Raw genomic sequence first — 115,343 nt, 5'->3', positions numbered from 1 at the left:
GACGCCAGAGTGATATTTTTCATTCCGCAAGCTGAAATTGACAAAAACAGTAATTTGACGCAAAATCCTTGATAGTTGTTAGCAATTAGCTGTTAGCATTTAGTTTGCAATTGCCGACTTGGCGGCAAAAATTCAAGTTTAAGGCTGGAATCTATCGACGTCGAAATCGGGAATATCAGAGAAAAAATCCGCTAACAGCTGATCGCTAAAAGCTGGTCATTAAAAACTAACAGCTAAAACCCAAACGCTAAATGAAAAAAGTATTTCTGATTCTGGCCATATTCTCGAGTGCACTAGTATGGAGTTCTGGCTGCTCTGCTGATACTGATGTGAAGAAAGAGGAGGAGGTGATCCCTGATCCTATTCCGAAGCTGAGTATTCCATTAGCAGGCAATGCATTTATTACCAAAGCCCCTGCAGGGCATACCGAGGAAATAACCAAAAGTGGATTAGTAAACTGGAACAATAGCGGTGTAGTTGCGAGTACCTATTTTCGGCTCGCTCAAAAAGGAGAGTTGACTGTTTTTCTCAAGGCAAAAGTACCAGCTTCCGGAACCAGTAAAGTTAAGATAAGCATAAACGGGACGTCTTTTAATCTCACTTTGTCGGGAGCGGAATACAAAACATATTATGCAGGAAAAGTTAATATGACCGGAGACGGGTATGTGAAAGTCGACCTCGAAGGTATAAGTAAAACCGGATCTGTATTTGCCGAAGTGTCTGATATTCAGATCGGTGGTATGGCTGCTAATAATGGTGTGCTATACGCCAACGATCCGGAAAACTTTTACTGGTCAAGACGTGGGCCATCGACTCACGTTAATTATACCGTTCCGGCGGGTGATATCGAATTTTTCTATAATGAATTGATCGTTCCCGAGACCAAGGATCAGATTGGTACCTTTTTCATGTGTAATGGATTCAGCCATGGTTATTTTGGTGTTCAGGTTAAATCGGAAACGGAGCGCTGGGTATTGTTCTCTGTCTGGGATCCTGAAGGCGGAACAACCGTTCCTGTGAGATCCGGCCAGGGAGTTGTAACAAAACGCTTCGGGGGAGAAGGCGAAGGTGGGCAAAGCTATTTTGTGTACAACTGGAAAGCTGGCAACACCTACAAGTTTTTGACTCAGGGAAAACCTGATGGACAAGGAAATACGCTTTATTCGGCATGGTTTCGTGGCCCCGAGCATGACAAATGGCAATTCATGGCGACCTGGAAACGCCCCTTAACCCAAACCTATCTGAAAGGAATCCATTCATTTTTGGAAAACTTTATTCCGGAATATGGATACCTGGAAAGAAAAGGAACCTGGGGAAATCAATGGGTAAGGGATACCAATGGTACCTGGAAAGAGGTAACGGGCTTCAAAATGGGAGTTGATGCAACTGGCAGAAACAAACAAAGAATGGATTTTGCGGGAGGCGTGGAAAACGGAAAGTTTTATCTCCAAAACTGCGGCTTTTTTTCAAAGTATGTGGATGCCGGAACTCTGTTTAACCGACCGGCTGCTGGGCATCAGCCGACGGTGGATACTGCGAATTTGCCGTAAGAGGAGGAAGTCGGCTTCCGGCTGATCAAAATTTAAAGCAATAGGATTAATTGAAAGTTTATTCATTCGTCGGTGGCGACTCCGGCTCAATCATTCAAACATTAATTAAAATGAAAAAGAATATATTTCAAATGTTCATCGCGTTTGCGATAACAATCTCATTTAGTGGCTGTACTGATGAGAAAGAAGACTTTCCATTGGCAGCCAAAGCCGACAGGTCAGGTTGGTCCATTGTCTCTGTTTCGAGTGAACAGGGCGATGGCTCGGAAAATACGGGATTGGCATCAGCTGTGTTGGACGGCGATCTCAATACGATCTGGCATACCCAATATGATCCTGAGCATCCTGGTTACCCGCATTGGTTCGTGGTGGATATGAAGAAACCAATGAAAATGATAACAGTGGATTTGACCGCTCGTCAAAACAATAAAAATGGCTTCACCAAATTCAAGCTGGAAGGAAGTGCCAACGGCGAGTCATGGACTAGTCTCGGCGAATATACTTTCGTGCCCGGGACCATTACACCGCAAAGTTTTCCCGTTTCATCAGCAGTTGAATATCAGTACGTGAAACTGACGGCACTGGAAGGTTTGGCGATTCATACTTTTTTGGCTGAAATGGAGGTTTTTGTAAATGAATAAAAACGGAGGAAAGGAAAATGGACGAAAGGAGAAAGGATTAAGGGCCTGTCGAATGGAACGACTTGCCAGGTTTTAAAAACTTAAGTCAAATCTCCGAGGTGTAAATGCTTACCCGCCATTAATTCGAAAATGGTTTAGCCGAGCTTCCTATTCGCTCATTTACTCATTCAAAAATTCAAAATTAAAATAGTGGGGACAACAAATAGTATGTTTTACTATCTGTTGTCCTTTTTGTTTTTACAATAATCCTATTAAATGGATGTTGTTTAAGACAATTCTTATACTCTATAATTCAATTTATGATTAAGAACCGTTTACTCTTTTTATTGTCTTTAACTGTGGTGGTTGCTTGCTACAGTCCGGGCACTGCGAAGTCTTTCAGAAAGAGTTTTCAACAAGACACCACACGCATAGACCGGGAATATTCGCTCGAAGCAACCATGCTGGGTTATTTCGGTCCGGATGGCGCGCGAAATCCTACGCTGAAAGCTCACAAAGGTGAACGTGTACGCATTAAAATCACCAACGGCGAGCTGATGACCCACGATATTTCACTTGAAAAACTAGGTCTCAAAAGCAAAGTGATCCTGGAGAAAGGATCCAGCACCGCTCTCATTTTCGTAGCCAGAGAAAATGATACCTATTACTGCTCCGTTCCGGGTCACCGGGCGGCAGGGATGGTAGGTAGCTTCGAAGTGGTAGAAGGGGATCTTAATCAGATAACGATAGCGGGAAAACTACCTGAAAAAGATGGCCAATCCCTGAACCTGAATTTCGAATCGGGCAATACCAAAGACTGGACAGCCGAGGGAGAAGCTTTTAAGGCAGGCATTGTCAAAGACGATCCTTCTCCGATTCATGAAAAGGAAATGCATATCGGGTTTGAAGGAAAGTATTTCATTAGCAGCGGCGGAACGGTAAATTCGAAACTAACCGGGACACTTACATCCGTGCCATTTAAAGTGACAGCCCCTTTTGCTGCTTTCAGGGTATCGGGCGGGGCACTTGCAGATACCCGTGTTGAACTGGTGGATGCTGCTTCTGGTAATGTATTCTTTCATATAACAGGTTCAGGAAGAGCTACTTTGCAGCCAGTTGTGGTTGATCTTCAAGCGTATCTAAACAAAGATATATTCATTCGACTGATCGACAATGAAACCGGAATTTCCCAAATTCCATATATACCAAACGATAAATGGGCGCATATCAATTTTGATGATTTTCTACTTTATCCAAATCGCCCCGTTTTCCCTAATGAGTTGAAACAAAGTGATATCATTATACTTCCGCCATTAGATCCTGTATTAAATGCAGGTCTTTCCGGAAAAGATGCCGCCAAAGCAATGACTCCGCCGAAGGGATTTAAAGTAACCTTGGCCGCTTCGGAGCCAGATGTTGTTAAACCCATCAGTTTCACGCTGGATCCTAAGGGCAGATTGTGGGTTGTTGAAGGTCATACCTATCCTACGCCTGCACCTGAGGGACAAGGCAAAGACAGAATCCTGATTATGGAAGATACCGATGGCGACGGCGTGCTGGATAGCCGCAAGGTATTCATCGAAGGACTGAGCCTGGTAAGTGGAATCGAAGTAGGTATGGGCGGGGTTTGGCTTGGAGCAGCTCCTTATCTATTATATATCCCTGTTGATCCAAAAACGGACAAACCTGCAGGTCCGGTTCAAAAGCTGTTGGACGGATGGGGTACACACGATACGCATGAGGTTTTAAACAATTTGAGATGGGGGCCCGATGGCTGGCTATATGGTACCCATGGTGTTTTTACCCACTCCAATGTTGGAAAGCCGGGCGCTCCTGACACTCAGCGTACGAAGATCAATGCCGGAGTTTGGCGTTTTCACCCGACTACCCAGAAATTTGAAGTATTTGCCGAAGGATCAAGTAATCCGTGGGGAATCGATTTCAATGATTATGGTCACTCATTTATCACCGTTTGCGTGATTCCGCATATGTATAATACGATTCAGGGAGCAAGATATCAGCGTCAGGCCGGGAATCATTTTAACCCGTATACCTATGACGACATCAAGACCATCGCCGATCACGTACACTGGGTTGGAGAACGCGGACCACATGCTGGTAATTTCCGTTCTGCGGCGAAAGGTGGTGGCCATGCGCACGCAGGAGCCATGATATACCTTGGTGGAGACAGTTGGCCGAAGGAATACCGGAATGAGATTTTTATGAATAATATCAACGGAGCAAGATTGAATATTGACCATTTTGAAAGAGCTGGATCTGGTTACGAGGCAACGCACCGTCCGGATTTCCTCGCGATGAACGATTCGTGGTCTCAATGGCTGAATATGAAATATGATCCGGCTGGCTCGGTATATGCGATTGACTGGTATGACAAAAACCAATGCCATAGTCCAAATCCTGATGTTCACGACAAAACATTGGGCCGTATTTTCAAAATCACAAACGAAAATGACAAGTGGGTAAAAGTAGATCTGACAAAAGCTTCGGATATAGAATTGGTTAATTACCATCTGAACCATAATGAGTTTTATGTCCGTCAGGCGCGTGTGATTTTGCAGGAAAGAGGTGTCAGCAAAAAAGTACAAAAAGCACTGAAAGCTATATTAAACGATAATCCGGACGTGACTCGTAAGTTGCGTGCGCTGTGGACGTTGCATGTCACTAAAGGATTGACAGACAAAGAATTGCTTGCACTGACTTCCAACGAAAGCGAATATATAAGAAGTTGGGCCATCCAACTGATGACTGAAGACAAAGTGTTGTCAGATGAAGAATTGAAACAATTTGCAGTCCTCGCTAAAACGGATAAATCTGCTCTTGTACGTTTATATCTCACTTCTGCTATGTTGAGAATCGACCCGGCAAAAACCTGGGATGTCGTATCTGCACTTTTGCAGCATGAAGAAGACAAAGGCGACCACAATCTTCCGTTGATGTACTGGTATGCCTTGGAACCACTGGCTCCTCTGGATATGAAGCGTACGCTGCAAATAGCTGAAACAACCAAAATTCCTAAAATATTGACATATACTATCCAACGCGTTTCGGCAATCGGTACGCCTGATGCCAAGAAAGCACTACAGGATGTAAATCAAAAACTGGGACAAATGGGTCACTCACATGAAGCCCACGAAAGCCAGCTGTTGCTCTCGAAGTTGTTGTCGGAATAGATTGAACTGAGCAAAATTTCTCAGTATTATGCCCCTGTCTGCCCTAGACAGGGGCATATTTTTTTCTGTTTGGCACTTATATTCATATGAATTGTTTCTGCAAGAGGGCAGCGATCACTTGATTTCGGCTATTCTATATTAAGCTGACCAGTTCTTGATTATATCTTTCCATTTATAAAAACACTCCATGAAAAACTTCATACTTCTCTTCGTAGTTCTCCTGTCGCAACAGGTTTATGCGCAAAATGAAGATATTGTCCAACGCATTATTTTTCTGGGCGATGCGGGGGAGATAATGGATACCGCGACATATCAACCGGCAAAAGAAGCAGCGAAAAATATTCTTCCGAATAAGACAACGGTGCTATTCCTGGGCGATAATATTTATCACGCGGGGATGGCATTACCGGGCGATCCTGATACAGCTCGTACACAGAAAATTTTGCGGGGGCAGTTTGGGCCTATGCGTGAGCAGGATCAGAATGTGCCGATTTATTTTGTCCCCGGAAATCACGACTGGGACGTGATGAAGCGGGATGGTTTGAAAAAGATTAGAGCGCAGGGTAAATTTTGAAGGATCAGAACGACCCCAATCTCAGATTGGTGCCAGCCAATGGTTGTCCGGATCCATATGAGATCAAGCTTGGTGACAATCTGACAATTATTGCATTCGACAGCCAATGGTGGCTTCACCGATATGACAAAATCGACAGCGCGAGCAATTGCAGTTGTAATACCAAAGATCAGGTGGTTGCGAAAATGGATAGTCTGAGGAAAGCGAACGAAGGTAAGTTCATCCTGCTCGCTTCGCACCATCCATTTCAGAGTTACGGAGGACACGGCGGGTATATGACTTTCCCGCTAGGGGTCTTGCGCAGGATTTTGGTCGTTCCGTTTTTTCGTCAGGATTTGGGAAATTTGCAGTACAAGGGCATGATCAAAAAGATAAGAAGCGTATATGAAAGTTCTGATCAGGTTGTATATGTAGCCGGTCACGAACATGGTTTGCAATTAATTGATAAGAAAAATAACATCAGAAAAGTGCAGATCGTCAGCGGATCAGCAGCGAAAACGACTGGTATGAGAAAGAATAAAAAGAGATCCCGCGTTGAAGAAACACGCCCGGGTTTTGTGATTGTAGATCTCAAAGCTAACAAGACGTTGGATATCACATTTGTTTATCAGAATTCGGAAATTAATATACCGGATAAAAAAGGTAGGATAAAGCAGAATAACTGGGTTTTTGACCAATCAGGAAAGTTGTCAGCCAAGGAGTGAAATCGGGACAAAACGAACCTGATGCAGTCATGTCCTCAACGTATATGCCGAACGGTTGACTTTAATCTGGAGTAAGGCCGCGGTAGCAGCATTAGATTTAAGTTTTATCGACTTATAATGTTGAAAGAGAAGGTTTTACTCTTGTTTCTTTCTGCGCCATTTAACTGACTTGTTGATAGGCACAGGAAAAAGGGAATTTTAAATGACTTAACTCAAGGATATGAGAATTATTTGCACGCTCGCGTTTTTGCTGCTCGTCAATTTAGGCTATGGCCAGGCTACGGAAACTTACCTTGTCGATCCCGCTTCAGAAGTACATCAAGGTGTTCCAAAAGGCGAAATAATGAAGTTTACGCTCGACAGTTCCAGAATTTTTCCCGGTACAAGCCGCGATTATTGGGTATATGTTCCTGCGCAGTATAAGCCGGAAAAACCTGCTTGCGTATATATAAATCAGGATGGAATTCAATGGAATGCACCGGTAGTTTTCGACAATCTGATCAATTCAGGTGATATGCCTGTCACGATCGGTGTGTTTGTAATGCATGGGAAAGTAAAGGCAAGTTCTGACGAAGCGGTAGACCGTTTCAATCGGAGCTTTGAATATGACGGATTAGGTGACAATTATGCCAGATTTATTTTGGATGAGCTGCTGCCTTTAATTGAGGGAAAGAAAACGAGTGACGGCAGGGTCATTCATTTATCAAAAAGTGGTAATGACCGGGCCATTGGGGGTTCCAGCAGCGGGGCCGTTTGCGCCTTCACCGCGGCTTGGGAGCGACCAGATGCTTTTTCGAGAGTGTTTAGCACGATTGGCACCTATGTCGGGCTGAGAGGCGCCGACCGTTACCCTACTTTAATTCGCAAATTTGAGCCGAAACCTCTGCGTGTATACCTTCAGGATGGAGCCAACGACCTCAATATATATGCCGGTGACTGGTGGATGGCCAATCAGATGATGCTTCGGGCGCTCACTTTTGCGGGATATGAAGTAACCTACCAATGGGGTGAAGGGGGCCATAATGGCAAACAGGGGACCGCACTTTTCCCGGCAGCTATGAAGTATTTATGGAAGGACTGGCCTAAACCCGTGGCCAAGGGCAACTCTCAAAATCAATTTCTTTCAGCGCTGCTGCTGCCCGCAGAGGACTGGCAATTAGTGGGAGAGGGGTATCGATTTACGGAAGGTCCGTCGGCGAACGCTGCCGGGGAGGTATTTTTCCAGGATATACCTAATAATAAAACTTACAAATCGACAGAAAAAGGTGGGTTAACGCTTGTCAACGAAGATACTAAAAATGCCACATCGATCGAATTTGATAAAGACGGGAACCGATACGAATATGCGAGGGAAATTGCCTCCGTTTTAAAATATTCGCCTCATGGGAAAAAAGAAGTGGTCGTGAAAGATGTTCTGGGTAATGACCTGACGGTCGCCTTTAATGGAAACATATACCTGACTGCGCCTGATGGAAGAGAAAAACCCTCGAGCCTTTTTCTAATTCGGCCAAACGGCGAGAAAGTGCTGGTAGATTCTGGTATTTTGTTTGCCAATGGCGTCGCGCTTTCCCCGGATCAATCTACACTGTACGTGACAGAATCGACATCACATTGGGTTTATGCGTATCATATTCAACCTGATGGGCTCCTTTCGGGTAAACAGAAATATGGTTGGCTACACGTCCGAGATCAGGATAATAACGCTTGGCCGGACGGATTAACTTGTGATGCAGAAGGACGTGTGTATGTTGCGACGAAGGCGGGAATTCAGATATTGGATCAAACAGGAAGAGTAAATGCCATCCTCCCGACGCCGAATGGAAACGCCTCGAACGTTGCATTTGGCGGATCCAATTTTGATATCCTGTACGTTACTGCCAACGATAAGGTATATAAACGAAAGCTGAAAACCACTGGAGCGAACAATTGGGCAAGACCGTTTAAACCAGCTGCACCAAAGTTGTAGCAGCAGTTCCGAATAATCTTGATAGTTCGATCAATATTTTGGAATTTTCCTGAACTATAAAATTCCAAGATGCGTATTTTTGATAGTTAATAATTGAAATTATTAAGTGTATATTTGAAAAACAATTTTATTAGTAAGCTGCTTGGCAATCTGTTGACCTTTAAGCTTTAACCTTTTGACCAAACGCTTGATATTCATTCCTAATCCATTAAAAATTTGAACCAGTTCAGCTTTTTGGCGAGTGTCGCTATTCTATCAACGCTGTTTATTAGCTCTCAGCCGCTTCGGGAGTCAGCTATTTTTGTCAATGAGTCTATAACTGATGCGGAGAAAACTCAGTTTCCATCAGCAAATCCTGTGCGTATTGGCCCAGACTCCAGCCGATTTTCGTTTACAACGCTTGCCTCAGGGTTGGATGAGCCGATGGAAATGGCGATTTTACCTGATTACAGTATCGTGATTGTGGAGCGAAAAGGAGCAGTTCGCTACTATGATAATGCAACTAAAACTTTGAGTACGATTGCTCATCTGAATGTTTTCAGTGGTATTGAGGACGGGCTGCTGGGTGTCGCTGCTGATCCCAAATTCAGCGAAAATCATTGGCTCTATCTCTATTATGGAGTGGGCGGAAACAGAAATGTGAGTGAATTGGCTCGCTATGAATTTAAAAATAAGCAGCTGGATATCTCATCAAAAAAGGTATTACTGGAGGTGCCGACGCAACGTTCATATTGTTGTCATTCAGCTGGTTATCTAACATTTAGTTCGGAAGGTTTGCTCTATTTGTCAATCGGCGACAATACCAATGCAGAGGAAATCGAAGGACACAATCCGACGGATGAACGACCGGGGCGCGAACTGGCCGACGATCAGGCATCGACTGCCAATAGCAATGACTTACGCGGAAAGATTTTGAGGATAAAACCCGAAGCGGATGGCTCATATAGTATCCCGGATGGAAATTTGTTTCCCAAAGATGGATCACAGGGCAGACCAGAGGTCTTTGCGATGGGACTCAGGAATCCGTTTCGTGTGTCGGTCGATCCCAAAAATCATTACGTCTATTGGGGAGATGTCGGTCCGGATACGGAGATTCAGGCGAGTGAAGGGAAATTGAGTTACGATGAAATAAATCAGGCACGCAAACCCGGTTTTTTTGGATATCCTTATTTTTTGGGTGCAAACGAGGTTTTTCCGAAGTATGATTTCGCTACCAAAAAGGAAGGTCCTGGTCAGGATCCTGCTCATCCGGTCAATAATTCGCCCAATAATACAGGTGTAAAGAATCTGCCGCCGGCCCAGCCAGCAATGATATGGTATGGAAAAGGTCCGTCCAAAAATTGGCCGTTAGTAGGAAAAGGCGGGGCAAGTGCGATGGCCGGCCCGGTTTATTACAGTGATCTATATCAAAAAGCGCCGTACAAATTGCCGGAATATTACCATGGTAAACTGTTTATATATGACTGGGTTCGCAAGTGGATTATGGCAGTGACCCTTGATGAAAATGGTAATTACGTTTCAATGGAGCCATTCTTGCGCCAACTGAAGGTAGTCGCGCCGATGGATATGCAAATTACCCCTGACGGTGCGGTTTATTTATTGGCATATGGTACTAACTGGTTTGCAAAAAACACGGATTCAGGCATTATCAGAGTTGAATATTCGGAAGGAAACCGCAACCCTGTAGCGTCAGCGAGGGCCAGTAAAACAGTGGGTGGCGTTCCGTTAACTGTTTCATTTTCAGGAAAGGAATCAAAGGATTTTGATCAAAACGATAAGCTAACTTACGATTGGACAATCGGCGCCAAAAATTACAAAGGGCAGGATATCGTGCATACTTTTGATAAGCCGGGAGTATATCAGGTCGTATTAACAGTTGCTGATCAAAATGGAGGTAAGTCATCGTCCACAACAACTGTCAGGGTGGGGAATACTCCGCCTGAAGTGAGTATAAAAAGTGCATCTAATACTAGTTTTTATTTTGATAAAAGCAGTCTGAATTATAGGGTATCAGTGAAGGATAAGGAGGATAAAGTAATTGATAATCAAAAGGTTGTTGTTTCTTTCAATTATATTCCTTTTGGAAAAGATCTGGCGAGTGGCTTGTCTGCGGGCCATGGTGGAAACGCTGAATTTGCTGGGGCCGAAAAGTTGTACGCATCGCTCGACTGCAAGGCCTGCCACACGCTGGATACCAAATCAATTGGCCCGGCTCTGAAAGCGGTTTCAAAAAAGTATATCGACAAAAACGGTGCTGCAGACATGCTCGCTTCCAAGATTATTAAAGGTGGGAGTGGGAATTGGGGAACTTACCCCATGCCTCCTCATGCTGATTTGTCGGCACAAGACGCGAACCTTTTAGCAAGGTATATTCTCTCGCTTGAAGCGCCTCGAAAAAGCATTCCACCTACGGGGACTATCAATCTAACGACACACCAGGGTAAAGGTCGCGAAGGTGCATATTTACTACAGGCGAGTTATACAGACAGAGGTGCAAACGGCATAGAGCCCTTCACGACGAGCAGTCAAATTGTGCTACGAGATCCGTTGATCCAGATGGAAGATTATGAGGAAGGAAACGCGGGCGTAGTAATTGCAACCAAGAATACCGGATATATTTCCTATTTGGCTAATATCACAAACGGCAAGTTCGCCAGGTTTAACCAGATTGATTTAAAAGGCTTGAAATCAATTCGTTTCAGAATTCAGGAGCAGGGTGCCGGTGGAACGCTTGAAGTAAGACAAAACGGAAAAGATGGCATATTGCTCGGATCGGTTAAGATACCCGCCGGGAAAGTCAACGACCCGATCCTGGATTGGAAAGAAATCGATATGCCTATAACGCCTTCCATTTCGAAAGGTGATCTATATTTCTTATTCAAAAATCCTGACTCAAAAGGATCATTGTATCACTTGGATTGGATGCGATTTGAGCGGTAAGGAACTTGCAATATATTCTTTTACCATTCAGGAATTAAGAAAGTTCAGACCTAAAATTTCTTAATTCCTGAATGGTGAAAAATCGTTTACCGTATTCGGTTTTGCTCGTCTTCGTTACCTGATCTTCTGTTTCTGGCGGCCTTTATATCGTTACTTCCGAATCGATATGTGAAATTTAATTTAACCATTCTTCCTTCAAATTTGAATCTCAGATCGGTGGCAATTCCTGCATATTCTGAATGATATCCACCGTGGGCGGTGCGTAACAAGTCGCTCATTGACAGCTTTATAGTGGCGTTGTCTTTCCAGAATTTCTTTTGAACTCCAGCATCCATCATACCCATAGCGGAGTTGTAGTCTATCCGTCTGTAAGGAGAATTGTACCAGCCAGATAACTCGAAAGTCCAGCTTTTCCCGACTTTAAAAGTGTTTTGTGAATTAAAATTAAATGCAGTTGTGGGGTTATCGATGATCAGACCATTGTCCAGTTTTGCCTGCCATATGCTATGATACCCACTAACATTTATAGTCGTAGTCCACCATTTGGTAATCGAAGCAGAGTAACTGATATCGAGGTTATAACCCGTTGAATGATCGAGATTATCGGTAAAAAAATAGGTGCGGCTATCATCATATGGAATTCGGATCGTCGCCACCGGAAATTTAGTCCGCATAAAACCGAGCGAGGTCGTCAATTGCCCCTTATAGACGTGCGTCAACTTAAACGTATTGGCATATTCGGGTTTCAAAAATGGATTTCCTTTCGAATATACCAGCTCATCGATTCGATATTCAAACGGGTTCAGGTTTTGATAAGTAGGTCTGTTGATCCTCCGGCCATAGTTTAAACTGAAATTATGTTTATCACTCGCCTTGTATGAAAGCGAGCCGCTGGGAAACAGGTTTAAATAGGTTGTATCAACTTTATTGAGCGCATTTTCTTTGTAGCTCTTTAAATCCCCGATAGACTTGGTATTCTCCAACCTCAAACCAGCCTGAACATTCCATTTTTTTGCAAAAGATTTATTGTAATTAACATACCCTGCATACACCCGCTCGGTATATTTAAATCTGTTGCTTCGTTCAATATCAAGAACAGGTTGCTCATTTTCAACAGTATAGAAATCGAAAGTATTGTCCGACGTAACATCTGCCAGTTTAAAACCATATCCCAGCTTTCCTTTTATGAACGGCTGTTCATAATCGGCTTTTAAGGATTTTATGGTGATATCAACAGGAGTATTTGTTACATAATTTCGTTCAATATCGGCACTTTCTCCACCCAGAAAATGGTAAGTATTGGGCTGAAAACTTTTCCGTCTAGATCTGAAAATGCCATAGTCAGCGTCCACATTCAGCTCGTGGCCGGTCGTGTCGGCATATCTATAATTAAGGTTGAAATTCCAGTTTTGGCTCTTTGTGGGGTTGCTTGTTTTTGAGTCAAGTGTTACTGAATCAGCTTCATAGTTTCGATATTTGCTGATAGTAGTTTTACTTTCCCCGCCGCCATTCTGGTCACTCATTCGACCGTTCGCGTTGACACCGATCGTACTTTTTGAAGTGAGGAAATAGTCGGTTCCCAAACGCATATTGTGCGTTGTGTCGCGCCATATACCGTTCCAAAGCTTTTTGTAACTGATATTGTTCAGAATCTGATCGTCGTTCGTGGTATTGTGCCACGCTCCCTGATTATACCCATAAGTCCCAAAAACATTGATCTTTTTGTCTCGATGGTTGAGTGTCACGGAGCCGTTGTATTTGGGTGTAATTCCGAAATTCGCATTGGCCGAAATGCTGCCATTTGTACCCAGATTTTTGTTCTTTTTAAGTCGGATATTGATAATACCCAGGTCGCCGGCCGCGTCGTATTTGGCTGATGGGTTGGTGATTACCTCAATCGCTTCGATATCAGCAGAGTTCATGCTTTTCAAAATAGAGGCAAGATCCTGTCCTGACATCTGGCTCGGTCGGCCATCAATATAGATCCGTACACCCTGTTTTCCTTTCACAAGAATATTTTCATCCTTGTCAATTTGTACTCCGGGCACTTTTCTAAGCAATTCCAAACCTGTCGATCCTGCGGCGGTGATACTGCTTTCGACGTTAAAGACAATTTTGTCGTTCTGAACCTCGATCAATGGTTTTGTAGCTGTAACTTTTACTTCGTTCAATGTTTGGGCGGAAGGGAGAAGCGTGAATGGTTCAAGACGGGAATTTTCGGCTCCAACCTCAAATTTTTCCGACTGAAAATTTAGAAAACCAATGGATGAAACTCGAATGAAATATTGACCGGCAGCAACTCCAATAAATTTGAAAATACCTTTTTCATCCGCAATTTCAGATTTGACAAGCAACGAATCTGTGGATGTATAGAGCGATATGCCAGCAAATGGCTGAGCATCTTTGTTTTGATTTTGTACAATACCTTCAATTGCACCGGTCTGTGCAAAGCAAAAGGTAGCAATAATCATAAATAGGGGAGTGAGTAGCAATTTTTTCATTAAAGGTGAGTTTCATGGCTATAAATAGAGTTATCTCATAGTGGAGAAAAACTGTCTTTATGTTGCATGATGACTCACCTTTTATTTTGACTTGCCGGAATGGATGTTGTCAATCGTTGCCGTAATGATCATTGATCAGGAGAAAAAAATATGAGACCGGAGAATGTACGCTATCATGTTTCTCCGATCTCAGGAATGATGTTCGATATGATCTAGTTTTAAAATGTCAGGCAGTATGTCCTAGCTTCCCCATCAAAAAGTGAAGAAACAAGGCAAGTATAGTCCAGTAGACCGCAAATCCGATCAAAAAGAATGGCGGTGGTGTGTCAGGGTCTTGCTGTAAGAATTTAATAAATGGCAACAGGGGCCCTATCAAAATGATTTTGATTGGTGAAAGTACTGACGATACTGCCGACTGCCAGCCGAGCTGAGAATCAGTTCCCAAAAACGACTGAGGTGCCTGTTCCAAAACTCCAGTGGAGAAGAAAAGGAAGGCGAACGCAAAAACAAGAAAGAAGGAGACGAATTTAACCTTTGAGATTTTCATGATAATTAGCGTTTAATATTAAAAGTACTTTGCATTGCAAAGTGAATTATAAAATCTTGTATTTGCAAGTGAGGGGATGGAAATTTTTACAGCTTATTGTTGATTCGGTACAAGGCCATGTAACCACTAAATGGTTCTATTTTTCAGTTCAGGGTATTTAGCTGTAATAGTGTCAGTCCTTCGGACTTTCTAAGATCTCGTCGTTTGAACCATCTAGCTTTGATAATGTCAATTGCTTTAACTATCGACAACCACGACGTGGTGATATTATTATAGAAAGAAATATTTTCTGCACGGGAACAACCATGAAAGGGGTGACACAAGCGAAATGAGTTGAAACGTGTCTAATGTCCATAGAGAGTCCGATAGATTCAATTTGCTGGATATGAGGGACATGATTGAATGGTATTGGCCTGGCTGTAGTTGAAAGCGATATTCTTGTCGCTGATAAACTACCGTTGTGGATAGGATGGTACCGTCGTTGATTTCCAAGGTTCTGTCAGTATGTTCAGATTTCGAAAGACGTTTAAATGTAATTCTTTTTGTCAAAAAGAGTATCAATCCTATTCTCCTGCATCTTAGGATCGAAAGAAATATTGGTCAGTTGCGGAAATGGCAGATCAATCATTTTCTTTCAATGAATTCGTGAAGATTTTCCATTGTATTGAAAAGAAAGCACCAAATAAAAATTGGCTGGATTTTGAGAAAAAGTAGTGCCGAATGAGGGTATTGACAAGTCATTACCTGTCCTTATCCCAAGGGATTGGATCAATCGATAAAGCCTTTAAAAACAACAATATTCCTGAAAATATAACCTTTAACCATATCAGATGAAACGTCGAGATGCACTCAAGGATTTGTCATTGCTTCCACTCGCAGGAGGTTTTGTGCTACCTAAAACGACTGAAAATAAGGAAACTAAAATTGACGCAGCTGCCAGCAAGGCACTATATCAATCCATTGGTGTTGAGCCGTTGATCAATTGTCGCGGTACTTTTACGATCATCGGCGGCTCTATTGAAAGACCGGAAGTACGTGCGGCGATGGATGCTGCTGCGCAGTCATTTGTCCAGTATGACGAACTCGCTTTCGGCGTAGGTAAACGGTTGGCTGAACTGACAGGCGCGGAGTGGGGATTGGTATCATCTGGCTGTGCTGCGGGCATGAAACATATTACCGTTGCTTGTGTTACGGGCGGAAATCCTGAAAAACTGATCAGGATACCAGATCTGACAGGCTTTGAAAAAACTGAGGTGATTATACCGAATTACTCACGGAATGTATATGACCATGCGATCCGTAATGTAGGGGTAACAATTATTACGGTCAACGATATTAAGGAGCTTGAAAACGCAATCAGCTCACGGACGGCGATGATCTATATCATGGCAGGCGGGCCTTCGGAATCAGGGCCATTTTCGACCGAAGCAATCTCCAAAATAGCGAATGCAAAGAAAATTCCTGTGATGGTTGATGCCGCGGCAGAGGACCTGACCATTCCTAATGTCCATTTGCAAAGAGGGGCTGCGGTGGTTGTATATAGCGGTGGAAAAGTGCTTTGTGGCCCGCAATGCGCCGGTTTGGTATTGGGTAAAAAAGATTTGCTGATGTCGGCATGGCAGGCAAGCGCTCCACACCATGGCCCGGGACGCGATAATAAAGTTGGGCGCGAAGAGGCGATGGGTATGGTAGCGGCAGTTGAGGCATGGACCAAACGCGACCATGCAGCAGACTGGAAAAAATGGCTGACCTGGCTCGACAATATTTCCAAAAGATTGGCACCAATTGACGGTCTTAAGATGACAGTCGTTGAGCCGAAAGATCTTTCGAACCGTACGCCTTCGCTTCGTGTAAGTTGGGACCCTGCAAAACTGAATATTACGGGAGAGGAGATCGCCGAAACTTTCGGAAGAACAAAACCTCGTATAGCATTGGGAGGAGGATCCCGGGACAACGCGACTTTTGTTTCGATTACGACAGGGCAGATGCAGCCGGGAGACGACAAGGTGGTGGCAGACAGATTATTCGAAACTTTGTCCAAAAAATATGAACCTAAGAAAACAGATATGGCTGCGGCAGGCGCCGATTTGAAGGGTCATTGGGACGTGGATCTGGAGTTCTTTACCAGCACAAGCAAGCAGACTTTCATTATCGAGCAAGACGGAAACTGGTTGCAGGGTTCGCACAAAGGCGAGTATTCGGTGCGTGAATTGAATGGTACCATTGAAGGAAATGAAATCAAAATCCGGACTTCGGATCGTCAGGCTGCCGACAATATTACCTTCAGTTTTTCAGGAACGGTGAAGGATAACGTCATCACGGGCTCGGTGTATATGGGTGAATATCTGACTGCCAAATTCACGGCAAAACGCCATACCTTCAAGGGCAAACGCGAAAAAATCATGATTCCGGGTGGACCGCCTTTAGCGACCTAGTTCTTCGATGAAGGTGAAATTACTTTGGCAGGGAGATTCCAAGACATGTTGGAGAGATACTATTTGGCATTCGAACCTTCATTTCGTGGTGTATTTGTGGCAAAACAATAGTTACTGAAATTCAAGTCAAAAGGTTGGTATAATGTACATCAGGCTGTTCCGCGCATCGTGGGGCAGCCTGTTTTTATGTAATTATTTTACCGCATTTAATCGACCGACAACCGGGATATTGGTGTGAAAAATATACCAACAGCGATTAATAGGGTTACTTGAAATGAGCGATTGCGGCACTTCCATTGCGGCACTTCCTATTGCGCTAACGTATTCACTCCGACGGGTCGATACCTTTTGAAAAGGAATAATTGTTTATGAATCAATTATCTGGCGCTGAAAGTCACTAAATACCCGACTTCGGATAATACCAAAAACAGTTCTCGGAATACGGCACCAAATTCGCTCCTGTCTTTCCTTTCCTGTATCTCGAGCTTCATTTCTCCATTCAATAATATTTTTTATTTTTTTAAATCTTCAAAATCTTCAGTTTCTCTCCAGTTTTGGGTGGCAACTTTGAATCGTCGGTACGAAGAAGGCAGAGGCAGGAAGGCCAATCACCCGTTCCGGATACGACACTAATTCTTAGCTACTAACCAAAATTAAGTCATGTTAAAAAACTCAAAATTCGGACAATTAACTCCTCTGGTATTGGCAGCTGCTATCTTCGGAGGCACTTCTTATGCAGCATATGATCATTTTTCCAAGCCTGATTCGCTGACGAATTGGATAAATAAAGCACCCATCGTTCAAGCAAAATATGATGGCAAAGTGCCGGGCAAAACGGCGATGATCCCGGCAGACTTTACTTTCGCTTCCGAAAAGGCGACCGCAGCCGTTGTACATATCAAATCAACCATGAAGGCCGAACGCAACGTCAGCCGGATGGAAGTTCCGGATGCTTTTAAGGATTTCTTTGGAGGCCAGGATCCGTTCGGAGGGCGACAGCCACAGCAACGACCAGAAAAAGCTCAGGCAAGCGGATCTGGGGTAATCATTAACCCGGACGGATATATCGTTACCAACAACCACGTGATTCAAGATGCTGAATCTTTGGAAGTTACGCTTGCTGACCATCGTACATTCAAAGCGAAAGTGATCGGCTCTGACCCGAATACAGATATCGCCTTGATTCAAATTGATGCTAAAAATTTACCATCGCTCTCTTTCGGAAATTCTGAAAATGTGAAAGTCGGTGAGTGGGTGCTGGCAGTTGGTAACCCCTACAACCTTACCTCAACCGTTACGGCAGGTATCGTAAGTGCTAAAGGTCGGAATATCAATATATTAGGTGAAAATGCGAAGGCTCCCATTGAGTCATTTATTCAAACTGATGCAGCAGTAAACCCCGGTAACTCGGGTGGTGCGCTGGTAGATCTGGAAGGAAACCTGATAGGAATCAATACTGCAATCGCGAGTCAAACCGGCTCTTTCGCAGGATATTCATTCGCGGTTCCGTCGAGCATTGCGCATAAGGTAGTAGAAGATTTGTCGAAATATGGTACGGTTCAAAGAGGTTTTCTCGGAGTCGGGATCAGCGATGTAACTGGGGAAAAAGTTAAAAGCTTTGACCTGAAGGTTTCTGAGGGCGTTCGTGTTGAAAACTTCGCTGAAGTAAGTGCTGCCAAAGAAGCAGGAATAAAAATCGGGGACGTGATTACAAAAGTGGAGGGCCATAAAATCGTTTCTGTCGCTCAACTGCAAGAGGCGGTCGCACAGCACAAACCGAACGACAAGGTTGCGCTGACTATCGATAGAGATGGAACAGTGAAGGATATCACAGTGACATTGAAGGCAAATTCAGGAGCGTTGGTAGCGGCAAACGAAAAACCGGTGACGATGGATCAGCTGGGTATTGAACTTCAGAATTTGAGCAATAAAGAAAAGGTTGCGATTGGAGTAGAAAACGGAGTGCAGGTAAGCCAGATTTTCGCCGGAAAAATTCGTCAGGGAACGGATATGGAAGAGGGGTTTGTGCTTACCAAAATTGATAAAAAGCCTGTCAATAGTGCAGAGGAAGCTATAAAGCTGCTTTCTACTAAAAAAGGTGGCGTGATGCTCGAAGGGGTTTATCCCGGAAACGCGGAGGTTCAGTATTATGCGATTGGGCTTTGATTAATGAGTGTATTTTGAATTAGTGAATGAAAAGTGAGCCGGGTTTGTGATGAGTGAGTGGAAAGGGTGGGAGTGAGTGAATTGATGAAATGGAGGGTCATTCATGAAGAGACTGCCGGGAAGTTTCTTTCCTTCTACCTTTCCTTCTTTAAAGTGAAATATAAATTGACCAGTAAACATCAAAAACTATGAAAACGATAATAATTTGGGTGGGGCTGCTGTTGGTCGTTGCAGTTCCTTCCTTTGCAAAAGACCGCAAAATGGTCCTTCCAGCCAGCAGTCAAAGTTACAATTGGATGTTTCCTGATATGAAAACTTCCAACAATCCTCTGTACAATAACGCATATGCCAGACAACATATTCAGAAGGCGTTCGATGCTGCGCTGAATCAGAAAGGGCTGGTGAGGAATACCAATAACCCTGATTTGCTGCTTCAATTTCACACCTTCACTCAGAGGGTAAGAAGGAATTACTACGGTGGAGGCGGGTACCCAATGTATGGCTGGGGCTATCCGATGTACCGAATGGGATATTGGGGAATGCCCAACGGCGGATACGGTTACGGCTATCCATATAGCAGCACCAGTACAAAAGGCACGCTGATATTAGACATCACAGATGCGAAAACGGGAGAGATATTGTGGCAACAAGCCATATCGGGGGATGTGAGTAACACCAACAGACTAGAAAAACAAATTACAAAAGGTGTTAAAAAGTTAATGAAAAGCTTCCCTGAACGTCATGTTTGACACGTGAGTGAAGTTGAAAATCAGGAAATGAAAAACCTCTTTAAAAATGAAAAAGGATTGGAAAGGATTTATGGTGGAAGGTTTGTCCATCGGAATCAATCGGAAATTTAGAAATGTTCTGCTGGCCACACTTCTGGTAGGAGGTACTCCGGTGATGTTGTTTGCTCAGGATCAAAATAATACGGAAAATTTTGATCAAATAGATAAAAGTATTCTTAGCTCAATCGCTCCATATAATTCCGAAGTGAGGGAGAATATTCTGATCGCCAGTCAGTATCCTCAGATTCTGACAAAATTGGTAGACATTCATGATCAGGCGAGCCAACGGTTTCAGGAAACGGTTAGAGACTTTAGTCAAAAAAAACAAAAATGGTTTTATGATGTATCACGGTTTCCCGACTTGATGCACGCTCTGGCAACAGAACCAAAGGGGGCGTCAAAGGACAAAATTCAAAGCTTTGTAAAAACCAATGATGCGGATTTGAAAGAGGCTGCGTGGAAATTGTATCGTCAGGAACACAATGATCTTGTTTTGGTTGATACCATGAATCAAAATGCGGAAAGGGCTTTTGAATCGTTGATCGGTGGCTTGAATGAGATCGCACAGAATGCTTTTTACAAATTGCTCGACTCACCCGATGTTCTTTCGCTGTTGAATGAACATATGGATTTGACAGCACGTTTGGGTCAGAAATTCCAGGACAGTCCAAACGATATCAGGCAGGCTCTGGCAACCGAACATGACCGTCTGGATGCACAAAATCGTGACGAGTTGGCGACTTACAAAGACAATATGGCCAAAGATCCGCAGGCTATGGAGGATTTGAGAAGAGCATCCGAACAATATGCCAAAGAGACCGGATATAGTTACCCTGCTCCGGCAGCCGACACGGTTATCAATACCTATGCCTATAATCCATATTCATACTGGTTTGGATATCCATACTGGTTCGGCTCACCCATGTGGTATCCCGGAATGGGCTTTGGATCAGGATTTTACTTCGGTTTAGGTGGTGGATCCATATATGGCCTTCCTTCCTTCGGATTCTCTTCCTGGTTTTTCGGAGGTGCCTATCGTTACTATCCGCATCTGTATCGTTCTTACAACCATGTCTATCGTGACAACGTAGTTCGGAACAATGTGATTGGCAGAGGCAATACGGGATTTATGCGGGCTGCAAACCAACATTTTAATCCTACCTATGGCGCACGTTCGATTTATGGTGGAGGGAACAGCAGTCGTTCTATGAGTGGTAATCCAAATTGGCGAGGTTATTCACAACCTGCTCAACGCCAGACATATAACAGAAGTTACACTCCAAACAATTATCGTGCACCGTCCAGCGGCATGAGTCGTGGTGGATATGGTGGAGGATTTGGAGGCGGTATGAGCTCTCGGGGAGGTTTCGGCGGCGGCGGAATGAGAGGCGGCGGAAGAAGATAAGAGGTTAAAAGTGAGTGGTTTGAGAAAGTGTAAAGGCGGTCTTCGGGTTTTGCTTTTACACTTTTTGTATTATACGCGAGCTAACTTCGATTTGCAATCGAAGTTGTAATGTCTAGCGTTTGCAACGCCTTCTTTTGATTATAAATGAAAGTTTAATATTTCAGACGCGTTACAAACGCTAAACCAAAGGGAACCGATTGCAAATCGGTTCCAGCCGGAGCTAACTTGGATTTGCAATCGAAGTTGAATGGTCTAGCGTTTACAACGCCTTTTTTTGACCTAAAAATGAAAGTTTAATATTTCAAACGCGTTGCAAACGCTAAACCAAAGGGAACCGATTGCAAATCGGCTCCAACCATAGCTCCAGCCCCAGCCAAATTCCAGCAATTGTTACTTGATATAATCCTTAATTGTTTAGTTTGCTGCGGGGGTTAGCTTAGAAATGCGAGAGAAAAAACGGATTTCATATAGCTCCTGATTTTTCCCAGGCAGATATGGTTTTTGAGATTTTTTAAGCACTAACTGTTTGTCGTCTAATTTAAGAATCTGGTATTTCCCTAATTCTTTTCCAGTCGAATCCTGATATATGACTGTATCTGCAGCGGTTACCCGATATTCCCGTTTTCGGAATGCATCCTGCCGTCGCTCAAACAATGCGCCATCTTTTCTATACTCAAACCGTGACCAATGTTCGTCATATACATTATTGGTATAACTCCGTCCGTTGACAAAATTGGAAATAGAATCAGTTTGCCACAAACCCACAATTTTTTCCTTCCGGTATTTTTCAGTGGATTCGCAGGCGAGTAGAAGAAGAAGGATGGGCAGATATTTCAAGAGCTGTTAGCGATTAGTTTAGAGGGCACAAAGGGCAACTTTCGGGAAGTCACTTCTTTCACGTATTTCGATAATACGAAATCGTAATATTTTGAATTGAGTACTGAAAATCAGCGATTAGCGACGGAACTTACGCCGTCACTAATCGCTTAATCTGAGCAGCTAGATGCTCAATAATTTGGATTTTGTATCAATACCCCGTTGCTCAAATCCACTTCGCGTTGTGGGAGTGGGAAATAGTAGTGCTTCGGTTTGATGAAATTACGGCTTGGTTTATATGGTCCACGGGCGATTTTGTAATGGGCCGCGATGTCGATCAGGCCAGCTTTGTCCCAACGCATCAGATCCTGATGACGTTCATTTTCACCTGCCAATTCAACACGACGCTCGTGCATAATATCCGACATTTTCGCTCCTGTTATCGCTTTTAATCCAGCTCTGGTTCTCACCGCATTCAACTCAGCATCGCCACTCACACCTGAACGGATTTTTGCTTCGGCGGCCAATAAGTATACATCCGCAGAACGAAGGAAAGGAGCATTTAAGCTTTGACTCATATCACCTGCGTCCGTAAAGGTGGTATACTTTTTAAAAGCATATCCTGTCACACGTGTCATATCCGCTGTGAACTCTGATTTTCCCAATGCACCACGTTCAACCTGGTCGCCCGGAGCGTAAATTGACGAGGCTCTACGAACATCACCCTTTTCAAACTCCTGTACCAAATCTTCAATTGGTTCATGAAAACCCCAACCGCCATATACCTGGGGTGTATGGTAAAAAGTCGGTGAATTGTCTGTTGTCCAGCCGGTTTCGTATTGAAGAGAGAATAATATCTCAGGATTATTTTCAGTAGTCAACTCGAAATTCTCGTTAAAAGAGCTTGCCAATTTGTATAGCGGATTATTCACAACATGTCCGGCAGCCTCAATCGCACTTGCCCAGTTTTCCTGATATACATATAGTTTAGCCAGGAAGCCATAAGCAGCTCCCTGCGTAGCGCGACCGGCATCGTCCGCGTCATAGGAAGCAGGCAATAACTCTGCAGCTTTTTTGAAATCAGCTTCCGCCTGAGCGCGAACTTCTGCAACAGTTGATTTGGCTTTGTTAAAATTCAGGTTGATCGCGTCGTCTTCAACCAAAATCGGCACCTCGCCGTATATCAGTGAAAGTCTCCAATACACAAACCCTCTCAGAAAATAAGCCTCGCCCATACTTCTGTTTTTCAACGTCTCATCCATCGTCACTTTTGGAGCATTGATCAATAAAGCGTTCGCACGGGATATCACTTCGTATTTTGTTGACCATGTCGCCAGAATATGCGAGTTGGAGGCATCGAAAGTGAATAGCTCCAGCGATGTTTCATCGGCGTGGTCACCGGCACGGTTCATATCGTCCGAGCAGTTGTCGAATGTGTATTCCGTGTGGGCAAAACCGTCTTCGTTCAACAATGGGGCATATATGGCGTTCGCCGCCGAGACAACATCATCACCATTGCGCCAATATTGGGCTGAGGTAACTTGTCCGTAAGGAGTAGTTTCGAGCAGGTCGTCGTTACAACTGGTCAATGCTGCCAGTAAAAACCATCCTGCAAGTGAAAATATCTTTTTCATATGAATTTATTCTTCTTGAAAGTCTGGATTTTAGAATGTTAGTGTCGCGCCGATAGTCCAGGTCCTTGCCAATGGATATTGGGCATAATCCACGTTCAGCTGGTTATACTGACCCGAATTACGATCGCCGCCGACATAGCCTAACTCCGGGTTCAGACCGGAATACTTGGTTATTGTGATCAAATTTTGACCCGTTATATAAAAACGTGCAGCCGAAAGTTTGACTTTTTCAGTGATCGAACGAGGGATGTTATAGCCCAGTGTCATGTTCTTCAAACGGAAGAAATCGCCTTTTTCAATGAACAGATCAGAAGGCCTGAAATTCCGGTTCGCGTTGTCAATACTCAATCTTGGGATGCTGTTGCTGCTTCCTTCACCATGCCAGCGTTCGTTCGCATCGGCATATAAGTTGAAGGAATAACTCGCATCAAGTCCTTGCATACGGTCGGCATTGTATATCGAGACGCCACCAACACCTACAAAAAACAGATTGAGATCGAATCCCTTATAGTTCAACCCTGCATTCAAGCCATAGTTGATTTTCGGCTGAGGACTTCCCAATATCGTCCGATCCTGATCATTTACGATACCATCTTTGTTGAGGTCAACAAAACGAACGTCTCCCGGAGCAATCAAACCATCGGTTTTTCTGGAATCGTTGGCAATGTTCGGATCCGAATCGATCGCGCTTTGGTTCTGGTAAATTCCATCCGTTTTATATCCGTAAAAAGTGCCATATGGATGTCCTTCATACGTCCTTACAATTTCCTGCTGACCGCGACCATACAATTGCGAGGCCAAAAAGCCACCCGGCGTTGCAAGTTTGGTAATCCTGTTTTTAATGAAAGTTGCATTTCCACTCACATTGAAAGTCAGGTCACCAAAAGAATGACGGTAAGTGGCCTCAATTTCAAGTCCCTGGTTACGCAGCTGACCAACATTCTGATCTGGAATAGATGCCGTTCCCACCGTTCCGAAAGTAGGAGGGGACAACAACATATTTTTAGTATCCTTGATAAAATAGTTCAAAGATAGGTAAAGAGCGTTTTTCCAGAGTCCGGCTTCCACACCGAAGTTGCTCATTTCGGCCGTTTCCCAACCTATTTTTGTATTTGGCAATTTGCTCTGAGCAGACCCCGAAATGTGATTTTGCGTTCCACCCATACCAAGTGCATATCTATAGGATGAGTTGATCAAAGCCAGATATTGGAGCGAACCGACGTTTTGGTTACCCAAACGGCCCCAGCCCCCTGTAAGTTTGAAATTGCTGAATACTGGTAATGCATTCTTGAAAAAAGCTTCTTCAGATAAACGCCAGCCCAAAGAAAAGGCAGGGAAATAACCCCACTGGTTACCCGGCGCAAATTTCGAAGAACCATCCGCACGGAAAGTCGCGGTGACCAGATATCGATCTTTGAATGAGTAGTTAGCCCGGCCAAACCACGAGGCAAGTGCATCGTAACTTCTACCGCCATCGCCCCCTGTGCCAGTGCCTATACTAACAATAGTTCCGGCGTACTGAAGGTATCGTAGCGTGGGATCTTCGCTTGAAAATTCCCTTCCTCTCTGGTTCGAATATCTCCCGTTGAATGTCTGCGAGGTATATCCTCCCACCAGATTTACTGAATGCTGGCCAAATACTTTGTCATAAGAAAGGAAATATTCCTGCAAAAACGACCAGTATTTGGTATGCCCAAGGTCTAGCTGGTTGTATGAATTCGTACGAAACTGATCGGTTACTTTTACATCAAAATTGCTTGTTTCTCCAAAAGTGGCGTCTTCGGCAAGGTTTGCGCGGAGTTTAAAGCCTTTCACAATTTCATATTCACCCGTTAGGCTTGCCAAAAACCGATTCCGAATATTCGTTTGGTCCTGAACATCAACAGTATATATCGGATTATTAATATCTCCGAAAGCACCAATTCCTTTTGTAGACCCATATGATCCGTCCGGGTTTTTGACAGGTAATCCGGGATGAAAGCGAATGGCGCTCCACAACAAACCTGTTTGAGAAGAGGTGGTATTAGGCGCGTTGCTTTGGGTATTGGTAAATTGTAAATTCTGCCCAATTTTGATTTTGGAGCCTATTTTGTGGTCGGAATTGATTCGGAAGGTATATCTTTTATAATATGATTTTCCGATTATTCCCTTTTCGCTATAATGTCCGCCAGAAAGAGAAAAAGACGAATATTTGCCGCCACCTCTGATCGAAGCGTCATAATTTTGCGTAACACCTTGTTTCAGAAGCTCTTCCTGCCAGTTGGTTTTTTGAGTCTGATATTGTGTATCGTTCCAGATGTCGGGTATTGGAAGACCATCATTGGTATATGCTTCCCTTTTCAGAGAAGCATATGTTGGCGCATTCAAAACATCCAGGATTTTAATTTTGTTGGTCACACCCGCATAGCCGTTGAGTGTCACAGAAAGTGGCTTATCGAATCCGCCACGTTTGGTTGTGATAATAACCACGCCGTTAGCAGCTCGGGTTCCATAAATTGCTGATGCAGAAGCGTCCTTTAGTATTTCGATTGATTCGATATCATTCGGATTTACATCGTTCATCGAACCTGCAGGTACTCCGTCAATCACGACCAGCGGATCCGCATTGTTAACCGTACCGAAACCTCTGATTTGAATTGTTCCGGCATCTCCCGGTGCTCCACCGTTACGCACGATGTTTACCCCAGCCGCTCTTCCTTGTAAAGCCTGTTGGGCTCCACCCGTCGGAAGGTTCTGAAAATCAGAGCCTTTTACCGAGGAAACTGCTCCTGTTACGTCTTTTTTCTCCTGAGTACCATACCCCACGACCACCACTTCCTTCAACGCATTAACATCCGGTTCGAGTGTGACATTAATGGTAGTTTCATTGCCAACAATCGCATCATGACTGATGTATCCTATAAAAGAGAATCGCAATGTGTTTGACCCATTTGGAAGCGATATCTTGTAATTTCCATCCTGGTCAGTAGTAGTTCCTTGCTGTGTTCCTACGATCAGAATGTTAACTCCCGGGAGTGCTGAGCCTTTTTCATCCAATACTTTTCCGGTAACTGCTTTGTCGAACCTGAGTATACCGGCCGAAGATTTTGGTTTGGCTTGTTCACTGTCTTCCGGCTTTTTCCGAAGCAGAATCCGTGTATTGTCAATCACCTCATAGCTGACGTTAAGGGGGGTAAGTATCTGATCCAGAACTTTGTTCAAAGTACCTTGCAGGTTTCCCGTTGCAACTGTTTGGGCGCTCTGGATACTGTTCGTGCTGAAAACGAACCTGACGTCTGTCTGCTTTTCAATTTGTTTCAGAACTTGCCTGATCCCGTTGCTTTCAACTTTAAGGGATACTTGTTTGTTGAGAAGTTCCTGCGCATGAATTCCATTCGCCATCGAGATTCCACAGCAGAGAAGCGCAATGACGAATTGTCGAAAAGTGATGGTCATAATCTTGTAAAAAACCCGGTTGAGGGGTCGTTTTTTCTTCATAATATTAACGGTTTTTGGGGTTAAACGAACAACTTAAAATCAAACAAATCTATGGTGCAATATTTCCATCTTTTACCGACAACCCTCTCCATGTATAAACAGGCTGGATCCTCTTCTTTCGTAAGAGCCATTTACCGACCGACAAAGGAGATCCAACTGCTCAAACATCGAGAGATTATTCAAATCACCGGTAAACAGGCATTTCTCAAATGCGTCGCTTTCTGCGATAATATCAATACCATATACTGCTTCCAACGCAATAAGTACCTCCCCAACAGGCTTGTCTTCGAATTCAAACAGGCTTTTTGATTGAATTGGTTTAATAGCTGTAGGGCGGGATACGATTCCAAATTCGATTTTTCGCGATTTCTTATTGAAAACGATTCTCTGATTTGGTGTTAAAATAACGCCGTTGTTAGTTTCCGGTTTTTTCTCGCTATTGTCAAATACAGAAACTTTCCCCGTTGCAACTTCCACTTCGATCGACTCCCTGTTTTCATAGGACTTGATAGAAAAACTGGTTCCTAATACCTGGGTTGTCAGCCCGTCAGTCATCACCAGAAACGGTTTTGACGGATTCCGTTTGATATTGAAGAATGCCTCGCCGCGGAGCTGCACCTGACGATTTTTTTCATCAAAATGTTCGGGATAGCTGATCTGAGAGTTCGGCTGTAAGGTAACCGTACTTCCATCTTCAAGTGTAACTGTCCTGATTTGCTTTGATGTATTTGTTATTTCTAAATCCCCTGATTTACTGTTGGTTATAGCTGATAAAAAGGAGATTTTAGACACCTCTGGTTTGAAAATCAGGTAACTGGATATTAATCCTGCTGTAAGGCAAGCCGCCACACCAAGCCAAATAAATGCCCTTCTCGGCTGACGAAGCCCAACGCTAACCATCAACTTATTTTTGATACGCTCTCCGATTTCATGTCGCTCGTCCGTAAATACAGGAGCATCTTCAAAAGGATTTTCATTAAAATATTGCTCAACCGCTATCCCTTCCTGCTCGGATATATCACCCGCCAGGTATTTTCGAAAAAGTATATCCATTTCATTATTTTCCATACGCCACTGTTAGGATTGCCAATTTTTTTAATTGTCGGAGTGAAACATCCAAAGTCGTTTATTGAGAATTTTTTGTGTTTTGGTCAAATGGTATTCAACAGCTTTTTCAGTCAAATTAAATTGCTTGGCGATATCCTTGACCGACATTCCTTCAAACCTGCTAAGGTGAAAAATAGCACTTGTCTTTTCTGGTAAATCCAGCATTATTTTTTCCACCGCGTTTTGCAAATCTGAAAAGCCGACGATTTCGTCTGTTGAATAACTTTGCTGTATCTTATTCAATATCAGATAGTCGCGGTACTTTTTCCAGGTAATCTGCGATTTGATATAATTGGCGATCAGATACTTCATCGATAGAACCAGATATACACCCAAGTTTCTGATTTGCGTATCTTCGCGCTTGGTCCATATACTTTCGAAAAGATCATGAACCAGTTCTTCTGCTTCTTCTTTTGATCCCAGTTTGTGATAGGCAATGCAGAATAAATTATACCAATATCGTTCATAGATTACCTCAAAAGCACTTTTATTGCTTTTTCTGAGATGCTCTACCAACTGTTCGTCAGTATAAGATTTACTCATTTTATGATCTGGATAGGGTTATCACATGTATAGTCAATCAGCTGCCGCAAATCCCTAAACGAACTGAAAAGTTTTTTACGGCTTGCTCAGAAATTTGCCAAATTCGGAGTCAATCTGAAAGTCTTTTACGCCAGTGGATATCATTTTATTGATGTCATTTTTAGCGTCGGCCATCATATTCGCAGACTTTCGATAATGAAATTTGTTCACTGCCGCCACGGTCATAATATGCTTTTGGTCAGCCCATTGAATATCCTCTTGGGTGAGATTGGCAGGTCGGTCGAAAAGGAAATAATGATCGGGATTAAAACCAGTAAGAAGCATATTGACCTCCAGTTGCTTGCGCGTGCAGCTCAGTCTTATTTTGCCGGTAAAAAAATCTGTAGATTCATCGGTGCCAATCATCAGTGCAGTTGATCTCAGACCATATTTATCTAGCAGCGCGATCAGTTGGTTAAATGCCTGAACGGGCAATCCATCAATCTTGTTGTCGAGCATAACGCTCAAATTATTCTTCTTACAGAGGCGAAAAACCTCCTCAATTTTGAGAATCGAATTCTGGTCTTTACTACTTTTAAGGGTGCTGATCTTACTCCAATCGGTATCTTTTACAAGCCAGGGTTTGCCATAGTACCGCTTTAAATCTGCATCATGATTGGCGATCAGAACACCATCTTTCGTTAATCGCACATCAATTTCAATTGCCTGATATCCCAGCTCGGCTGCTTTGAGCAAAGCTGTCTTCCCGTTTTCAGTATACGTGCTGTCAACGACTCCGCCGCGGTGCGCTATAATAATTTGCTGCTGCGCAATTGCAAAGGTAAACGATGATATCGTTGCTGCGAAAATTAGCAAATATTTGATCATAGGTTTGGTCTTTGGCAAGACAAAGTACTGCATATTTTTTTGCTATAGTTTATGCCTGTATTAAATTGCGCGGTAGAGCGAAAACAGAAAACCTTTCAAATCTGTCAGACTTGAAAGGTTTTTTTTTAATTAAGATATCAAGCAGTTGCCGAAGCGGGAGTTGACTTTCTGTATTTATGGAGGTTGATAAGCAATACGCTACCCAATATGATTACAAGTCCGAGAATCTGAATGAGGGATATACTTTCATTGGCGAAGAAAATTCCAAGCATCACTGCCACCACAGGGTTCACATATGCATAAGTACTTACTTTAGTCGCAGGTTGAACTTTCAGCAACCAAACATATGCACTGAATCCAGCTATGGATCCAAATATGATCAGATATAACACGGATAACCAGGATTCAAGCGCGATCGTTTCGGGATGAAAGGTAGCCGACTCGCCAGTTAGAAATACAAATGGGAAAAAGGCTAAACCGGCAGTTAGCATCTGCCAGGTAGAATTGACAGTAGCCGAATTTCCGGCTGACTTGTATTTGGAGTATATCGAGCCCCCTGCCCATGAGGCCGAACCGAAAATCAATAAAGCCATTCCAAAAAGATCCCGGCCGCTGTTCATAGAGGTGAGGGCCGTCGATATTCGTTCAGAGAATAACAATAAAACACCGCCAAAACCGATAATCAGTCCGACGATCGTCGATCGGTTGCTCAAATTTTCTTTCCATTTTGGTATATCCAAAAGCACAAACCAAATGGGAGAGGACGATATCATAATCGCCACCATTGCACTTGGAAGGAATTGTTCAACCCATATCACGACGCCGTTTCCGATAAAAAGCAGCAAAAATCCGCTCACTGCCGCCGGCAGGATCTGTTTTTTATTAAAAACATCTTCTCCATTCAATAAAGCCCAGCTCATCATCAGTAAACCTGCGACGATGAAACGAAATGATCCTAAAATAAATGGGGGAAATCCTTCCAGCGCTCTTTGAATAAAGAAATAAGTGGAGCCCCAGACGATATAAACGGTGGCAAACGCCAGCACGACCAATGCAGTAGACGGAGTATTGCTTTCAGAATTCATGGTAAAATTATTTTTCAGATAGTACGAGTTGTTGCTCTTCTTTCACAGTTTCCAGCACGATTGTCGTTCTGGTGGATAATATATTCGGGATTTTGCTAAAAGACTCACGCATGAGCTTCATCAGGGATGCAGAATCCTCGGTCCGCACTTTGATCAGGTAACAATAGTCGCCAGCGATATGGTGAACTTCCTGCACTTCGGGAATTTTGGCCAGTTCTTTTGCCGATGCGTCATAACCCATTCCATCAGCCGACTTCATGGAAATAAAAGCAAGCAGTTTTCTGTGAACCGCATCGGGGTTGATCTTGGCAGTATATTTCATAATCACATTCTTCTGCTCAAGCTTTCTGACGCGCTCAAGAACTGCTGAAGGTGCCATATCCAATTCTCTGGCAATATCTGCGTTACTAATCCTTCCGTTTTCCTGCATCAGGCGGAGAATTGTGAAGTCGATTTTATCTAAAACTAGTTCTGTTTCCATTCTATTCGTACAATATGTTTAACTAACAGAATGAAGTTCATTTTAAGTTCTATAGATAGAATAAAATTCGATAATATTTAATACTATAAGAATATTATTCTGAATCTGCTTTGAATGAGTTCTAATTTTTCGAGGATATGTACTATTATCAGTAGGGTATTATATTTCCCGGTAATTTGTAGAGCGATTAGTTTTTAGCTATCGGCCTCTTTTGGATATTTGACATACTACGAATTAGGAAGCTTGTGGCTCAAGCGCTTATGTTAATCAAGAAATGGATCTGTTTCTTTCTAGGCAAATTTTGTCTTGAAGATCCCAACTAATTCCCAAGCCCAAAAATTGATATGAACATTTTTAGATTAATTGCCTTGTATTCCAGCTTGCTCGTTTTTTCAACTACCGGATATGCGCAGATCGATAAAAAAGCTTCAAAAGAAACCAAAGCTTTGTATCGGAATTTGAAAAAGTATGTAAAGGATAGAATTCTTTTCGGACACCACGGTGCCACTTTATATGGACACGGCTGGAGCGGAGAAGAGGATCGCTCGGATGTGAAATCGGTGGTTGGTTCACATCCCGCTGTGGTGGGTGTGGACTTCATGGGGCTTTCAGGGAAATCAGACGAGAGTATTGCCAAAGAGAAGATCCGGCTTCGGAAAAATATCGAGGCCACATATGACAGGGGAGGACTGACCACTGTTTCATGGCATTTGAGTAACCCGGCTTCTGCCGGAGATTTTTATTGGAAAGATTCTGTTTCCGTGGCAGCAATGAAACTGATCAAGCCGGGTGGCAGTCATCATGAAAAGTATAAGGAAATATTAAACACCATCGGCGAATTTGCGAAAACTGTAAAAGGCAGGGATGGCACGTCGGCGCCGATGATCTTCAGGCCGTTCCACGAGTTCGACGGCGACTGGTTTTGGTGGGGTAGAAGGCATACTTCACGCGAGGATTTTATCGACGTTTGGCGATTTACGGTATCCTATTTACGTGACAGTCTGGAAGTTCACAACTTCATATACGCGTTTTCACCAGACTGTAAATTCAACTCGGAAGTCGAGTTTGCGGAAAGATATCCCGGTAACGATTTCGTCGATATGGTTGGGATGGATGACTATGCCGATTTTGGCCGTGACGGGAAATACAACCTGGAAGCTGGCCTGGAAAAGCTAAAAATTGTATCGGGCTTTGCGCAGAAAAATGGCAAATTAGCCGCATTTACTGAAACTGGGCTGGAGACCATTCCGAATGCGACATGGTGGACTGGAACGTTGTTAAAAACACTGAAAGCCTCAGATATACACCTCGCATATGTGATGGTATGGCGTAATGACTCCAAAAGTCCAACTCATTATTACGCACCCTTCCCTGGACAACTTAGCGTGCCAGACTTCAAAATCTTTTATGACGATCCGTATACTGTTTTTGAAAAGGATTTGAAAGGGTTGTATAAGTGAAATGGTGAAGACATTTGACCACAACAAACTATGTCATCCCTTCGGGATTGATTTGCTGGGGTTGTTCTTATTTCTATAATCATTCCATCCCTTCGGGATTTTACAGCTTATGACAAGTCCATGAGTCAGTCAATCAGTAAGCATAAAAAAGCGTGAATGGCTGACAAGATTATAGATCTTATTTCCATAATTATTCCATCCCTTCGGGATTTTACAGCTTATGTCAACTCCATGAGTCAGTCAATCAGTAAGCATAAATAAGCCTGAATGGCTGACAAGAGTATAGTTCTTATTTCCATAATCATTCCATCCCTTCGGGATTTTACAGCTTATGACAACACCATTAATCAGTCAATCGGTGCTAAGCATAAAAAAGCCTGAAAGGCTGACAAGATTATAGATCTTATTTCCATAATCATTCCATCCCTTTGGGACTTTACGCCTTATGACAACTCTATGAATCAGTCAATCAGTGCTAAGCATAAAAAAGCCTTAGAGGCTGACAAGATTATAGTTCTTATTTCTATCATCATTCCATGCCTTTGGGACTTTACGCCTTATGAAAACTCTATGAATCAGTCAATCAGTGCTAAGCATAAAAAGCCTTAGAGGCTGACAAGATTATAGTTCTTATTTCTATCATCATTCCATCCCTTCGGGATTTTACAGCTTATGACAGCTCCATGAATCAGTCAATCAGTGCCAAGCATAAAAAAGCCTTAGAGGCTGACAAGATTATAGTTCTTATTTCTATCATCATTCCATGCCTTTGGGACTTTACGCCTTATGAAAACTCTATGAATCAGTCAATCAGTGCTAAGCATAAAAAGCCTGAAAGGCTGACAAGATTATAGTTCTTATTTCTATCATCATTCCATGCCTTCGGGACTTTACAGCTTATGACAACTCTATGAATCAGTCAATCAGTGCCAAGCATAAAAAAGCCTGAAAGGCTGACAAGATTATAGAAAGTAAAAATCGTTGGAAATCATAGAACCCCGAAGGGGTGACACAGCCAGTCATAACGATTATAAATACGAATTCAAAAAAGAACTCATTTCCTAAAACTTACCGCCTAAACTTCCCGAACTCAGGTATGGTAATTGCCTGTCATATTGCATAAATTTGTTTATGCAGCCCGATTTCAAGGATACCGTTAGGTTATTGAGAATTCCATTCTCGTTTTTTCTACTTCCACTTTTTCTGTTTGCTGCCAGTCAGGCTGACAAGGTAGTGATCAGCAGTGCGTTGTGGTCCTTTATTATTATCCATTTTTTGGTATATCCTGCCAGTAACGGATATAATAGTTATATAGACCGCGATGAAGGTAGTATTGGAGGTTTGGAAAAACCACCGCTGCCGACTATTCAGTTGTTTTATGTAACGCTGACTTTGGACTTTACTGCTATTTTGTTGTCGGCAATTGCTGTCAATAATGCGTTTGCAGTATGTATCGCAGTCTATATACTGGCTTCCAGGGCTTACAGTTCTCGCGCCATACGTCTCAAAAAATATCCAATCGTCGGTTTTATGACTGTCGTTTTTTTTCAAGGTGCTTTCACTTATTATATGGCGCTTATCGGGATTGGTGACGGGCTGCCTGTTTTGCGGCCATCCACCCTTTGGGTTTTAGCAGGCTGTTCTTTTCAGATTGCAGGGGCGTATCCGCTTACGCAAGTATACCAACATGAGGCAGACTTGAAAGACGGTGTAGTGACACTAAGTTACTTGTTGGGATATCGGGGTACGTTCGCTTTCACTGCCACGATGTTCTTTTTTTGCAACGTATTTTACTATCTGTACTTTCAAAGCACCGGTCAGGGAATGATTTTTTATATTGTTCAGTCGTTCTTTCTGCCGATAATCGTATATTTTGTGTACTGGTACATGCAGGTGGAAAAGAACACAACGAATGCAAATTTTAAAAACACGATGCGAATGAACAAAATGGCGGCGGTTTGCATGAACAGCTGTTTTCTCGTTCTCATCATAATCAGTCATTTCCTTTGAGTTACATCAACGCCATTTCGACGTCAGTTCCAGAATATTGTTTTACGCAGGAAGTATTATCCGATTTCTACATCAGATCGACGGACGATATTTTATCGCAGAGGAAAATTAAAGTTGTCGCGGGGAAGAGTGGTATAAATACAAGATATTCAGTCGTTTCGGACTATGGAAAACCTTTTGATGAGTACGAATTTTTCAATAGAAGTCAAGACTTACTGCCTGAACCGTCACTGTCGAAACGGATGGATATTTACCAGAAAGAGGCACTCGCACTTTCGTTGAATGCCATAAAAGGATTGTCGGATTATGATATAGATTTGTCGAAAGTTACGCACCTTATTACAGTAACCTGTACAGGACTTTTCGCGCCTGGTCTGGACATAGAAATCATACGTGCCCTCAAACTCTCCCCATCGATCCAGCGAAGTTCTGTGAATTTCATGGGTTGTAATGCCGCGATTCTGGCAGTAAAAAATGCGGATATGATATGTCGCTCCACTCCAAACGCGCAGGTCCTGGTTGTTTGTACGGAGTTGTGCACAATACATTTTCAAAAAAGGTTTAATGACGACTATATCCTTTCTAATTTGCTTTTTGGAGATGGAGCTGCCGCAATAGTTATCGGAAGTGAGACTCAGGCCAGTTTTGAGCATTCTATTAAAATTGAGCAATTCAATTCCTTGTTACTGCATGAAGGATATTCGGATATGGCCTGGCAACTTTCAGAAACGGGCTTTGTCATGAATCTTTCGTCTTACGTCCCAACCTTGATTAAAAACAATATTCGAAAGATGATTCTGAATGCCGGAATCAATCCCGATGATATCAGGCATTGGGCGATTCATCCTGGCGGTAAGAAAATCCTTGACGATTTCGCCTTGGCTTTCGATCTGGATAAATGCAGTCTTTCCCCATCCTACAAGGTTTTGAAAGAGTATGGGAATATGTCGTCGTCTACTATACTTTTTGTATTGAAAGAACTTTTTAAAAGTATTAAACCTGAGTATAGAAATGATAGAGTTCTTACGGCGGCTTTCGGGCCTGGTTTGAGTATTGAAACCATGAGCCTACGCTATGTTTAAGCGTCGAAGCAGAGAAAAAGAGCTTTTGGATAACGAGGATATACCTCGTAATGATTTGATTATCAACCTGAAAGAGCTCGATTTTATCAATCACTGGCTGGGAGGATATCAGATATCTTTTGCTGCTTTAAAAAAAGTTCTGATAAAAAGGCAGACATACACTTTAGTAGATATTGGCAGCGGAGGCGGAGACACCTTAAAGCGTATCAGTAGGTGGAGTAAAAAGTCCGCAGGCGATATTCACCTGATTGGCGTTGATATTAAACCTGTTTGCGTTAAATACGCTGTACAAAACACAGAAGGTCTTGGAATTCAGTTTATTTGTGATGATTACCGGAATGTTGGTAACCATATCCCCCAAATTGATATCCTTCACGCGAGTTTGTTTTGCCACCATTTACCAGAAAGTGATCTGATTGAGCTTGTGAAGTTTGCGATAAATATGAATAGCGTATTGATTATCAATGATTTGGAGAGAAATCCACTCGCATATTATTCCATTAAATGGCTGACTGCGTTGTTTTCAAACTCATATCTTGTTAAAAATGACGCGCCGCTCTCAGTTTTGAGAGGATTCAAAAAGAAAGAATGGGGGGATATTCTCTCACAGGCTGGCGCAAAAAAATATACCATACTTAACAAATGGGCGTTTCGCCACGAAGTGATCGTATATGGCTGACGAGACTAAAATATATGGTTGTGCGATCATTGGCGGCGGGCTTGCCGGCCTGGCCCTGTCTATTGAATTGGCTCGGAAAGGGGTCGAGGTTGTGCTTTTTGAGAAGAATCAGTATCCATTCCATCGTGTTTGTGGCGAGTACATCTCGATGGAGAGTTGGGATTATCTGGCACGTTTGGGTGTTCCGTTAGCGGATATGGAGCTTCCGAGAATCCAGAAATTAGGAGTTAGTTCGGAACTTGGATTCATGCTCAACCATAATCTGGATCCAGGCGGCTTTGGTATTAGTCGATACACTTTAGATGAAAGATTATATCAAATTGCTGTTTATCAAGGAGTTGAGGTGAAATGCGGCTTATCTGTGAGGAATGCGGCCAAGGACGGTGATAGCTGGGTGATCGACACATCGAAAGGTGTTTTTTATTCCAAAATAGTTTGCGGGAGTTTTGGGAAATATACGCCTTCGTTTTTACACGAATCGGAAAATCAATCTCCGAAAGTTGGCTCACTCAATTATATTGGGGTCAAATACCATATCAAAACAGATCTTCCTTCGGATCGCATTGAATTGCATAATTTTCAGGATGGGTACTGCGGTGTTTCGAAAGTCGATCAGGATCGCTATTGTCTTTGCTACCTTACAGCGTCAAAGAATTTGCTTGATAACCAGAAAGATATCAAAGCGATGGAGCGCCAGGTGCTTTACAAAAATCCATATTTGAAACGATATTTTACCGAATCCGATTTTCTGTTTGAGCATCCTGTTGTTGTCAGTAATGTGGAATTTCGGAAAAAGCAAACAGATATTGGCGGCATTTTCATGCTGGGAGACGCGGCAGGTTCCATAACACCGCTTTGTGGAAATGGCATGAGTATGGCACTACGCGGTGCGCATATACTTTCTAAATGTATATCACACCACGTCGGCGGACATAAATCGCTTCAGCAAGCAACCGTGACTTACCGCAAAGAGTGGGACAATGCTTTCAATCGAAGAATCACTACGGGCTACTATTTGCAGCATTTGTTCGGCAAAAAAACAACAACAGACCTGGCATTACGCTTTTTAGCATTCACACCAGGTTTAACGAAACACCTCGTCGCGCTGACGCACGGGAAAATTTTTTAAATCTATTTAGCGATACCAGCGCCTATATTCTTAAAAACCTTGTCGATGCATATCTTGAACCACTCGGTATATGAATCCGGGTTTTCTTTCATGTCGGCCAATAAATCCGCTTTTGAAATATATTTATAGGCAGCAACCTCCCTTTTGTCAACCGCAGGAATTTCATTAGATATTCCCCAGAATATATGATCTAACTCATTCTCTTTCAGTCCATTGTCGAATTCGACACAATATTGGAAACTGAAAAGGAAATTAAGTTCCGAGTGGATTCCCATTTCCTGCCAAAGTCGTCGCTGGGCGGCTTCGCTGGTTTTTTCTCCTGAATATGGGTGGCTACAGCAAGTATTTGTCCAGAGGCCTCCAGAGTGATACTTGTCATGTTGGCGCTGTTGCAACAATAATTCTCCGGATCTATTAAAAATGAAAACAGAAATTGCTCTGTGAAGAGCTCCCTTTTCGTGCGCTTCGAGTTTTGGCATTAGGCCAACAGGTTCGTCATTTTCATCTACCAATACTACCTGTTCTTTCATGATTTTATGTGGGTTATTAAGTTCTTTATACGTTAAGCTGCTTTTCAGTGCACATGGCTTGACAAAAAATACGTGTAGCTACAACAAAAATACGTCGGAAAAGATCGTTGTCAGCCGAAAAATTTGCCCCTTTCGATCTGAAAATATATGTCAATATAACAATATATAAGGGATGTTGCTGGTTATGAATACTTTTTGAAAAATAAAAAACATGTGAAATATTTTAAGTATCAAAAAAATTTATAATTTTGATACTATTGGTATCTGTTATAATTCTCAATATTATGAAAAGTCACGATATATTTTGGGCAGGCAACATCAAATTCCTTCGCCAACGCGAGAAACTGAGTCAGGAGGCGCTGGCGGAAAAGCTGGGTATTTCCAGGGTTAAGCTAAATGCGCACGAAAGTGGACGTACTTCCAACCCGACTATCGAGGATCTGATCAAATTTTCTGAGTTTTTCAGAATGAGTATTGATAGTCTTTTAAAAATGGAACTGCCCAAACTTTCTGAGCAGAAACTCAAAGATCTTGAGGAAGGCAGCGAGATATTTATGAAAGGTGCGCAGATCCGCGTTTTAGCTATTACAGTTGACAGTGATGAAAACGAGAACGTGGAGTATGTGCCTGTAAAAGCTAAGGCAGGATATAGGTCGGGTTACAGTGATCCGGAATTTCTGGCTACACTTCCCAAGTTCAATATTCCTAACTTACCAAGGAACGGAACCTTCCGAATGTTTCCAACCGTAGGTGATAGTATGCTGCCTGTTCCTGAGGGTAGTGATATTGTTGCCCGCTATATTCAAGACTGGACAAAAATTAAAGCAGAAACACCTTGTATCGTCATTTTGAGGGGCGATCAGGATTTCGTTTTCAAGCAGGTCACGATTGGGAAAGATGGCAACGTTATCCTCCAGTCTTTTAACAAGCAATACTTTGCCTATACGGTCCCGGTGTCGGATGTAATCGAGATATGGGAATACTATAGCTTTCATAGCAAGCAGCTTCCTGAGCCGCAAACCGATATGCAGCAATTGATGAAAATGCTTCAGGAGATGCAACAGGAGATTAAAACCCTTAAAAACGGATCTTCTCTGAAGTAATGCGGTATTGATTTTGTTATATTTTCAATTTTTGATCGAAAAGATTTAATTGTCTTGTAATCGAATCAATATAATCAATTTTCTTACGGGTATGTACTAAATCAGCGTTCTTTACTACTTTTATTTGTGAATATTTTTAATAAGTATGTAGGAGGGCTTGTAGCATAGAGGCCGTATTTAGGCTATGAGGTTTGTGGAGATATTTGAAAAGTGCAAACTGAGATATTTCTTAACCCCAGAAATTCTAAAATACACCCCAAAAATGTTATCGGTGACATTCTTTATTTTGCGACGGTATGTGACGTATCTAGTTTAGTTGAGTGAACAAACTCTCTCAACTAGTTATGAAAAAATTATCAAGTACACTTTTATCGCTTTTTGCGCTGAGTCTTATCGGTAGCAAAGCATTATTTGCCCAAAGTCCCACAGCAGCAGCCGGAAATTTCAACATCTTTATCAAAGGTGACGCCGTTTTGAATTCTAATGAAACTGAGGGCCCCGTAGCAATTGGCGGCAATGTTACTACAAATCAGTATCAAATAAGTTTCAATTCTGATCTTGGAGTATATAAAAAAGGGAATACCTCTATAGGACTTGCAGTCCGGGGCGGGGTTAACCTCAATAACGGGACGCTTACCATAAATGGGAACAATTATCTGAAGGTTGGAAATTGTACGACACCGACCGATCTGAAAATATGGTATCGTGATAATAACAATGCTGCTTCTACCATCCGTATCACAGCTCAGGGAAAGCAATATTGGGAGCAACCCGGCATATTGATCAACAGTAATATTAACACATGGGGTAGTCCGGCAGTTGGTGATGACAATAATCCAGTTTGTGAAAATGTGTTCGGAACAGGGGCAGGTCAAATTGATATCGATGGCGCGTTTGAAACGATGACCCAGAAGTCGACGCAGCTAACTGCATTGGCAGACAACTTGCCGATCCGGGATCAGAATGGGAATATTATTTCCTCCGCAGCAATGGGTCCATATCTGACAACAGGGGTATTCGGAAACAATCCAAAAATTATTGTTAATCCTAATATAGTCAACGTTTTAACTGTTTCAGCAGCAGTTTGGAATTCGTTAGGAAATATTAATATAGAGGGAGTTCCCGATGGACCTTCACAGGTTGGCGGAACGGTGCCAAATTCTAAATTTGCATTGGTAATCAATATCGTTAACTATCCGGCTTTCAATCAGAAAGTTAACTTCCCGGGATTTGGCGGTTTATCTGATTCAAAAGGTAGCTATATCATTTACAATTTTGCAGATGCAACGGGTAACCTAACTATTGGAGGCAATACCGCGATTTATGGTGCTCTATTTGCTCCGCAGGCTAATCTGATCAAAGAAAACAACGGGAACATTAACGGTCAGGTGATTGCAAAATATTTTGAGCACAAAAGTGATGAAGTGCATTTCTGGCCTTTCCAGCCGAGCATTCCTTTAGAACCGGCTAAACCAACACCAAGTATCGCCATTGATGGAAGCAGTAAGTGTGAGAACAACGCAGCATATCTGGTTTATAACATCACTCCCAATTTTGATGCAACTGGTAAGACGGCAAAAATCGAATGGCTTAACTCCGGCGGAACCGTCGTGAAGACTCAGACGGATATGCCTTTAACAGGACAGATTCTATATCCAGGCGCGGACGTTGACGGGAACGGAGAAGGTGTTGCCTGGCCAGGATGGCAGCAGGTGGATGGTAAATATCTTACAGTCAATGACTTGACGTCCTCTATCAGAGATGCTGGTTCGAAGGTAAGAATTACTGTGGATGCTACTTCAACCTATGATATCAGCTATCCTGCTTCGACAGGCTCATGTTTTACAGATCCTCAACGTAAAATAACCGTGGTGAGCTCATCGAAATGTGAAAAGGATGCGCCCTATCTGACGTATACCTTAACACCAAATTTTGACGCCAGCACAACGACTGCGAAAGTGGAATGGTTAAGTCCTGATGATGTTGTTATTAAAACCGAAGACGGTCTTCCGTTGAGCGGTCAATTGTTATATCCTGGTGCGGCTGTAGACGAAAATGGCAAAGGTATAGCCTGGCCGGGATGGGTGCAGCAAGACGGAAAATGGACTGCAGTGAAAGACGCTAATAGTTCGATCAGGTCGGCTGGTGCCAAAGTAAGAATTTCAGTAAACCCTTCAGAAACATTTAATATTACGTACCCTCCATCTATTTCAGGTTGTCTTACTGATCCGCCGATTGAAACGTCTTTGCCAGTTACCCTGGCGTCGTTCTCGGCGGAGAAAGTAGACTGCTCGGTTAAGCTGACCTGGACAGTGGCCGATGCCAAGTCATTCTCTCATTTCGTGGTGGAAAGATCTTCGGATGCGAAAACTTTTACCAGTGTGGGCGATGTAAAATATTCTGAATCACAGTCGGTTTACAGTTTTTACGATAACCCCTTTGCTTCAGAAGCGAGAGTCGGAAGAACCCAGTATTATCGTCTAAAAGAAGTGGATTTGGATGAAACGGTGGATTACAGCACGATCCGTACGGTATCCGCAGGCAGTTGTGTATCCGAAAATAGTGTGACTGTATATCCGAATCCGGCAACTTCAGAACTTAAAATTGATGCAAATTCGGAATTGAAACTGGTGGAGATCTTCACTCAAAACGGAGTTAAAGTATATAACAATACTCCTTCAAAGGATTCTTTGCAGGCAAAAGTGAACGTGTCTGCCTTGCCGCAGGGAATTTATCTTCTTAGAGTTGAAGATACCGAAGGGGCAAGAACAATCAAGCTAATAAAGAAATAGGTTACTCGACGTATGAAAAATCAAGGGGCGCTGATTTCGCGCCCCTTTTTGCTTTATTGCAGTTCCCGGCCTTTCCATCTATAGGTCGGTTTTTGCGCAACCAGCCCGAAGAGACAGACATATAAAGGATATATAATTTGCGTTACAGGAATGAAGACCCACGATTTTTTCTTGCCAAGAAATGCAAGAATCATACCGAGAAAGAGCCATTCCGGTATACATTTAATTAATATCATTACTGCCAGCGAACATATTGAAATGCTGTTGAAGAAGAACAGCGGTATGGTCAAAAGCAGAGACAGATTGGATCCGAAAATAAACACCGCTAGAATGAGCGGTGTTTTACTTTGATAATGTTTCCACTTGCTGGCCCACCTTTTCCTTTGGTTAAAAAACGATATCCAGTTATCATGTGCTTGAGTGGACACAATGGCATCTCTGTTCTTCAGGAAACTGATTTGTCCGGGGAATTTCGTCGCAATTTTGTGCATCAGAAACTCATCGTCACCAGATGCCAGATGGTCAACACCTTCAAAACCATGTACTTCGAGAAAAGCAGATTTTTCATACATCAAATTCGCACCATTGCACATGCTCGGATATCCAGCCTCCATCGAAGCTGCGCCGCTACCGATCAAACTAGCAAATTCGACTGTCTGCAGATGATCCGAAATCTGGTATTCTTTTGTAAAAGTCACAGGCCCGCTAATCAATTTGGATCGTGTCGTCGAGTAATGCGATGCGAAGGCTGAAAGCCAATTTGCGCCGACGCGACAATCGCCATCTGTCGTGACGATCAGATTTCCAGTCGATTCTGAAATCCCTTTTTCGATCGCGCGCTTTTTGGGAGACTTTGAGCCATCATCGGGGAGGGATATGAGCCGGATATGGATTTCGGAATTGTCAATAAAACGATTGACAATAGCAGCGGTGTTGTCTGTAGAATGATCGTCCATGATCAGTACTTCAAAAAGTTCACCCGGATAGGTTTGTTGACTCAGATCCTGAAGCAAATTTTTTATATTCTCTTCTTCATTTCTGACTGGTACAATCACCGTTATTTTGTCATTCAGTGCTGAAAATGAGGTGGGAGCGACTTTTATTTTTGACCACAAATAGGTGATAATCAACGTGAATGCGCCATATGCTATAATGAAGATCCAGCATAAGAATGCGAGGATTTGGCCGAATGCAGGGAGTATATCATATGTCATCTGTTCTTCCATTTATATTTCCAGATCAGAAAGATACCGACCAGAATGGGTCCGACAATATTCAATATCCAGATCAAAAATGTGCCCGCAATGACTTGTTCAGAGGGAAGATTGAACTGATGAAAGACGAAAAGAGCGGTAAATTCCCGAAGTCCCAAGTCTCCCAAAACATTAACAGCCGGTATGAGTGTTTTGGCCAGAAATATAAGCGAAACGCAAGCGCTTAGTGTCAGGATTTCAAGGTGAAAATTGAATAGGGAAAGCGTGATGACGAATTGTGACAGAAATACCACATATCTTACAAAACCCAATGTTGTCGCATAAAGCATATCCCGACCGGAATAGACTCCGATAATTTTAACCATATCATAAGCCTTCTTCTGCCATGCTTTCGTTGGGTGAATTCTTAGAATCCGGTGTCTGAACTGAAATAGCGAAACTCCTCCCAGCAGAATAATTAAAAAGAGAGAAATGAGCAGATGCTGAGAAGCATCCGGTAATTCCAGAGACTGGCCCAGATAATACCAGCCCATTGCTCCTCCTAAAACAGAAACATAAAACTGTATTCCGTTTGAAATAATAGCTGCTCCAATCGTCGCCAGTCTGTTTTTTGAACGAAGGGCGCCAACTCTTCCGATGGTATCTCCCAATTGAGCGGGAACGGCGACGCCTACAGCCAACCCGGTCAGGGTGCTGCGGAACGCTTCTCCAAAAGTGATATCAGTTGCCTTTGAGGCCAGCTTTTGCCATTTCAGACTTTCCAATGCCCAGTTGACAGGAACAAGCAATAGCAGAAAGATCAGAATAGGAGACTTTTCCTTTACCAATATACCTGAAAGCACGGCACCGACATCGGAAATACCTTTTTGCTCATTATTAAATGTGCGGTATATATAGGTTATAATCAGCACGGTTACCACAGCCTTCGCCACCGGGAGCAGTTTTCGCCAGATGCTTTTTTCTTTTGCCGGTACGAGTTCTTTATCTTGCAGCATGATTAAAATGCAGGAGGCAAATACAACCGAAAAGATTATCATTGGAGTTGATCCCGGTACCCAGGTGACGGGTTACGGGGTAATTTCGGTCAAAGGCCAGAACATTACTTTGGTTCAGTATGGTGTGATTCATCTGAGCAAATATAGCACGCACGAATTAAAACTGAAGAAAATCTTTGAGCGTATCACACAGCTCATTACCGAATATCTTCCGGACGAAATGGCCATTGAAGATCCTTTTTATGGCAAAAATCCACAATCGATGTTGAAGCTCGGGCGTGCTCAGGGAGTGGCGATGGCTGCGGCTTTGGCACGCGATATACCTATAGTAGAGTACTCTCCCAAGAAAGTGAAACAATCGGTTACCGGAAGCGGAAGTGCGTCCAAAGAACAGGTTGCTTATATGCTGGAGAAAATTCTGAAAATGGAGTTGAGCCGCGAGTTTCTCGACGCCACCGACGGTATTGCTATCGCGATCTGTCATCATTACCACCTGAACTCACCTGCGGCCAGTACCTCATCTACTTCCGGCAAGAAGCATAAAAAAGGTGGGTGGGGAGCGTTCGTTGCCGAAAATCCCGACAGGCTGAAATAGCTTCTCCTGTCCTGATATGTAACCAATTCTTCGATAGGTTACTACTAGTCAATTATACTTTTCTTATAGTAGCTTCGGACATTTTGAGGATGTTTCGGTCGCCTTCTTGATTTCTGATACTTTTTCAGCAATAATCCTGTACTATATTGTTGGAAAAGTTATATTAAAAAATAACATAGACATATTAAATGATTTTAATCTCGATATTAAAACATTTTAATGGTATTAAACTAATGTTTGTTTGATTTAATCAAACGTATGTTTATGAAAATCAAACAAACGTTTGATTTTGTATTTTTTTGTGTCTACTTTTGATGCGTTATTTCTAAGGTGCTGATCGATGCGGGTCAGTATAGGGTGAAAGACAAAAGGAAATGGACTATAATATCAAACAACTACAGATCATCGAAGTCGCGGAAAAACTCTTTGCCGACAAGGGCTTTGCTGGTACGTCGATCAGGGACATAGCGCATAATGCGGATATTAATGTGTCAATGATCTCTTACTATTTTGGTTCAAAAGAGAAGTTGATCGAGGCACTTTTTGAAGTGAGAATGAACGAATCCAGGTCTAATCTGGAGACAATACTTTTCAATCAGGAACTGGCTCCTCTTCAAAAGATCTTTATCTGGATCGACATGGTGCTTGACAAACTGACCAAGAATCGTTGCTTCTACAATATCATGTTACGCGAGCAACTTTCCACCGATTCGACGCCTACGATTTCGGATCATATTATGGCTTTGAAATTGAGAAATGTCGAGCTCATCTCGCAACTGATCAAGGAAGGTCAGGAGACGGGGATTTTCAGAAAAAACCTGGACCATAGTCTCCTGATCACGACACTATATGGGACTATCAATCAGGCAGTTGCTAACGAATCTTTTTATCGGAAGGTCAATAAACTGGAGCATCTGACTGCCGAGGAATTCCAAATTCATATCAAACACGCACTAAGTGCGCATCTGAAAAATATATTTAAATTAATTGTATCAAATGAAAACAATATTCAGAACTAAAAGAATAAAAGCACTTGCATTATGTGCAGCTCTTTTGTCCGGTTCGACTCACTTGTTTGCTCAGACATCACGCGCACTATCTTTAGAAGAAGCTATTGCGATGAGTATTCAAAATAGCAAACAGCTGAAACTGGGACAATCGAATGTCGATCTGGCCGGTTTGGAAATCCGTCAGATCAAGGATAATCAGCTTCCGTCACTGAGTGTTTCAGGGTCATATCTGCGATTAAACACGCCCAATATCAATCTGAAATCTTCCTCGTCAGAAGGGGATAGCAGCACAGGTGGTTTTCCTAAAGTTAACCAGGCGGCTTATGGAATGCTAAGTGCTTCCGTTCCGATTTTTTCCGGTTTTCGTTTTAAATATGGATTGGAGTCTGCCAAATATTTGGAACAGGCTGCCAGACTCGATGTAGAAAATGATAAGATGGCGGTTATCCAAAACACAGTAGCTGCATACGGAAATCTGTACAAGGCTAAAAAAGCTGTGGAACTGGTCGCCGAAAACCTTAAAAGCGAGCACGAACGTGTTGAAGAGTTCACTAATCGTGAAAAAAACGGGATGCTTGCGCGCAACGATTTAATGAAAGCCAAGTTGCAGGAGTCAAATATAGAACTGGCACTTCTGGATGCGGAGAATGATCTGAAATTGACTACGGTGAATATAAATTTGTTGATCGGATTGCCAGAAGCAACTGAGCTTATTGTAGATGAAAAAAGCTTTGGAGATTTAAAAGACGCAGGGGCTTTGAGTGAATGGGAAGAAAGAGCAATGACGAATAGAAGAGATATCTCAGCAAATGTCATACGTCAGAAAGCCGCGAGTACTAATATAAAAGTGGCAAAAGCGGATCTATATCCAAGTGTAGCTTTGACAGGCGGATATGTGGCCTTGACCATTCCGGGTGTCGTGACAGTTCCGAACGCAATGAATATTGGAGTCGGCGTTAAATTTGATATTGCTTCCTTATGGAAATCCGGTGCGAAAATTGCCGAGGCCAAAACGAGAGAATATCAGGTGCAGACGAATCAGGAAATGCTTTTTGACAAGGTGCACATGGAAATCAATACTGCATATTACAATTACCTATTGAGCCGAAGAAGAATCGAGGTGCTATCGAAAGCGGTGGAACAAGCGGACGAAAATTACCGCATTTCGAAAAATAAATATGACAATAGTCTGATGACGACGACTGATCTTTTGGATGCTGATGTGGCGCAGATCAAATCGAAAATTGATTACGAAAATGCAAAAGCAGATGCAGTTGTTGCTTTCAAAAAACTAGAGCAAGTGTCGGGGGTTATTAATTAGACTATCGGCCAGCGTTCACAACAAATTTTATATCAAAACATTACAGAAAATTCAATCTTTAAGATAATGGAAACGAAACAAAATTCCACACTTAGTGAAGAGGCTCAGGCTCCAAAAAAGACTAACAAACGCTTTATAATCATTCTCGCGGTACTGATCATCGGAGGAGGAAGCTGGGGATTCAGCAAGTACAATCACGGTCAGCATCATGAAGAAACAGACGATGCACAGGTGGATGCAAATATCAGCCCGGTTATACCTCGTATATCAGGGTACGTGACTGAAATTAAAGTAAAAGATAACCAGGTGGTTCACAAAGGCGATACCCTGATTGTATTAGACAATCGCGACCAGATGATCAAACTAGAGCAGGCGAAAGCAGGGCTTTTAGGGTCAGAAAGTAATTTAACAGTAGCGAATGCCACTACTTTCGCTTCCGAGGCGGCCGGTGGTACTTACAAAGCCAACGTTTCAGTTGTTCAGGCTCAGATTGAAGAGGCAAAAGTGAACGTATGGAGAGCCAATCAGGACTTTGCGAGATATGAGAATTTGATAAAAGACCACTCGATCACTCAGCAGGAATTTGAACAGGCTCAGGCTACGAAGCAAAAAGCAGAAAGAGGCTTGGCGGTATTGGAAGCTCAGAAAAATGCGGCTGAAAGACAAGCAAAAGCGGCTGGTTCACAAACCAGTGCGACTTCAACTCAGAAACAAGTGGCAGGTGCGAATATCAAGTCACGTCAGGCTGATATTGATAACGCGGAGTTACTTTTGTCATATACTGTGATCACTGCTCCAACAGATGGACGGGTCTCTAAAATCAATGCACAATTAGGTCAATATCTACAGGCTGGACAGACTTTATTCAGTATCATTTCGGCTTCTGAGCCATGGGTAGTTGCGAATTTTAAAGAAACTCAGTTAACGAGAATTAAAGAAGGTCAGAAAGTTAAAGTACATGTTGATGCATATCCCGATCATGTTTTTGACGCAACTGTAGCTTCATTTTCACCTGCAACTGGAGCTCGTTTCGCTCTTTTACCTCCTGATAACGCTAGTGGTAACTTTGTGAAAGTGGTGCAACGTCTTCCGGTTCGTATTGAATTCAAAGAAGGGAAAGATGAATTCATATCGCAACTTCGCCCGGGCATGAATGTGTTTGTGGATGTGGAGCTTGACTAGTAAGATAACGTTTATAAAGAACAGACTACGGCAGCATTGTCCGGACGTCTGTTCCTTGAACCATTTGACTTTTTAAAAAATGGAATTACAGGAATCTTTGGTAGAATACGGTTTCCGACGGGTTATTATCACCATCACCGCGGTGCTTTGCGCTCTTCTTGAAATTGTCGATACCACAATTGTAAACGTTGCGCTGAACGATATGCGTGGGAACCTTGGCGGTACACTTTCCGAAGTGAGCTGGGTCATCACCGCATATGCAATCGGTAACGTAATCGTCGTGCCCATGACGAGCTGGTTGTCCCAGCAGTTTGGCCGTCGAAACTATTTCGCCGCTTCGATTATCATTTTTACAGTCGCTTCATTCGCCTGCGGACAGGCCGATAATATCTGGGAACTGGTTTTCTTCCGGTTAATTCAAGGTTTAGGCGGGGGAGCATTGCTGGTAACGGCTCAAACGCTTATTACCGAAAGTTACCCACCTGAAAAAAGAGGTATTGCTCAAGCCATATATGGCCTTGGGGTAATTGTTGGGCCTACTTTGGGTCCGCCGCTTGGAGGATATATCGTTGATAATTATGCATGGCCATATATTTTTTATATCAATATTCCGCTCGGTATTATTGCTACTTTGCTGACGATAGAATTTGTAAGAAGTCCTAAATTTTCAAATAAAAAATCTGCAAGTGAGATTGACTGGTGGGGTATAATTTTGCTGGCAATCTCGGTAGGATCGCTTCAATATGTGCTCGAAAGAGGTCAGGAGGATGATTGGTTTAATGATGAAGCGATAATAGTACTAACCATATCAGCTGTGCTCGGTTTTTTCTTCTTTATTTGGAGAGAATGGACATACGCCAACCCGATCGTGAATTTAAGAGTATTGCGAAATGGAAACCTCCGCGTGGGCACGGTACTATCCTTCATCCTCGGTTTTGGTTTATATGGGTCTACGTTCATTATTCCATTATATACCCAGGCAACTCTTGGGTGGACAGCCACCCAATCGGGGATGCTGATGGTGCCCGCAGCAATTGTCACGGCCATGATGATGCCCGTCGTAGGGCAGCTCATACAGCGTGGTGTTAAACAGCAGTATTTGGTAGCAGCCGGGATGATATTCTTTTTCATATATAGTTTCTGGGGTTATAAAATCCTGACTCCGGACACTGGTTCTGATGCGTTTTTTAACATGTTGATTGTGAGGGGTATAGGTCTTGGGTTGCTTTTTGTTCCCATCACAACGTTGGCATTGTCCACATTGAAAGGAAGAGATATCGGAGAAGGAGCGGCCTTTACCGGGATGATGCGTCAATTGGGTGGGTCGTTTGGTGTAGCGGTAATTACTACCTTTATAGCCCGGAGAAATATGATGCATCGCAACGATTTGGTGAGTAGTCTTGATATCAATAATCCTGCAGTTCAGCAGCGCGTGGAAGGATTACAGCGAACGTTTATGGGCAAAGGGATGACTCCGGACATGGCGTTAAACAGCGGATATAAGTTGCTGGATTTTACAGTTTCAAAGCAGGCCATGGTGATGTCATATATGGATGTTTTCCTTTATCTTGGGTTAATGTTTTTGATATGCGTACCTTTCGTGCTCTGGACGAGAAGTGGTAAAACTAAAATCGATCCTTCGTCTGTACATTAATTCAAGAAATCAAGGTTTTTAGGCCTTTTAAGATAAGTGTAGTGGTAATAAGGAAGAAGCTCCGACGGTTTGCGTGGGAGTTTCTCTTTTTATATAGGGTTGATTTTTAATACTTCTTAGCACTTAAATTTTCTGACATTTCCGGAAATTACTTGGCTGGTGGTTTTCAGGCAAAGCAAATAAATTAAAAATGAGAAAGCACGCGAAATATGAACGATTGCCACCTTTGCGACATTTACTTTACCTTATTTTGCTTTGCGTGAGACATTGACAGAATATATATTAGCCGGATAATTTTATATTGGCTCAAGATACAGAGTGTAAAAGATAGTGTTGACAACATATCATTAACGATCCCAGATCTAAAACTAAAAGCTAACCGCTAAACAGCCATGGAAAAAGACATTGAAAACGAAAGACTCCTTGCTGCAAAAGAGGCAGTAAAATATATTCTGGATGGGCAAATAGTTGGTTTGGGCACGGGCTCCACAGCTTCATATGCCGTTCGGGAAATAGGGGAGATGGTAAAAAATGGTCTGCAGATTAAGGGAATACCGACTTCCAACAAAACCAAAGATTTGGCCGAATCGCTGAATATACCCATCATCGATATTAATACCGTAACCTCTATCGACGTAACGATCGATGGGGCGGACGAGTTTACCTCTGATCTGATACTGATCAAAGGAGGTGGGGGAGCACTGTTGCGCGAGAAAATCGTAGCTTCAATGACCAGGAAGGAAATCATCATTACCGATTCCAAGAAGAAGGTTGATCTGGTTGGAAAATTCAGAGTGCCGGTTGAGGTAGTACCTTTTGGAGTTCAGTATGTGATGCGGCGGCTTGAATCGTTGGGTGCATTGGGCACGGTCAGAGAAAAGGATGGGATTCCGTTTATTACCGATGAGGGAAATCTGCTGATCGACGCAGATTTTGGTTTAATTTCCGATCCTCAGAAGGTGGCGGATAGTTTGACTGGGATCGTTGGTATTGTGGGGCACGGGCTGTTTATCAATCTGGCCACCCATGTAATTATGGGTAGTGGAAATTCTACGGTTACATTTTAGCGTGTTCTGATGCCGTAATCGTGATGCCGTTGGTCGTCAGTTTTAACGAATACTGACGACTGATAAACCGTAGCTCACTTCGCAAGATCATTGTAAAATATCGTGATTTGGCTCCGGCAATTCTCCTTTCATTATTTTTTCCCGATGCATCATTCCCCATTCGCTCAGTGACTCTATCACCTTCTCTAATGTTTGGCAATAAGACGTAAGTTCGTATTCAATCGTTACCGGGTATCCTGTGTTGACGTGCCGCTTTAAAAATCCGTTCATTTCCATATCCTTAAGTTCATTGGAGAGTACTCTGGCGGAGATCCCTGTTACGACACGCTGCAGGTCGTTGAATCGCATATTGCCTGACGAGAGCGCTACGATGATCCTTAATTTCCATTTTCCTCCGACTGCATATATTGCATCTCCGACAGCATTGAGGCTGGCGACACACTGATGCGCTGTGGGTTTCTTTTTTTCTGAAAACACTTTCTTAATTGATAGTTACTATGATGATTGAACGCACTTACCTTTTGGTTACTGCTAACAAAATGTAAGCGAATATACGATATTTTTGTAAGCTCAATTACTTAATCTAACGTCTATTATGAAAGCAAAGAAAATCGCTGTTATTGCGTTCACTGCCATTGCCTCCCTACTGGTCATTTTCAGTGGTATTATGAAATTAACGGCCAATCCTGATGTAGTAAAGATGCTCACGTCGTATGGAGTGGGAGACCATATAGCACTTCTTGGTATCATGGAAATCGTTTTCGCACTCCTGTTTGCTTACCCTCTGACCCGAAAAATCGGTTTTATTCTTCTGTGCTGCTATTTTGCTGGCGCCATGGCGACCGACCTTTCTCACGGAGCAGATATCTCACATCCGCTACTGCCGATGGTTTTGATTTGGGTCGCCGCTTTTTTAAACGACAAATATATATTTCTGCCTGGGTCAGAAGTCAAATAATGACTTCACTCAGACTATGTTTATTTAGAAGCCCGGGAAAGCCGGGCTTTAGTTTTTTCTATAATATTAAATTCACGATGGAGTGCTTTAGCTATTCGTGATGTCCGTCATGATGTTATTGTTAGCTTTTAAATGTGCAACGAATCTGTTCCAATGTGAGGGCAACAATTACAACCACTGTCGGAAAAGAAAGACCGCTGGAAATATCCGTATATCCTTATCCGGTTTGTGCTGCTCGTGGCCGATAGCCGACTACCATGGATCAATTCAAAAATTTGGGATAGGGTTGAAGCTTTTGTCTGACAACGAGTTCAGCTGGACACCCTGAAAAAGGGAACGCGGTGTAGCAATATGCTACCCGCGTCATCTGCGTGTATAATGTTCTGAGGATTATTGAGTTATGCTAGTTTTGTTTGTGACGATCACACTTTATTAACGTCTAGACCAAAAAAAGTTAATAAAATGAATTTCAGCAATGGAAACTTTCACAAGAATCTCCTTGGATCTGGCACTAGGACATCCCGTTTGGGCGATCATTTTATGCGTCTGGTTCGCGGGGCTGCTAATAATAAACAGTTATATTTTTATTGAAATACAAGACCTTGGCTCAGACTAGATCGGCGCTTACCAACACAAATTAACTGGATTATGCTAACCAAAACGACTCTTTGTAATAACATGACTACTTCGGTTAGAAGGAATAAAAAAAACCTATAGAAATTTCTATAGGTTTTCTGAATTATTATAACCCACTATTAAAACCTTTATATATAAACACCTTTTAAAATCTGATCTCAATTTTAATGCATAATTAATAGAAATAGTTTTAAAATTTAAATTAATAAAGTGTTTTTTCTGTAATAACTATTCTACCATATTGCTTTTTTCGATATAACTAATTGATATACAGGACTATATGTCTAATTTTCTCAATAAAAATTTCTTTTGATTCGAGAGGATTATTTGCTTTTATGTGACGAAAAATAAGCAATAAAAGAAGGACATTTTAGTTGATTCAATTTGAATGTTTTTCAATCGAATTAATGTTGTTACATGTAAATGTAGAATGATTGCGAATTAGTTTTAAAATAAGTTTAGTATAAATGGCGGTAAATGTAGAGGGAACTAAAGTCACCGAAATTCTGGTTACACAGGCTAAGCGAGAAATTGCGGAGCGAAGTTGGGTGTAGTGAATTGGGTGAAAAGTTGTAGGTAGGTTTTGTCTGGATTTTGGGAATTCAATTGTTTTATGGGGTTTACACTATTTCTTAGACTTCGCGTCTTTCTGTTGTGTTTAGGCTGTCCTCTCGCGGCGCTGTGTCAGGCTTTAAAACCTGGTCTGAAGGGAACTTCGCCTTCGCAATGGATTACATTTAAAAATACCCACGCATTTGGCAGAGCCTATGATTTCGATAATAAAGGTGTGAAAACCTTTACCCAAGAGGAGCTATATGTAAGAGCCTGGCTTCCTGTTTTTAAGAAGGAGAAATTGACTGTGATATTAGGTCCTCATTATCGAACGGAGAAATGGGAGCTAAAAAGTGGCGGAGAAAATCCGATACCGGATTTGGCGAACTGGAAATTGAGGACGTACGGGGTTGATATCCGGGCTTTGGTGACACTGAACAGCTCCTCGTGGCTTGTATTGTCATCCAATTTTAACAAAAGCGGCAATTACGCCGATCTGACGAACAAACAAATACCGTTGAACTATACCTTTTCCACAGCTTATTTAAAAAGATATTCTGATAACAAGGAGGCTGGTTTTGGAGTATTGATTAATAAAAGCTACAAGGTCACCGTACTTCCCGCTTTCATTTTTAACTACAATTTTTCGGATAATTTAGGAATTGAGTTAATGTTGCCAAAGAGTTTTGCGCTAAGAAAAAATTTATCGGCGACTGGCATTCTGAATCTGAAGGCTGAATCCGTTACCAGAACATATTATATCAAGAATCCTTTGGACGGTGGGCTGGGGGTATGCAGAAGAGTTGATGTCGATATGGGTATGTCTTATAACAAAAAGCTTGGTAACTCTGCTGGTTTTGAGATTTTCGGTGGATATCGAAAAATGCTCACTAATAAATTAGTTCATGGAGCTACGCCTGTCAACAACTCCGGTTTAACTTTCACTGCCGAGTTCTACGTACAACCGCCTCAGTTCAGGAGGAAGCGTTAATTATCTTGAAAATTGCATTCGGAGAAAACAAAAAAATCGCCTGAGAGTTTTGCAGCTCTCAGGCGATTTTTAATTCAATAACACTTGACGATTTACGTCGTTAAATCAGGATTTCCAAGCAATATATTTTACATGGTCAATGAAACGTCTAGGCGTCCTCGGCCAATGCCTGACAAATATTGACTGCATAATCTTCTAGTACCCAGCATTCTGCACCAAATACCCGGGAAGGTTTGATGCTCCGTCGATAGCAGTTTGCGGTATCGGGAATATCCGTTTTTTTACATCATTGTTAGTCTTTTCAGTCCATTTGCCTTCGTACTTATTAAACCGAATCATATCTGAACGACGTAACATTTCCCAGTAGAATTCAAACCCACGTTCACGGAAAAGTAAATCCAGATCAATAGAAGTCAAAGGCGGAGGAGCAAGGGTCGCTGTACGAGCTGCGCGCACAATATTTACATCGGCCAAAGCACCCGCGGCGTCATTACTTTTACGAAGTTTCGCTTCTGCGCGCATCATGTAAATATCCGCCAAACGTAGAATTGAGATATCTGCCTGGCCCATGTTTCTGCCAGAAGTGGATGCGGTGCTAAACTCGTATTTCTCAACACGATATCCCGAGCTGTAGCCACTTCCAGCGGTGGTGAAGTCAACTTGTTCGGTAAAAATTACTGGTAAGTCTGCACGGTTTCTAGAGAGATTGGTCAGTTTTCCAACCTTCAACTTTCCATCCGGGCATCTTAGGAATACACCATTTACGCGAATCGCACCATATTGTTGTCCGCGAAGAATACCCCTGTTGATCTTGTAGGTCGCGTCGGTGATACATGTGTCAGCTGCATTGGAATATACAGACATGTTTTCCTGATAAAAACGTGGATCACGTTTCGGATCTACGGCGCCATATGCTGAAACCCATGATTGGTAAAAATCAGGTGTGATGGCAGGTCCGTCAGTACCATTTGCTGCAGGATATGCCGCCAGGGGGAACTGGTCACCTGACAGAGAGAAATAGGCCATACGGTTGTGTCCGTTCAGGTCTGGCCTCTGATCCACTGCAAAGATTAATTCGGAGTTGGTATGGTTGTCATTTCCAAAAATTGAAAAATAATCTGGCGACAAAGAATACTCACCAGAACTGATAATCTTGTCAGTATACTGGATCACTTTGTCCATATCGGCAGCATCGAAAGCAAATTGTCCGGTATTGTAAATGTTCTTGTACACTGTCGAATTGAGATACAATCTGGCCAGCAAACCATAAACAGCAGCTTTTGTCATACGTCCAGAGCCTACCGCCGCTTTGTTGGATAGTGCCGGTTCAGCCGCCAAAAGTTCGCTTTCGATATATGCAACGGCGTCAGCACCTCTAACAATCGTCGACGTTGTACCGGGATCTTCCTTTATAAATGCAATACCGAAAAGATCCAGCGTAACGAGGTTATAATAAGCTCTCATTGCCCGGGCTTCTGCCAGGTATAGCGCAGCGTTGGTTTGGGTAGAGCCTTTCAAAGATGTAATTGCTGTAAGGCATCTTGATATACCTTGTGTCAGGAAGCCCCAGGTATTCCTGATGTTCGGGTCGGTACTGGTCGAAGTATGCCCGTGTAAAGCGAGGTAGATACCATTGTCGCCCCAGTCAGTACCGCCACGGTATGGCAGAATAGCTTCATCGGTAGATATTTCCTGCAACGCAAAGTAGGTCGTATGTTGGAACAAAGACGGTAAAAGCGCATAAACAGGAGCGATAAGCCCGTTTGCCTTTTCATCTTCAGTCAGATCTGTACTGAGGGTTTCGTCTAATACTTGTTCTTCCAGGTCGGTGCAGGCATTTGTCAGGAACAACATGCCGGCAACAGTTAGTATATATGGTAATTTCTTGTACATGATAATAATGTTAAAAACCGATGTTAAGACCAAAGATTACAGATCTTGCTTTTGGATAGCTCAGGTAATCAATCCCGTAAGACGTGATACCGTTGATTGACCTGTCGTTGCTCACCTCAGGGTCATATCCGTTGTATTTCGTTGCAACGAATAAGTTTTGACCCGTTACCGATAGACGGATGGTGCGAACCCAATCGTTGATTCCAAGTTTGGCGGTATTGAAATTGTAGCCGAGTGCCAGGTTGTTCAATCTGAAGAACGCACCGTCTTTCAGGTACCTTGTCGAAACAGGAGCGGAGTTGTTAACCGATTCTTCTGGATTCTCGATTGCTTCATGCGTAACGTTCAGTCCTTTTGATAAACGTAGCTTATAAAAGTTCGAATTGGCGGTGTTGTCATATACTTTGTTTCCAGACACGCCATTGAAATTCGCGGTTAGGTCAAAGCCTTTATAGCTTACGTTTCCGTTAAAATTGAACATTTTGGTTGGCAATGCAGATCCGGCTGCAATACGGTCTTTATCCGTGATGAGTCCGTCACCATCTGTATCTTTGAAAGTGCTGATTCCTTTGTCATCAAAGCCGGTAAACTCTTTCAGATAGAACGTTCCGATAGGTTGGCCGTTCAGATATCCATTCACAGTTGCAGAAGTAAGTCCTGACCCGGAAGCCGATCCCGACGGAATTACGGTGTAAGGTGAATTCTTAACCTCGTTTTTGATAAATGTTATATTACCACCCAGTGAATAGTGCAGACCGTTGTCGAGCGTTTTTCTATAGTTCAATTCAAGTTCCAGACCCTGGTTAATGATTTTCATATTGTCCACGTTGGTCCAGAAAGTACCTGCCGGTTGAACAGGATCAGCTGGAATCACTTCAAGCAATATCTTTTGTGACGTTTTGCTGAAATAGTCAATTTCTCCACTCAGAGCACCTTTGAATAAACCAAACTCAAGGCCTACGTCGGACTGAGCAGATACTTCCCACTGAATATCGGGGTTGGCAAGGCGAGAATAGGTTGTTCCTGCCGGATAGGTGCTGCCGTTGTCGAGCGGATAACTTGTAGTTCCGGAAATAACCGACGTAAAACGAGCCTGTGTAATTTTTGCCGGAATTTCCTGATTCCCTGTACGTCCCCAGCCAGCGCGAAGTTTAAGATCGCTGAAAGGGGTGGATTTCATGAAATTTTCTTCGGAGATTCTCCATCCCAAAGAGAATGAAGGGAAAGTTCCGTACTTGTTATTTGATCCGAATTTAGAGGAACCGTCGACACGGACAGTCGCAGTCGCCAGATATTTGTCTTTATAGCTATATGTTGCACGTGAGAAAAACGATTGCAACTCATTGATTGTCGCGCTCCCTGTCGGCTTATTGTTGATCAGCGTCAAATCCTGCCCAGTTCCCGGATTGTAAATTGGCTCAACATCCGAAATTGGAAATTTGTTGATGCTGTACATTCGATCCTGAACAAATATCTTCTGATAGGAATGCCCCGCTAAAATTGAGAAACTATGAACTTTGCTGTTGAAAGTATAAGTGATATAATTTTCGATCAGACGGTTTGTATTCTTCTTATCCCTTGTTTCCAAACGGCCCTCGATATAAGGTTGAGTACTTGGACGTCTCTGAATATCGCGGGACGAAGTCGAATTGTCGATCCCGAAATTAAGCTTGTATACTAATCCTTCAATGATTTTAACAGAAGGTGATATACTTGCAAGGACGCGATTGGTTGTGGTTACATCCTTGTCCAAAGCCAGACTGATCAGCGGATTTGTTCCATCCGGATATTGGTATGGATTTCCATCGGCATCGTAGGCAGGATAGGTTGGATTTGCGGATATGGCACTGCCTATCAAACCTAGTCCACTGGCTCCGTTCAGATCATCGGAAACAGGGCGTTGATTCTTTGTGTTTGTGGCATTCAGGTTAAGATCAACTGTCACACGGTCGTTCAGCAGCTTCTGGCTCAAATTGATTCTGCCGGTATATCGATCCAAATTGCTACCTTTCAAAATACCCTCTTGCTTCTGAGAACCAAACGAGCCATAGTAAGTCAATTTGTCTGTGCCTCCGCCCATGGAGATATTGTGATTATGGGTCTGAGCAACGCGGGAAATCTCTTTCTGCCAGTCGGTATTTCCTTTTTCATCAATCAAAGTACCGTCCAATTTTGGAACTTCCTGGCGGAATTCATCCGCCGTAAGCAGATCCAGTGGTCGGGCCATTTTAGAAAGACCGAAGCTACCCGAATAGTTAACGGATGCTTTGCCTGATTTTCCTTTCTTAGTGGTGATAAGGATAACGCCATTCGCTCCCCGTGCACCATAAATAGCCGTCGCGGAAGCATCCTTAAGCACATCCATCGATTCGATATCTGACGGGTTGAGGAAGTTAAGCGGATTGCCGGAGCCGGTTGCGCTATTGTCCAATGCCATACCGTCTACCACGAAGAGCGGCGTGCTTCCGGTACGGATACCACCAGGGCCACGTACCGTAATATTCTGAGCACCACCAGGTTCTCCTGTGGAAGACGTAACGTTCACACCGGATACCTTACCTTGCAAGAGCTGCTCAGGCGAGTTGATAATACCACTATTGAATTCGGCACTTTTCAATGACTTCACCGATCCGGTCACATCTTTTTTATTGGACGTACCATATCCGACCACGACTACTTCGGCAAGATCTGCGGCCGACTCTTTAAGCGTCACCGAGAGCGAGTTTTTGTTCTGCTCTGTTAAAACAAAGCTATCGATCGACTGCTTTTCATATCCGATAAAACTGAACTCAAATTTATAGGTTCTGCCTGTTTCGAGGTTGCTGAATGAAAAATCTCCGTTTTCATTTGTGGTCGTTCCTTGCTTGTTTGAGCCGTCTACATTACTGATAATAACAGTTACTCCCGGCAGACCATCCTGAGATGCCATGAGAACTTTTCCTTTCAGCGTGGTTTGCTCTGCTGTTATCAATCGCGTTTGCGTCTGAAAGGCCGGTCTTGGAGCGTCAGCGAAAACTTGAGGACTAATTGCAATGACTGAGACCATGGATAAGGCCAGACATTGAAATCCCCTGTTCCTGACTACTTGAGTCAACGTTCTGTTCATAAAGGTGGATTATTGGTTAAAAAATTAATAGATATTCCTGGTGAGTAAAAAAGCATAGAAGCTGCGCAATTCCGTACAAGAATACTAATTGTATTATTAAAATAAAAAATATAACATAGTGGATGGTTCGTGCAAACGTTTGAAAATTTTTTGCAAACGTTTGAAATTAATTTAAGCGGTTGGATGAGTGACTTTCGGGCACTTTTACATCTGTAACATTTACAGGGATTCGGGAGCGGCTTGGCATTTTGGAGTGAAAAGATGAGTAAATGGTCGTGCGAAGATAGTTTCTGACTGTTACCCCAATGTTAATTTGGTCAAGTAGTTCTCCAATTAAGCTGCCAAAACGAAAGAGGCTCGATCGTTTCCGCATCGAGCCTCTTTCAGTATCAACCAGTTAGATTAAACTTCCGTTTTATCTTAAACTTGAGAATTTCTCACACGTCCTGCCGCAGCACATCCAAAGGTGATCTATTTAAAATTCCACGGCTATTGGCCAGCCCGATGATCACGGTTAAGGCGGTGACGAACACAAATATGCCCGCGGTTGGTAAGAAAGCCGGTTTGAATTGCGTCTCAAAACTAAATTTCGCCAATGCCCAACTTCCTATAAGAGAGATGAATATACCTGTAAATGCCGCCAGGAATCCGAGGAAGAGATACTCCATAGCAGTAATCAGAAATATCTGCCTGCGACTTGCTCCGATCGTTCTTAGCAATACACTTTCCTGTAGTCGTTGATATTTACTGATGAGTACCGAAGCGATCAACACGATAATGCCTGTAAGGATACTAAATCCAGCCATAAACTGAATAGCAAACCCTATTTTGGTGAATATCTCGTTCAATACCTTTAGCACCAATGCCAGGTCGATTACTGAGATATTGGGATATTGCCGAACAATGGCACTTTGAAATCGTGCGGACACTGCCGTACTCGGAACATGGGTCAGCATGACATGAAACTGCGGCGCGTCTTCCAACACACCTTTTGGAAACACGACCAGAAAATTCGTCCTTACTTCACTCCAGTTGACTTCACGCATGCTGGCAACCACTGTATTCATCATCGTTCCCTGGACGTTAAACACCAGCGTGTCACCCAGTTCAATACGGCTTCTTTTGGCGAAGCCTTCTTCTATTGAAATGGGTATCAGCGCTTCTTTTGATGCATATTCTCCCTGCCATTTACCTTTCGTAACGGTTTCTGAAGAAGTGGTTGAATCTCTGAAAGTTACGCGATATTCCCGCCCGAAAATACGTCTCGATTGTTCCGCGGCTGAGTCGCCTTGAAAGTCGCCGGCTGTTTTTCCGTTGATCTCCTCCAAACGCATGTTCACGATTGGTACATTTTGATTGACAGGAATATGGAAAGATTTTGCGATGGAAATAACTCCCTCTTTTTGAGAGGATTGTATATCAAACAAAACGATATTGGGTTGATCGTCGCTGGTCGATAGTCGTACACGCTCCAATAAAATATCCTGTATAAAAAATAGGGTACATATCAGCGAGGTTCCCAGACCAATGGAGACAATCAGAATAGCAGTCTGATTATGAGGTCGGTATAAATTCGCCAGTCCCTGACGATATAGGTAACTCCAGGAGGTCGGGAAATTTCTCCGAACCAGCCACATCAGTAAAATCGCCATTCCATATAATATCACAAATGCTCCTGCGATGCTTAAAGTGAATGCAAGTGCCTGAACAAAGCCGTCGGTTAACAAATAGGAGAAGCCATAAATGAAAAGGAGGATCACGAAGTAGGTTCCCCATATCCATGGATCTTTCGGCGTGGGCTCATCGGCGACGTTTCTCAAAACATTTAACGGTGATATCTTGCGAATGGATAATAATGGAGGAAGCGCAAACAGAATGGAAACCAATGTGCCGATTAAAAGTCCTTCTCCGATGGCGATCCAGGAGAGATCGGTATTCAGGTCAAAGGGTAGAAATTCTTTGATGACGACGGGCAGATATTGTTGAATGACGACCCCTAAAATTACGCCGAGCACTGAACCAATAAACCCGATACCAATGATTTGAATGAGGTATATCAGGAATGCCTGAATCGGTTTTACGCCCAGACAACGTAATATCGCAATGCTGTTCAGTTTTTCTTTGATATAGATATGAATTGCGCTGGCGACACCAATACAACCCAAAAGCAGTGCAATGAACCCAACGAGTGACAGGAAGCGCGTCAAATCTTTGAATGACCTTCCAGTACTTTCCTTTTGGGTTTCAATCGTATTATAATCAAGATCTGCTGCTTCGAAACGAGGTTCCAGCTTTTTTACGAGCTCTTCAACTTTTGTTTTGGGGGCAAATTTAAAGTAATAGCGATATGCCACACGACTGCCTTTTTGCATTAAACCGGTTGCGTCCAGATATTGCATCGGGATATACACTGTCGGCGCAATGGAGCTCGTCAACCCATTTTGACCAGGAGCTTTTTCCAATATTCCGTCGATGACAAAAGTTACCTCACCAATTTTTACAGAATCACCGACCTTGGCCTGATATTGGAGCATCAACGTCTGGTCAACAAGTGCCGCTTTTTTGGTTCGAAAAGTTGTGTTGGCTTCGAGCGGGACAGTTTCAAACTTCCCATAATATGGGAAATCACCTTGTAGTGCCTTTACCTGCGCCAGTCGGTTTCCACCATTTTTTACAAAATATACCATGGATGCAAAGCTCCGTTCTTCTGAGCTTACCTGTCCCAAACTGTCAACCATTTTCTTCACTTTCCCTTCCACAGGTCGGTTGCCATATAGTGAAAGATCGGCTCCGATTAATGTGGCAGCCTGATCGTCGATGCTTTGACGCAGATTGTCTCCCAAAGAAAAAATAGCGACGACTGCGGCAATGCCGAGGATAATGGATGAGATAAAAAGAAAGAGCCGCGATCTGCTCCGACGACTATCGCGCCAAGCCATTTGAAGGAGCCAGGGGAAATTTATATTATAATTTTTCATTCCTAATTTGGCTCGTTTACTGGTTTAAGGTATCGGAAATGATTTTGCCTCCTTTAATTCGGACAATCCGCTGGGTTTTCGCCGCCAGATCAAGGTCGTGGGTGACGAGTACGAGCGTGGTTCCAGCTTCCCGGTTGAGCTCGAAAATAAGTTTGACCACCTTTTCGCTCGTTTCAGCATCCAGATTTCCGGTCGGTTCATCTGCAAAAAGTATTTGTGGGCGATTTGAAAAAGCACGGGCAAGCGAAACCCGTTGTTGTTCGCCGCCGCTCAGCTGGGTGGGATAATGATGTCCTCTTTCTGCCAGACCGACTTTTTCTAAAAGGTCAATAGCCCGTGCTTTGATATTCTTTTCACCACGTAACTCAAGTGGTACCATTACGTTTTCAAGCGCAGTGAGGGTAGGCAGGAGCTGGAAATTTTGGAAAATAAACCCGACATATTCATTGCGGACAGAGGCAAGTTGATCTTCATTGAGATTATTGAGTATCGTTCCATGAAGAGCAACAGTGCCGGTGCTAGCACGGTCAAGGCCAGCGCAGAGGCCTAGTAATGTAGTTTTGCCACTTCCCGATGGTCCGACGATGGATATTGTAGAACCGGCTTCAACAGAAAGGTTGATGTCTTCCAACACGGCAAGAGAGCGCGAACCGCTTTTGTACGTTTTACCAACCTGCTGGAGGTCTAGTATATGATTCATTAAATTATTCGTTTTGATGATTTATGAGCGGTTGGTAGCTTAACCAACCGTGTTTATGTAAATTTGAATGTAACCTTTAATTATCACAAAAAATATAGGTCAAAAGGAAGAATCAAGTATATGGCCGGCCAGAAATGGCTTTTTATACAAAGCTCTCTTGCCTACAAACGATACTCGAATCAAAAAAATCTAGGTAAAGTACGCAATGGGATCGTCAACTTAGCGTTCTTTTGCGTTTATCTTGCCCTGCTTTGTATGACTTCTCAGAACCTTCAATTCGTAAAACCGACTAATCTAATAGCTAACTGCCAACAACTAACACCCCAAAATGATACGACTCCGCTCTCTATATATATTATTGACAATGGCACTCTTCATGAGCGCATGTGGAAATGAAAAAAAGGATTCTAATAATGCTGACGAAGTAAAACAAAAGACCGATTCGCCCGCTGGTGCCAAAAAGGTAATCGTTTTTTTTGGGAATAGCCTGACGGCCGGGTACGGTCTTGATGACCCTTCCGACGCATTTGCCGGGCTGATCCAGAAGCGGATTGATTCTTTACGGCTAAATTATAAAGTAATCAACGCAGGTGTGAGCGGAGAAACCACTGCTGGCGGTAATGCCCGGATCGATTGGCTATTGAAGCAACATCTGGATGTGTTCGTTCTGGAACTGGGTGGAAATGACGGTCTTCGGGGAATTGCAGTGAGTGACACGAGAAAGAACCTCCAGGAAATTCTGGACAAAGTAAAAGCCAAATATCCCAATGCAAAAAGAGTTCTGGCCGGTATGCAGATTCCGCCGAATATCGGTCAGAAATATACCTCGGAATTTCGTAAAGTATATCCGGAATTAGCAAAGAAAAATGATGTGACTTTCATTCCATTTTTGCTGGAAGGTGTTGGTGGTGAGCCAAGCCTTAATATTCAGGATGGAATTCATCCTAATGAGAAAGGACACAAAATTGTGGCGGAAAATGTATGGTCGGTTTTAAAGGATCAGCTATAATCAGTCTGGCCTGATTTTCATCCACAATTCAATTTTTGCCTGGTGAATTTCCTTTTTCGAAATGATATTCTCATGCAGCGTTTTATGATCTGAACTTTTAATTTTCTCGAAAAATACCGGATCAGAAAACGGATCAAACCAGGTTTCAGACGTAGGTTCCTTAACATGAATAAGGTAGCCCCAATTGGTCACATTTTGATGAAGGTATAACCAAACAGATACCTTTACGCGTAGTCCGTTTGCTCTTTTATAGATTTTTTCGTGTGTCATAAATATGGTCTGAGGTTGCGGCTGTGACCCTAACATGCATGTATCAAATTACAGAAAGGTTACAAAAAAAGCAAGCCAACAGGATCTGTAGCAACATAGCAATTTGGCGCATCAAACTTTTAAAAACCGTTTCAACTCTACTATTGTCTCTTCTATACCGTTTTCTGTTTTATAGAAATCATGGTCGCCATGAAGAGTTTTGCGTTGAAGGTTTTTCTCGTTATACCAGTTTGCATCAGGACGGAGGTTGTCCTGGTTTCCGAATAATGTGAATATGGGACAATGTGGCGTCGCAACCTCAAATCGTAGTCTCGTCGACGATACGCAGACTATCTTTGTTGGGCTGGCTCTTCCCAGCATAGCTTTCCAAATGATGGTTCCACCAATGCTGAATCCCAAGAGATTTGGTCCCAATTCGTAGTTTTTTGTTAGATTATCTACGGCGGTTTTTATTCCGCCTTTGATCATTTTATCATGAATTTCGTCGGGCGTAAATTTTAGGTAATCAATATCAGCAAGCTCAAGTGAATTGAGGAGTATTATTTCAAATTTAGATTGTAATTCCTTGCAGTAACGATCGATCCATTCGCAGTTGGAAAATCCGTTAATGTCGGACAGTATCAGCAATTTCTCCATTTATAGTAGTGTAGTTTTTTTAATTTTAGTAAAGGGAGGTTTTCTTTATATACTGCAAAATACAAAAAAAACAAGCATCCTGTTGAAAGATGCTTGTTTCTGCCATCCAATAAAATATTCCGGAGACTGACTTTTTATGAATCTCAAAAATTGAATTGCTGACTAAATTATTCAAATGGTTTTTAGTTCAGATTTCTCGAGTTCAATGGCTAATATTAGTGTGTATATAATGTAATAGCGTGTGTATTCTTTTAAATTAAATGCAATATCAGACCACCCTGTCCCCGCGAATAACGCGTAAAATAACGGCTATAACTGCGATTACTAGTAGAATATGTATAACGTTGCCCATGCCGAAGCTGGCGAATCCGAAATAACCAATCAACCATAGAATGACCAGGATTACTGCTATGGTATAAAGTAGATTTCCCATTGTATAAGAGTTTTGTGAAACGATTGTTTGAAAGAAAGGATACAAATGGGATGCCAAAAGGAAATAAAACCCCGATGTATGGGAAAACTGTATTTTTAATGGTTGAGATGTGTGGTGGATGTAGAAAATATATCTCATTCCTTCCCATTTTGGTAAATCCTATTTTTAAAGTAACATCCCACTCTTCTTGTCTTTGAAGAATAAAAAGAATTCGATGAAGATATGCCTCCGTTTATTCGTGCTGCTGTTTTGTAGTCAGACATTGTTTGCCCAATTACCACCTTCCGAAAGGTTACCCGATATAATGATCTTTAATAACGGGAGCAGGGTGACTTCGAAAGCCGACTGGCAGAAAAGACGGAAGGAGATTCTTGAGATTATGACGCATGAGATGTATGGCATATCACCTGCCCGTCCCGCGAACATGACCTTCCGCGTTTTTGACAATGAACCGAACGCACTCGGCGGAAAGGCTACTCGGAAGCAGGTTACGGTACATATGAAAGTAAATGATCATGAAGCAGAGTTCGATCTTCTGATATATATCCCAAACAAAGCAAAACATCCCGTTCCTGCGATTGTCGGTATAAACTTCATTGGAAATCAGGCTGTGAATGCTGATCCGGGAATTAAGCTTACCGAGGCCTGGACAGAGAATAGCAAAATGTTTCCGTGTGCAATTGATGGAAAAGCAACTGAAAAATGCAGGGGTGTAAACGCGAGCATGTGGCCAGTAGATAGCATTTTGGATGCGGGCTTTGCGCTGGTCACGATGTACCGCGAAGAAATTGCCTCAGATCGCAAAGAGGAAATGTTTACAAAAGGTGTGCACACCTTATATCCCGAACTTCAAAACCGCGAGGACAATTTCAGTACAATGGCAGCCTGGGCGTGGGCTATGAGCCGCGCGGTGGACTATCTGGAAACGGATAAGGATATCGACAAAAATATGATCGCCGCCTTTGGATTTTCTCGCTTGGGAAAAGCAGCATTGTGGGCAGCAGCGACCGACACACGGTTCGCGGCTGTGCTGAGTAACGAGTCGGGAGCGGGTGGGGGTAAGCAATTCCGGCGGGGTATTGGTGAAAATATCGAAAGACTTTCCACCGTTTTTCCGCATTGGTATGCGAAGTCATTCCGGAACTATATCGATAAGGATACACTCCTTCCTTTCGACCAGCATTTTGTGTTGGCACTCATAGCACCTCGACCGGTATATCTCGCCACGGCAGAGGATGATCGCATGGCAGATCCGCCAGGGGAGTTTGAAACGGCAAAGGCTTCGAGTGAAATTTACAAATTTTTGGGTACCACGGGATTTACAGGAAAAACGTTTCCGCCTCTTAATCAGCCAATTTACGGTCCGATAGGTTTTCATATTCGCCCGGGCGGACACGATGTAAAAAACTTTGATTGGAAACAGTTTTTAAATTTTACTACTTTACACTTTGGGAAATAGAATAAACAGAATAATTAATAATATAAAATCCTAAACATGACCTCTTCCCCCCCACAGGGCGCCGCGAAGGCCCCTGCCAAATTTACCGACAAGAAATACCTAATTACTTTAATCTTTGTGACTTCCCTGTTTATGTTCTGGGGAATCGCCATCACGATGGGAGATGTTTTGAACAAACATTTTCAACATGTATTAAGTCTTACCAAAACGCAGTCTGCATTCGTGCAATTTGCTATTTTCGGGGCATACGGGGTAATGGGTATACCCGCAGGATTATTCATGAAGCGGTTCGGGTATAAAAACGGCGTATTGCTCGGACTGGGCCTGTTTGCCTCAGGGGCGTTTTTATTTGTTCCCGCTGCCGCAGCGGCCTCTTTTCCATTTTTCGGAACTGCCTTGTTTATCCTGGGTTGCGGCCTTTCCACCTTGGAAACTGTGGCTCACCCTTTTGTAGCTTCTCTGGGCGATCAACGTACCAGCGATCAGCGAATCAATTTTGCGCAGGCGTTTAATGCGCTGGGTACCATCATCGGACCTGCCGTTGGTTCTTACTTTTTATTGAGAAATAATGTAGAAGGTAGTACGGATCTGACCTCTGTAAAAACATTGTATATCGTAATTGGTGGTGTAATCGCGACGATTGCAGTTTTATTCTCATTTGTGAAAGTACCTGCTCTGACCGATCCTCATGGTACTGTCGATCCGGAAGCAGCCAATGTTGATACCCATCCTGAAAAAGGTCTTTTTGAGCATAGACATTTTAAATGGGCAGTTTTAGCGCAGTTTTTCAACGTGGCAGCTCAAGCCGGAACCTGGGCATTCTTTATCAATTATGGGCATGAAAAGATGGGTTTCACAGATGCGGTTGCCGGCAACTATATGATCCTCTTTTTCGTCTTGATGCTTACCGGGCGTTTTGTGGGTACATTCCTGATGCGTTTTATCGCACCGCACACGCTCCTTGCCATCTTCGCAGCATGTAATATTGTAATGTGTCTTATCATTACACAAAGCCTTGGCTGGCCTTCATTCATCGCGTTGTTGATGCTGAATTTCTTTTTCAGTATTATGTTCCCGACCATATTCAGTCTGGGATTAAAAAACCTGGGAGCACATACACAACAAGCTTCTTCATTTATCTCAATGGGAGTTGTTGGCGGAGCACTTTTCCCATTTGCGATGGGGGCGGTTGCAGAGCACGATGTGGCATATGCATACTATCTGCCGATCATTTGCTATGCAGTTATATTTTTGTTCGGATATAAGTTTTATAAAGTTGAGTAAACGTCAGTTAGCTTATTAAAGAATCGTATTAAATTTTAAGTGTTTTTATAGAATGAAACTTTGGGGAATAGATTTAGGAGGTACAAAGATTGAATGTGCCGTTTTGGATTCTGAAAATGATATGCAGGTAGTAGCCAGGAGACGACTGCCGACAGAATCCCCGAAAGGATATTATCACATTCTTTCTCAAATAAAAAAACTCATCGATGAAGTTGCGGAAGAGATAGGGGAGCAGCCGTCAAAAGTGGGTTTCGCCACCCCGGGCGTCCTTGAACCGACGACTCATCTGATGAAAAACTCGAATACTACATGTCTGAACGGGAAGCCTCTTGGAGCGGATCTGGAGCGCGTGTTAGGTGTGCCTGTAAAACTAGCCAATGACGCCAATTGCTTTGCTTTGGCAGAAGCACTGATGGGAGCAGGAAAAGAATACCCTGAAGCCGAAGTTGTTTTCGGCGTGATCATGGGAACAGGAGTTGGTGGAGGCTTAGTCGTTCATAATCAAATCATTGGTGGCCATCATGGAATTGGAGGAGAGTGGGGGCACAATGTGCTGGAAGAAAATGGAGACGCATGTTATTGTGGAAAAGCAGGTTGTGTGGAGCAAGTAATATCCGGGCCAGCATTGGAGCGTTTCTACGAAAAGGTGAGCGGTTCGAAAGAGTCAATGAAGACTATTCTAGAGCAATATAAAGCTGGCGGAAATGAATTTGCCGACAAAACGATCGACCGGTTGCTTGAATATTATGGCAAGGCAATTTCAACTTTGATCAACGTACTGGATCCTGGACTCATCGTAATTGGCGGTGGAGTGGGAAATGTGGATTTGCTGTATACCGAAGGGTATGAGCGTATCAAAAAGTATATTTTCAATAATGGGACGGTAACTACACCGATTTTGAAACCAAAATTGGGAGACAGCGCCGGCGTTTTTGGTGCAGCATTATTATAAGATTTAAAGGTCAAAAAATCGGATTTCTTAATAGCTTAGGCTTTTCAGAAGTCCGATTTTTGTTTGCACTGACTTCGATTTGGAATCGAAGTTGAGTGTTTAAGCGTTTGCAACGGGGTTTTTTGATAAAAGAGCATTTAATCTGATTCTCTAATTAGCTGGCTTGGCGTCTTGTTTTAAAATCATCTCACCTCCTCAAAAACACAACGGCGGTCGCAATCAACAGCCCGGCTCCCATACTAATACCTGCCGCAAAAGGAAAGAAGTAGATGATTTCCACGACGCCGAAAACAGTATATGCAAAGCCAGTGGGTATCAACAATTTACCAGCTTGATACGGCAGTTTTTCAATCATGCTGGCAATTGTGAGCAGCAGCCATATTGACATGATGTACACCACAAACATTAGCGTGCTATATCCCTCAAAATAGTCTCCCATACTTCGCAATGCACCCATAAATGGAAAGTCGTGTGAGGTCATTTGATTGATCACTTCCTGCTTCACCGGATCTTTTGTTTCTTTCCAAGTGAAGTGGCCTAGCGAATGACCCAGAAGATGAATTAAAATAAAACCAGCGGCGAGACGAAGAAGTAATTTTGGGCTCATATAAGTTGGTCTTGAAATAGGTTCTCTTTCCAGATATTGATTGAGGTTATTTAATTCGCTCGCCATACTATCTTCAATGCTACGGCAGTTTTGAATTTTGATATGGTTAACTTCAATCCGTTACTTACAGATATATTCTCCTAATCTTTCCAATTCATAACGACTGACTGGAAACTTTCCAATTTTGGTAATACGAATGAGATGTGTCCTTTGTCCCAGGTAAAATCCAAATTTGTTCCATCTGTCAAAGTGAATATGCGGACGGGTTTGATGGGAAGGGGAAGTTTGAATTTTATTGAATAGACTGGTAACGGCTCAAAATAAGTTGTCCCGCTGACGCCAGTCAGATTTGTCAAATGGAGGATATAGCCGTCGGAGACCGACTTGTTATTTTCTGTGTTTTTGGCATAGTCAGTCAACAGGGTCTCCACTCGTGCGGGTGCATTTGTCTGGATTTGTAGAGAAGCATCAGGGCATAAATGATCGATCAAATCAAGAATGATCTGCTTATGTTCCTGATATCCATGGATATAATAAAGCTTGCCAACATTAATGGGCAATATAGCAGCTTGGCCAGCCGAATTTTTCTTGATGGCTAATCCGTAATTTCCGGTGGGACTATGTCCGCCAATAATCTCGGGAGGCCCCGGTCTGCCTTTGGTTAAAATGGGCAAATATCTTTCGTCAGCGCCAGTCATATCATATATGCCCAGATTGAACTTCCAGAAGAGCATGGTTTGCCCAGCGAAATGTTTGAATATCTTTCGGTTATCGGGCACGAGATAGTTACCTGCACCATCGTTGTCTTTTTCGATAATTTTGACACCAAATATCTGTTTTAAGGATCCGGGATCATCGAAAAAAGTGCGATTGGTTGCAATTAAATTTGTCCCGGTCAAATTGACATCGTGTAATATTTTGATCGCCTGAGGTTTCAAATATGTGATTTCCGGTAGTATTATCAGCTTATAGTTCTTGATTTTGGCTTGCAGATTTTCAATCTGACTATCCTCGATAATATCAAAAGGGATATGAGCTTCACGCAACATCAATTGAATGCCGCGATATTCCTGCATCGGATCGCCACTTGGCCATGCTCCCGGAGCGATGATCGCAACTTTTGCTATGGATTTATACTTTCCAAAATAGAGTTCATTCTTTTTGTGAAAGTCATATACCTCTTTAAAAACCGGATAGTTGCGCTCATCTTCATAGCCGCGCATATCACCCATCATGCTCAAATCCAGACCAGATCCGTTGGCGATATTTTCAAAAAGCCTGATACGCGCTTCAGGTGGCTCCACGGCGTTGTACCTGGATTGAAACGATATTTGCTGAATACTCGCATTGCTGATGATATGTTCCGGAAATGAATTGACAGCATTTCCAACATTGTCAGACGCGGTATATGGCCAATAGGGAAGGGAGGTCATGCTTTGCGACTCGTGGCGGATGATATCGACAAATTTGTCTGAATAGGTGCAGATCGCAATCTGCGGATTCTTCGCTTTCACGATTTTATGTAGCTTTTCTGACCATTGCTCTACTGTTGTTTTCTTGAATTCCAGATACTTTTGAAAAAGAGTATCTGCTTTATTCTCTTCTTTTGGTAGAGGCCATCCACCACTAAATTTGGAAAAGGCCTCTTTATCATAATCGTTCTGATCTATTCCGTGGTATTGATTTTCATAGGGATTACGAACCTGATATCCAGGCATATTCAGGAAAATGCCATCAATTGGAAACTGATCCATTACCTCCTCCACAATTTTGAAAGCTTTTTCCTGCACATATGGCCCGTTTATAGAAACTACGTACATATCGGTATTAATCATTCGTTCGCCCTTTGATGATATATAGCACCAATCGGGATGCGCGCTATATATGCTCTCGTGTATACGGCTGAAATCAAAACGCACAATCACGCGGATTTTGTTCTGATGGCATTTTTGAACGATGTCACCCAAAACACCGGGCTTCATATATGGGTTGGTATAATGAAAATCCAGTTTTGACGGGTAGAAAGCCATGATGCCACCAGCATTGATTATCAAGGTATTGGCAGAATAATGGACGAGGTCGGCGACAACGGAATCGGCATTCAGACTTGCTGCTTCGTAGTCGGGCAGATTCATTTGAATGATTCTCAGATTATTTCTTTTCCACCAAAAGGTTTTACCAGATGCGTCTTTTTGAGCAATGGCAAAATCCGGAACGGCAAACAGTAGCAGGAGTATCAGGCAATATTTTTTCATCTGAGGCTTTTGATTGTCCTCAAAATAAAGATTTTAATATTGTTCGCCTACTGTTTGGGATCAGTTTATTTGTCGAGATCCACTGCTAACTTCGATTTGCAATCGAAGTTGGTTGGTCTAGCGTTTGCAACGCGTTTTCTTGCCAGGTAGCTTAAAAATAATGTCATATTTCCTTCGCGTTGCAAACGCTAAGCCACTATGAACAGATTGCAAATCTATTCCAGCTAAGTCCAGCCAAGTTTGTTAAGCTGCTAACTTCGATTTGTAATCGAAGTTGGTTAGTCCAGCGTTTGCAACGCGTTTTCTTGCCCGGTAGCTTAAAAATAATGTAATATTTCCTTCGCGTTGCAAACGCTAAACCACTAGGAACAGATTGCAAATCTGTTCCAGCTAAGTCCAGCCAAGTCTGTTAAGCTGCGAACTTCGATTTGCAATCGAAGTTGGTTAGTCCAGCGTTTTTAACGCGTTTTCTGACACCATTAGAAGAAAATAAATCCCTGATACTCGTTGCAAACGCTACACCATACGAAACCGATTACAAATCGGTTCCAGCGGCAACACTTTCAGCGATCTTTATATGTAAAGGCGACGATCAGCAATAATAATCCTACAAGGCCCAAGGCGAACGGAAGAGAAGATGCTTCGGCGATGACACCTATCGCAGCCGGTCCGGCTAATTGGCCCGTATACCCCAGTGTGGTTACGGCGGGCAGGGAAACAGAAGCCGGTACGTTAGGAACATTGCCGGCTGCAGTAAAAAATACAGGCACGACATTGGCGGCTCCTAGCCCAACCAGCACAAAGCCAAGGATCGCTGCAACTGGCGACGGAATTGAAGTGGCAATGAAATATCCAGCAGCGGCGATCAGAGCTCCATATTGTACTACTTTTTGAGAGCCTAATTTATGAACGATGCCGTCGCCAGTTAGGCGCATAATAGCCATAGCCAGTGAAAAGGCTGCATATCCTACTCCTGAAAATGATGGATCAAAATTGCGGTTGAATTGCAGGAAAACTGCACTCCAGTCCAGTAATGCTCCTTCGGCCAAAAAGAAAGCAAAACACATAAATCCGAGTGCCAGCACGCGACCACGCGGCAATGTGAAAGAAAAAGAGTCTTCGGAATTTTCCTCTGTGTCCGGCAAAAGATTACGATATTGGGATAAAACAATTAATAATAAAAGGACGCCAATACTAACAGCCGCTGTGAATGGCGAAAGTCCAAATTTGATCAGGAAGCCGAGGCCGATTGAACCTATTAACCCACCTAGGCTAAACATTCCGTGAAAAGAGGACATGATATGCTTCCCGTACTGGTTTTGAACCAAGACCGCATGTGCGTTCATTGAAACGTCCACAGAACCAAGGGCAGATCCGAAGATGAAAAGGGCAATTGCTAATTGAATAGCAGAGTTTGATAGAAGCAACAGGGGAAGCATGACAGATACCACCGTCGAAGCCGTCACGATAACTTTGCGTGGTCCAAATTTTTTAATCAAAATACCCGTAAAGGGCATTGTCAATATAGCACCGGCACCAAGCGACAATAGCACCAGACCAAGCGTCGCGTCATCGAGTTGAAGTTTGGTTTTGGCAAAAGGAACCATCGGAGCCCAGCATGACAAAGCTATTCCGCAGATGAGGAATACTAGCAGACTGGATGATCTGGCTGCTTTTAATTCTTTTGATATGGTCGTTTGGCCTGCTTCCGTCATGGGGAGATTGGTAAGTAGTGTCTGGTATATTGTTGCACAAATATTGCAAAATATTGCAAAATCCCGCAGGATATTGGATTTATTTTTTACACAATATCGAATTTATCCATTGATTATCGTTTTTGCCTCGAAAACACGAAGGGACAAAGCTTCTTAATTTTAGGTCAGGTTTTGTCAGGACATGGTCATTCATTGTAGATTCTGCCATGAAAAAAACCAAATTGACATTTCATATACAGGACTCTACTTCTTGGATTGTCATGTTAAAACAACATTGACTGAAAACAAAAAAAGGATGCCTCTCCGACACCCTTCTGTTCGTAAGTGACTTCAGATTTTACAAGTCTGAATACTCAGTCGGACTTAAAAAGTATATGGTGTTTTTGGAAACGTTATTTTGGTATTCAGGATCTGCCTTTAGTTTGGTCCATTCTGGCGAAGCAAAAAATGCTTTCCAGAGTTCGTCGCGAGAAGATTTATCTGAAAAAGTGGTCATATACATCAAATTCGGCATATGGCTTCCGGAAATTACTGCGCCGTAGAATATGGAATTGAATCCAAGTCTTGAGAACAGCGGAATTTCACCACCCGCATTAAACATCTTTACCTTATTCATGTGAATTTTTTCGGACGCGCTTTCGTAGCTCCTTAATTCATAAATTCTCTGGCTTTTTGGAACACTCAATTTAGACGGAGTGATCACCGGAGCATCTTCAAATGCCTGCAAGACAATCGATTCGAAACGAACATACGGCGGAGTTTTATACTCTGCATCGATATAATCTTTCCCAGCTGCGACATATGCGGCATCTTTGCTCAGTTGTGCCGGTAGATTTGAAAGTTGATCAAGAGATTTCAAAGGAGTCAACACATAGATGAATTTTCCAAATGCGGCCGTGTCGCTGGCGACTGGCTTAAAAACTCCGACCGTTTTTGCGCCTAATCTGTGAAGTGCCGGTATATAGGCGTCTTTCAGATACTTTTCGACTCTGGCTTCCTGGTCTTTGTCTTTGACAGTGTAAATTTTTATCTCGAAAAATTCCTTTTTGGGCGCCGCAGCAAAGGAGTGAACGCTGAAGGCGAACGATAATAAGATAAGAAGAGCAAATAGTTTGCGCGAATAAGAATTGATCATAAAAATGGACTTAATGTAAAAAAGCTGTTGTAACGACGATAGCCGACCCTCTTGTTTCGCCTGTTTTCCGCTCGAAAATTGATCGGGATGATTCAAAGAATGCAAAAGAATCGGACTATATATCAAAGCTGAAATACTAAAAAACTACCGGACACATCGATTGATTTTGTTCATATTCAATCACATCCTTACTTAGGGCTTATTCCGCATCACTTTTATTAACAGATTTTCATTACAAATAACCCTTTGTCCGATGAAGCCTTGGTTCGCCCTTCATAGCTACTAAAAAAGACAGGATCTTTTAAGTACGCATGATATCGTTCAAAGGATTGTCACCAAAACGGGTGCCTTGACCGACACCCGTTTATCATTTTGATATTTGCTAGATATTCTTCTTTTTAAATTCTTTTACTGCAAAATCAACTGCTCGGGCTGTAAATGCCATATAAGTCAGTGATGGATTGACGCAGGAGGCAGAGGTCATACTTGCTCCATCTGTTACGAATACGTTTTTCACCGAGTGAAGCTGGTTGTTGCCGTTGAGCACAGAAGTTTTTGGATCACGTCCCATCCGTGCCGTTCCCATTTCGTGGATTGCCATTCCGAGATATGACCCGTTGTCATGCGTTTTCACGTTTTTGACACCCGATTTTTCAAGCATTTCAGCTGCATCGTTCATCATATCCTTACGCATTTTATGCTCGTTTTCGCGTAAATCTGCATCGAAAACTACTGCTGGCATACCCCACTTGTCCTTTTTCTCTCTGTTGAGGTACATTTTGTTTTCATGGTACGGAAGCGTTTCTCCAAATCCACCAAAGCCAATTCCCCAGTTTCCTGGTGTAGTCAGTTCTTCTTTGAAGTCAGCACCAAACGCAAGTTCAGCTACGTTACGCTGCCATCCCTGGCGACTACCGCTTCCCTGATATCCAAATCCGCGCAGATAATCGCGCTTATCGTTTCCAAAGTTTTGATAACGAGGAATATAGATACCATTTGCTCTTCTTCCAAAATGATACTTATCCAGATCGCCCTCCCAGGTTCCACTGGCTCCTGTCCGGAAATGGTGGTCCATGAGGTTGTGTCCAAGCTCTCCTGAATCATTACCCATTCCATTTGGAAAACGATCGGAAATTGAATTCATCAACACGACAGTCGATCCGATGGTACTGGCGCAAACGAAAATCAGTTTTGCATGGAATTCCTTTTCCTCCATCGTCACCGAATCAATTATTTTGACGCCGGTGGCCTTCTGGGTTTTGTTATCGTAAACAATCTCACGAACAACACTGTCAGGTCGCAGGGTCAGCAGGCCGGTTTTCACAGCAGGAGGGAGCGTACTGGATTGCGTACTGAAATATGCGCCATAAGGACATCCCAGCGAACATTTGTTACGGTATTGACATGGAGAACGGCCCCCTTCAAGCTGTATCTTGGTGGGCTGAGAAAGGTTGGCAACACGTCCGATCGTCATCGTTCTGCCCGGGAATTCTTTTTCAAGACGTTTCCGGACTTCTTTTTCGACGAAATACATTTCCATCGGAGCAATGAAGTCGCTGTCCGGAAGCTGTGGAAGACCTAATTTTTCGCCTGATATACCCACATGTTTTTCGACATAAGAATACCAAGGCGCAATATCTTTATAGCGGATCGGCCAGTCTACCGCGATTCCGTCTTTCAGGTTTGCCTCAAAGTCCAGATCGCTCCAACGATAAGACTGACGGCCCCACATGATGGATTTTCCACCGACTATATTCGGGCGGAACCAGTCAAAACGCTTTTTTTCTTCATATGGAGAGTCTGAATCGTTCATCCAGTACTTCTCCGTCATTTCATTATATGGGTAGTCGCGGGAAAGAAACGGGTGAGTCTCTTTTTGTTTAACCGTCAGCCTGCCATTATATTGTGACTCCCACGGCGCTTTCAACGCGTTTTCATATCCGGTAACGTGCTCGAGGTTTTTTCCTTTTTCGAGCATTAATACTTTCAAGCCTTTTTCGGTGAGTTCTTTTGCTGCCCAGCCTCCTGACACGCCCGAGCCAATGACGATGGCATCGTACGATATCTCTTTTTTTGCATCAATATTTAAATTCGCCATTCTAAAACAGATTAATGGTTTACAGGGTTATCAGGAATTAAATTGCCCAGGTTTTCTGACCTTTCGGCATAGGCCAGGAGCCGTCAAATCTGCCCGGAATCGGCAGATAATCAAGTGCTTGTGTGGCGCCAATTTCGGAGGTGAAATATCCGGTGACCGTCAACCCTTTCAGCATTACGAAGAAGGGCTTGTCTGACAGTGTTAGCTTTTTGACCATCTCAATTTTCTGTGGCCCATCCAGACTTGCGAACCCTTTCTGATATGCCGCTTTACTATCGCTGTCCAGCTTTTCAAGACCGCCATAGAACTTCTTCTGGTCGTCTATCTGATAACAGTCACGCATCACCCTGACAATGAATTTCTCGGCGCCAGCAGCCTTTGCCCCCGGAGTGCCCGTGGTGGGTATGATTACATCGGCAACTTCAGCCAACAGTGCTTCCTGTTCGGTGGTGATGGTGAGGGAGGGGCCAAAATTCAGCTTTTCTCCCATCACCCCGGCCATAAGCGGAGCTGAAATCATACCACCCATCATGACGGTAATTTTTTCAATTGCTTCTCTACGGTTCATCAGTGATATCTAAATTAATTTTTGTAAAATGAGTTACTATTGATACGGAGTTCCAAAGTATCGTCCTCCAGATTAGTGCAAACTTCAAGATCGCATTGCACGACGTAATGCACCGGAAAAAAAGTGCGATGGTATCGGAGAAAATGTTTAGGAAGACTTGAAAATGCTGGGAGATAAGCGGGTAGTATAATTATTCATTATTAAAGGTTTAGTTGGATCATTTAACTTTCGAATATAGACGTTTTAGCGAAAAGATAAAACATATACCTGCTTTGTCGGGCTATTTTGGCGATATTGGAGAAGTTAATGGTCTTTGTCATTAACAGACATGATATCGGTCATAATTTGAATTGCGCGATGATTCGGATATTTGCCGGTTTCTTATCCGAATATTTTGAAGGATCAAGTCGCCAGCCACAAAACTTCAACACCCATGAAAATTGCACTATTCAGCGCAAAGAAATATGATCAGGATTTTTTTGACAGATATAACCCAGGCCATGATATTTCTTACTTTGTTGACTCACTCAACGAGGTAACAGCTTCTTTTACAAATGGATATGATGCGGTTTGTCTCTTTGTGAATGACGAGGCGACTGCAAATGTCCTTAAAATATTGAGTGAAAATGGGGTTAAATTGATTCTACTTCGTTGTGCCGGATATAATAATGTTGATATCAAAAGCGCAACAGATTTGAATCTGCTTGTCCTTCGCGTACCTGCTTATTCTCCCGAAGCGGTGGCTGAACATGCCCTCGCTCTCGTTCTGACCTTGAATCGCAAAACCCATAAAGCATATAATAGGGTACGGGAAGGAAATTTTTCACTGGATAAGTTATTGGGGTTCAACCTTCATAATTGTAAAGTGGCGGTGATCGGAACAGGTAATATCGGGAAAGCATTTTGTAGAATTATGAGGGGTTTTGGCTGCAAAATTATGGCATTTGATATTCATGAGGATCCAAGTTTGGCAGAAGCAGGTGTAATTTACGGTACGTTGGAAGATACGCTGGCCGACGCCGATATTGTTTCTCTGCACTGCCCGCTGATGGATTCCACCCGTCATATGATCAATGAAAAAACGTTAAAGTTGTTTAAAAAGGGCGCGATGTTGATCAATACGAGTCGTGGAGGTTTGGTGAATACTGTCGATGTGATTGAGGGGCTGAAGGCCGGCCAGCTTGGGTATATGGGACTGGATGTTTACGAGCATGAAGACGATCTTTTCTTTCATGATTATTCCGAAGATGTGATTCAGGATGATCTGATTACCAAGCTGATATCATTCCCTAATGTATTGATTACTTCGCACCAGGGATTCTTTACACATGAAGCGATGGAGCAAATCACTACCACAACATATAACAATGCAGCTGCTTTTCTGGCAAATGGGGAGCTGGTTAACAGAGTTATGAAGTGAAAGTCCCGAATTGTTTTTACAAGGTATTAATAGCTTTAATGGCTGTCAAAGCTGAAATTTGTACTCATAGCCCATTAGTATTGGTCTGAAAATTTCTAAATATAATGTATCGCATATCCTCTATATTCTTAAATAAATGCCCGAACTGTGGCAAAGGAGACTTTTTTGTTACGAAAGGAGCTTACACAAAAGGCTTCGATAAAATGCACTCAAAATGCTCTGCATGTGGTGAGAATTATTCACCTGAACCTGGATTTTACCAGGGCGCCCTATATGTAAGTTATGCGTTTTACGTGGCCTTTATGGTTATTTACTTCCTAATATTCGTCAATTTCTTCGAGGAGTATATCAACTATTTCCTGATCAGTATCATCCCGGTGATGATTATTTTGACTCCACTATTTTATAGAATGGCGCGCAGAGCCTGGTTTTCGATGTTGATGAAGACGCATACTACAGCGGGGAAGGGATGAGGGTTAAAGGCAAAAAGGTTAACGGTTAACGGTTAACGATGAGTTAATAGTTTTTATCGTGGCGGACTGTTTCCAAGTTTTTTTCACCTGGTTTTTGCATTTCGACGACGGGTTAAATAATAACGGACTTCCGCAATATTAAAAGAAGAGTGAAAGGACTAACGCCGGGTCAATTAGCCCGCTAGTCGTTAATCCTTTCACTATTAATCTTTTAACTCTTTTGAACTACCCTTCCGTCCGATAGTTAAAAGCATTCAAATGCTTTCTCAACATTCCTTCATATTTTTCGGCTGCACTAAATTGTTTGGCGCGTTTACAGGAATTTGCGAGCGTATTAAGGATATATAAGTCATTATTGATACTTACCAAAGCGGTATTAGGGTGGTTTAAAGCCCACGATAAGTTTTCATTTGACCGTTTAGCTAAGGTGTCTGCTATTTCAAGACCCTTTTTGTTATCTCCTACTTCAAAATAAATACCTGCAAATGAGGAAGATATGGCGTCAAAAGGAATTGAATCGTCGGGCATAACAGCGATCGCGCGGTCGGCAACTTTTTTGGCCATATCCAATTTGTTTTCTGCTACCAACTGGTTGGCCAGGCGTAAAAATGAAAGTCGGGAAGTTGTCACGGGCGAACGGCGATAAGTGTCGTCATAATATGATTTTTTGTTGTCCAGTTCACGCCACGCCATTTTGTTCATCATATTGGTGTACATAATGTCTGAGTTGACATATCCCTCTGAAGCTCCAGGAATTTTGGCTGGCAGCAATCGGTATGTAAATCCTTCGAGCTGCATAAACTCGCTCATCCCCAGATCATTGGTTTGCCCCATGGTGGTAGAAAAATAGATGGGACGTTTCCAGTTATTCGTCGAAATGATATCCAGTATTACCAGGTCGCTCTTAAACAGGCTCTTTTTACCAATGCTCCATGAAATTGAGTCTGAAACATATGGCAGAGCACTTTTTTGGACAATGTCAGATGCAATGACTGCTTCACGATCGACCGGCAGAAACAGAATGGACGATGGCATAATGGAGGTCATCTCCCCACTTGTCAGCGGCACCTGTATCGCAGGATTGTTCTGCTTGACCAATTCCAGATATTCTTTCAAATTAATACCACCTTTTACGCTCTCAATCTCATAAAAAGGAATATAGTCGTTCTTCCCGCGACCGTACTGTTCCATCGTTAACGAGGTTGCAATAGGCTCCGAATCGTTGATTTTTCTTTTCAATTGAGAGATATACCAATCGGAGGCCATGTAGGTTTGAACACATACCCTTACATCTTTTCGAAAACCTTCCACTTCCTGTACATACCAGAGCGGAAACGTATCATTGTCTCCGGCTGTAAAAAGAATGGCGTTTGGTGCGCAGGAATTGAGGATATTTCTCGCAAAATCCACAGAAAAATACCGGTTGCGGCGGTCATGATTATCCCATCCTTTCACACCCATGATAGCAGGAACGATCAGACAAGAGGCAGATACTAACGCGATTCTGACTGTTTTATTTGTCAAAACCATATGCAGACTTCTCGCTAATCCGATCACTCCAATGCCGATCCAGACGCAGAATACGTAGAATGAGCCCACATATATATAATCTCTTTCGCGTGGCTCCACAGGTGGAGAATTGAGGTATATCACGAGTGCAACGCCGGTCAGGACAAACAATAGTCCCAGGACGATCAGATCCTTTTTATTTCTAAAAGCCAAGAATGTTAATCCGATCAACCCAAGAGCCAGCGGCAGCATATAGTAATTATCATGTGCTTTATTGGCCGAGATAGTTGACGGATACTGGGTCGAAGATTGCCATGGAAACAGCGTTGCCGAGCCTTCGATATCGCTTTCACGTCCTGCAAAGTTCCAGAAGAAGTATCGCCAATACATATGACCCATCTGATACGAGAACAGGAAGGAAAGATTCTGAATCATACTCGGCTTCTGTCCTTCAGCCAATCCCAGCATCGACTTATAAATTTGAGCGTGATTATCCTGAACACTATACAGCCGCGGAAGTAACATATTGTCACCCGGCGCATATTCGTATTCCTGCTGATAATCCACGATTTTGTATTGATTTCCGGAGCGTTGATAAACGGGAGCAAGTTTTTTCAAACCTGTAGGTTGTGCAACGAACGAAGGTCCATATGCCAGCGGTCGGGAACCGTATTGTTCCCGTTTCAGATAAGAAACAAAACTCAGGACATCATTCGGACTATTTTCGTTGATGGGGGTATTGTAATTTGAACGAATTAAAACCATCAGATAAGTTGTATTGCCGAGCAGGACAAAAGCAAAACATAAGAGGCCGGTATTGAGTCTGAAATAGTTTTTCCTTTGTGAATAATATATCCCGCTGACAAGCGAAGCACACAGCAACAGAATAAAGAAACTAACGCCCGAGTTGAAAGGCAAACCCAGTGAATTGACAAAGAAAATTTCAAACTTTCCAGCTAATTCGGGAAGACCTGTAATAATACCTGAGTTGATCGTTGCCAGGATTAAAAGCCCTGAAATGAAAGCTAATATACCTCCCAAAAATGTGGGATTCGGATATTTTTTGAAATAGAATAAAAGCGCCAGTGCAGGAATTGTGACGAGGTTGAGTAAATGAACACCAATCGAAATTCCCACTAAAAAAGCGATCAGAATCAACCAGCGATTTTCCAATGCGGGATCTTCGATTTGCTCCCATTTAAAAAATGCCCAGATTACAATAGCCGTAAAAAAGGATGACATGGCGTATACTTCCGCCTCAGTCGCCGAAAACCAGAAGGAGTCAGACCAGGTGTAGCATAACGCACCAACTATTCCCGCAGCTATTATTGAGATAATTTCGGCAGAATCCGGCTGTTGCTTGTCCTTAATTATAACTTTTCCTGCGATTAGTGTGATAGTCCAGAAAAGGAATAGGATGGTAAATGCACTGCAAATGACCGAAAGCATATTAACCCAGTAAGCGACTTCGAGTACGTCCTCTCCAGCAATTAGTGCAAATAGTCTTCCCATTAAAAGAAAAAATGGGGCACCGGGTGGATGCGGAACTTCCAGTTTAAAAGCAGCGGCAATAAATTCGCCGCAATCCCAAAAACTGGCCGTTTTTTCCATCGTCACCGCATAAGTGGTCAGTGCGATCGAAAAAATGATCCATCCCACGACATTGTTAAAAAGTCTAAGTTTTTTCATTGAAATTTTGAAGGTTATGACATGGCAAATCGGCCGATGTCAGGTTTGGAAAAGTGAATAAAGTGGTTCACTTTTTTATCCTTCAAAACTAGGGCAGGCGAAATGGAAAGTTGCTGCAGGTTTTCTTAAAAAAGGTTAACGGGAAAGGGTTAGGGAGTTGATTTAACATAGTTTAACGAGGATGGGTCGAGACTTACCAAGTCTCGAAGACTTGGTAAGTCTTTCCTAATGACCTTGTTACTCTAAAACAATTTTCTCAGTGGATACCGAGCCATCTTTTTTCTCAAGTTTGAGGATATATACGCCTCCTTTCAACTGTTTCACATTCAGACCTTGAGCATTGACGGATGAGACTTTTAGCATTGTTTTGCCACTTGCGTTTACGATGCTCGCGGATTTAATCTTGTCGAATTCTGGTAAGAATATGTTGCCTGATGCCGGATTTGGATAGGCAGATGTAAGCGCGTCAGCCGAAATACTTGCCCTGCGACTGTAAGCAACCGAACCGTCTTTGTCGACCATTTTCAGGCGATAATAAGTAACTCCGCTAAGCGGCGTGTTGTCTGTGAAGGAATAGTTGACTTTTACTTTGGTGTCTCCGCTTGCAGCTTTTTGTCCGATATACAACCAGCTTTTTGCGTCGTTACTTCTTTCAATTTCAAATCGATCCGAATTGGATTCCTCGGTAGTGGACCAATTCAAAGTAGCCAAAAGACCCTCTTTCTTTACATTAAACGAAGAAAGTGTCACAGGTAAGGACAGGCATCCCTCGCCGGTGTTTTCAATTAAAACCTGGTTTGAGAACATCGGACAGGCTGCAGTGGTTGCCGTCGTAATCCGAAGTCTGTAATTACCTTGTTGCGTGGTCGAAAAAGTTACACCAGTACCCACATTGGTCCAGACGCCTGATATAGCTGACTCCCTCTGCCATTGATATGTATATTGTTCTGCGGGAAAGTCTCCGGTCAAGTCAAAAACTGCCTCACAATCAGTGCCTGCGGTTGATACAGTCGCATCGATCTGAGGTGAATACGCACGCACGCTCAAATTGTCGACACCAAGATCCCCGCCGGAGACAACTCTCTGTTCGTCCCTGAAAGCAATTATCAGATCACCAGCCGCACAACCAGTAGTGAAGTTGGCCGGGTAGGTATTCCATGTATTACCACCCATATCGCCCGTGCTGTAAAAGGAAGAAATTGTTGAAAGATCGCCATCTGAAGTCCCCGCTGGGGCTGTTACAAAGCCGACTTTCGCCGGAGAAATATCTTCTATGGAACTAAGCGTGAGGTCGACAAAGTCGGCGGTCACACGATAAGTCTGGCCAGGGACTAACGTTAGCGTTTCTTTGTAAAATATTCCGAGCTCGGCACCGGGGTCGGTTGGCGCGCCCGCATTCACTAGTAAGAAATAGCCCTCAGCTTCTGGTCCATTGTCCTGTATATCCACCCAACGATCGGGTGTGTTGGGTGCATTGAACATCCCGGTAGTAGCTGTAACCAAAGCGTATCCGCCGTTATTGACGTAGGAGTCATTCGTCGGAGGCGTGCAGGATGCGTCTATGGTCGCATCTTCGCCATCAAAATCCCAACGATAGGTTGTTTGCCCGGCGGGAAGCGGTTTTCCAACAATAACGCCCGGATTTACGCAGGTATTTGGTTGATAAGCATTGATGCCATATAGTAAGGTTCCTTCGCCATCACTATTTATTCCATCAACACCAACTGTTCCAAAAGAACCGTTAACCAGTAATTCTGGGCCTAACGATTGTCCATTTGCATAATTGGTTGCGACGCTGGCTCCTAGAGTAAAAAGGATACCGCATGTTCGGTAAATAAAAGAAGCATAAATAGATCTCATAGTTTTACTTTTAATTAGTGAATTATTTACTTAAAAGAAACAGTTACTGAGAGGGTTGACAATAGGCAACTATTGTAATAGATAATTATATTATTGTATACAAAAAAGTGTCTATACGTCGATATATTAATAATCTTTGTATGTCAAATACTTACTATAAATAGGAAGTTAGTTATTTAATTTTTTATTACAAGTAAACTGTGCCAAACTGAATAGGAATATTTTGTCGTAATAAATGGGCTTGGATTGGCCATAAATTTGACAAATAGCTATACGTAGAAAAGCAAAAATAGATGGCGAAAAATGTTGAAATAAGGGTCAAGCACTGGGTATATATTGATGACAATCGTTTTTTCGGACCCGGTCGTTTAGAATTACTTTTATTAATAGATAAAACTGGTTCTATTGCTCAGGCTGCAAAAGAAATGGGAATGTCTTATAAAAAAGCTTGGGTAATGGTCAACGAAATGAACACTTTGGGAAAGGCGCCTTACGTTGTGGCAAAGAAAGGCGGTACGAAGGGAGGCGGAGCCGAAGTGACACGGACGGCGTGGGAAGTTGTCAAAAATTACAATGAATTGGCTTCCAAATTGAAAGCACTTGTAGAAGTTGAAACCAAATTATTAGAAAGTATTTGATTGTTGTACAGCCATTGTTCAATACTTTTTACTTAATGCTCACGGTACATTTTCATTAACGATCTAAGAAGTATTTTTAACAATCAGTTTTCATATATTGCGATATGTTTTTAAGAATATATCGATTTATGAAGAAATTTCTGCTCGTTGCTCATGAATAATTCACTACTCAAATTTCTGATTGCATTTACCTTTCTGTTTTGTTTGAACAAATCAGAAATTTTTGCTCAAGATGCCAGTATCAGCATTCAGGGAGAAGTAACTACTCCGCTGACTCTATCGCTCGGAGATCTTGAAAAGTTTGAAAACCAAACGCTAAAGATTAAAGACCGTGATGGGAAAGAACACACGTTCGAGGGGCCGGCTCTGGCAGAATTACTCGAGAAAGCTGGAGTTACTTTGGGTGGTAGCCTCAGGGGAAAAAACCTTACCAAGTTTGTATTGGTACAGGCGGTGGATGGCTACGAGGTTGTCTATTCCCTGGCGGAGGTGGATCCTGAATTTTCAAAGGAGACTATCATACTTGCTATCAGGAAAGATGGTGCAGCTATTCCGGCTGGCGAAGGCCCATTCCGGATGATAGCGCCCGGTGACAAAAAGCCTGCACGATGGGTCAGAGAGGTAAGAACTATTAGGGTTTTATTCCCAAAACAATAGGTTTTACAGACTAACTTGTCAGTGTGAAGTTCTCATCCGGCGTGACAGGATTGTTTTTTTATTATATTGAAGCCAATATTTCTTGATGTATCGTTCAGGGTATTGGTTTTCAATATGAAACAACTTCAAACAGATGATCTTCGTAGCTTCGAAGCCCTTCGTGATGTTCCGGAGGATCAGCTTCAATGGCTTATTGATCAAAGTGACTGCCGGGTTTTCCAGATAGGTGAATATCTTTCCAAACCAACAGAACCGCTCGTCGGAACTCATTTTATCATCGATGGGCGTTTGGAGCTCTATCGTATGCAAGGCAATAACAAGTTCGTCGTCGACGAATTTTCGCAGGGCACCATAACTGGCATATTACCCTTTTCGCGAGGTCTGGTGGGTGTTGCCTTCGTTCAGGCGATGGAGGAAACGAGGATATTGACTTTCCCAAAAGAGGAACTAAAAAATCTGATTATTCACAATTACGAATTAACCCAGGCACTGGTAGTCGTTATGACTTCCAGGGTTCGGAAATTCACGGAGTTTGAGCAGCAAAATGAGAAGATGATGGCTTTGGGTAAACTCTCGGCTGGCCTCGCTCATGAGCTCAATAACCCTGCATCCGCGATTGTCCGTGGCTCTTTGTCTCTGAAAAAGCACCTGCAGTTAGAACCCGAAACTTTCAAGAAGCTGATGGCAGTCAAGCTGTCGGAAGGAGAAATTACCGAACTGAGTGATATCATGTTCGCGGCTCTTAATAAGCCGAGGCCTGTGCTAACTTTGATGCAACGATCTGAAAAAGAAGATGATGTGTCAGACTGGTTGTATGATGTGGGCATAGAAGACACGGGAGATATGGCCGATAATTTCGTCGAGTTTGGGTTTGAAGCGGAGGTTTTAGAAACACTTAAAAGCAAGATTCCGCCAGATTCGCTTGGCCCGGTTCTGGGTTGGATCAGTACGAATTTTACTACCGAGCGTATGGTTTCCGAAATTGAGGAAGCGTCGCGCCGGATCGCCGACCTGATATCTTCTGTGAAAACCTTCACGCATATGGATCGGGGAGGAGATAAGGATCAGATTGATGTTCGTACCGGAATCCGGAACACCCTTGTGATGTTAAATCATAAAATCAAGAAGGCGGGCGTGGATCTGGTCGAAGATTTTGAAGAGAATTTGCCAACTGTAATGGGAAAGGAAGGAGAGTTGAATCAGGTTTGGACCAATTTGATTGATAATGCGGCCGATGCGCTGGAGTCATTGCCGGGTGCCAGACTACAGATAAAAGCGTGGCGTGATAAAAAGTTTCTAAAGGTAGCCATTCAGGACAACGGCCCGGGAATCCCGGCTGATATCAAATCTAAAATTTTTGACCCCTTTTTTACCACAAAAGCAATTGGGAAGGGTACGGGCCTAGGCCTGGAAGTGGTTAACAAAATAGTAAAACAACATAATGGCTCAGTAACAGCCACTTCAGAACCGGGCAGAACCGAATTTTTGGTTTGTTTGCCGGTCGAGGAGGTATTGGTCTAAATATTAATTCGAATCATGGGTTTGCCAATCATTTTTTCTATTGACGACGATGCACAGGTTTTACGGGCACTCAACCGGGATCTGAAGACGCATTACAGAGAACAGTATCGGGTTTTGAGCACAACTTCTGTTAAGGAAGCAATGGAGAGCTTGCTCGATCTTCAAAATAGGGGCGAGGAAGTGGCGCTGTTTATTTCAGACCAGCGGATGCCTGAAATGCAGGGTGTTGACTTTTTGGAAAAGGCAATGCTGCTTTTTCCGGATGCAAAGAGGGTGCTACTCACTGCATATTCAGATACCGACGCGGCTATAAAAGCCATCAACGAAGTGCGTCTTGATTATTATTTGATGAAACCATGGGATCCGCCAGAGGAAAAATTATATCCACCGCTCGACGATTTGTTAATGGATTGGCAGGGAAATTACCGGCCTGATTTTAAAGGTATTAAAGTGATAGGCTATCAGTTTTCGCCACAATCGCACCTTATTAAAGATTTTCTGGCCAGTAATCTGGTTCCATATCTTTGGCTGGACGCTGCGTCTAATGAACAGGCAATTCAGCTGATTGCCAGTAATTCACTGGTTCCTAAAGACTTTCCAACCGTAATTTTTGAGGATGGCTCATTGCTGAAGACGCCTAAAATATTGGACGTTGCAGCAAAAATTGGGCTTAATTCAAAAGGAAAACAATCGATATATGATGTCGTGATCATCGGAGCAGGGCCTGCCGGTCTGGCGGCGTCGGTATATGGGGCCTCAGAGGGTTTAAGTACTTTATTGATTGAGCGTAAAGCTCCTGGCGGCCAGGCAGGTACCAGTTCAAGAATTGAGAATTATCTTGGCTTTCCGGCAGGTTTGAGCGGGGCGGAACTGACACGCCGCGCGATCACACAGGCAACCCGGTTCGGTACCGAATTTTTGTCTCCGCAATCTGTTCGCGAGATCAGACTGAAGGATCAATACAAGACTCTGGTACTGGAAGACGATAGCGAGATTAATGCGAAAGCGGTCGTCATCACCACCGGAGTCGATTATCGGATGCTTGACACGACAGGAATCGGGGAATTTACTGGAAGCGGTATATACTATGGTGCTGCGAGCACTGAAGCAGTAGCTTGTGGTAATAAGGAGGTGTTTGTGTTGGGTGGCGGAAATTCAGCAGGCCAGGCGGCGATGTATCTTTCTAAGTTTGCCAGAAAGGTCTCCATCATTGTACGAAAAACGGACTTATCTTCGTCCATGTCGGCATATCTGATTGACCAGATTAATAATACGCACAATATTGACATACTCGGATGTACGGAAATTCTTGAGGCGAAAGGCAATTCGAATTTGTCGCAACTCAGATTGGTTGATCTCAATTCTGCCGAGGAACGCTGGGTTGATGCCGATGCCTTATTTATTTTTATCGGTGCCAGGCCATATACCGACTGGGTTGGGTTAGAGATTATTAAAAACGACAAAGGATTTATAGAAACCGGACGGGAACTGAAAACTTATGATAATTTCAAGCTGGTTTGGAAAAGCAATCGCGATCCATTTCTTTTGGAAACAAGCTCTCCGGGTATATTCGCGGCGGGCGATGTTCGTGCCGGAGCAATGAACCGTGTGACGTCCGCAGTAGGCGAAGGATCGATGGCTATTAGTTTTGTGCATCAATATTTAAGTGAAATCTGATAGATTTTGTTAATCTCTTAACATAGTAATTTATGCAAACAACCTGCAAACATATCCAGCAGCTTGAAAGTATTATACAGCCCGTCGAACTGATTTGTGAAGAATGCGCGAAAACCGGTGGGCAATGGGTTCATTTACGGACATGCCAGAGCTGCGGAGCGACACTTTGCTGCGACAGTTCACCTTCCAAACATATGACCCGCCATTATTTGTCAACAAGCCATCCGGTTGTAATTTCGGCAGAACCGGGAGAAAAATGGTTGTGGTGTTACGAAGACAAAACCTTTGTTGAATACGAGTAATATTTGTTTTGCATGAATAAAAAGTCAACTAAGACGCGCCTAGGATTATTGTGGCCTTCTATAACTTTTGTTTTTTTGTTAGGACTGACATCCTGTGAAAAAAAGGCCAGTGACGGTACCGAAGCAGCAGCGTGGCTGACCGCCGTCCAAAGTTGGAAGATCGAGGAAATTAAGGTGAATGATAAACCTGTTTTCAAGGATGGAAAATCAATTCAGCAGTTCGGGAGTGTCGAATTTAGTCGTTATATGGAGACTGTGAATGTTCAAAAGGACGGACGTTTCGAAGGAAAGTATAATGAGGGCATCGCAGGCACCAAACTCAGATGGGATTCTAAACCAGATCAAATTGTAATTTCTGCTGCTGACACTACAGTTAAAGGGGGTGATTGGTCGATCTACACTAAAGATGTAACACCAGATCATTTCACAATGCAAACTACTACAACTGCCTACGACTTCCCTAATACCACAAAAATTGAGCTGATATACAAGGCTGAATAGTTTGTGCAACCCGAGTGGTTAAAATTACTAGATCGTTTGAGGTTAATGCTACAACGAAAAGTGCCATCGACTCATTACAGTGAGGAAATGACACTTTTTTTTGTGGCCTTATATTTTAGCCTAACTCAAAAATTTTTCCTACGAATGTTATTTATATGGTGGTTCGAAATGTTTTTATATATTTCGGAGCGTAGGAGCCTCCTAATTTTATTGTGGGGTATATTTTTAACTATCTTTACCAGCTTTGTGGGTTAGTTAGTCGAAGAAATTTCTTGGTTCATAGCATATTTTGTGATTCCTTTTCTGATAAAAATCATATTTTTAGTTGATATCATGGTGCTGAGAGGTGTGAAGTCAAAAATATTTATATAATAACTAGTATTATTCTGTCTAACGCATTAATTCTACAATTTTTTTGATGTAACTTTACAAGACAATCATGCTCCGATGTTTCCGGGACGCCGCACACTCATTAACGAAGGTCACTTAGTATTTTTTTCTAAATATTTTCATTCCATTGTATGAGTCAAAGAAGGACTATTTTGGTCGTTGACGACGAGCCGAGTATTTGTAATATCCTTGAACATTTCCTTAAGCCCGATTTTAATGTAATCATAAAGCGCGACGGTTCCGACGGAATGGCTTGGCTGGAGGAGGGCAACACTGCGGACCTTGTAATTGCGGATCTGCAGATGCCTAACATTGGCGGAAAAGAATTTCTAAAAGTGGCAAGGGCTAGTAATCTGTACGCTGATATTCCGATTATTATTCTTTCGGGATCTGATGACAGCAATGAACGTATTTCATGTCTGAATCTAGGTGCAGATGACTTTATGCTGAAGCCCTTCAACCCCATGGAAGTTCACGCAAAAATTAACGCGATTCTTCGTAGAAGCACTCGCCAATAAAAAAATAATGTACATGACAGAAGTCGCTGGTCATTCTCAAATTAAAGGTCCCGTGGATCAAAGTTCAGCAATCGCATTTAGAGTTATCTACCTGAATAGGGATTTTGAACAATATATGTATTTCCTAGACAAGTTTGGAGCCTCTTTTCAGGTTGAATACTTCGACACCAAGCTTGGCGTGATGGAGGCGTTGGAGGACTATTATCCTGCTGACGTACTCATGGCGCACGAAAACGCGCTGGGTTGGGAGCTTCTCAAGGAAATTCGGAAGAGTGGAAAATTTGGCAATATTCCTTTTATTATTCTGGCCGACTCGGTGACGCGCGGAAAGATAAAAGAAGCGCGGCTTTATAAGGCTGACGATATATTTGACTCCAAATTCAGAACAGGAGATTTAGTGACCAGGTTGCACTATTTTAACAACCGGCAGTGGATGAACGCTGAAAAGGCAGCAAGAAAGATTAGCCTGAAGGGTGCAAAAACGCCATTGTGGAAAAGAGCTATTGATGTTGCCGCTACTGGCGGTGCGTTGTTACTCTTGTCCCCGGTATTCCTATTAGTTGCGCTTCTGATTCGTATTGATAGTAAAGGACCTGTTTTATACAAGTCCAAAAGAGTCGGCAGTGGTTTTAAGATATTCAATTTGTTGAAATTCAGGACCATGCGTACTGATGCTGACAAGATGATGAGCACTATGGCAGCTCTTAATATGTATAATAAGGCCACGGAAGATAGCGAGGGGGAAGAACAGCTGTTGTGTGATCAGTGCCAGAAAGGAGACTTCTGTAATCGCCGTCTGTTTCTGGATGGCAAGGAAATTTGTGAGTCGGTATATCAGGCGCAGAAGGAGAAGAAAGCGGCTTTTATGAAATTCCAGAATGATCCTCGCATCACACGTATCGGTGGCTTTTTAAGAAATTCCAGTCTGGACGAACTTCCGCAGCTTGTCAATATTTTCAGAGGCGATATGTCGCTGGTTGGAAACAGGCCATTGCCACTATATGAAGCAGAAAAGTTGACTACTGACGACAAAATCATGCGCTTCGCCGGACCAGCCGGTTTGACTGGCCTGTGGCAGGTGACCAAGAGAGGAAAAGGAAAAGCGGATATGTCGGAAGAAGAACGCGCACAGTTGGATGTTAAATATGCCAAAGAATTTTCCTTTATGCTGGACATGAAGATCATTCTCAAAACCTTTCCTGCGTTGTTTCAATCAGAGAACGTCTAATTTACTAGTGGTTAGCAAATTAGTCTTTTGTCGATACTACTCAGAGCTTTGATACCTCCCGAAGGTTTAGAGTATTTATCATTTAACGGAATCCGATGAGATATAAATTTTTACTACTTTTTATTGTTTGTTCTTCCATTCAATCATTTGCTCAGATTTCGCTTCGTGATGAGATGCCTCCCGGATACCTCGAGAAGCTGGTAGATGTAGCAAGAAAGAATTATCCAAAAGTTAAGATGTATCAGGCCCGCGTGGAGATGGCGGAGTTCAATGTTAAAAAGGCAAAGCTATCCTACTTTGACATTTTATCATTCTCATACCTTTATAGTCCAAGCCAGACTTCCGCCACAATCAACCCTAATTTCTTGCAGGGATATCAGTTTGGATTTTTTGCTAATGTCGGAGGTCTTTTACAAAAACCATCACTTATCAGACAAGGTAAGAAAGAGCGCGAATCATTGGTTTTTGAAAAAGAAGCTTATGACCTCAATCTGGATGCAGAAGTGAGAAAGCGCTATTATAATTATGTTTCGTTTTTAGTCCTGTACAGAGTCAAATCCAATACGCTTTTAGACCTTGAAAGTGCACTTGTGGATACCAAACATAAATTTGAAAAGGGCGAGGCGTTGCTGGCTGACTATAACAATGCACTTAAGGTGGTGTCAGATCAGCAGGTAATAAAGATAATGGCAGAAACCGATCTGCTAATCTCGAAAAGCAACCTTGAAGAGCTCTTAGGGGACAAACTTGAAAACATAAAATGATTGAATTACAACAATTTATAAAATTACTGCTTCGCAATCGGCTCACTCTGATTGCAGTCCCGCTAGTTACCCTGGTGCTTTGTTTTTTCCTGGTTCGGGAGTTACCCGACAGTTTTAAATCGCATGGCAGTATCGCAACTGGCCTTGTGGATAAAACAGAACGAATTCTATCACTTGGAGAAAGTGATCAGGAATCTGAGATTAACCGAAAGTTTGACAACCTGATTCAGATGATGACACTGAAAGTAGTTATAGATCAGGTTTCATACAAGTTGCTTTTGCACGACCTGAAAGCTACGGAGGCTGCCAGTTTCAGAAAGCCAGGCAAAATTCTTTCGAGTCTGAGCAAAGCCGATCGGGAAAAATTGATTGTGGTTTTAAATAAGAAATTAGCAATAAGAGAGGAGCTGGCTGCTGGTACAAAAGTCAATGATCTGCTAGTCAAGATATTAAAAGAACAGGATTTCGATTATGCCTCGGTTGTTGAAAGTGTTGGTATATATCGTCTTAAAAGTAGTGATTATATCAGTATCGATTCGGAAGCTGATAGTCCTGAACTTGCACAATTTCTGATCTCTTGCGTATCTAATGAGTTTATTTCCTATTACGGCTATCGTGTCTCAAACAGTAATAAGTTAGCCATTGAGTTCCTCGCTGGTTTTCTGGATCAGAAACGTGGTGCTCTCTCGGAGAAAATGGATGGACTTCGCAATTATAAGGTACACAACCGGGTTTTGAACCTTTACGAACAAGCCAAGGCACTTTATGGTCAGATCGCTGATTATGAGACTAAAAGAGAAATGACCCAAAAGGATATCGTCGCCTATAATGCGGCCATTACCAATATAGACAAAAAATTCAACCCGACCGACCGTAAATATCTGGAAACAGCGCTAAGCGATATCAATCAACAGATTGTTTCCACAAAAGTGCAACTGAGAGCGTTGAATGATGCTTATGTTAAAAGCAATTTTGACCAGGGGCTAAAGCTCCGCGTGGATTCGCTTCAGAACAAACTGGCACATCAGATCAGCGAGTCTTCGGATCGATATATCTATAGTCCGATGGCTGCGAAAGGAGATTTGATTTCGGAGAAGCTAAAACTGGAGATTGAGCTTGAATTGGCAGCAAACAGTGTTAGTTCGATAGACGGCGAGTTAGTTAGGCTGAATAGGAAATTTGATGCTCTGGTGCCAAATGAAGCTCATATTCAGGAGTTTGAGACGGGAATTGATATTGCCAGCAAGGAGTATATCGAAGCTTTGCAGAAATATAACAGTCTTGCCCTGGAAGCCAATTTTCCTCTTAAATTGAGACAGGCCGAGCAGCCCATGCCAGGTACGATTCAGCCATCCAAGAAATTGGTTCTGCTAATTCTGTCGGGTGTGATCAGTTTTGTATTCTGCTTGCTGGTTTTCTTTATTCTGTTTTATTTCGATCGCTCTGTCCGCGACCCGCAACAGCTTGCAAATCAGACTGATCTTCCGGTAATTGGATATCTGAGTCAGGTTTCTGGTGCGATGGATCTTGGGAAAATGCAAAGAGATACCCACGAGGGAAAATCAATGGGGTTATTTCGGAATTTGGTTCGTTCCATTCGATATGAACTGGACGCCGACCTGCCCGGACCGAAAATTATCGTCGTGACAAGTTTGCAGGAAGGGGAGGGTAAAACTTTATTAACAATGAGTCTTGCCTGGGCATTTTCGAGAATCAGTAAAAAGGTGATGATAATCGACGGGAATTTTGATTACCCTCAGATATCTAAATTGAACCGAGGATCAGTCCTACTTGAGAAAGCACTCGCAAATGATCAGATGGAAGTTTCTGAAAACATTAACGAAATTGGAATTTTAGGAAACGAAGGCGGCGACACATCGTTGAATGAGATTGCCAGCGAGGCGAAAATTGCAACTTTCCTGAAAAACCTGAAAAGCGAATATGATTTGGTTCTAGTTGAAGCCGATGCTTTGAGCTCGATGAACAAAGCCAAGGAATGGATAAATTATGCCGATTTGGTGATTGCTGTTTTTGCAAATGGAGCCTCTATAAAACAAGAGGATAAATCTAAGATCGATTACTTGAACGGTCTTGGTTCCCGTTTTAGCGGATGGGTACTTACGGGCGCAAAGAACATAACTGAACGGACTGGGAAAACATTTAAAACTGTTTCAGAATGACCGTAATTTGGTATATATGGTTGCTTTTTCAATGTTTCATAGGCTTCCAGCTCGTATTTCCGTTCATTCTTTTCGTTTTTTCCAAACTGAAAGGAAGACCTCGGTTAGCTAACATTATCCCGGTTTTGCCTGATTATGGCATTATTGTAACGGCCTACGAACAAACCCACCAGCTGCCGGAAGTTGTCAATTCGCTTCTGGGTCTGGATTACGATAATTATCTGATATATATCGTTGCGGATAATTGCGATATCTCTGATCTTCATTTCAATTCTGAGAAAGTAATATTGCTTAGGCCTGAAACCGTGTTGGCGGGAAACGTGAGATCTCATTTTTATGCAATCCGTAATTTCAAAAGAGCACATTCTCACCTCACGATCATAGATAGTGATAACATTGTCGAAAAGGATTATCTAACCCAGCTAAACCCATATTTTTCTGCAGGATTTAAAGCAGTTCAAGGGGTAAGGGAGGCGAAAAATCTGGACAGCATGTTTGCGCGTCTCGATGCGGCACGCGATATATACTATCATTTTTACGATGGCAAAATGCTTTTTGCGGCAGGGTCCTCAGCTACATTAGCAGGCTCGGGAATGGCCTTCACTACGGACCTGTTCAGAAGTAGCCTCGAACACCTGGATATATCCGGCGCAGGATTTGATAAAGTGCTTCAGCATCAGATACTTGCAAAGGGAGAGCGCATTGCATTTTCCGAGAACGCGATCGTTTTTGATGAGAAAACTACCGATTCGGGACAGTTGGTGAATCAGCGTGCGCGTTGGATTAATACCTGGTTCAAATACTTTTCACTGGGCTTTGGTTTGGTGGGTAAGGGTATTACGCGGCTCAACTGGAATCAGTTTTTGTTTGGTCTCGTTTTGCTCCGTCCACCATTGTTTATCTTCCTGATACTGGCGTGCTTTTTTCTGGCTGTCAACATTTTTTTGGCACCTTTTACAGCATTGCTCTGGTTGGCCGGCATAGGCACTTTTGTATTTGGTTTTTTCCTGGCATTGCTCTTGAGTGATACCGATCCGCTGATTTACAAATCGTTAAGGGGAATTCCGCGTTTTATTTCGCTGCAGGTTGTTTCATTAATGAAGGCAAAAAAGGCCAACAAGATTTCTGTTGCAACCAAACGTCAGGTGAAGCAGGAGGGTTAATTTAATCAAACATGCGGATATACCCAAACAAAAAACGGCCTGAAAAATTTGATAAGCCTGTGCTTACCGGCTTAGATAAATTCATGCGGAAACTTGCACTGATCGTTGTTTTCGTTGGCGTCTTTTTTTTCTTTGTTAAGATATTATTCTTTTAAGCAGCCATTTATTTGAAAATTTCAGACAGCATATCTTCCGTTAGGGAAAGCAGAACACTGTTAGTTTTTGTCCAAAGCAAGTTGGGCATTGTTACCTTGCTGCTGATCGCTATCGCATTGGGTGCTATTTCCATAAAATTTGGATTAATTGCTGGTCTGCTGATCTTGATTGCGATGATTGCGATCCCGGTGGTTTACGCCATGGTAGTCTATCCGATATTTGGCATCTGCTGTCTGGTAACGGCCGCTTTCTTTCTCTTTTTTATTTTAAGGCTTGGAATCAATTTCCCTCTAGGTACGCTTCTGGACGCGATGCAGGTGTTACTTCTATTGGGGTTTTTTATAAAACAAAGAAGCCAGCCCGATTGGAGTATGTTCAAAGGGCCCGTGGCCACGGTAATTCTAATATGGATAGCTTATAATGTCCTTCAGGTGGGAAATCCATGGGCAGCGTCGAGGCTCGCCTGGGTATACACTGTACGAACAATTGCGGTATTGACGCTGATGTATTTTGTTTTTGTGTATCAGATCAAACAAGTACAAACCATTCGGATTCTAGTCTTGCTCTGGATTATTTTTACAGTGATCGGAGCGATATATGCTTATAAACAGGAGTATTTCGGCATTGCGCCAAATGAATTGGCAGAAATGGAAGCGGATCCGCTATCCAAAAGTCTGCTTTTTATTGACGGTCACTGGAGGAAATATTCAATTTTTTCTGATCCGGTTGAGTTTTCATATAACATGGTGATCACGGCACTGCTGTGTATTACGTTGATTTTCGGACCAGGTTCGTTTCTGAAAAAAGCAATTCTGGGTGTCTTGGCCATGGTGATGCTCTATTCCACGTTATTTTCCGGGACCCGGGGATCATACGTTTTAGTGCCAGTCGCATTGGTTCTTTTTGTGATAATGAACTTCAACAAGTGGGTCTTTATGATGGCCTGTGCGGGCGCGTTTTTCATTGTTGTTCTCATATTCATTCCTACAGGCAATCCCGCACTCGTGCGTTTTCAAAGTGCCTTCAGGCCGTCAGATGATGCATCTTACAATGTCAGAGCAATTAACCAGAAAAGAATTCAGCCGTTTATCCAATCGCATCCATTTGGCGGCGGATTGGGTTCAACGGGTATCTGGGGTGCCAGATTTGCGCCGGGGTCATTTCTTTCTGTATTTCCTCCGGACAGTGGATATGTCCGCGTAGCCGTTGAGATGGGTTGGGTGGGGTTGCTGATTTTCTGTTGTTTTATGTTCGTGATTCTGAAGTCAGGAATCGAAAATTATTACGCCATCCGAGATCCCGAGCTCAAAACTTATTGCCTGGGCATGACTCTGGTAATTTTTGCGCTGAATATCGGCAATTTCCCGCAGGAAGCATTAGTTCAATATCCGAACAATATCCTCTTTTATCTGGCAGTTGCCATCATACAGATCTGCCGACGAATTGACCAAAAAACCTATAATAGTCTTGTGTGAAGTTCTTTTCAAGTCACAATGCTTGTCCTGAATTCATTCCTAAAGCTACGTCAAATAATTGAAGTAAAATTTGATGTGCCTGAAAACCTCCCGGGCCGCTGCCACTGCAAAATTTTGACTATCACGCCATTTCGTCCGGTGAACGGTGCTAGGTTCTTCTTTTGAGTTTTTCTGTTCAAACAGCGAGGTATATTCGTCGAAGAAAAGGGCCCTTCCTTTTTTCTTTAGTACGGACATCATCATCTGATATTCGGTGGCATCCATCTTGATACCTTCTTTATATCTGCCAAATTTTTCAAAAAAGTTGCTTCTCCTCAAATGTGGATGGTCGCTGTAAAAATAGAATTTGGCGTAGCCCGGTTCCCAGAAATTGAATTTCATCTCCGAAAACCCGTCACTTACTGGTATCAGACATGGATACCGGGTATAGGCATAAAAACGGATCATATCAAGCTCACTTCTGTCTTTAAGGAATTGGAGTCCTTTTCCGAAATACTTGGTGAATAACTGTTGGGGTACAAAATCCTCCTGCACGTAAAGCGTATATTCAGTCTTTACAGCATCCTGTCCCTTATTGATATTGTTGCCAAGTCCTTTATTGACGGGCGTTTTAATGAGTTGAAAATTATAAGAATCCTGTAATCTCTCGATAAAGCTGATATGCTCTGGTTTACTGCCGTCGTCTGAGACAACAATCCCCCCAAATTCAAAATTGAGATCGGCGAACGATTTTAATAACCTTTCCAGTGAAGTGCTTCTGTTGTAGTGTGTTATAAGTAATGTTACGTCCGGAAATTTGAACATGAGAGTAATTTTTCAGAGAATATAGGTTAATTCAGATATGGAGGGGTAAAAATTCATTACAATTTACACGATCGATAAAAATAGCGCTAATAATTAAAAAGTGCCAATTGTACCGGTCCGAATCTCTAGGTAAATTCTTTGAATATTTTAAGTTGCCGTTTCGCGCGGTTTTTAAACGCGTTCCAAAGACTTCCGTCGTCCATCAGGCGCCGGGCCGAAGTGGCTACTCTTGCCTTAGTATTTGTTACCAGTTTCAGTTTGCCCCTTGTTTTCAAGTTCCGTGCCATCCTTCCATCTTCTGCATCGTTGTCATAATCACTGCCTTTCACTCCCGCATATACCCGCTTTCCCTGCACTTTAAAACCACCCGTGTCTCGCCCGATTTGTGTTACAAAGCCCATATTGAACCCGTATACATTCAAATACTCCCTTTTACGCTGGCGGATTTTAATCATCATATACGCAAACTTTTCATAGAACCACAAGCCAAGGCGATCGCCGCTTTGAGGCGGTATAAACGAATAACGTCCATATACCCCTGTAATTTCCTCACTTTGAACCATCGGCTCCACCATTAATGTGATCCAGTCGGGCGGATATAAAGTATCCGCGTCTGCGCAGAGGTGGTATTTTCCTTTCGCGTTGTCCAAACCCATTTGTCTGGCGAAAGGCGTTCCCTGTTCGGCCTGAAAGTAATTTCTCACACCAAGTTCGTCCAGCACGGCTTGTGTGTTATCTTTTGAATTATTATTGATTACCACAATTTCAACGGCATATTTACTGTTACTGGCTGCCAACGAAGAAAGCGTTCTAAAAATATTGTCCTGTTCGTTCCAAACCGGGATAACAACAGACACATCGGGCGTGTCGGATTTAAACCGGGCAATGTTATTCTTTAGGGTCTCAATTTCGGTGGGTGTCAGATCGGCAAATTTCTTATCAGGATAAAGATGATTATTGGTCCATGCCGGTAGATTCAAAAATGACATATTGTAATGGCGTACGGGTTGAATTGAGTAAACTAGTTGTTATCAAAGTTATAGTTAATTGACATAAGAATAAAAATGTTTTTGAATAATGATTCACATAACAATTCTTACGCCATGTAATATATTGGTAAATTAATTCTACTTTTGGTTTTAATAACTAATTTTCATGTTATTTTATCAACTCAAGCCCAATTTATCGGGAAAAGAGGAAAAAAGGCTCGCATATTGATCAAATTATGGCTAATCTAGCTTTTGTTCGGTTTTCTCAGGTGACCGCCATATGTCCTGCTACAGTGAATCGGGAGTCGAAATCGTTCCTTTGTATGCCGGTTGTCATTTCAACTTTTTACAAAGCATGCAATCCGAGCCGCCTGATGACTGTCAGAAATGAAGGATGCAAAAGGCGAATTGCCGACAATAAATATTTTGAATCATTTTGCCCAATAATTGAGACGGCTCGCTATCTTTTAGTTGCTATGCTCCACAGAATAATGTGGTCGGTAGGAATTTCCCAAATGCATAAAATTTGAATGAACTCAACTTCGAAGGACAACTATTGGCTTAAGTCGGGTATACTGAATGTACTTCAGAATTTCTCCGGTGTATTTTTCGGTTTCGCCGGCTTTTATTTTCTCGTAAGAGTTTTGTCCAAGCAGGACTTTGGGGTGTGGACACTCTTTATGTCGGTGACGACCATATTGGAGGCAGTCAGAAGCGGGCTCATTCAAAATGCCCTCGTTAAATACCTATCTTCCTCACCCAAAGAGGAACATCGCGACATTATTTCAGGTTCGAGCCTGATCAGCATGATGGTCACAGGTTTCTGCATTCTGCTGATTCTGGTTCTGGCACCGTTTCTGTCCGGAATTTTATCATCCCCACAACTGAGTACTTTACTATATGTATATATTCTTTCTTACATCGCATCTGGTGTTCAAACGCAGTTCAACGCGGTGGAGCAAGCCAATTTGCGATTCTTTAGTATCTTTTTGACAAACTTGTTCCGGCAGGTTCTTTTCTTTGGATATATCATCGTTTGCTACGTTGGTAACTTCAAAATTGAGCTGATTTACCTGGTTGGTGCTATGACCATTACTGCTTTCATCAGCATATTTTTGACCTATTTTTACGTACGTCAGTATTTCCTGTTTTCCTGGTCCAGTGGCAGAGAGTGGATATCAAGATTGTTCGGATATGGAAAATACGCTTTTGGAACTCTGGTAAGCTCTTTATTGTCAGGTACCTTAACGCAGATTATGCTGGGAGCACTGCTTTCTCCCGCCGCTGCTGGTGCATATAATATTGCCGTAAGGATTACCAATTTGATTGATATCCCCGGAAATGCAATTGCGGTCGTCGTGTTTCCCCAAAGTTCACGCCGCATGGAGGAGGAGGGAACCAGCGGAATTAAATACTTATATGAGAAGTCTGTGGGAACAACTCTTGCTTTGGTGTTGCCGGCTGTCATATTTCTTTACTTGTTCTCTGATTTTGTGATACACTTTATTGCGGGTGAGAAATATGCAGATTCAATACCATTGCTTCAGATTACATTGTTGTATTGCATATTGATGCCATATGGCCGCCAGTTCGGGACGATATTGGATTCCATCGGTAAAACAAGGATTACCTTTCTGGTTGTGATTTTTGGAACTTCGGTAAATCTGATCCTAAACTACTTTCTGATCCATCAGTTTAATGTGATGGGAGCGGCATATGCAACTTTGTTGGCCAACATCGCAAGCTTCATAGTAGCCCAGGTGATCCTGAAACGCGAGATTGGCGTGAGCTTCCGAAACACGCTCGTTCACATTTACCAATTCTATCCTGAGTTTTATTACAAATACATAAAGCCTCGTTTGCATAAAAAGAGCGCGGTTTGAAATATATCGACAATGCATATAATCAAATACAGAGTTGTACTTTTCTTGATCCATATTGCCAATAATTAAAGGAAATGGCGATGATTGTTTGAAGATATTTTATGATCTTTAACGGGCAAATGAATTCTACAATAGATATTAAAGTTAGTTTGAGTTTGTGCTAACATCTCTATATATTTCTAGAGTATCAAATCCATATTAATAAGCACTTCGGTTGTAAGTCAGAAATGAAGTTAAACGGACAAGACATTTTAGTTTTTGGCTTACCCAGAATAGATTCTGAAATAGAGTCTACTAACTACACTACGGCACGTCTGTTAGCTAAAAGCAACAGGGTTTTTTATGTCGAGAACCCATTCACGCTGATGGATTTTTGGAGAATGAGAAAAACTGCACAATATCAACGGAGAAAGTCATTTTTCTCACTTTTTAGTACAAACGTAATTCCGACTGACACAGAGAATCTGCATCTGGTGATTCCGCCCATACTGCTTTCCATCAACTTCTTACCGGAAGGATGGTTGTTTAGAAATGCATTGAAAATCAATGAGTTCCTTCTGTCATTTAAATTGGAACGCATCATTGAAAGGTATAACGTTTCGAATTTCATTTATATCAATTCTTTCAACTTCCATTATCCAGGGCTGGCCGAAAGGTTAAAACCGTTTTTGAAAGTATATCATTGCCTTGATCCGCTGGTACTGGCGTTTGATCGTAGACATGGAGTTGTGTCGGAGGATCTGATTGTTGAAGACAGCGATATTGTCATTTGCAGTGCGAAGCAGCTATATGAGGAAAAAAGGATATTAAACAAGATCACCTATTTTGTACCAAATGCCGCTGACTTGAGCCACAGTATCAAAGTGCGGGAACCCGGGCTGAAAGTGCATGAAAAGATATCAGTATTGAAATATCCGGTGATTGGATATTTCGGTGCAATTGAGCGGCGTATTGACTATACCCTACTTCAGGAGGTTATTAGTGCGAATCGTGATAAAACTTTTGTGTTTGTCGGACCGGTTCAAGGCGATTATGTCAGCGATGAATTCAGAAAGAATCCAAATGTCATCTTTACGGGTTCAGTTCCGTATTCCGAAATGCCAGCCGTGATCAAAGGATTTGATGTGACGTTGATTCCTTTCAAAAAGGATGAATATAGCAAAACGATATTCCCTTTAAAACTTTTTGAATATCTAGGTGCCGGCAAGCCAGTTGTTTGTACTGATTTCAATATGGATCTTGCTGAATTTACAGCCGATACCGTGGCATATTGTGCAACGAGCGATGCTTTTTCTGAAGCCATCGAATTGGCCCTGATTAGCGATAACGCTGAGAATATTCAAAAGAGAATAAAAATAGCCTCAGAGAACACGTGGGAAAAGAGAGTGGAGGAAATTGGCGACATTATTTTCAGGTCTTTGATTGAACGCGAAATGGCCGAAATTTTTCAATCGTGACCAATAGCGCTGAATTGAAACCGCAAAAGGAATAAATCCTGAAGACCAAATATAACTATCTGTTAAGTACATTTTTTTAATAGCATGACCAGAGAAGTTTCCATTGTAGTATCCTGCGACGACCACTATATAGTATTGCTAGCGGCTTTGCTTAAATCCATTGAGGCCAATTTAGCGAAGGATGTTATCGTTCATTTTTACATTGTCGAGGACAAGGTTAGCGAGGGCAACAAGAAAAAAATTGCACGGTCTGCTAATCCGGCTATTTTCAAATTCAAGTGGATCACCACGGAAGATGCGGTTCCTAATGACATGCAGCTTCCCCTTGACAGAAGCTCGTTTCCGCTCAACGTGTATATGCGCCTCTTCATTCCGTACTTTGTTCCTGCCGATCTGGACAAAGTTTTGTTTATGGATGTGGATATGATTGCTCAGCATGATATTTCGGAATTATACGCGACCGATATGGAAAATCATATTCTCGCGGCTGTGCAGGATCCAAGGATTGTCACGTTCGACAACTCATGGGGTGGCGTATTAAATTATCAGGAATTGGGGCTTCGTGGAGATCATAAATACTTCAATGCTGGAATTTACGTGGTCAATACAAAAAAGTGGAGAGAGGCTGACATTACGCGTAAGGTGGTGGATTGTATAAATTCCAATCGTAAATATGCCAATTATCCTGACCAGTATGGTCTTAATATCCTGTTGGCTGATCAATGGAAAGAACTGGATCCACGCTGGAATAATTTTGCCGATCACGAAATCGACGACCCATATGTGATCCACTTTGTGGAACGCAAGCCTATTTTCAAATCCTACAAATACAGTGAAAGGTATCAAAAGTTCTTTTTTGACTATCTCAATCAAACCGAGTGGAAGGGTTTCAGGCCTAAAGGTGATATGGGAAGGTATGTGAAGAAAATTTGGAATCTGGCCGAGAAATTCCTGCTTGCCTGGAAGAAATAATTATTCTGATTTCAGGGAAATGTTGCAGGAGAAAACATTCATTTTCACGTCAGAAATATATTCGTAGCGAAAAGTTTCGCAGGCTTTTGCGATGATTATCAGCCCCAGATGTTCACTGATTTGGGATAGCATGTACTCTTCGGATGGTTCTTCCTGCTCCTGGATAATAAACTCCATGGAATTCCCCGACACTAGCCCCGTCAAAAGCTCGGGGCCATTTTGGTAAATTGTAACAATATCCTCGGCTAAAGTCCGGTTGTCCAGTGGCAGATATGGTAAAGGTTTGCCATGGTCCGACTTTCTTATCAAAAGCCCGGACTCAGACGATTTTATCGTTATTTCGCTTGATGGGGTTTTTGCGTGTTTAGCCGCGTTGGTCAGCAACTCGGTTAACACCCAGCCTATTCTCAAAACCTGCTGACCCGGCAGATCCGGCGTTGAGGTATGAGATTTGATGGTCTCAATCAGCCCTTTGACCGTTTGCGGGATCAAGCCGGGTTCATGATTAAATTCTAGTGTGATTATATCGGAGTATTCACTCATTCATTTGATTGTAAGAAGCATGAACTATCCTTAGGTTTAGGGATTTATTCGTACGGGGTTCGGCTTGCTCTCAGTCGGCTACAGACTAGCCATTGCCACCTCGTAACTTTTGAAAATTTTGAAAACCTTGTCCATTCTGATCAATTTTAGTAAATCATGAACATCGGGCTTTAGGGCAACCAGGTATATGTCAACGCCCCGTGGCATCGCATATTTCAGAGCTACAACAAGACTCCCCAAAAATGAGCTGTCGATATAGCCCACATTCTCAAAACTGACCATCACATACTTGGCTCCATTGACGATCAGAGTCATTAATTCTTCTTTAAATTGTTCAGATACAGCCAAATTAGCTTCTGTCGGAAGAATGGTTGCTTGGGCTATCCCGTCAATTTGTGTTGTTTTAAGTATCATTAGTTTAAAGTTTTTCTAGGAAAATCAGGCTGGCATCATCCATTTGATTGGATTCATTAAAAGTGGAAAGAACGTGTTTTTCAACTTCGGAGAAACTGTTGTCCAAGCTTAAATATGGGTGAATTCTTGATACAAAAAACGGATAGTCGCTCTTTTTACCGTTTTTAACTGGTATATCAATTAGTCCATCGGTAAATATGGCCAGTTTGTCTCCCGGATTCATTTGAATTAGCTGCTGGTCATAAAATTGGTCGTCTGCCAATAAGCCCAGCAAAAGCCCCTGAGAGGTAATGGTTGAAACCTTTTTTGTTTGACTATCGAAGTGAATGAGTGGTAAATCACCCGCACCGGAGTAAAGCACTTGATTGCTTTCTGAATCAATCAAAATAAGAGATAAACTGGATAGAATATTTTGCAAACTGTCGTCCTGGCATACCAAGCTGTTGATACGCGCAATCATCTTCAATAATGATAAGTCCTCGTTTAACACAAAATTGCCTATCACTGCTTTGATATAGCTGCGAAAACCGAAAGTGAAAAACCAAGCCTTCCATTTTTTGCCCATTATGTCACCCAGCAGAACAAAGCAGTATCGATCGCTAATCTTGATGAAATCGATAAAGTCGCCGCCCGGATATCCCATATAGCCTTTGTGCCAAAACCTGATATCAAAGCCCCGAACGTCGGGAGCTACGGTGGCCACGGACTTTACATTGATCTCTTCGGCCGCGATACGCAATTCCCTAACTGATCTAAGATGTTCGGTTTCGATCGAACGGATGATATTACTAAGCTTGGAAATAATAACAGGAACGGGCGTTTCCTTGTTAATATAGTCTATCGCATTCATATTCAATCCCTCCAAAACCAGCTCATTATCCGTGAAAGAGGTTAGAAAGACGAAAGGGATTTCTGCGATATTCGTTTGTTTTAGCACTTCCTGGCGAAATGCGAATCCGTTCATAGCCGGCATTTCGTAGTCGGAAAGGATAAGGTCAAACTCCTGATCTTTGAGTATCTCCAACGCGTCCGAGGCCGTCGGGGCATTGACGACCTGGTACGATGCCTTGAGTAATGAAGCCCCAAGGACTTTACTAAAGAATAGGTTGTCCTCCACAAAAAGTATTTTTCTCACTTTTGGTTGAGGCACCGACAAGTCCATCATTTTTTATGCAAATTAGTAACCAACAGAATTACGCCACCCAATATAATCAGCAACGAGACGAGGTCCATGATCGTGACTCCGTCGTCTGGTGTAAAATAGAAGACGGTGTATAGCTCAAAACTTTGCGGAGCCGGCATGATAATCATTGCAAATCCCAAAACAATTAAAACCAGAGAAAGTAACCCGGTAATGACTTTCTGAAAAGTAATTCTTTGCAAATAGCTTTTACTCATCCTGCTATCGACCGGATGTTCGCTCAAAAGTTTTTCGAGACCTTCCAACAAATCTTCGCGGGAGAGGTTTCCATCTGTATCCAGATCACGAAATGAAAGAATGACCTGGTTGGCAGCAATTGCTTTTTTAAAGGAGGCGGAAATCCTGCTTTGATAAACTTCAGCCTGTTTTTTTTCAAGCTTACTATTTTCAAGTAAAAATGTCAGCTCCTGGATTTTGAGCTCTATGTTCGTCATGTCGCCCACTGCATTGTCCACCTCACTGGGCAGCGACGCCGATTTTTCAGAATAATCTCTTTTAAAGAGTTTCACCTTTTGCAGTTGAGTTTAGGCCGACACAATATTTTTATTGTTTCGGTTATATGAATTATTAAATATATTATAGACTTTACAGCCTAATATATAACTAGTTAATAATTTATTTAAAACTAACTTTTTATTGCTAGTTTTGAAATAATTCTACACTTTGTAATTCCTTATTTTTGTCAAATTTTCAAGCTGAAAGCAATTCACGATGAAATTGGTGTCTATTGTAACTGTAAACTTTAATCAGCCTGATGTCACGGAAGCTTTACTTTTCTCGCTAAAAAATACCAATCAATATACCGGTCTTGAGATTATTGTTGTAGATAATGGCAGCAGTAAAAATCAGGTACCTCAATGGATTTTGGAGTATCCTGACGTTATATTTATTCGTTCTGAACGAAATCTTGGGTTTGCCGGCGGGAATAATCTGGGAATCGCACAAGCAAAAGGAGACTTCCTGTTTCTGATCAATAACGACACAGAGGTAACGGCGACGTTGATAGGAGGGATGGTTGAGCATATGGAACGCAACAAGTCCATAGGTCTGCTCTCGCCCAAAATTCACTATTTTGATCAACCGGATATGATTCAATATGCCGGTTACACTCAAATGAATTATTACACGGCTCGTAATAGTTGTATAGGGCAGTTTGAGCCTGATAACGGCCAGTATGATAACCAGAGTGGCAAAACCGGTTATGCGCACGGAGCTGCGATGATGATTAGCCGTGAGGCATTGGTGAAGGCGGGAAATATGGCTGAAAACTACTTTCTATATTATGAGGAACTGGACTGGTGTGAAAGGATCAGAAAGGCAGGGTTCGAAGTTCATACGTTGTTGACGGAACTCATATATCATAAGGAATCTGTTTCGGTCGGAAAAAGGTCGGCCTTAAAAGAGTTTTTTATGAATAGAAACCGGATCCTGTTTATCCGAAAAAATTGTGATGCATTAACATTCTCATTGTTCTGTATTTATTTTTTGTTGGCTGTCATTCCTCGAAATTTATTAGAATATGTTAAAAACAAAGAGTTTGCTTTTATACCCGTATTTTTCAGTGCCATATCCTGGCATTTTTCCAATTCTGTCGACAGTAAAAATTTAGGTTATCCAATTCCGGGCTAGTTATGATATTCATTTTTTGGTTTAGTCTTTTCGTAATTTTTTATACCTTTTTGGGTTACGGTATTCTTCTTTATATTTTACTGAGAATCAGGCGATTGGTTAAAGGCAGAAGACTGGCACCTGCTATCGGCAATAACCTCCCGACTTTGACTTTCGTCGTGGCGGCTTATAATGAGGAAGGGATTATTCTTGAAAAAATTCAGAATACTTTAGGTTTGAATTATCCAACTGATAAGTTGAATGTCATTTTTATAACAGATGGCTCATCAGACCGCACCCCTGATATCATTCGTGATTATCCGCAAATTCAATTGTTGCATAGTCCTGAACGAAGGGGAAAAATATTGGCGATTCATCGCGCCATGAAAGTCGTAGACTCTGAAATCGCGGTATTTACGGATGCTAATGCATTTCTCAACAAAGATGCTTTGGTGTTGATCGCCCGCCATTATGCTGATAAAGCTGTCGGAGCTGTGTCAGGAGAAAAAAGGGTATTGGCAGGCGAACAGGCAGACGCTACGGGTGGGGAAGGTGTTTATTGGAAATATGAGTCTACGCTCAAAAAGTGGGATTCGGAGCTTTATTCAGTTGTAGGTGCAGCCGGGGAATTATTTAGCGTGAGAACGTCACTATATAAGGATGTGGAAGCTGACACAATTTTGGATGATTTCATGATATCCATGTTGATCGCGAAGCAGGGATATCGTATTGTGTATGAGCCAGATGCATATGCGACTGAGCTTTCTTCGGACAATATTGGGGAGGAATTGAAACGAAAAGTAAGGATCGCTGCGGGTGGAATTCAATCTATATTGAGATTGATACCCCTATTAAATCCGTTCAAATATCCGGTACTCTCATTTCAATATGTCAGCCATCGTGTATTGAGGTGGACAGTTACACCCTTTTTTATGATCTTATTATTCTTAGTGAATATCCTGATCGTAGCAAAGTCGGACTCGGTTTTCTATCAGATTGTTCTTGGCGGGCAGGTATTGTTTTACCTGTTTGCTGCCTTGGGGTGGGGATTTGAAAAAAGGAACATAAAAATCAAGGGATTTTTTGTTCCTTTCTATTTCTGTTTTATGAATTACGCTGTTTTCGCCGGCATTTTAAGATACTTTCGTGGGAAACAAAGCGCGGTTTGGGAAAAGTCAGTTAGGAAAGTCAATTAACCTGCTCACAACGCGCCAAGCCGCACAGCTTCTGATTTCAAAATTGGGATAAGCCTGTCTACTTCAGTTTTTATTTCATTATAGAACTGCATCAAATTTTCGTTGCTTTCGCCTACTTTAATAGCGTGCTCCATGGCTTCCACTTTGGGCTTAAGCCATGTGATACCGGTCATTGTGAAAGATGGTTTTATTCCGTGCACTATCCCAGCGGCGTCCTTCAGGTTCATATCATCCAGCACTTGTTTCAAATCAATCCATCTCGGATACGAATCTGTAACGAACGCATCAAATATCATATGAATAATTGTGGCATCGTCGCCATACACCTGATTTAAATAATCTACATCTAATTCGTGACTAATATTTAAAGCCATTTGCTTTCCTTTAATAAATTTTTGAACACTGCCTCGATATGAAGACTCAATAAAGATAAAAATTATTGTCAAAATATTTTGACCTTACCGCGTAAAGAGGCAAATAATCATATTCTACTGTGGCGTGCTTGTACTATCTGCTTTTGCTTTCTCCTGTTCTTTGGCTTTCTTTTTGAAATATTTTTTGAATGGGAAGCTAGACCTGAGCGCTATCATGTTTTCATCTAATTTCGACGTACTAGTCTCAAGGTTTTGAATCATGTTTTTGAGTTTCACGGCAGTTTCCTCATCATGCAATAAAACTCCGGCAGGACTTTTTGAATTGTTGTTCAGGTCTTCACTCGTCTTCTTAAGATTATTAACCATTTGATTTGCCGAGACCACCGTCTGATCCAACTTCACAAGTGTGGCTCTTACGTCATTCATGATAATCGTATCAGTCACGATATCGTTGGCTAGCGTACCTTTTTTGTTGAGCTGGGCAGTAAAAGTACCCAAAGAAGAGGTCAGCGTTTGGGTATTTGCAGCCGCTTGTCTCAAAGCTCCCAGTGTTTTGTCAAGGTCGTTATAAAGTCGCTCGTCGTTTAATAACATACCCACCGTACCTTTTCCTTCCAGAATGTTTTTACTAATGGTTTTGAAAGCGGTCGTGATACCTAAAAGATTTTTGTTATTTTCTGACAGGACAGCGATCATTTCGTCGGTAGACTCAATTTTTTCAACCATCAACTCATCTCCATCTTCTATAGATTCAACTTTTTGAGTTCCTCCATAGATCACAATAATCTTGTTTCCAATAAGTCCGTCCGTACTAACTTTGGCCTTTGCATTCTTTCTGATAAATTCTTTGGATTTATCTTCAATACTGAGCATCACCTCTACATCAGAATTAGGAAGAAACCGGAGCGTTTTAACAGTACCGATTTTCACACCTGAGTACCATATATTGTTTCCTGGTTTGAGGCCATTAACATCTTCAAAGATAGTTTTGACGCTAATAGTGGAGCCGAACATTTTTCTCATGCTTCCAATTGTAAGTATTCCGGCAAGAAATATGATCACCCCAAGAACAACAAACAATCCAACTTTAATCGACCGTTTTTCAGTTATATCCATTATTCAATAAAATTGTAATCGTAAAAACTTTTGACTCTTTCTTCTTTGGTATCAAACACTTCCTGAAAAGTACCTTGCCGTTCAAACTTGCCGTCCAGCAGCATCGCGATTCGGTCTCCAGTTGCCTTCGCGCAGGTAAGATCATGCGTGATAATGATGGCGCTGGTGTGATAGTTTTTATTAACCTGATTGATTAACTCATTGATTTCCAAACATGTAATCGGGTCCAGCCCTGCAGTTGGCTCATCGTAAAGCATGATCTCCGGTTTCAATATCAGCGTTCTTGCAATACCAATCCGCTTCCGTTGGCCACCCGATAGTTCCGAAGGTACCTGATTGATAGTCTGCAATAATCCAACGGCATCCAAAACTGATTCCACCGATTCGTTAATTTCAGCCCGAGTTAGATTTTCCACATTCCTGACCAAAGGGAATTCAAGATTTTCCCGTACCGTCATACTATCGTAAAGCGCACTATTCTGAAATGAAAACCCAATTTTCATTCTCAAGTCCCGCAATTCTTTTGGGCTCAGTTGAGACACCTCCTGTCCTAAGACATTGACTGTGCCTTTATCCTGCGTTAGAAGTCCAACAATAATTTTTATGAGGACAGACTTTCCCGTTCCGGATCTGCCCAACACTACAACGTTTTCACCTTTAAAAACATCAAGATCTACCCCCTGCAGGATATGCAGATCTCCAAAAGACTTGTATAATCCCCTAATCGTTATTGCAGGTTCTCTACTTTCTATTTCTCCCATAAGACTACATTCTGAAATAATTGGAGACCTGAACTATAATGACTTCTTCAATGAAAATCATGAACATAGATACTACAACAGCAGAATTGGCCGCTTTTCCAACACCCTCTGTTCCTTTGTTGGCATTATAACCCTGATAACAACCTACAATTCCGATTGTAAAACCGTACGCAATACCTTTTACCAACGACGTGCCGTAATCTAGAAAGGTAATTTGCTCAAAGGCTTTTTCAACAAATGTCACGAAGCTGGTTCCTTCATTTAACGTTACATTCAGGAAAGCGCCCAAAAGGGCAACTATTCCACAATAAAATGTGAGCAATGGAATGGCTATAGTTGATGCCAAAACACGAGTAACCACCAAAAATTTGAAAGGATTGATGGCCGAAACTTCCATAGCATCAATTTGCTCAGTTACCCGCATGGAGCCTAATTCCGCCCCGATACTTGACCCAACTTTTCCCGCACTTATTAACGCAGTAACCAATGCTGCTAACGCCCTTACTATCGCAATGGACACCAACGAGGGGAGCCAGGAAGTGGCGCCAAATTCAGCCAATGAGGGTCTGGATTGCTTCGTGAAGACCATTCCGGTAATGAAGCCAGTTAGGCTTATCAATAGCAAAGATTTATTTCCGATTGCATAGCACTGCTTAACAATCTCCGCTAATTCTGGTCGTCCTCTTAAAAGCTCTTTCCAAAAACGAATAAAGAATCTATATCCATTATAGACAGCCAGAAACGCAAAATCCAGATTTTTTGTAAATACATGTTTCCTATTCTCTGACCCCATTTTAATATTGTCGCATTGTTAAAGAATAACTCTTATTCATATACTTTCGCTTTTAACTGTATTTGTATGAGCGTCTAGAAGACTTCGCATACACGATAGCTATTCTGAAATGTTGTAGGTTCAAGCCGATTCCCATCAAAATTTCACCTTTCCCCGACTTCCGCCGTAGGATTCATATTCCAATTGTAGCATTTGTTCAAATTCTGACAGGGACTTCATCAACTCTGTTTCGCCAGAACGGAATTTTCAGGAGGTCTTCTCATGAATAATGCATAGGTGTAAAGTTTGTTGTGGACTTACGTTTAGTCTTGTTTACGTAAGGCCTAAAAAATCGTTCCAGGCCGCAGACCTCGATAGGAAAAGGTCAGTTTCTTAAATTAATTTTCTTCAAAAATAAGCTCAAAATCACTTTTTAAGCTTATCAGCCCCCACGCCATCAAATGTAATTTTGACAGGATTAATTAATCCATCTTTATCAAAAGTCATTTCATCAATACACGTAACTCTATGATTTCCATCAGTTTCACCCAAAGGACGGCGGTGATATACGATATAATATTTGTCTTTTCCAGGAACGTGAATAACCGAGTGATGCCCCGCGCCGGTAGCTACTTTCGGATCCTGTTGAAGAATTTTTCCGATTCTTTTAAATGGACCAAATGGGGAATCCGCAATTGCATATGCTACTGAGTAATTGGGGCCTGTCCAGCCGCCTTCAGACCACATAAAATAATATTTACCGTTTTTGATAAACATAAATGGTCCTTCCACGTAATTTTCAGGAGTAATTTCTCTAAAAATTTTCCCATCTTCAAATGGTACAAAACCTGTGAAATCTTCGTTTAATTTGGCAACATTGCAATGCTTCCAGCCTCCATAAAACAAATAATACTGCCCGTTAGTATCTTTAAATACAAACTGATCAATGGGTTGAGCTCCGTTGTGGAACTTATCGATTAGTGGCTTGCCGATATGGTCTTTAAACGGACCGGCAGGATTATCTGCGACAGCTACGCCAATACCCCCTTTTTCCTGATCATTCTGGATGTCATTCGCGCCAAAGAAGAAATAATATTTCCCCCCTTTTTCAATAATCGATGGTGCCCACATTGCCCTGTTAGCCCAACGAATTTGTGTTGTATCCAGGATTCTCTCGTGCTTGGTCCAGTTCACCAAGTCCTTTGAAGAAAAGGCGTCGAAAAATACCTGCTGATTATACGGTGCCGAATAAGTGGGATAAATCCAATATTCATTTTTGAAAATAATACCTTCGGGATCAGCATACCATCCGGGGAAAATAGGGTTGCCGGAAGATTTCTTGGTTTGGGAATAAGTTGCCGATGAAAGGAGTAGCAAAGCTGCCAGAATAAAAATGTTCTTCATGTTAGGCTGGAATAATCAGGAATGACTGAATTGGTAAACTTAATCAAAGACACAAGGTAAAACCAATCAATCCTTAATACAAGTTTTAACCAAAATGTAACAGCGACGAGGAACAATTCGAATGCACAAACCTTTTTGCCGAACGCCTCAGAACCGTAGCGTAAAGTGTTCCTTCGCCTGCTCAGTCCGAAAAAACACCAGCCCAATCCAAAAAAGATCGACCGTCAGGGTAACTTCAGGATGTTTCTTAATTTCTTCCCAAGCCTGTGTCATTCCCTCAGACCAATATATATCATCGAAAATGAATACGGATTCATTATTTATATAAGGCAAGCAATCCTTGAAATATCTCACCGTCGGTTCGTAGCGGTGATTAGCATCGAAGTAGGCGAAATCGATCGGTTTTTTTAAATTCTGAACAACCTTAGGCAATGTTTGGTCTATATTTCCTACAACAGTTCTGATATTTTTTGCACCAGCTTTTGCAAAGTTGTGACCAGCAACCCGGGCAGTTTCAGGGCATCCTTCAAAAGTGATGATTTCCGCCTCCGGGCGTGCCATAGAAAGGTACAGCGTAGTAATACCAAGTGAAGTTCCAAGTTCAAGAATTGTTTCCGGCTGAAATTTTTCTATCATTCTGAAAAACAACTTGCCGAATTTGGCTGGCTTTTCAGCGTTCTTCGCGATCGATCTGATTGTTCTGAGGTTGGATTTACTAACTCTGGATCCTGCGCCAAGATCCAAAACTTCGATAGATTCTTTCGAGGAAAGCATTTCTTTCCTCAATTTTTTTATTTCAGAATAGCCAGGTTTTGATCCTCTTTTTTTTGAGATTACCGTGGTATACAGGTCGAATAAAAAAGGGGAATGTATGGAGTGCTCGTTGCCTGAGCGAAGCAGAAATTTAATATAAGATCTAATCAAGGAGTGCGAATTTAATGGAAAGATGTTGCCAGTTATATTGGCTACACCCATATTAGTTGAGGCGATATGGGGCGATTAAAGAAAAGGCGGGAATCACAACCCGAAACTGTCTCCCATCGAGAACTCGCTCCATCAGATATGTTCCGGCCATTTTACCTATATCTGTTTTGAGATTGCAACCCGAAACATAATCATGGACGTCACCCGGCTCGAGGGTTGGTTGGAGACCAACAATTCCTTCACCTTCCACTTCTCTGACTGTCCCATTGGCGTCATATATCAGCCAGTGACGACGCAGCAGCTTGACTGTATATTCACTATAATTTTCAATCAGGATCTTATAGGTAAATACATAATGTTCCTGTCCCGGGTTTGAATAATCGGGTTGGTATTCGGTCAGCACTGTGACTTTTACACCATCGGTTATTTTTGAAACCATAGAGATTGAGGGATATGTTGATTTTGCCTTAACAGAAACTGGCTTGGTATACTGCTTTAACGAAATTAGTAAGCAATTACTGATAAAAGCAAATCAAAATCATTTTAATTTGATGTATCAAAAATCATGATCTAAGAATGGATGTAAAAATAGAAGAGTCGTGGAAGGTAAGATTGGCATCGGAGTTTGAAAAGCCATATTTTGCTTCTCTGACTTCATTTGTTAAAAGTGAGTACGCAACCAAGCAGATATTTCCACCTGCCAAACAGATATTCAATGCTTTTAATCACTGCAGCTTTGATGATTGCAAAGTTGTAATTCTCGGGCAGGACCCATATCATGGCCTTGGACAGGCTAATGGGCTATGCTTTTCAGTAAATGATGGTATCAGGATACCCCCTTCGCTGGTGAATATTTTTAAAGAAATTAAGGATGATATCGGAACTTCAATCCCGCAAAGCGGGAATCTCGAGCGGTGGGCTGACCAGGGAGTGCTATTGCTCAATGCAACGCTGACAGTTCAGAGTGCGGCCGCCGGATCGCATCAAAAAAGAGGATGGGAGGGATTTACTGACGCCGTTATAAAATGTATCTCGGATCAAAAGGAGAATGTGGTTTTTATGCTTTGGGGCAGATATGCCCAGGATAAAGGAGCAGTGATTGACGCTTCAAGGCATTTGGTATTAAAATCGAAGCATCCATCGCCCATGTCGGCGAACGGTGGCGGGTGGTTTGGAAATCACCATTTCAGCAGAGCAAACGAATATCTGAGAGATCGGGGATTAAAGGAGATTATTTGGTAGTGCCAAAAAAAAGAGAGACGGGAAACCCGACTCTCTTTCCAAATTTTCACTCCTATTACTATTTATTGGTTACTTTTCGATGTTCGAATTCATTTCAAGAACGTTAG

94 protein-coding genes (2 of these 94 only partly in view) are annotated in these 115,343 nt (G+C 42.4%); 51 read left to right on the top strand and 43 right to left on the bottom strand.

The window, feature by feature from the left end:
- From AC1XUD_RS04360 to AC1XUD_RS04325, 8 genes are all read left to right on the top strand, one after another.
- A protein-coding gene (locus AC1XUD_RS04360) for a RagB/SusD family nutrient uptake outer membrane protein (RefSeq protein ID WP_483359740.1) crosses the window boundary here: on the top strand, positions 1-72 show its final stretch. 1,437 nt of this gene lie to the left of the window's left edge; 72 of the gene's 1,509 nt are visible here — the last part of the coding sequence; its start codon lies off the left edge, out of view; the stop codon is at positions 70-72.
- Positions 73-251: 179 nt separating this feature from the next.
- Complete coding sequence (locus AC1XUD_RS04355) at positions 252-1,550, top strand: DUF3472 domain-containing protein (RefSeq protein WP_483359739.1); 1,299 nt, start codon at positions 252-254, stop codon at positions 1,548-1,550.
- A 110-nt stretch (positions 1,551-1,660) separates the two neighbouring features.
- Entirely contained in the window at positions 1,661-2,191 is a 531-nt protein-coding gene (locus AC1XUD_RS04350; RefSeq protein ID WP_483359738.1) for a discoidin domain-containing protein, read from the top strand.
- A gap of 299 nt (positions 2,192-2,490) precedes the next feature.
- Positions 2,491-5,361: a PVC-type heme-binding CxxCH protein gene (locus tag AC1XUD_RS04345; protein WP_483359737.1), complete on the top strand. Its 2,871-nt coding sequence runs from the start codon at positions 2,491-2,493 to the stop codon at positions 5,359-5,361.
- A 187-nt stretch (positions 5,362-5,548) separates the two neighbouring features.
- Positions 5,549-5,935: a metallophosphoesterase gene (locus AC1XUD_RS04340; protein WP_483359736.1), complete on the top strand. Its 387-nt coding sequence runs from the start codon at positions 5,549-5,551 to the stop codon at positions 5,933-5,935.
- Positions 5,932-6,639 carry a hypothetical protein gene (locus AC1XUD_RS04335; RefSeq protein ID WP_483359735.1) on the top strand — a complete coding sequence of 236 codons (708 nt, stop codon included), beginning with the start codon at positions 5,932-5,934 and terminating at the stop codon, positions 6,637-6,639. The genes AC1XUD_RS04340 and AC1XUD_RS04335 overlap by 4 nt, the downstream gene beginning before the upstream one ends.
- Positions 6,640-6,859: 220 nt before the next feature.
- Positions 6,860-8,605 (top strand): SMP-30/gluconolactonase/LRE family protein, encoded by a 1,746-nt coding sequence (locus AC1XUD_RS04330; protein ID WP_483359734.1) that lies wholly within the window; start codon positions 6,860-6,862, stop codon positions 8,603-8,605.
- A 216-nt stretch (positions 8,606-8,821) separates the two neighbouring features.
- A complete protein-coding gene (locus AC1XUD_RS04325) occupies positions 8,822-11,545 on the top strand; it encodes a PQQ-dependent sugar dehydrogenase (RefSeq protein WP_483359733.1) in 2,724 nt (907 codons plus the stop codon).
- A gap of 86 nt (positions 11,546-11,631) precedes the next feature.
- On the opposite strand, the gene AC1XUD_RS04320 is transcribed toward AC1XUD_RS04325, so the two are convergent.
- Together AC1XUD_RS04320 and AC1XUD_RS04315 are read right to left on the bottom strand one after the other, a co-directional pair.
- On the bottom strand, positions 11,632-14,046 hold the full coding sequence (locus AC1XUD_RS04320) for a TonB-dependent receptor (protein ID WP_483359732.1): 2,415 nt from the start codon (positions 14,044-14,046) through the stop codon (positions 11,632-11,634).
- A 226-nt stretch (positions 14,047-14,272) separates the two neighbouring features.
- A complete protein-coding gene (locus tag AC1XUD_RS04315; protein WP_483359731.1) occupies positions 14,273-14,593 on the bottom strand; it encodes a hypothetical protein in 321 nt (106 codons plus the stop codon).
- 830 nt (positions 14,594-15,423) lie between these two features.
- Here AC1XUD_RS04315 and AC1XUD_RS04310 point away from each other — a divergent pair.
- The 4 genes from AC1XUD_RS04310 (at position 15,424) to AC1XUD_RS04295 (ending at position 21,387) form a co-directional block, all read left to right on the top strand.
- A complete protein-coding gene (locus AC1XUD_RS04310; RefSeq protein ID WP_483359730.1) occupies positions 15,424-17,028 on the top strand; it encodes an aminotransferase class V-fold PLP-dependent enzyme in 1,605 nt (534 codons plus the stop codon).
- Between the two features lie 660 nt (positions 17,029-17,688).
- Positions 17,689-19,194, top strand: coding sequence for a Do family serine endopeptidase (locus AC1XUD_RS04305; protein WP_483359729.1), 1,506 nt, complete (start codon positions 17,689-17,691; stop codon positions 19,192-19,194).
- Between the two features lie 188 nt (positions 19,195-19,382).
- Entirely contained in the window at positions 19,383-19,943 is a 561-nt protein-coding gene (locus tag AC1XUD_RS04300; protein WP_483359728.1) for a DUF4136 domain-containing protein, read from the top strand.
- A gap of 46 nt (positions 19,944-19,989) precedes the next feature.
- Positions 19,990-21,387 carry a hypothetical protein gene (locus AC1XUD_RS04295; RefSeq protein WP_483359727.1) on the top strand — a complete coding sequence of 466 codons (1,398 nt, stop codon included), beginning with the start codon at positions 19,990-19,992 and terminating at the stop codon, positions 21,385-21,387.
- Positions 21,388-21,801: 414 nt separating this feature from the next.
- On the opposite strand, the gene AC1XUD_RS04290 is transcribed toward AC1XUD_RS04295, so the two are convergent.
- The 8 genes from AC1XUD_RS04290 to AC1XUD_RS04255 all read right to left on the bottom strand — a co-directional run bounded on the left by AC1XUD_RS04290 (position 21,802) and on the right by AC1XUD_RS04255 (position 31,397).
- Entirely contained in the window at positions 21,802-22,224 is a 423-nt protein-coding gene (locus AC1XUD_RS04290) for a hypothetical protein (RefSeq protein ID WP_483359726.1), read from the bottom strand.
- A 170-nt stretch (positions 22,225-22,394) separates the two neighbouring features.
- Positions 22,395-23,837: a RagB/SusD family nutrient uptake outer membrane protein gene (locus AC1XUD_RS04285; RefSeq protein ID WP_483359725.1), complete on the bottom strand. Its 1,443-nt coding sequence runs from the start codon at positions 23,835-23,837 to the stop codon at positions 22,395-22,397.
- Between the two features lie 30 nt (positions 23,838-23,867).
- On the bottom strand, positions 23,868-27,314 hold the full coding sequence (locus AC1XUD_RS04280) for a SusC/RagA family TonB-linked outer membrane protein (RefSeq protein ID WP_483359724.1): 3,447 nt from the start codon (positions 27,312-27,314) through the stop codon (positions 23,868-23,870).
- Between the two features lie 72 nt (positions 27,315-27,386).
- Positions 27,387-28,382 carry a FecR family protein gene (locus tag AC1XUD_RS04275; protein ID WP_483359723.1) on the bottom strand — a complete coding sequence of 332 codons (996 nt, stop codon included), beginning with the start codon at positions 28,380-28,382 and terminating at the stop codon, positions 27,387-27,389.
- A gap of 27 nt (positions 28,383-28,409) precedes the next feature.
- A complete protein-coding gene (locus AC1XUD_RS04270) occupies positions 28,410-28,964 on the bottom strand; it encodes an RNA polymerase sigma factor (RefSeq protein WP_483359722.1) in 555 nt (184 codons plus the stop codon).
- 75 nt (positions 28,965-29,039) lie between these two features.
- Positions 29,040-29,831 carry a glycerophosphodiester phosphodiesterase gene (locus AC1XUD_RS04265; protein ID WP_483359721.1) on the bottom strand — a complete coding sequence of 264 codons (792 nt, stop codon included), beginning with the start codon at positions 29,829-29,831 and terminating at the stop codon, positions 29,040-29,042.
- Positions 29,832-29,968: 137 nt separating this feature from the next.
- Positions 29,969-30,916, bottom strand: coding sequence for an EamA family transporter (locus tag AC1XUD_RS04260; RefSeq protein ID WP_483359720.1), 948 nt, complete (start codon positions 30,914-30,916; stop codon positions 29,969-29,971).
- A 7-nt stretch (positions 30,917-30,923) separates the two neighbouring features.
- On the bottom strand, positions 30,924-31,397 hold the full coding sequence (locus AC1XUD_RS04255) for an Lrp/AsnC family transcriptional regulator (RefSeq protein WP_483359719.1): 474 nt from the start codon (positions 31,395-31,397) through the stop codon (positions 30,924-30,926).
- A 344-nt stretch (positions 31,398-31,741) separates the two neighbouring features.
- On the opposite strand from AC1XUD_RS04255, the gene AC1XUD_RS04250 reads away from it, so the two are divergent.
- The 5 genes from AC1XUD_RS04250 to AC1XUD_RS04230 all read left to right on the top strand — a co-directional run bounded on the left by AC1XUD_RS04250 (position 31,742) and on the right by AC1XUD_RS04230 (position 37,757).
- Entirely contained in the window at positions 31,742-32,857 is a 1,116-nt protein-coding gene (locus AC1XUD_RS04250; RefSeq protein WP_483359718.1) for a glycoside hydrolase family 26 protein, read from the top strand.
- 1,131 nt (positions 32,858-33,988) lie between these two features.
- Entirely contained in the window at positions 33,989-34,867 is an 879-nt protein-coding gene (locus AC1XUD_RS04245) for a UbiA family prenyltransferase (protein ID WP_483359717.1), read from the top strand.
- Entirely contained in the window at positions 34,864-35,949 is a 1,086-nt protein-coding gene (locus AC1XUD_RS04240) for a type III polyketide synthase (protein WP_483359716.1), read from the top strand. The genes AC1XUD_RS04245 and AC1XUD_RS04240 overlap by 4 nt, the downstream gene beginning before the upstream one ends.
- On the top strand, positions 35,942-36,628 hold the full coding sequence (locus AC1XUD_RS04235) for a methyltransferase domain-containing protein (protein WP_483359715.1): 687 nt from the start codon (positions 35,942-35,944) through the stop codon (positions 36,626-36,628). The genes AC1XUD_RS04240 and AC1XUD_RS04235 overlap by 8 nt, the downstream gene beginning before the upstream one ends.
- Positions 36,621-37,757, top strand: a complete 1,137-nt coding sequence (locus AC1XUD_RS04230) for an NAD(P)/FAD-dependent oxidoreductase (protein ID WP_483359714.1) — start codon at positions 36,621-36,623, stop codon at positions 37,755-37,757. The genes AC1XUD_RS04235 and AC1XUD_RS04230 overlap by 8 nt, the downstream gene beginning before the upstream one ends.
- Before the next feature lie 2 nt (positions 37,758-37,759).
- Here the strand turns inward: AC1XUD_RS04230 and idi are convergent, their stop codons facing one another.
- The gene (gene idi, locus AC1XUD_RS04225) at positions 37,760-38,287 is read right to left on the bottom strand and encodes an isopentenyl-diphosphate Delta-isomerase (RefSeq protein WP_483359713.1); all 528 of its coding nucleotides are present in this window, start codon (positions 38,285-38,287) and stop codon (positions 37,760-37,762) included.
- Between the two features lie 284 nt (positions 38,288-38,571).
- On the opposite strand from idi, the gene AC1XUD_RS04220 reads away from it, so the two are divergent.
- Together AC1XUD_RS04220 and AC1XUD_RS04215 are read left to right on the top strand one after the other, a co-directional pair.
- Positions 38,572-39,390 carry an XRE family transcriptional regulator gene (locus AC1XUD_RS04220; RefSeq protein ID WP_483359712.1) on the top strand — a complete coding sequence of 273 codons (819 nt, stop codon included), beginning with the start codon at positions 38,572-38,574 and terminating at the stop codon, positions 39,388-39,390.
- 344 nt (positions 39,391-39,734) lie between these two features.
- Positions 39,735-42,182 carry a choice-of-anchor A family protein gene (locus AC1XUD_RS04215; protein WP_483359711.1) on the top strand — a complete coding sequence of 816 codons (2,448 nt, stop codon included), beginning with the start codon at positions 39,735-39,737 and terminating at the stop codon, positions 42,180-42,182.
- Positions 42,183-42,235: 53 nt separating this feature from the next.
- Here AC1XUD_RS04215 and AC1XUD_RS04210 read toward each other — a convergent pair whose 3' ends face one another.
- Together AC1XUD_RS04210 and AC1XUD_RS04205 are read right to left on the bottom strand one after the other, a co-directional pair.
- Complete coding sequence (locus tag AC1XUD_RS04210) at positions 42,236-43,408, bottom strand: glycosyltransferase family 2 protein (protein WP_483359710.1); 1,173 nt, start codon at positions 43,406-43,408, stop codon at positions 42,236-42,238.
- On the bottom strand, positions 43,393-44,391 hold the full coding sequence (locus tag AC1XUD_RS04205; RefSeq protein WP_483359709.1) for a lysylphosphatidylglycerol synthase domain-containing protein: 999 nt from the start codon (positions 44,389-44,391) through the stop codon (positions 43,393-43,395). Before AC1XUD_RS04205 ends, AC1XUD_RS04210 begins: the two co-directional genes overlap by 16 nt.
- Here AC1XUD_RS04205 and ruvC point away from each other — a divergent pair.
- The 6 genes from ruvC (at position 44,390) to rpiA (ending at position 51,220) form a co-directional block, all read left to right on the top strand.
- Positions 44,390-44,986 carry a crossover junction endodeoxyribonuclease RuvC gene (gene ruvC / locus AC1XUD_RS04200; protein ID WP_483359708.1) on the top strand — a complete coding sequence of 199 codons (597 nt, stop codon included), beginning with the start codon at positions 44,390-44,392 and terminating at the stop codon, positions 44,984-44,986. The two genes, AC1XUD_RS04205 and ruvC, sit on opposite strands and share 2 nt — an antisense overlap.
- A gap of 374 nt (positions 44,987-45,360) precedes the next feature.
- Positions 45,361-46,005, top strand: a complete 645-nt coding sequence (locus AC1XUD_RS04195) for a TetR/AcrR family transcriptional regulator (RefSeq protein ID WP_483359707.1) — start codon at positions 45,361-45,363, stop codon at positions 46,003-46,005.
- Entirely contained in the window at positions 45,983-47,317 is a 1,335-nt protein-coding gene (locus tag AC1XUD_RS04190; protein WP_483359706.1) for a TolC family protein, read from the top strand. The genes AC1XUD_RS04195 and AC1XUD_RS04190 overlap by 23 nt, the downstream gene beginning before the upstream one ends.
- Positions 47,318-47,383: 66 nt before the next feature.
- Positions 47,384-48,499, top strand: coding sequence for an HlyD family secretion protein (locus tag AC1XUD_RS04185; protein WP_483359705.1), 1,116 nt, complete (start codon positions 47,384-47,386; stop codon positions 48,497-48,499).
- 79 nt (positions 48,500-48,578) lie between these two features.
- The gene (locus AC1XUD_RS04180) at positions 48,579-50,153 is read left to right on the top strand and encodes a DHA2 family efflux MFS transporter permease subunit (protein ID WP_483359704.1); all 1,575 of its coding nucleotides are present in this window, start codon (positions 48,579-48,581) and stop codon (positions 50,151-50,153) included.
- A 392-nt stretch (positions 50,154-50,545) separates the two neighbouring features.
- Positions 50,546-51,220, top strand: coding sequence for a ribose-5-phosphate isomerase RpiA (gene rpiA, locus AC1XUD_RS04175; RefSeq protein WP_483359703.1), 675 nt, complete (start codon positions 50,546-50,548; stop codon positions 51,218-51,220).
- A gap of 87 nt (positions 51,221-51,307) precedes the next feature.
- Here the strand turns inward: rpiA and AC1XUD_RS04170 are convergent, their stop codons facing one another.
- Complete coding sequence (locus tag AC1XUD_RS04170; RefSeq protein ID WP_483359702.1) at positions 51,308-51,697, bottom strand: winged helix-turn-helix transcriptional regulator; 390 nt, start codon at positions 51,695-51,697, stop codon at positions 51,308-51,310.
- Between the two features lie 118 nt (positions 51,698-51,815).
- Between AC1XUD_RS04170 and AC1XUD_RS04165 the strand changes: the two genes are divergently transcribed.
- Both AC1XUD_RS04165 and AC1XUD_RS04160 read left to right on the top strand, forming a co-directional pair.
- Entirely contained in the window at positions 51,816-52,178 is a 363-nt protein-coding gene (locus AC1XUD_RS04165) for a DoxX family protein (RefSeq protein WP_483359701.1), read from the top strand.
- A 1,249-nt stretch (positions 52,179-53,427) separates the two neighbouring features.
- Positions 53,428-54,357: a DUF6268 family outer membrane beta-barrel protein gene (locus AC1XUD_RS04160; protein WP_483359700.1), complete on the top strand. Its 930-nt coding sequence runs from the start codon at positions 53,428-53,430 to the stop codon at positions 54,355-54,357.
- A gap of 195 nt (positions 54,358-54,552) precedes the next feature.
- Here AC1XUD_RS04160 and AC1XUD_RS04155 read toward each other — a convergent pair whose 3' ends face one another.
- The 4 genes from AC1XUD_RS04155 to AC1XUD_RS04140 all read right to left on the bottom strand — a co-directional run bounded on the left by AC1XUD_RS04155 (position 54,553) and on the right by AC1XUD_RS04140 (position 63,034).
- Complete coding sequence (locus AC1XUD_RS04155; RefSeq protein ID WP_483359699.1) at positions 54,553-56,250, bottom strand: RagB/SusD family nutrient uptake outer membrane protein; 1,698 nt, start codon at positions 56,248-56,250, stop codon at positions 54,553-54,555.
- 10 nt (positions 56,251-56,260) lie between these two features.
- Positions 56,261-59,356 (bottom strand): SusC/RagA family TonB-linked outer membrane protein, encoded by a 3,096-nt coding sequence (locus AC1XUD_RS04150; RefSeq protein WP_483359698.1) that lies wholly within the window; start codon positions 59,354-59,356, stop codon positions 56,261-56,263.
- A gap of 437 nt (positions 59,357-59,793) precedes the next feature.
- Positions 59,794-62,334, bottom strand: coding sequence for an ABC transporter permease (locus tag AC1XUD_RS04145; RefSeq protein ID WP_483359697.1), 2,541 nt, complete (start codon positions 62,332-62,334; stop codon positions 59,794-59,796).
- A 16-nt stretch (positions 62,335-62,350) separates the two neighbouring features.
- On the bottom strand, positions 62,351-63,034 hold the full coding sequence (locus AC1XUD_RS04140) for an ABC transporter ATP-binding protein (RefSeq protein ID WP_483359696.1): 684 nt from the start codon (positions 63,032-63,034) through the stop codon (positions 62,351-62,353).
- Between the two features lie 328 nt (positions 63,035-63,362).
- Between AC1XUD_RS04140 and AC1XUD_RS04135 the strand changes: the two genes are divergently transcribed.
- A complete protein-coding gene (locus AC1XUD_RS04135) occupies positions 63,363-64,043 on the top strand; it encodes an arylesterase (protein WP_483359695.1) in 681 nt (226 codons plus the stop codon).
- On the opposite strand, the gene AC1XUD_RS04130 is transcribed toward AC1XUD_RS04135, so the two are convergent.
- From AC1XUD_RS04130 to AC1XUD_RS04120, 3 genes are all read right to left on the bottom strand, one after another.
- On the bottom strand, positions 64,044-64,313 hold the full coding sequence (locus AC1XUD_RS04130) for a hypothetical protein (protein WP_483359694.1): 270 nt from the start codon (positions 64,311-64,313) through the stop codon (positions 64,044-64,046).
- A 111-nt stretch (positions 64,314-64,424) separates the two neighbouring features.
- Complete coding sequence (locus AC1XUD_RS04125; RefSeq protein ID WP_483359693.1) at positions 64,425-64,949, bottom strand: hypothetical protein; 525 nt, start codon at positions 64,947-64,949, stop codon at positions 64,425-64,427.
- A gap of 268 nt (positions 64,950-65,217) precedes the next feature.
- The gene (locus tag AC1XUD_RS04120) at positions 65,218-65,382 is read right to left on the bottom strand and encodes a lmo0937 family membrane protein (protein WP_483359692.1); all 165 of its coding nucleotides are present in this window, start codon (positions 65,380-65,382) and stop codon (positions 65,218-65,220) included.
- Positions 65,383-65,686: 304 nt separating this feature from the next.
- Here AC1XUD_RS04120 and AC1XUD_RS04115 point away from each other — a divergent pair, with 304 nt between their 5' ends.
- The 3 genes from AC1XUD_RS04115 to AC1XUD_RS04105 are packed head-to-tail and all read left to right on the top strand — an operon-like array spanning position 65,687 to position 69,077.
- Positions 65,687-66,841 carry a glucuronyl esterase domain-containing protein gene (locus AC1XUD_RS04115; protein ID WP_483359691.1) on the top strand — a complete coding sequence of 385 codons (1,155 nt, stop codon included), beginning with the start codon at positions 65,687-65,689 and terminating at the stop codon, positions 66,839-66,841.
- 36 nt (positions 66,842-66,877) lie between these two features.
- On the top strand, positions 66,878-68,125 hold the full coding sequence (gene fucP, locus AC1XUD_RS04110) for an L-fucose:H+ symporter permease (RefSeq protein ID WP_483359690.1): 1,248 nt from the start codon (positions 66,878-66,880) through the stop codon (positions 68,123-68,125).
- Positions 68,126-68,177: 52 nt separating this feature from the next.
- Positions 68,178-69,077 carry an ROK family protein gene (locus tag AC1XUD_RS04105; protein WP_483359689.1) on the top strand — a complete coding sequence of 300 codons (900 nt, stop codon included), beginning with the start codon at positions 68,178-68,180 and terminating at the stop codon, positions 69,075-69,077.
- A gap of 187 nt (positions 69,078-69,264) precedes the next feature.
- Here the strand turns inward: AC1XUD_RS04105 and AC1XUD_RS04100 are convergent, their stop codons facing one another.
- The 6 genes from AC1XUD_RS04100 to AC1XUD_RS04075 all read right to left on the bottom strand — a co-directional run bounded on the left by AC1XUD_RS04100 (position 69,265) and on the right by AC1XUD_RS04075 (position 77,455).
- Positions 69,265-69,750 (bottom strand): LIC_13387 family protein, encoded by a 486-nt coding sequence (locus tag AC1XUD_RS04100; RefSeq protein WP_483359688.1) that lies wholly within the window; start codon positions 69,748-69,750, stop codon positions 69,265-69,267.
- Between the two features lie 74 nt (positions 69,751-69,824).
- Positions 69,825-71,939: a family 10 glycosylhydrolase gene (locus AC1XUD_RS04095; RefSeq protein ID WP_483359687.1), complete on the bottom strand. Its 2,115-nt coding sequence runs from the start codon at positions 71,937-71,939 to the stop codon at positions 69,825-69,827.
- Positions 71,940-72,502: 563 nt separating this feature from the next.
- Complete coding sequence (locus AC1XUD_RS04090; protein WP_483359686.1) at positions 72,503-73,654, bottom strand: MFS transporter; 1,152 nt, start codon at positions 73,652-73,654, stop codon at positions 72,503-72,505.
- A gap of 337 nt (positions 73,655-73,991) precedes the next feature.
- Positions 73,992-74,789, bottom strand: coding sequence for an NIPSNAP family protein (locus AC1XUD_RS04085; protein ID WP_483359685.1), 798 nt, complete (start codon positions 74,787-74,789; stop codon positions 73,992-73,994).
- 382 nt (positions 74,790-75,171) lie between these two features.
- Entirely contained in the window at positions 75,172-76,887 is a 1,716-nt protein-coding gene (locus tag AC1XUD_RS04080; protein ID WP_483359684.1) for a GMC oxidoreductase, read from the bottom strand.
- Between the two features lie 37 nt (positions 76,888-76,924).
- Positions 76,925-77,455, bottom strand: coding sequence for a gluconate 2-dehydrogenase subunit 3 family protein (locus AC1XUD_RS04075; RefSeq protein WP_483359683.1), 531 nt, complete (start codon positions 77,453-77,455; stop codon positions 76,925-76,927).
- A 433-nt stretch (positions 77,456-77,888) separates the two neighbouring features.
- On the opposite strand from AC1XUD_RS04075, the gene AC1XUD_RS04070 reads away from it, so the two are divergent.
- A complete protein-coding gene (locus tag AC1XUD_RS04070) occupies positions 77,889-78,875 on the top strand; it encodes a 2-hydroxyacid dehydrogenase (RefSeq protein WP_483359682.1) in 987 nt (328 codons plus the stop codon).
- Between the two features lie 104 nt (positions 78,876-78,979).
- Entirely contained in the window at positions 78,980-79,348 is a 369-nt protein-coding gene (locus AC1XUD_RS04065; protein WP_483359681.1) for a DUF983 domain-containing protein, read from the top strand.
- A 225-nt stretch (positions 79,349-79,573) separates the two neighbouring features.
- On the opposite strand, the gene AC1XUD_RS04060 is transcribed toward AC1XUD_RS04065, so the two are convergent.
- The gene (locus tag AC1XUD_RS04060) at positions 79,574-82,546 is read right to left on the bottom strand and encodes a protein O-mannosyl-transferase family (protein WP_483359680.1); all 2,973 of its coding nucleotides are present in this window, start codon (positions 82,544-82,546) and stop codon (positions 79,574-79,576) included.
- A 237-nt stretch (positions 82,547-82,783) separates the two neighbouring features.
- Positions 82,784-84,406: a T9SS type A sorting domain-containing protein gene (locus AC1XUD_RS04055; RefSeq protein WP_483359679.1), complete on the bottom strand. Its 1,623-nt coding sequence runs from the start codon at positions 84,404-84,406 to the stop codon at positions 82,784-82,786.
- Between the two features lie 293 nt (positions 84,407-84,699).
- Between AC1XUD_RS04055 and AC1XUD_RS04050 the strand changes: the two genes are divergently transcribed.
- The 12 genes from AC1XUD_RS04050 (at position 84,700) to AC1XUD_RS03995 (ending at position 97,576) form a co-directional block, all read left to right on the top strand.
- Positions 84,700-85,044, top strand: a complete 345-nt coding sequence (locus tag AC1XUD_RS04050; RefSeq protein ID WP_483359678.1) for a winged helix-turn-helix domain-containing protein — start codon at positions 84,700-84,702, stop codon at positions 85,042-85,044.
- Positions 85,045-85,197: 153 nt separating this feature from the next.
- On the top strand, positions 85,198-85,701 hold the full coding sequence (locus AC1XUD_RS04045) for a molybdopterin-dependent oxidoreductase (protein WP_483359677.1): 504 nt from the start codon (positions 85,198-85,200) through the stop codon (positions 85,699-85,701).
- A 114-nt stretch (positions 85,702-85,815) separates the two neighbouring features.
- Positions 85,816-87,222 (top strand): sensor histidine kinase, encoded by a 1,407-nt coding sequence (locus AC1XUD_RS04040; RefSeq protein ID WP_483359676.1) that lies wholly within the window; start codon positions 85,816-85,818, stop codon positions 87,220-87,222.
- Between the two features lie 15 nt (positions 87,223-87,237).
- A complete protein-coding gene (locus AC1XUD_RS04035; RefSeq protein ID WP_483359675.1) occupies positions 87,238-88,899 on the top strand; it encodes an FAD-dependent oxidoreductase in 1,662 nt (553 codons plus the stop codon).
- A 32-nt stretch (positions 88,900-88,931) separates the two neighbouring features.
- Positions 88,932-89,201 (top strand): UBP-type zinc finger domain-containing protein, encoded by a 270-nt coding sequence (locus tag AC1XUD_RS04030; protein WP_483359674.1) that lies wholly within the window; start codon positions 88,932-88,934, stop codon positions 89,199-89,201.
- 75 nt (positions 89,202-89,276) lie between these two features.
- Complete coding sequence (locus AC1XUD_RS04025; protein ID WP_483359673.1) at positions 89,277-89,702, top strand: hypothetical protein; 426 nt, start codon at positions 89,277-89,279, stop codon at positions 89,700-89,702.
- Between the two features lie 521 nt (positions 89,703-90,223).
- Entirely contained in the window at positions 90,224-90,610 is a 387-nt protein-coding gene (locus tag AC1XUD_RS04020) for a response regulator transcription factor (RefSeq protein ID WP_483359672.1), read from the top strand.
- 13 nt (positions 90,611-90,623) lie between these two features.
- A complete protein-coding gene (locus AC1XUD_RS04015) occupies positions 90,624-91,838 on the top strand; it encodes a sugar transferase (protein ID WP_483359671.1) in 1,215 nt (404 codons plus the stop codon).
- Positions 91,839-91,933: 95 nt separating this feature from the next.
- Positions 91,934-92,602, top strand: a complete 669-nt coding sequence (locus tag AC1XUD_RS04010; protein WP_483359670.1) for a TolC family protein — start codon at positions 91,934-91,936, stop codon at positions 92,600-92,602.
- The gene (locus AC1XUD_RS04005; RefSeq protein ID WP_483359669.1) at positions 92,599-94,782 is read left to right on the top strand and encodes an exopolysaccharide transport family protein; all 2,184 of its coding nucleotides are present in this window, start codon (positions 92,599-92,601) and stop codon (positions 94,780-94,782) included. Before AC1XUD_RS04010 ends, AC1XUD_RS04005 begins: the two co-directional genes overlap by 4 nt.
- A complete protein-coding gene (locus tag AC1XUD_RS04000) occupies positions 94,779-95,945 on the top strand; it encodes a glycosyltransferase (RefSeq protein ID WP_483359668.1) in 1,167 nt (388 codons plus the stop codon). The genes AC1XUD_RS04005 and AC1XUD_RS04000 overlap by 4 nt, the downstream gene beginning before the upstream one ends.
- Before the next feature lie 167 nt (positions 95,946-96,112).
- The gene (locus tag AC1XUD_RS03995) at positions 96,113-97,576 is read left to right on the top strand and encodes an O-antigen ligase family protein (RefSeq protein ID WP_483359667.1); all 1,464 of its coding nucleotides are present in this window, start codon (positions 96,113-96,115) and stop codon (positions 97,574-97,576) included.
- Between the two features lie 45 nt (positions 97,577-97,621).
- On the opposite strand, the gene AC1XUD_RS03990 is transcribed toward AC1XUD_RS03995, so the two are convergent.
- Together AC1XUD_RS03990 and AC1XUD_RS03985 are read right to left on the bottom strand one after the other, a co-directional pair.
- Positions 97,622-98,380, bottom strand: a complete 759-nt coding sequence (locus AC1XUD_RS03990) for a glycosyltransferase family 2 protein (protein ID WP_483359666.1) — start codon at positions 98,378-98,380, stop codon at positions 97,622-97,624.
- A 125-nt stretch (positions 98,381-98,505) separates the two neighbouring features.
- Complete coding sequence (locus AC1XUD_RS03985; RefSeq protein ID WP_483359665.1) at positions 98,506-99,369, bottom strand: glycosyltransferase; 864 nt, start codon at positions 99,367-99,369, stop codon at positions 98,506-98,508.
- Positions 99,370-99,899: 530 nt separating this feature from the next.
- On the opposite strand from AC1XUD_RS03985, the gene AC1XUD_RS03980 reads away from it, so the two are divergent.
- The 3 genes from AC1XUD_RS03980 to AC1XUD_RS03970 all read left to right on the top strand — a co-directional run bounded on the left by AC1XUD_RS03980 (position 99,900) and on the right by AC1XUD_RS03970 (position 103,681).
- The gene (locus tag AC1XUD_RS03980) at positions 99,900-101,252 is read left to right on the top strand and encodes a flippase (protein WP_483359664.1); all 1,353 of its coding nucleotides are present in this window, start codon (positions 99,900-99,902) and stop codon (positions 101,250-101,252) included.
- 227 nt (positions 101,253-101,479) lie between these two features.
- Positions 101,480-102,709 carry a glycosyltransferase gene (locus AC1XUD_RS03975; protein WP_483359663.1) on the top strand — a complete coding sequence of 410 codons (1,230 nt, stop codon included), beginning with the start codon at positions 101,480-101,482 and terminating at the stop codon, positions 102,707-102,709.
- 84 nt (positions 102,710-102,793) lie between these two features.
- Positions 102,794-103,681 (top strand): glycosyltransferase family 8 protein, encoded by an 888-nt coding sequence (locus tag AC1XUD_RS03970; protein ID WP_483359662.1) that lies wholly within the window; start codon positions 102,794-102,796, stop codon positions 103,679-103,681.
- On the opposite strand, the gene AC1XUD_RS03965 is transcribed toward AC1XUD_RS03970, so the two are convergent.
- The 4 genes from AC1XUD_RS03965 to AC1XUD_RS03950 all read right to left on the bottom strand — a co-directional run bounded on the left by AC1XUD_RS03965 (position 103,682) and on the right by AC1XUD_RS03950 (position 106,348).
- Complete coding sequence (locus AC1XUD_RS03965) at positions 103,682-104,224, bottom strand: hypothetical protein (protein ID WP_483359661.1); 543 nt, start codon at positions 104,222-104,224, stop codon at positions 103,682-103,684. It lies immediately after the preceding gene.
- Positions 104,225-104,302: 78 nt separating this feature from the next.
- Positions 104,303-104,638: an STAS domain-containing protein gene (locus tag AC1XUD_RS03960; protein ID WP_483359660.1), complete on the bottom strand. Its 336-nt coding sequence runs from the start codon at positions 104,636-104,638 to the stop codon at positions 104,303-104,305.
- A gap of 4 nt (positions 104,639-104,642) precedes the next feature.
- Positions 104,643-105,803, bottom strand: coding sequence for a SpoIIE family protein phosphatase (locus AC1XUD_RS03955; protein ID WP_483359659.1), 1,161 nt, complete (start codon positions 105,801-105,803; stop codon positions 104,643-104,645).
- Entirely contained in the window at positions 105,800-106,348 is a 549-nt protein-coding gene (locus AC1XUD_RS03950) for a F0F1 ATP synthase subunit delta (protein ID WP_483359658.1), read from the bottom strand. The genes AC1XUD_RS03955 and AC1XUD_RS03950 overlap by 4 nt, the downstream gene beginning before the upstream one ends.
- A 202-nt stretch (positions 106,349-106,550) precedes the next feature.
- Between AC1XUD_RS03950 and AC1XUD_RS03945 the strand changes: the two genes are divergently transcribed.
- Both AC1XUD_RS03945 and AC1XUD_RS03940 read left to right on the top strand, forming a co-directional pair.
- Complete coding sequence (locus AC1XUD_RS03945) at positions 106,551-107,468, top strand: glycosyltransferase family 2 protein (RefSeq protein WP_483359657.1); 918 nt, start codon at positions 106,551-106,553, stop codon at positions 107,466-107,468.
- Positions 107,469-107,470: 2 nt separating this feature from the next.
- Positions 107,471-108,643 (top strand): glycosyltransferase family 2 protein, encoded by a 1,173-nt coding sequence (locus AC1XUD_RS03940; protein ID WP_483359656.1) that lies wholly within the window; start codon positions 107,471-107,473, stop codon positions 108,641-108,643.
- A gap of 5 nt (positions 108,644-108,648) precedes the next feature.
- Here the strand turns inward: AC1XUD_RS03940 and AC1XUD_RS03935 are convergent, their stop codons facing one another.
- The 7 genes from AC1XUD_RS03935 to apaG form a co-directional block, all read right to left on the bottom strand.
- Positions 108,649-109,017 carry an Hpt domain-containing protein gene (locus AC1XUD_RS03935; protein ID WP_483359655.1) on the bottom strand — a complete coding sequence of 123 codons (369 nt, stop codon included), beginning with the start codon at positions 109,015-109,017 and terminating at the stop codon, positions 108,649-108,651.
- A gap of 114 nt (positions 109,018-109,131) precedes the next feature.
- Positions 109,132-110,133 carry an MlaD family protein gene (locus tag AC1XUD_RS03930; protein WP_483359654.1) on the bottom strand — a complete coding sequence of 334 codons (1,002 nt, stop codon included), beginning with the start codon at positions 110,131-110,133 and terminating at the stop codon, positions 109,132-109,134.
- Positions 110,133-110,894, bottom strand: a complete 762-nt coding sequence (locus AC1XUD_RS03925) for an ABC transporter ATP-binding protein (protein WP_483359653.1) — start codon at positions 110,892-110,894, stop codon at positions 110,133-110,135. The genes AC1XUD_RS03930 and AC1XUD_RS03925 overlap by 1 nt, the downstream gene beginning before the upstream one ends.
- 4 nt (positions 110,895-110,898) lie before the next feature.
- A complete protein-coding gene (locus tag AC1XUD_RS03920; RefSeq protein WP_483359652.1) occupies positions 110,899-111,687 on the bottom strand; it encodes an MlaE family ABC transporter permease in 789 nt (262 codons plus the stop codon).
- 405 nt (positions 111,688-112,092) lie between these two features.
- A complete protein-coding gene (locus AC1XUD_RS03915) occupies positions 112,093-113,070 on the bottom strand; it encodes a glycoside hydrolase family 43 protein (protein WP_483359651.1) in 978 nt (325 codons plus the stop codon).
- A gap of 147 nt (positions 113,071-113,217) precedes the next feature.
- Positions 113,218-113,844, bottom strand: a complete 627-nt coding sequence (locus AC1XUD_RS03910) for an O-methyltransferase (protein WP_483359650.1) — start codon at positions 113,842-113,844, stop codon at positions 113,218-113,220.
- 202 nt (positions 113,845-114,046) lie between these two features.
- The gene (gene apaG / locus AC1XUD_RS03905; protein WP_483359649.1) at positions 114,047-114,433 is read right to left on the bottom strand and encodes a Co2+/Mg2+ efflux protein ApaG; all 387 of its coding nucleotides are present in this window, start codon (positions 114,431-114,433) and stop codon (positions 114,047-114,049) included.
- A 137-nt stretch (positions 114,434-114,570) separates the two neighbouring features.
- On the opposite strand from apaG, the gene ung reads away from it, so the two are divergent.
- The gene (ung, locus tag AC1XUD_RS03900; protein ID WP_483359648.1) at positions 114,571-115,236 is read left to right on the top strand and encodes a uracil-DNA glycosylase; all 666 of its coding nucleotides are present in this window, start codon (positions 114,571-114,573) and stop codon (positions 115,234-115,236) included.
- A 69-nt stretch (positions 115,237-115,305) separates the two neighbouring features.
- Here the strand turns inward: ung and AC1XUD_RS03895 are convergent, their stop codons facing one another.
- Positions 115,306-115,343 carry the end of a Dabb family protein gene (locus AC1XUD_RS03895; protein WP_483359647.1) on the bottom strand. Its footprint extends 367 nt past the window's final position, so the window shows 38 of its 405 coding nt (coding positions 368-405); its start codon lies beyond the right edge, outside the window; its stop codon occupies positions 115,306-115,308.

This window comes from Dyadobacter sp. HNCC25DJ184 (assembly GCF_056895215.1).
This window is presented reverse-complemented; position numbering and strand designations above follow the sequence as displayed.

What these genes read in the sequence shown, in the direction of transcription:
- AC1XUD_RS04040 (WP_483359676.1), top strand. Translation starts at nt 85,816, where the DNA reads ATGAAACAACTTCAAACAGATGATCTTCGTAGCTTCGAAGCCCTTCGT.
- AC1XUD_RS04265 (WP_483359721.1), bottom strand. Translation starts at nt 29,831, where the DNA reads ATGATCAAATATTTGCTAATTTTCGCAGCAACGATATCATCGTTTACC.
- AC1XUD_RS03990 (WP_483359666.1), bottom strand. Translation starts at nt 98,380, where the DNA reads ATGTTCAAATTTCCGGACGTAACATTACTTATAACACACTACAACAGA.
- AC1XUD_RS04115 (WP_483359691.1), top strand. Translation starts at nt 65,687, where the DNA reads ATGATCTTTAATAACGGGAGCAGGGTGACTTCGAAAGCCGACTGGCAG.
- AC1XUD_RS03965 (WP_483359661.1), bottom strand. Translation starts at nt 104,224, where the DNA reads ATGAGTGAATACTCCGATATAATCACACTAGAATTTAATCATGAACCC.
- fucP (WP_483359690.1), top strand. Translation starts at nt 66,878, where the DNA reads ATGACCTCTTCCCCCCCACAGGGCGCCGCGAAGGCCCCTGCCAAATTT.
- AC1XUD_RS04030 (WP_483359674.1), top strand. Translation starts at nt 88,932, where the DNA reads ATGCAAACAACCTGCAAACATATCCAGCAGCTTGAAAGTATTATACAG.
- AC1XUD_RS03945 (WP_483359657.1), top strand. Translation starts at nt 106,551, where the DNA reads ATGAAATTGGTGTCTATTGTAACTGTAAACTTTAATCAGCCTGATGTC.
- AC1XUD_RS04155 (WP_483359699.1), bottom strand. Translation starts at nt 56,250, where the DNA reads ATGTACAAGAAATTACCATATATACTAACTGTTGCCGGCATGTTGTTC.
- AC1XUD_RS04300 (WP_483359728.1), top strand. Translation starts at nt 19,383, where the DNA reads ATGAAAACGATAATAATTTGGGTGGGGCTGCTGTTGGTCGTTGCAGTT.
- AC1XUD_RS04080 (WP_483359684.1), bottom strand. Translation starts at nt 76,887, where the DNA reads ATGGCGAATTTAAATATTGATGCAAAAAAAGAGATATCGTACGATGCC.
- AC1XUD_RS04010 (WP_483359670.1), top strand. Translation starts at nt 91,934, where the DNA reads ATGAGATATAAATTTTTACTACTTTTTATTGTTTGTTCTTCCATTCAA.
- apaG (WP_483359649.1), bottom strand. Translation starts at nt 114,433, where the DNA reads ATGGTTTCAAAAATAACCGATGGTGTAAAAGTCACAGTGCTGACCGAA.
- AC1XUD_RS03910 (WP_483359650.1), bottom strand. Translation starts at nt 113,844, where the DNA reads ATGCTTTCCTCGAAAGAATCTATCGAAGTTTTGGATCTTGGCGCAGGA.
- AC1XUD_RS04035 (WP_483359675.1), top strand. Translation starts at nt 87,238, where the DNA reads ATGGGTTTGCCAATCATTTTTTCTATTGACGACGATGCACAGGTTTTA.
- AC1XUD_RS03920 (WP_483359652.1), bottom strand. Translation starts at nt 111,687, where the DNA reads ATGGGGTCAGAGAATAGGAAACATGTATTTACAAAAAATCTGGATTTT.
- AC1XUD_RS04295 (WP_483359727.1), top strand. Translation starts at nt 19,990, where the DNA reads ATGAAAAAGGATTGGAAAGGATTTATGGTGGAAGGTTTGTCCATCGGA.
- AC1XUD_RS04235 (WP_483359715.1), top strand. Translation starts at nt 35,942, where the DNA reads ATGTTTAAGCGTCGAAGCAGAGAAAAAGAGCTTTTGGATAACGAGGAT.
- AC1XUD_RS04215 (WP_483359711.1), top strand. Translation starts at nt 39,735, where the DNA reads ATGAAAAAATTATCAAGTACACTTTTATCGCTTTTTGCGCTGAGTCTT.
- rpiA (WP_483359703.1), top strand. Translation starts at nt 50,546, where the DNA reads ATGGAAAAAGACATTGAAAACGAAAGACTCCTTGCTGCAAAAGAGGCA.
- AC1XUD_RS04345 (WP_483359737.1), top strand. Translation starts at nt 2,491, where the DNA reads ATGATTAAGAACCGTTTACTCTTTTTATTGTCTTTAACTGTGGTGGTT.
- AC1XUD_RS03940 (WP_483359656.1), top strand. Translation starts at nt 107,471, where the DNA reads ATGATATTCATTTTTTGGTTTAGTCTTTTCGTAATTTTTTATACCTTT.
- AC1XUD_RS04085 (WP_483359685.1), bottom strand. Translation starts at nt 74,789, where the DNA reads ATGATCAATTCTTATTCGCGCAAACTATTTGCTCTTCTTATCTTATTA.
- AC1XUD_RS04190 (WP_483359706.1), top strand. Translation starts at nt 45,983, where the DNA reads ATGAAAACAATATTCAGAACTAAAAGAATAAAAGCACTTGCATTATGT.
- AC1XUD_RS03985 (WP_483359665.1), bottom strand. Translation starts at nt 99,369, where the DNA reads ATGTCATTTTTGAATCTACCGGCATGGACCAATAATCATCTTTATCCT.
- AC1XUD_RS04250 (WP_483359718.1), top strand. Translation starts at nt 31,742, where the DNA reads ATGAACATTTTTAGATTAATTGCCTTGTATTCCAGCTTGCTCGTTTTT.
- AC1XUD_RS04180 (WP_483359704.1), top strand. Translation starts at nt 48,579, where the DNA reads ATGGAATTACAGGAATCTTTGGTAGAATACGGTTTCCGACGGGTTATT.
- AC1XUD_RS04145 (WP_483359697.1), bottom strand. Translation starts at nt 62,334, where the DNA reads ATGAAAAATTATAATATAAATTTCCCCTGGCTCCTTCAAATGGCTTGG.
- AC1XUD_RS04050 (WP_483359678.1), top strand. Translation starts at nt 84,700, where the DNA reads ATGGCGAAAAATGTTGAAATAAGGGTCAAGCACTGGGTATATATTGAT.
- AC1XUD_RS04015 (WP_483359671.1), top strand. Translation starts at nt 90,624, where the DNA reads ATGACAGAAGTCGCTGGTCATTCTCAAATTAAAGGTCCCGTGGATCAA.
- AC1XUD_RS03930 (WP_483359654.1), bottom strand. Translation starts at nt 110,133, where the DNA reads ATGGATATAACTGAAAAACGGTCGATTAAAGTTGGATTGTTTGTTGTT.
- AC1XUD_RS04315 (WP_483359731.1), bottom strand. Translation starts at nt 14,593, where the DNA reads ATGAAAATCTCAAAGGTTAAATTCGTCTCCTTCTTTCTTGTTTTTGCG.
- AC1XUD_RS04260 (WP_483359720.1), bottom strand. Translation starts at nt 30,916, where the DNA reads ATGAATTCTGAAAGCAATACTCCGTCTACTGCATTGGTCGTGCTGGCG.
- AC1XUD_RS04355 (WP_483359739.1), top strand. Translation starts at nt 252, where the DNA reads ATGAAAAAAGTATTTCTGATTCTGGCCATATTCTCGAGTGCACTAGTA.
- AC1XUD_RS04130 (WP_483359694.1), bottom strand. Translation starts at nt 64,313, where the DNA reads ATGACACACGAAAAAATCTATAAAAGAGCAAACGGACTACGCGTAAAG.
- AC1XUD_RS04070 (WP_483359682.1), top strand. Translation starts at nt 77,889, where the DNA reads ATGAAAATTGCACTATTCAGCGCAAAGAAATATGATCAGGATTTTTTT.
- AC1XUD_RS03915 (WP_483359651.1), bottom strand. Translation starts at nt 113,070, where the DNA reads ATGAAGAACATTTTTATTCTGGCAGCTTTGCTACTCCTTTCATCGGCA.
- AC1XUD_RS03970 (WP_483359662.1), top strand. Translation starts at nt 102,794, where the DNA reads ATGACCAGAGAAGTTTCCATTGTAGTATCCTGCGACGACCACTATATA.
- ruvC (WP_483359708.1), top strand. Translation starts at nt 44,390, where the DNA reads ATGATTAAAATGCAGGAGGCAAATACAACCGAAAAGATTATCATTGGA.
- AC1XUD_RS04245 (WP_483359717.1), top strand. Translation starts at nt 33,989, where the DNA reads ATGCAGCCCGATTTCAAGGATACCGTTAGGTTATTGAGAATTCCATTC.
- AC1XUD_RS04320 (WP_483359732.1), bottom strand. Translation starts at nt 14,046, where the DNA reads ATGAAAAAATTGCTACTCACTCCCCTATTTATGATTATTGCTACCTTT.
- AC1XUD_RS04000 (WP_483359668.1), top strand. Translation starts at nt 94,779, where the DNA reads ATGACCGTAATTTGGTATATATGGTTGCTTTTTCAATGTTTCATAGGC.
- AC1XUD_RS04100 (WP_483359688.1), bottom strand. Translation starts at nt 69,750, where the DNA reads ATGGCGAGCGAATTAAATAACCTCAATCAATATCTGGAAAGAGAACCT.
- AC1XUD_RS04310 (WP_483359730.1), top strand. Translation starts at nt 15,424, where the DNA reads ATGAAACGTCGAGATGCACTCAAGGATTTGTCATTGCTTCCACTCGCA.
- AC1XUD_RS04065 (WP_483359681.1), top strand. Translation starts at nt 78,980, where the DNA reads ATGTATCGCATATCCTCTATATTCTTAAATAAATGCCCGAACTGTGGC.
- AC1XUD_RS04305 (WP_483359729.1), top strand. Translation starts at nt 17,689, where the DNA reads ATGTTAAAAAACTCAAAATTCGGACAATTAACTCCTCTGGTATTGGCA.
- AC1XUD_RS04165 (WP_483359701.1), top strand. Translation starts at nt 51,816, where the DNA reads ATGAAAGCAAAGAAAATCGCTGTTATTGCGTTCACTGCCATTGCCTCC.
- AC1XUD_RS03960 (WP_483359660.1), bottom strand. Translation starts at nt 104,638, where the DNA reads ATGATACTTAAAACAACACAAATTGACGGGATAGCCCAAGCAACCATT.
- AC1XUD_RS03935 (WP_483359655.1), bottom strand. Translation starts at nt 109,017, where the DNA reads ATGGCTTTAAATATTAGTCACGAATTAGATGTAGATTATTTAAATCAG.
- AC1XUD_RS04060 (WP_483359680.1), bottom strand. Translation starts at nt 82,546, where the DNA reads ATGAAAAAACTTAGACTTTTTAACAATGTCGTGGGATGGATCATTTTT.
- AC1XUD_RS04220 (WP_483359712.1), top strand. Translation starts at nt 38,572, where the DNA reads ATGAAAAGTCACGATATATTTTGGGCAGGCAACATCAAATTCCTTCGC.
- AC1XUD_RS04160 (WP_483359700.1), top strand. Translation starts at nt 53,428, where the DNA reads ATGGGGTTTACACTATTTCTTAGACTTCGCGTCTTTCTGTTGTGTTTA.
- AC1XUD_RS04350 (WP_483359738.1), top strand. Translation starts at nt 1,661, where the DNA reads ATGAAAAAGAATATATTTCAAATGTTCATCGCGTTTGCGATAACAATC.
- AC1XUD_RS03975 (WP_483359663.1), top strand. Translation starts at nt 101,480, where the DNA reads ATGAAGTTAAACGGACAAGACATTTTAGTTTTTGGCTTACCCAGAATA.
- AC1XUD_RS04045 (WP_483359677.1), top strand. Translation starts at nt 85,198, where the DNA reads ATGAATAATTCACTACTCAAATTTCTGATTGCATTTACCTTTCTGTTT.
- AC1XUD_RS04255 (WP_483359719.1), bottom strand. Translation starts at nt 31,397, where the DNA reads ATGGAAACAGAACTAGTTTTAGATAAAATCGACTTCACAATTCTCCGC.
- AC1XUD_RS04340 (WP_483359736.1), top strand. Translation starts at nt 5,549, where the DNA reads ATGAAAAACTTCATACTTCTCTTCGTAGTTCTCCTGTCGCAACAGGTT.
- AC1XUD_RS04205 (WP_483359709.1), bottom strand. Translation starts at nt 44,391, where the DNA reads ATGCTGCAAGATAAAGAACTCGTACCGGCAAAAGAAAAAAGCATCTGG.
- AC1XUD_RS04150 (WP_483359698.1), bottom strand. Translation starts at nt 59,356, where the DNA reads ATGAACAGAACGTTGACTCAAGTAGTCAGGAACAGGGGATTTCAATGT.
- AC1XUD_RS04135 (WP_483359695.1), top strand. Translation starts at nt 63,363, where the DNA reads ATGATACGACTCCGCTCTCTATATATATTATTGACAATGGCACTCTTC.
- AC1XUD_RS04285 (WP_483359725.1), bottom strand. Translation starts at nt 23,837, where the DNA reads ATGAAAAAGATATTTTCACTTGCAGGATGGTTTTTACTGGCAGCATTG.
- idi (WP_483359713.1), bottom strand. Translation starts at nt 38,287, where the DNA reads ATGAAAGAACAGGTAGTATTGGTAGATGAAAATGACGAACCTGTTGGC.
- AC1XUD_RS04330 (WP_483359734.1), top strand. Translation starts at nt 6,860, where the DNA reads ATGAGAATTATTTGCACGCTCGCGTTTTTGCTGCTCGTCAATTTAGGC.
- AC1XUD_RS04020 (WP_483359672.1), top strand. Translation starts at nt 90,224, where the DNA reads ATGAGTCAAAGAAGGACTATTTTGGTCGTTGACGACGAGCCGAGTATT.
- AC1XUD_RS04275 (WP_483359723.1), bottom strand. Translation starts at nt 28,382, where the DNA reads ATGGAAAATAATGAAATGGATATACTTTTTCGAAAATACCTGGCGGGT.
- AC1XUD_RS04075 (WP_483359683.1), bottom strand. Translation starts at nt 77,455, where the DNA reads ATGAACCGTAGAGAAGCAATTGAAAAAATTACCGTCATGATGGGTGGT.
- AC1XUD_RS04210 (WP_483359710.1), bottom strand. Translation starts at nt 43,408, where the DNA reads ATGGAAGAACAGATGACATATGATATACTCCCTGCATTCGGCCAAATC.
- AC1XUD_RS04125 (WP_483359693.1), bottom strand. Translation starts at nt 64,949, where the DNA reads ATGGAGAAATTGCTGATACTGTCCGACATTAACGGATTTTCCAACTGC.
- AC1XUD_RS04005 (WP_483359669.1), top strand. Translation starts at nt 92,599, where the DNA reads ATGATTGAATTACAACAATTTATAAAATTACTGCTTCGCAATCGGCTC.
- AC1XUD_RS04140 (WP_483359696.1), bottom strand. Translation starts at nt 63,034, where the DNA reads ATGAATCATATACTAGACCTCCAGCAGGTTGGTAAAACGTACAAAAGC.
- AC1XUD_RS03955 (WP_483359659.1), bottom strand. Translation starts at nt 105,803, where the DNA reads ATGATGGACTTGTCGGTGCCTCAACCAAAAGTGAGAAAAATACTTTTT.
- AC1XUD_RS03925 (WP_483359653.1), bottom strand. Translation starts at nt 110,894, where the DNA reads ATGGGAGAAATAGAAAGTAGAGAACCTGCAATAACGATTAGGGGATTA.
- AC1XUD_RS04270 (WP_483359722.1), bottom strand. Translation starts at nt 28,964, where the DNA reads ATGAGTAAATCTTATACTGACGAACAGTTGGTAGAGCATCTCAGAAAA.
- AC1XUD_RS04055 (WP_483359679.1), bottom strand. Translation starts at nt 84,406, where the DNA reads ATGAGATCTATTTATGCTTCTTTTATTTACCGAACATGCGGTATCCTT.
- AC1XUD_RS04280 (WP_483359724.1), bottom strand. Translation starts at nt 27,314, where the DNA reads ATGAAGAAAAAACGACCCCTCAACCGGGTTTTTTACAAGATTATGACC.
- ung (WP_483359648.1), top strand. Translation starts at nt 114,571, where the DNA reads ATGGATGTAAAAATAGAAGAGTCGTGGAAGGTAAGATTGGCATCGGAG.
- AC1XUD_RS04185 (WP_483359705.1), top strand. Translation starts at nt 47,384, where the DNA reads ATGGAAACGAAACAAAATTCCACACTTAGTGAAGAGGCTCAGGCTCCA.
- AC1XUD_RS04095 (WP_483359687.1), bottom strand. Translation starts at nt 71,939, where the DNA reads ATGAAAAAATATTGCCTGATACTCCTGCTACTGTTTGCCGTTCCGGAT.
- AC1XUD_RS04105 (WP_483359689.1), top strand. Translation starts at nt 68,178, where the DNA reads ATGAAACTTTGGGGAATAGATTTAGGAGGTACAAAGATTGAATGTGCC.
- AC1XUD_RS04195 (WP_483359707.1), top strand. Translation starts at nt 45,361, where the DNA reads ATGGACTATAATATCAAACAACTACAGATCATCGAAGTCGCGGAAAAA.
- AC1XUD_RS04090 (WP_483359686.1), bottom strand. Translation starts at nt 73,654, where the DNA reads ATGACGGAAGCAGGCCAAACGACCATATCAAAAGAATTAAAAGCAGCC.
- AC1XUD_RS03980 (WP_483359664.1), top strand. Translation starts at nt 99,900, where the DNA reads ATGAACTCAACTTCGAAGGACAACTATTGGCTTAAGTCGGGTATACTG.
- AC1XUD_RS04120 (WP_483359692.1), bottom strand. Translation starts at nt 65,382, where the DNA reads ATGGGAAATCTACTTTATACCATAGCAGTAATCCTGGTCATTCTATGG.
- AC1XUD_RS04230 (WP_483359714.1), top strand. Translation starts at nt 36,621, where the DNA reads ATGGCTGACGAGACTAAAATATATGGTTGTGCGATCATTGGCGGCGGG.